Source organism: Hyphomicrobium sp. DMF-1 (assembly GCF_027886585.1).
In the GTDB taxonomy this organism is placed as follows: domain Bacteria; phylum Pseudomonadota; class Alphaproteobacteria; order Rhizobiales; family Hyphomicrobiaceae; genus Hyphomicrobium_C; species Hyphomicrobium_C zavarzinii.
Window position 1 is genome coordinate 57,672 of record NZ_CP115706.1, and the last position, 113,291, is coordinate 170,962.

106 protein-coding genes and 2 tRNA genes (2 of these 108 cut by a window edge) are annotated in these 113,291 nt (G+C 64.8%); 40 read left to right on the top strand and 68 right to left on the bottom strand.

What is annotated here, in order from left to right; genetic code table 11:
- Window positions 1–115 carry the 5' end (the start) of a helicase HerA-like domain-containing protein gene (locus PE058_RS00150; RefSeq protein WP_020085496.1) on the bottom strand. The gene continues 3,263 nt to the left of window position 1, outside the view, so 115 of the gene's 3,378 nt are visible here — the first part of the coding sequence; its start codon is at window positions 113–115; the stop codon falls past the left edge of the window.
- A 40-nt stretch (window positions 116–155) separates the two neighbouring features.
- Window positions 156–1,328 carry a hypothetical protein gene (locus PE058_RS00155; protein ID WP_271029562.1) on the bottom strand — a complete coding sequence of 391 codons (1,173 nt, stop codon included), beginning with the start codon at window positions 1,326–1,328 and terminating at the stop codon, window positions 156–158.
- A 483-nt stretch (window positions 1,329–1,811) separates the two neighbouring features.
- Between PE058_RS00155 and PE058_RS00160 the strand changes: the two genes are divergently transcribed.
- Window positions 1,812–2,495 (top strand): CAP domain-containing protein, encoded by a 684-nt coding sequence (locus PE058_RS00160; protein WP_020085498.1) that lies wholly within the window; start codon window positions 1,812–1,814, stop codon window positions 2,493–2,495.
- A 561-nt stretch (window positions 2,496–3,056) separates the two neighbouring features.
- On the opposite strand, the gene PE058_RS00165 is transcribed toward PE058_RS00160, so the two are convergent.
- The 5 genes from PE058_RS00165 to PE058_RS00185 form a co-directional block, all read right to left on the bottom strand.
- Complete coding sequence (locus tag PE058_RS00165) at window positions 3,057–4,112, bottom strand: esterase-like activity of phytase family protein (protein WP_271029563.1); 1,056 nt, start codon at window positions 4,110–4,112, stop codon at window positions 3,057–3,059.
- 84 nt (window positions 4,113–4,196) lie between these two features.
- Window positions 4,197–6,086: a cobaltochelatase subunit CobT gene (gene cobT / locus PE058_RS00170; protein ID WP_271029564.1), complete on the bottom strand. Its 1,890-nt coding sequence runs from the start codon at window positions 6,084–6,086 to the stop codon at window positions 4,197–4,199.
- Window positions 6,087–6,092: 6 nt separating this feature from the next.
- A complete protein-coding gene (locus PE058_RS00175; RefSeq protein ID WP_156827327.1) occupies window positions 6,093–6,407 on the bottom strand; it encodes a hypothetical protein in 315 nt (104 codons plus the stop codon).
- A gap of 25 nt (window positions 6,408–6,432) precedes the next feature.
- Window positions 6,433–7,434: a cobaltochelatase subunit CobS gene (gene cobS, locus PE058_RS00180; protein ID WP_020085502.1), complete on the bottom strand. Its 1,002-nt coding sequence runs from the start codon at window positions 7,432–7,434 to the stop codon at window positions 6,433–6,435.
- 169 nt (window positions 7,435–7,603) lie between these two features.
- Window positions 7,604–8,239, bottom strand: a complete 636-nt coding sequence (locus PE058_RS00185) for a J domain-containing protein (RefSeq protein WP_020085503.1) — start codon at window positions 8,237–8,239, stop codon at window positions 7,604–7,606.
- A 104-nt stretch (window positions 8,240–8,343) separates the two neighbouring features.
- On the opposite strand from PE058_RS00185, the gene PE058_RS00190 reads away from it, so the two are divergent.
- Complete coding sequence (locus PE058_RS00190) at window positions 8,344–8,619, top strand: BolA family protein (RefSeq protein ID WP_020085504.1); 276 nt, start codon at window positions 8,344–8,346, stop codon at window positions 8,617–8,619.
- Here the strand turns inward: PE058_RS00190 and PE058_RS00195 are convergent.
- From PE058_RS00195 to PE058_RS00210, 4 genes are all read right to left on the bottom strand, one after another.
- Window positions 8,592–9,755, bottom strand: coding sequence for an NAD(P)/FAD-dependent oxidoreductase (locus tag PE058_RS00195; protein ID WP_271029565.1), 1,164 nt, complete (start codon window positions 9,753–9,755; stop codon window positions 8,592–8,594). The genes PE058_RS00190 and PE058_RS00195 overlap by 28 nt on opposite strands.
- Window positions 9,756–9,856: 101 nt before the next feature.
- On the bottom strand, window positions 9,857–11,170 hold the full coding sequence (locus tag PE058_RS00200; RefSeq protein ID WP_020085506.1) for an HlyC/CorC family transporter: 1,314 nt from the start codon (window positions 11,168–11,170) through the stop codon (window positions 9,857–9,859).
- Between the two features lie 96 nt (window positions 11,171–11,266).
- Entirely contained in the window at window positions 11,267–12,418 is a 1,152-nt protein-coding gene (gene aroB / locus PE058_RS00205; protein WP_271029566.1) for a 3-dehydroquinate synthase, read from the bottom strand.
- Between the two features lie 48 nt (window positions 12,419–12,466).
- Window positions 12,467–13,048, bottom strand: a complete 582-nt coding sequence (locus PE058_RS00210; protein WP_020085508.1) for a shikimate kinase — start codon at window positions 13,046–13,048, stop codon at window positions 12,467–12,469.
- Between the two features lie 302 nt (window positions 13,049–13,350).
- On the opposite strand from PE058_RS00210, the gene PE058_RS00215 reads away from it, so the two are divergent.
- The 8 genes from PE058_RS00215 (at window position 13,351) to PE058_RS00250 (ending at window position 21,771) form a co-directional block, all read left to right on the top strand.
- Window positions 13,351–13,500, top strand: a complete 150-nt coding sequence (locus PE058_RS00215) for a hypothetical protein (protein WP_020085509.1) — start codon at window positions 13,351–13,353, stop codon at window positions 13,498–13,500.
- 141 nt (window positions 13,501–13,641) lie between these two features.
- The gene (locus PE058_RS00220) at window positions 13,642–15,318 is read left to right on the top strand and encodes a hypothetical protein (RefSeq protein ID WP_271029567.1); all 1,677 of its coding nucleotides are present in this window, start codon (window positions 13,642–13,644) and stop codon (window positions 15,316–15,318) included.
- Window positions 15,319–15,325: 7 nt separating this feature from the next.
- Window positions 15,326–16,273: a site-specific tyrosine recombinase XerD gene (locus PE058_RS00225; protein WP_020085511.1), complete on the top strand. Its 948-nt coding sequence runs from the start codon at window positions 15,326–15,328 to the stop codon at window positions 16,271–16,273.
- A 517-nt stretch (window positions 16,274–16,790) separates the two neighbouring features.
- Window positions 16,791–17,747 (top strand): acetyl-CoA carboxylase carboxyltransferase subunit alpha, encoded by a 957-nt coding sequence (locus tag PE058_RS00230; RefSeq protein WP_026867953.1) that lies wholly within the window; start codon window positions 16,791–16,793, stop codon window positions 17,745–17,747.
- A 195-nt stretch (window positions 17,748–17,942) separates the two neighbouring features.
- Window positions 17,943–18,944: a L,D-transpeptidase family protein gene (locus tag PE058_RS00235; protein WP_020085513.1), complete on the top strand. Its 1,002-nt coding sequence runs from the start codon at window positions 17,943–17,945 to the stop codon at window positions 18,942–18,944.
- A gap of 87 nt (window positions 18,945–19,031) precedes the next feature.
- Complete coding sequence (locus tag PE058_RS00240; RefSeq protein WP_020085514.1) at window positions 19,032–19,883, top strand: L,D-transpeptidase family protein; 852 nt, start codon at window positions 19,032–19,034, stop codon at window positions 19,881–19,883.
- A 169-nt stretch (window positions 19,884–20,052) separates the two neighbouring features.
- On the top strand, window positions 20,053–21,021 hold the full coding sequence (locus PE058_RS00245) for a L,D-transpeptidase family protein (protein ID WP_156827329.1): 969 nt from the start codon (window positions 20,053–20,055) through the stop codon (window positions 21,019–21,021).
- 144 nt (window positions 21,022–21,165) lie between these two features.
- Window positions 21,166–21,771, top strand: coding sequence for a TIGR00645 family protein (locus PE058_RS00250; RefSeq protein ID WP_271030639.1), 606 nt, complete (start codon window positions 21,166–21,168; stop codon window positions 21,769–21,771).
- A gap of 12 nt (window positions 21,772–21,783) precedes the next feature.
- On the opposite strand, the gene PE058_RS00255 is transcribed toward PE058_RS00250, so the two are convergent.
- Window positions 21,784–23,952, bottom strand: a complete 2,169-nt coding sequence (locus PE058_RS00255) for a putative bifunctional diguanylate cyclase/phosphodiesterase (RefSeq protein ID WP_271029568.1) — start codon at window positions 23,950–23,952, stop codon at window positions 21,784–21,786.
- Between the two features lie 380 nt (window positions 23,953–24,332).
- Between PE058_RS00255 and PE058_RS00260 the strand changes: the two genes are divergently transcribed.
- Window positions 24,333–25,478 (top strand): saccharopine dehydrogenase family protein, encoded by a 1,146-nt coding sequence (locus PE058_RS00260; protein ID WP_020085518.1) that lies wholly within the window; start codon window positions 24,333–24,335, stop codon window positions 25,476–25,478.
- Window positions 25,479–25,518: 40 nt separating this feature from the next.
- Here PE058_RS00260 and PE058_RS00265 read toward each other — a convergent pair whose 3' ends face one another.
- From PE058_RS00265 to PE058_RS00285, 5 genes are all read right to left on the bottom strand, one after another.
- A complete protein-coding gene (locus PE058_RS00265) occupies window positions 25,519–25,953 on the bottom strand; it encodes a GlcG/HbpS family heme-binding protein (RefSeq protein WP_020085519.1) in 435 nt (144 codons plus the stop codon).
- A gap of 89 nt (window positions 25,954–26,042) precedes the next feature.
- Entirely contained in the window at window positions 26,043–26,786 is a 744-nt protein-coding gene (locus PE058_RS00270; RefSeq protein WP_271029569.1) for a glycoside hydrolase family 25 protein, read from the bottom strand.
- Window positions 26,787–26,788: 2 nt separating this feature from the next.
- Entirely contained in the window at window positions 26,789–27,955 is a 1,167-nt protein-coding gene (locus PE058_RS00275) for a slipin family protein (RefSeq protein WP_020085521.1), read from the bottom strand.
- Window positions 27,956–28,333: 378 nt separating this feature from the next.
- Window positions 28,334–28,398, bottom strand: a tRNA-Pro gene (locus PE058_RS00280).
- Between the two features lie 3 nt (window positions 28,399–28,401).
- Window positions 28,402–28,476 (bottom strand) — tRNA-Gln (locus tag PE058_RS00285).
- A gap of 416 nt (window positions 28,477–28,892) precedes the next feature.
- On the opposite strand from PE058_RS00285, the gene PE058_RS00290 reads away from it, so the two are divergent.
- Window positions 28,893–30,587, top strand: coding sequence for a GMC family oxidoreductase N-terminal domain-containing protein (locus tag PE058_RS00290; RefSeq protein ID WP_198011165.1), 1,695 nt, complete (start codon window positions 28,893–28,895; stop codon window positions 30,585–30,587).
- Between the two features lie 11 nt (window positions 30,588–30,598).
- A complete protein-coding gene (locus tag PE058_RS00295; protein WP_271029570.1) occupies window positions 30,599–31,537 on the top strand; it encodes a 50S ribosomal protein L11 methyltransferase in 939 nt (312 codons plus the stop codon).
- A gap of 35 nt (window positions 31,538–31,572) precedes the next feature.
- Here the strand turns inward: PE058_RS00295 and PE058_RS00300 are convergent, their stop codons facing one another.
- The 4 genes from PE058_RS00300 to PE058_RS00315 all read right to left on the bottom strand — a co-directional run bounded on the left by PE058_RS00300 (window position 31,573) and on the right by PE058_RS00315 (window position 35,533).
- Window positions 31,573–33,039 carry a polyhydroxyalkanoate depolymerase gene (locus PE058_RS00300; protein WP_271029571.1) on the bottom strand — a complete coding sequence of 489 codons (1,467 nt, stop codon included), beginning with the start codon at window positions 33,037–33,039 and terminating at the stop codon, window positions 31,573–31,575.
- A gap of 196 nt (window positions 33,040–33,235) precedes the next feature.
- The gene (locus PE058_RS00305) at window positions 33,236–33,898 is read right to left on the bottom strand and encodes an SCO family protein (RefSeq protein ID WP_271029572.1); all 663 of its coding nucleotides are present in this window, start codon (window positions 33,896–33,898) and stop codon (window positions 33,236–33,238) included.
- A 13-nt stretch (window positions 33,899–33,911) separates the two neighbouring features.
- Complete coding sequence (locus PE058_RS00310) at window positions 33,912–34,742, bottom strand: ABC transporter permease (protein ID WP_020085526.1); 831 nt, start codon at window positions 34,740–34,742, stop codon at window positions 33,912–33,914.
- Window positions 34,739–35,533, bottom strand: coding sequence for an ABC transporter ATP-binding protein (locus tag PE058_RS00315; RefSeq protein ID WP_020085527.1), 795 nt, complete (start codon window positions 35,531–35,533; stop codon window positions 34,739–34,741). Before PE058_RS00315 ends, PE058_RS00310 begins: the two co-directional genes overlap by 4 nt.
- A gap of 383 nt (window positions 35,534–35,916) precedes the next feature.
- Between PE058_RS00315 and PE058_RS00320 the strand changes: the two genes are divergently transcribed.
- Both PE058_RS00320 and PE058_RS00325 read left to right on the top strand, forming a co-directional pair.
- Entirely contained in the window at window positions 35,917–37,344 is a 1,428-nt protein-coding gene (locus PE058_RS00320) for an ActS/PrrB/RegB family redox-sensitive histidine kinase (protein ID WP_156827333.1), read from the top strand.
- Window positions 37,345–37,666: 322 nt separating this feature from the next.
- On the top strand, window positions 37,667–38,233 hold the full coding sequence (locus PE058_RS00325) for an ActR/PrrA/RegA family redox response regulator transcription factor (RefSeq protein WP_020085529.1): 567 nt from the start codon (window positions 37,667–37,669) through the stop codon (window positions 38,231–38,233).
- Window positions 38,234–38,248: 15 nt separating this feature from the next.
- Here PE058_RS00325 and PE058_RS00330 read toward each other — a convergent pair whose 3' ends face one another.
- Window positions 38,249–38,779, bottom strand: a complete 531-nt coding sequence (locus PE058_RS00330; RefSeq protein ID WP_271029573.1) for an MmcB family DNA repair protein — start codon at window positions 38,777–38,779, stop codon at window positions 38,249–38,251.
- A 226-nt stretch (window positions 38,780–39,005) separates the two neighbouring features.
- Between PE058_RS00330 and PE058_RS00335 the strand changes: the two genes are divergently transcribed.
- From PE058_RS00335 to PE058_RS00355, 5 genes are all read left to right on the top strand, one after another.
- Window positions 39,006–41,513 carry a Lon protease family protein gene (locus PE058_RS00335; protein ID WP_271029574.1) on the top strand — a complete coding sequence of 836 codons (2,508 nt, stop codon included), beginning with the start codon at window positions 39,006–39,008 and terminating at the stop codon, window positions 41,511–41,513.
- The gene (locus PE058_RS00340) at window positions 41,510–42,376 is read left to right on the top strand and encodes a hypothetical protein (RefSeq protein WP_020085532.1); all 867 of its coding nucleotides are present in this window, start codon (window positions 41,510–41,512) and stop codon (window positions 42,374–42,376) included. Before PE058_RS00335 ends, PE058_RS00340 begins: the two co-directional genes overlap by 4 nt.
- A 114-nt stretch (window positions 42,377–42,490) precedes the next feature.
- Window positions 42,491–43,216, top strand: a complete 726-nt coding sequence (locus PE058_RS00345; protein WP_271029575.1) for a YjbE family putative metal transport protein — start codon at window positions 42,491–42,493, stop codon at window positions 43,214–43,216.
- A gap of 12 nt (window positions 43,217–43,228) precedes the next feature.
- Entirely contained in the window at window positions 43,229–44,116 is an 888-nt protein-coding gene (gene mutM, locus PE058_RS00350) for a bifunctional DNA-formamidopyrimidine glycosylase/DNA-(apurinic or apyrimidinic site) lyase (protein WP_271029576.1), read from the top strand.
- Between the two features lie 18 nt (window positions 44,117–44,134).
- Window positions 44,135–44,908, top strand: coding sequence for an enoyl-CoA hydratase (locus PE058_RS00355; RefSeq protein ID WP_271029577.1), 774 nt, complete (start codon window positions 44,135–44,137; stop codon window positions 44,906–44,908).
- Here the strand turns inward: PE058_RS00355 and PE058_RS00360 are convergent.
- From PE058_RS00360 to PE058_RS00375, 4 genes are all read right to left on the bottom strand, one after another.
- Entirely contained in the window at window positions 44,895–45,536 is a 642-nt protein-coding gene (locus tag PE058_RS00360) for a hypothetical protein (protein WP_020085536.1), read from the bottom strand. The two genes, PE058_RS00355 and PE058_RS00360, sit on opposite strands and share 14 nt — an antisense overlap.
- A gap of 13 nt (window positions 45,537–45,549) precedes the next feature.
- Window positions 45,550–46,143, bottom strand: coding sequence for a hypothetical protein (locus PE058_RS00365; protein ID WP_020085537.1), 594 nt, complete (start codon window positions 46,141–46,143; stop codon window positions 45,550–45,552).
- A 117-nt stretch (window positions 46,144–46,260) separates the two neighbouring features.
- On the bottom strand, window positions 46,261–47,196 hold the full coding sequence (gene argF, locus PE058_RS00370; protein ID WP_020085538.1) for an ornithine carbamoyltransferase: 936 nt from the start codon (window positions 47,194–47,196) through the stop codon (window positions 46,261–46,263).
- A 32-nt stretch (window positions 47,197–47,228) separates the two neighbouring features.
- Window positions 47,229–48,398: an aspartate aminotransferase family protein gene (locus PE058_RS00375; RefSeq protein WP_271030640.1), complete on the bottom strand. Its 1,170-nt coding sequence runs from the start codon at window positions 48,396–48,398 to the stop codon at window positions 47,229–47,231.
- A 695-nt stretch (window positions 48,399–49,093) separates the two neighbouring features.
- Here PE058_RS00375 and PE058_RS00380 point away from each other — a divergent pair.
- The gene (locus tag PE058_RS00380; RefSeq protein WP_020085541.1) at window positions 49,094–49,660 is read left to right on the top strand and encodes a GcrA family cell cycle regulator; all 567 of its coding nucleotides are present in this window, start codon (window positions 49,094–49,096) and stop codon (window positions 49,658–49,660) included.
- Window positions 49,661–49,763: 103 nt separating this feature from the next.
- Here PE058_RS00380 and PE058_RS00385 read toward each other — a convergent pair whose 3' ends face one another.
- Window positions 49,764–50,261, bottom strand: a complete 498-nt coding sequence (locus PE058_RS00385) for a DUF2244 domain-containing protein (protein WP_020085542.1) — start codon at window positions 50,259–50,261, stop codon at window positions 49,764–49,766.
- A 39-nt stretch (window positions 50,262–50,300) separates the two neighbouring features.
- Here PE058_RS00385 and nth point away from each other — a divergent pair, with 39 nt between their 5' ends.
- Window positions 50,301–51,023, top strand: coding sequence for an endonuclease III (nth, locus tag PE058_RS00390; RefSeq protein WP_020085543.1), 723 nt, complete (start codon window positions 50,301–50,303; stop codon window positions 51,021–51,023).
- Window positions 51,024–51,179: 156 nt separating this feature from the next.
- A complete protein-coding gene (locus tag PE058_RS00395) occupies window positions 51,180–52,994 on the top strand; it encodes a putative bifunctional diguanylate cyclase/phosphodiesterase (protein ID WP_271029578.1) in 1,815 nt (604 codons plus the stop codon).
- A gap of 3 nt (window positions 52,995–52,997) precedes the next feature.
- On the opposite strand, the gene hisF is transcribed toward PE058_RS00395, so the two are convergent.
- Together hisF and hisA are read right to left on the bottom strand one after the other, a co-directional pair.
- Window positions 52,998–53,771, bottom strand: a complete 774-nt coding sequence (gene hisF / locus PE058_RS00400) for an imidazole glycerol phosphate synthase subunit HisF (protein ID WP_271029579.1) — start codon at window positions 53,769–53,771, stop codon at window positions 52,998–53,000.
- Between the two features lie 5 nt (window positions 53,772–53,776).
- Window positions 53,777–54,508 (bottom strand): 1-(5-phosphoribosyl)-5-[(5-phosphoribosylamino)methylideneamino]imidazole-4-carboxamide isomerase, encoded by a 732-nt coding sequence (gene hisA / locus PE058_RS00405; protein ID WP_020085546.1) that lies wholly within the window; start codon window positions 54,506–54,508, stop codon window positions 53,777–53,779.
- 133 nt (window positions 54,509–54,641) lie between these two features.
- Between hisA and PE058_RS00410 the strand changes: the two genes are divergently transcribed.
- Both PE058_RS00410 and PE058_RS00415 read left to right on the top strand, forming a co-directional pair.
- Entirely contained in the window at window positions 54,642–54,950 is a 309-nt protein-coding gene (locus PE058_RS00410) for a hypothetical protein (protein ID WP_271029580.1), read from the top strand.
- 255 nt (window positions 54,951–55,205) lie between these two features.
- A complete protein-coding gene (locus PE058_RS00415; protein WP_020085548.1) occupies window positions 55,206–55,565 on the top strand; it encodes a hypothetical protein in 360 nt (119 codons plus the stop codon).
- Between the two features lie 132 nt (window positions 55,566–55,697).
- On the opposite strand, the gene pyrE is transcribed toward PE058_RS00415, so the two are convergent.
- The 4 genes from pyrE to hisB form a co-directional block, all read right to left on the bottom strand.
- Window positions 55,698–56,255: an orotate phosphoribosyltransferase gene (gene pyrE, locus PE058_RS00420; RefSeq protein ID WP_271029581.1), complete on the bottom strand. Its 558-nt coding sequence runs from the start codon at window positions 56,253–56,255 to the stop codon at window positions 55,698–55,700.
- A 105-nt stretch (window positions 56,256–56,360) separates the two neighbouring features.
- Window positions 56,361–57,014, bottom strand: coding sequence for an imidazole glycerol phosphate synthase subunit HisH (hisH, locus tag PE058_RS00425; RefSeq protein ID WP_271029582.1), 654 nt, complete (start codon window positions 57,012–57,014; stop codon window positions 56,361–56,363).
- 2 nt (window positions 57,015–57,016) lie between these two features.
- Window positions 57,017–57,565, bottom strand: a complete 549-nt coding sequence (locus PE058_RS00430) for a DUF2628 domain-containing protein (RefSeq protein ID WP_020085551.1) — start codon at window positions 57,563–57,565, stop codon at window positions 57,017–57,019.
- The gene (gene hisB / locus PE058_RS00435; RefSeq protein ID WP_020085552.1) at window positions 57,565–58,158 is read right to left on the bottom strand and encodes an imidazoleglycerol-phosphate dehydratase HisB; all 594 of its coding nucleotides are present in this window, start codon (window positions 58,156–58,158) and stop codon (window positions 57,565–57,567) included. The genes PE058_RS00430 and hisB overlap by 1 nt, the downstream gene beginning before the upstream one ends.
- Before the next feature lie 142 nt (window positions 58,159–58,300).
- On the opposite strand from hisB, the gene hslV reads away from it, so the two are divergent.
- The 6 genes from hslV (at window position 58,301) to PE058_RS00465 (ending at window position 63,776) form a co-directional block, all read left to right on the top strand.
- Complete coding sequence (gene hslV, locus PE058_RS00440; protein WP_020085553.1) at window positions 58,301–58,870, top strand: ATP-dependent protease subunit HslV; 570 nt, start codon at window positions 58,301–58,303, stop codon at window positions 58,868–58,870.
- The gene (locus PE058_RS00445) at window positions 58,867–59,916 is read left to right on the top strand and encodes a hypothetical protein (protein ID WP_271029583.1); all 1,050 of its coding nucleotides are present in this window, start codon (window positions 58,867–58,869) and stop codon (window positions 59,914–59,916) included. The genes hslV and PE058_RS00445 overlap by 4 nt, the downstream gene beginning before the upstream one ends.
- A gap of 49 nt (window positions 59,917–59,965) precedes the next feature.
- Window positions 59,966–60,283, top strand: a complete 318-nt coding sequence (locus PE058_RS00450) for a DMT family transporter (protein WP_020085555.1) — start codon at window positions 59,966–59,968, stop codon at window positions 60,281–60,283.
- Window positions 60,284–60,293: 10 nt separating this feature from the next.
- Window positions 60,294–61,607 carry an ATP-dependent protease ATPase subunit HslU gene (gene hslU / locus PE058_RS00455; RefSeq protein ID WP_020085556.1) on the top strand — a complete coding sequence of 438 codons (1,314 nt, stop codon included), beginning with the start codon at window positions 60,294–60,296 and terminating at the stop codon, window positions 61,605–61,607.
- Window positions 61,608–61,865: 258 nt separating this feature from the next.
- Window positions 61,866–62,918, top strand: a complete 1,053-nt coding sequence (locus PE058_RS00460) for a WD40 repeat domain-containing protein (protein ID WP_271029584.1) — start codon at window positions 61,866–61,868, stop codon at window positions 62,916–62,918.
- 138 nt (window positions 62,919–63,056) lie between these two features.
- A complete protein-coding gene (locus tag PE058_RS00465; protein WP_271029585.1) occupies window positions 63,057–63,776 on the top strand; it encodes a hypothetical protein in 720 nt (239 codons plus the stop codon).
- Here PE058_RS00465 and gcvA read toward each other — a convergent pair.
- From gcvA to PE058_RS00520, 11 genes are all read right to left on the bottom strand, one after another.
- On the bottom strand, window positions 63,760–64,722 hold the full coding sequence (gene gcvA / locus PE058_RS00470; protein WP_271029586.1) for a transcriptional regulator GcvA: 963 nt from the start codon (window positions 64,720–64,722) through the stop codon (window positions 63,760–63,762). The two genes, PE058_RS00465 and gcvA, sit on opposite strands and share 17 nt — an antisense overlap.
- A gap of 248 nt (window positions 64,723–64,970) precedes the next feature.
- Window positions 64,971–65,771 (bottom strand): oxygen-dependent tRNA uridine(34) hydroxylase TrhO, encoded by an 801-nt coding sequence (trhO, locus tag PE058_RS00475; RefSeq protein WP_020085560.1) that lies wholly within the window; start codon window positions 65,769–65,771, stop codon window positions 64,971–64,973.
- The gene (pip, locus tag PE058_RS00480; protein WP_020085561.1) at window positions 65,772–66,725 is read right to left on the bottom strand and encodes a prolyl aminopeptidase; all 954 of its coding nucleotides are present in this window, start codon (window positions 66,723–66,725) and stop codon (window positions 65,772–65,774) included.
- Complete coding sequence (locus PE058_RS00485) at window positions 66,722–67,120, bottom strand: hypothetical protein (RefSeq protein WP_271029587.1); 399 nt, start codon at window positions 67,118–67,120, stop codon at window positions 66,722–66,724. The genes pip and PE058_RS00485 overlap by 4 nt, the downstream gene beginning before the upstream one ends.
- A gap of 13 nt (window positions 67,121–67,133) precedes the next feature.
- On the bottom strand, window positions 67,134–69,572 hold the full coding sequence (gene gyrB / locus PE058_RS00490; RefSeq protein ID WP_271029588.1) for a DNA topoisomerase (ATP-hydrolyzing) subunit B: 2,439 nt from the start codon (window positions 69,570–69,572) through the stop codon (window positions 67,134–67,136).
- Between the two features lie 168 nt (window positions 69,573–69,740).
- A complete protein-coding gene (gene recF / locus PE058_RS00495; protein ID WP_020085564.1) occupies window positions 69,741–70,940 on the bottom strand; it encodes a DNA replication/repair protein RecF in 1,200 nt (399 codons plus the stop codon).
- Window positions 70,941–71,163: 223 nt separating this feature from the next.
- Window positions 71,164–72,282, bottom strand: a complete 1,119-nt coding sequence (gene dnaN, locus PE058_RS00500) for a DNA polymerase III subunit beta (protein ID WP_020085565.1) — start codon at window positions 72,280–72,282, stop codon at window positions 71,164–71,166.
- 357 nt (window positions 72,283–72,639) lie between these two features.
- On the bottom strand, window positions 72,640–74,193 hold the full coding sequence (gene dnaA, locus PE058_RS00505; RefSeq protein ID WP_020085566.1) for a chromosomal replication initiator protein DnaA: 1,554 nt from the start codon (window positions 74,191–74,193) through the stop codon (window positions 72,640–72,642).
- A gap of 101 nt (window positions 74,194–74,294) precedes the next feature.
- Entirely contained in the window at window positions 74,295–74,765 is a 471-nt protein-coding gene (locus PE058_RS00510; protein WP_245257655.1) for a rhodanese-like domain-containing protein, read from the bottom strand.
- A 631-nt stretch (window positions 74,766–75,396) separates the two neighbouring features.
- The gene (gene rpsT, locus PE058_RS00515) at window positions 75,397–75,660 is read right to left on the bottom strand and encodes a 30S ribosomal protein S20 (protein ID WP_020085568.1); all 264 of its coding nucleotides are present in this window, start codon (window positions 75,658–75,660) and stop codon (window positions 75,397–75,399) included.
- 262 nt (window positions 75,661–75,922) lie between these two features.
- Window positions 75,923–76,477, bottom strand: a complete 555-nt coding sequence (locus tag PE058_RS00520; RefSeq protein WP_271029589.1) for a thioredoxin family protein — start codon at window positions 76,475–76,477, stop codon at window positions 75,923–75,925.
- A gap of 132 nt (window positions 76,478–76,609) precedes the next feature.
- Here PE058_RS00520 and PE058_RS00525 point away from each other — a divergent pair, with 132 nt between their 5' ends.
- Entirely contained in the window at window positions 76,610–77,833 is a 1,224-nt protein-coding gene (locus PE058_RS00525) for a cyclic nucleotide-gated ion channel (RefSeq protein ID WP_271029590.1), read from the top strand.
- Here PE058_RS00525 and PE058_RS00530 read toward each other — a convergent pair.
- From PE058_RS00530 to fabA, 4 genes are all read right to left on the bottom strand, one after another.
- Window positions 77,830–78,687 carry a glutamate racemase gene (locus PE058_RS00530; protein ID WP_271029591.1) on the bottom strand — a complete coding sequence of 286 codons (858 nt, stop codon included), beginning with the start codon at window positions 78,685–78,687 and terminating at the stop codon, window positions 77,830–77,832. The genes PE058_RS00525 and PE058_RS00530 overlap by 4 nt on opposite strands.
- Window positions 78,688–78,776: 89 nt before the next feature.
- Entirely contained in the window at window positions 78,777–79,646 is an 870-nt protein-coding gene (gene fabI / locus PE058_RS00535; protein WP_020085572.1) for an enoyl-ACP reductase FabI, read from the bottom strand.
- Between the two features lie 131 nt (window positions 79,647–79,777).
- Complete coding sequence (gene fabB, locus PE058_RS00540; protein WP_026867961.1) at window positions 79,778–81,013, bottom strand: beta-ketoacyl-ACP synthase I; 1,236 nt, start codon at window positions 81,011–81,013, stop codon at window positions 79,778–79,780.
- Window positions 81,014–81,070: 57 nt separating this feature from the next.
- Window positions 81,071–81,607, bottom strand: a complete 537-nt coding sequence (gene fabA, locus PE058_RS00545; RefSeq protein WP_020085574.1) for a 3-hydroxyacyl-[acyl-carrier-protein] dehydratase FabA — start codon at window positions 81,605–81,607, stop codon at window positions 81,071–81,073.
- A 422-nt stretch (window positions 81,608–82,029) separates the two neighbouring features.
- Here fabA and irrA point away from each other — a divergent pair, with 422 nt between their 5' ends.
- Window positions 82,030–82,473, top strand: coding sequence for an iron response transcriptional regulator IrrA (gene irrA / locus PE058_RS00550; protein ID WP_020085575.1), 444 nt, complete (start codon window positions 82,030–82,032; stop codon window positions 82,471–82,473).
- 58 nt (window positions 82,474–82,531) lie between these two features.
- Here the strand turns inward: irrA and PE058_RS00555 are convergent, their stop codons facing one another.
- Window positions 82,532–83,101, bottom strand: coding sequence for an SH3 domain-containing protein (locus tag PE058_RS00555; RefSeq protein ID WP_271029592.1), 570 nt, complete (start codon window positions 83,099–83,101; stop codon window positions 82,532–82,534).
- A gap of 475 nt (window positions 83,102–83,576) precedes the next feature.
- Between PE058_RS00555 and PE058_RS00560 the strand changes: the two genes are divergently transcribed.
- On the top strand, window positions 83,577–84,575 hold the full coding sequence (locus PE058_RS00560) for a 2-hydroxyacid dehydrogenase (RefSeq protein ID WP_020085577.1): 999 nt from the start codon (window positions 83,577–83,579) through the stop codon (window positions 84,573–84,575).
- A gap of 61 nt (window positions 84,576–84,636) precedes the next feature.
- On the opposite strand, the gene PE058_RS00565 is transcribed toward PE058_RS00560, so the two are convergent.
- The 7 genes from PE058_RS00565 to PE058_RS00595 form a co-directional block, all read right to left on the bottom strand.
- Complete coding sequence (locus PE058_RS00565) at window positions 84,637–85,836, bottom strand: metalloprotease (protein ID WP_020085578.1); 1,200 nt, start codon at window positions 85,834–85,836, stop codon at window positions 84,637–84,639.
- 93 nt (window positions 85,837–85,929) lie between these two features.
- The gene (locus PE058_RS00570) at window positions 85,930–86,766 is read right to left on the bottom strand and encodes a HesA/MoeB/ThiF family protein (RefSeq protein WP_271029593.1); all 837 of its coding nucleotides are present in this window, start codon (window positions 86,764–86,766) and stop codon (window positions 85,930–85,932) included.
- 113 nt (window positions 86,767–86,879) lie between these two features.
- A complete protein-coding gene (locus tag PE058_RS00575) occupies window positions 86,880–88,709 on the bottom strand; it encodes an AsmA family protein (protein WP_020085580.1) in 1,830 nt (609 codons plus the stop codon).
- A gap of 610 nt (window positions 88,710–89,319) precedes the next feature.
- Window positions 89,320–89,949, bottom strand: coding sequence for a hypothetical protein (locus tag PE058_RS00580; RefSeq protein ID WP_271029594.1), 630 nt, complete (start codon window positions 89,947–89,949; stop codon window positions 89,320–89,322).
- Between the two features lie 66 nt (window positions 89,950–90,015).
- Window positions 90,016–90,399, bottom strand: a complete 384-nt coding sequence (locus PE058_RS00585; protein ID WP_020085582.1) for a hypothetical protein — start codon at window positions 90,397–90,399, stop codon at window positions 90,016–90,018.
- 31 nt (window positions 90,400–90,430) lie between these two features.
- Window positions 90,431–93,547 (bottom strand): efflux RND transporter permease subunit, encoded by a 3,117-nt coding sequence (locus PE058_RS00590; protein ID WP_271029595.1) that lies wholly within the window; start codon window positions 93,545–93,547, stop codon window positions 90,431–90,433.
- Between the two features lie 11 nt (window positions 93,548–93,558).
- Window positions 93,559–95,292, bottom strand: a complete 1,734-nt coding sequence (locus PE058_RS00595) for an efflux RND transporter periplasmic adaptor subunit (RefSeq protein ID WP_271029596.1) — start codon at window positions 95,290–95,292, stop codon at window positions 93,559–93,561.
- A 458-nt stretch (window positions 95,293–95,750) separates the two neighbouring features.
- Here PE058_RS00595 and PE058_RS00600 point away from each other — a divergent pair, with 458 nt between their 5' ends.
- On the top strand, window positions 95,751–96,080 hold the full coding sequence (locus PE058_RS00600) for a hypothetical protein (RefSeq protein WP_156827336.1): 330 nt from the start codon (window positions 95,751–95,753) through the stop codon (window positions 96,078–96,080).
- 127 nt (window positions 96,081–96,207) lie between these two features.
- Here PE058_RS00600 and PE058_RS00605 read toward each other — a convergent pair whose 3' ends face one another.
- From PE058_RS00605 to exbB (PE058_RS00620), 4 genes are all read right to left on the bottom strand, one after another.
- The gene (locus tag PE058_RS00605; RefSeq protein ID WP_271029597.1) at window positions 96,208–96,999 is read right to left on the bottom strand and encodes a tetratricopeptide repeat protein; all 792 of its coding nucleotides are present in this window, start codon (window positions 96,997–96,999) and stop codon (window positions 96,208–96,210) included.
- A 207-nt stretch (window positions 97,000–97,206) separates the two neighbouring features.
- On the bottom strand, window positions 97,207–98,013 hold the full coding sequence (locus tag PE058_RS00610) for an energy transducer TonB (protein WP_271029598.1): 807 nt from the start codon (window positions 98,011–98,013) through the stop codon (window positions 97,207–97,209).
- The gene (gene exbD, locus PE058_RS00615; protein WP_020085588.1) at window positions 98,010–98,474 is read right to left on the bottom strand and encodes a TonB system transport protein ExbD; all 465 of its coding nucleotides are present in this window, start codon (window positions 98,472–98,474) and stop codon (window positions 98,010–98,012) included. Before exbD (PE058_RS00615) ends, PE058_RS00610 begins: the two co-directional genes overlap by 4 nt.
- A 20-nt stretch (window positions 98,475–98,494) precedes the next feature.
- Complete coding sequence (gene exbB / locus PE058_RS00620) at window positions 98,495–99,646, bottom strand: tonB-system energizer ExbB (RefSeq protein ID WP_271030641.1); 1,152 nt, start codon at window positions 99,644–99,646, stop codon at window positions 98,495–98,497.
- Window positions 99,647–100,142: 496 nt separating this feature from the next.
- On the opposite strand from exbB (PE058_RS00620), the gene PE058_RS00625 reads away from it, so the two are divergent.
- The 5 genes from PE058_RS00625 (at window position 100,143) to PE058_RS00645 (ending at window position 104,106) form a co-directional block, all read left to right on the top strand.
- Window positions 100,143–100,862, top strand: coding sequence for a Crp/Fnr family transcriptional regulator (locus PE058_RS00625; protein ID WP_020085590.1), 720 nt, complete (start codon window positions 100,143–100,145; stop codon window positions 100,860–100,862).
- Between the two features lie 102 nt (window positions 100,863–100,964).
- Window positions 100,965–101,207, top strand: coding sequence for a hypothetical protein (locus PE058_RS00630; RefSeq protein WP_020085591.1), 243 nt, complete (start codon window positions 100,965–100,967; stop codon window positions 101,205–101,207).
- Between the two features lie 332 nt (window positions 101,208–101,539).
- A complete protein-coding gene (gene exbB / locus PE058_RS00635; RefSeq protein WP_271029599.1) occupies window positions 101,540–102,661 on the top strand; it encodes a tonB-system energizer ExbB in 1,122 nt (373 codons plus the stop codon).
- 93 nt (window positions 102,662–102,754) lie between these two features.
- Window positions 102,755–103,243, top strand: coding sequence for a TonB system transport protein ExbD (exbD, locus tag PE058_RS00640; protein ID WP_271029600.1), 489 nt, complete (start codon window positions 102,755–102,757; stop codon window positions 103,241–103,243).
- Window positions 103,244–103,245: 2 nt separating this feature from the next.
- Entirely contained in the window at window positions 103,246–104,106 is an 861-nt protein-coding gene (locus PE058_RS00645) for an energy transducer TonB family protein (protein WP_271029601.1), read from the top strand.
- Here PE058_RS00645 and PE058_RS00650 read toward each other — a convergent pair.
- The 8 genes from PE058_RS00650 to PE058_RS00685 all read right to left on the bottom strand — a co-directional run.
- Window positions 104,103–105,230 (bottom strand): alpha-hydroxy acid oxidase, encoded by a 1,128-nt coding sequence (locus PE058_RS00650; RefSeq protein ID WP_271029602.1) that lies wholly within the window; start codon window positions 105,228–105,230, stop codon window positions 104,103–104,105. The two genes, PE058_RS00645 and PE058_RS00650, sit on opposite strands and share 4 nt — an antisense overlap.
- A gap of 40 nt (window positions 105,231–105,270) precedes the next feature.
- A complete protein-coding gene (locus PE058_RS00655; protein ID WP_020085596.1) occupies window positions 105,271–105,954 on the bottom strand; it encodes a Fe2+-dependent dioxygenase in 684 nt (227 codons plus the stop codon).
- Window positions 105,955–106,063: 109 nt separating this feature from the next.
- Window positions 106,064–108,511 (bottom strand): TonB-dependent receptor, encoded by a 2,448-nt coding sequence (locus tag PE058_RS00660; protein WP_156827337.1) that lies wholly within the window; start codon window positions 108,509–108,511, stop codon window positions 106,064–106,066.
- Between the two features lie 524 nt (window positions 108,512–109,035).
- The gene (locus PE058_RS00665) at window positions 109,036–109,305 is read right to left on the bottom strand and encodes a cytochrome C oxidase subunit IV family protein (RefSeq protein ID WP_020085599.1); all 270 of its coding nucleotides are present in this window, start codon (window positions 109,303–109,305) and stop codon (window positions 109,036–109,038) included.
- 4 nt (window positions 109,306–109,309) lie between these two features.
- Window positions 109,310–109,888 (bottom strand): cytochrome c oxidase subunit 3, encoded by a 579-nt coding sequence (locus tag PE058_RS00670; protein WP_020085600.1) that lies wholly within the window; start codon window positions 109,886–109,888, stop codon window positions 109,310–109,312.
- Entirely contained in the window at window positions 109,885–111,834 is a 1,950-nt protein-coding gene (locus PE058_RS00675) for a nitric oxide reductase activation protein NorD (protein ID WP_020085601.1), read from the bottom strand. The genes PE058_RS00670 and PE058_RS00675 overlap by 4 nt, the downstream gene beginning before the upstream one ends.
- 10 nt (window positions 111,835–111,844) lie before the next feature.
- On the bottom strand, window positions 111,845–112,648 hold the full coding sequence (locus PE058_RS00680) for a CbbQ/NirQ/NorQ/GpvN family protein (protein WP_020085602.1): 804 nt from the start codon (window positions 112,646–112,648) through the stop codon (window positions 111,845–111,847).
- Between the two features lie 4 nt (window positions 112,649–112,652).
- Window positions 112,653–113,291, bottom strand: partial view of a cbb3-type cytochrome c oxidase subunit I gene (locus tag PE058_RS00685; protein WP_020085603.1) — the end only. The gene runs 735 nt beyond the window's last position; the window shows 639 of its 1,374 coding nt (coding positions 736–1,374); its start codon lies beyond the right edge, outside the window — the gene reads right to left on this strand; it ends in the stop codon at window positions 112,653–112,655.

The window sequence follows — 113,291 nt, forward strand, 5'->3', positions numbered from 1 at the left end:
CCTCGGGAACGTCGACGGGATCGGCCCGCCAGATGTCTTCCTCCCAGGTGATGCTGTGCTCAAAGGCCTGAGACAGCTTGTCCACGGCCCCGGCCTCGACGGCTTCCTGATGCATGCGTCAACGGTCTCCAACAACGCAAATCGGTGACGGCGGGCTACTCTTCCACCCGCACGAAATGCCAGACAGTATTCTTGTAGGGAACAGCCGAGCTCTCGAGATCCGGGATGCTCTTCTTGTCCTTGAGATCGGCGTTGGCGAGCACGAGCGCACCCAGACGATGCGCCTCCGCCAACATGCATTTGAACTCGATCTCGGAAACCTGCCACGAGGGCTGGCTCGCGCGAATCGCATCCCACACGTGCGAGATAAAGGCCTTACGGCTGCCTGGCCAGCCCTCGGCGCGCGCAGCGGCCGCCTTCTTCACCGCCCGCGCGAACTCCGTGAGATCCGGACGAGAGGACGGCACGACCTTCGGCGCAACGGCCGCAGGCGCCACATCGTTCGCCACCTCAGCCAGTGCGGGCGCCGGCTCCGTCACGCGGACGGGCATGGGCGCGCGCTCGGCGTCAGGCGTCGGAATTTCAGCCGACCCCGCTTCCAGCGCACGGGCGCCGAGGCCTCTCAGCACGCCGGTGCGGAGACCTTCGAGCGTGGATTCCTTTGCGCCCGCATATTCGGCCGCAAGCTCCGAGATGAGCTTGGCGTCGGTCGTGAACGCGCGCGGGCTCTGCGACAGCTGGCCGGCGAGCAAGCGCCCCGCCTTGGCGGAGAGCGCGGAGCCCTTGCCGAAGCCCGCCTTGATGCGGTTGCCGAACGCCCGCTCCAGAGCCACGACTGCGAGCTGCGCGCGGAGCTTGGTGGGCGGCGGGTTCTTCTTCACCGAGAGCCCGAAGGCCTTCTGTACGATGATGGTGCGCAAGCCCTCCACGCGCGCCAGCGGCTTGAGGCGGGCCGCCGTCTCCTTTTCGAGACCGAGGCCCTTGGCAACCAGCATCACATCGCGAAGCTCGGACCAGGGTGCCGGCTGAAGGCTCTTCTGGCCGAGATAGCGGGCGGCTGCGAGCGTGCCGGTCTCCGTCGGCGCGAGACGGTTCTTGGTCTCGGCGAGCAGGCCATTGGCGATGAGCTGGCCGATCTCCTTCTCGGCGAGACGGCGCCAATCGGCAGGCGAGAGCTTGTGCGTGAAGAACGGGGCGAGATCGGAGGCAACCTCGGCGCGCGTTGCGCCGCCGGAAGCCGCCGTGCGGACGAGAACGAGGTGTCCGACCGCCGTCGCGCCTCCGCGCCGCGGCCCTGCGAGGGGAGCACCGCTGCCAAGCGCCGACATTTCGCACGCCTCCTTATGGGCCTCAGGTTGCAAGATGCCGTACGCGCGAATCAGCGGCCTGATTCCGACAGTTTGTCGGAGAGCGCCTTGAGTTCCAAGGGATTCGGGGGCACCCATCGCTCATTTTTGCCGAGTTGTAGCCCCCAATCCTCGCCCCTGGGGCCGCTCACCCCGCAAGTGGCTCGCGAGGCTCGACAACATCTGCCTTTCGCCGCGCCGCTGCCCAATTGGCGTCACCTTCATTGGCAAAATAGCGGATGGATTTCGGGGGATGCACGGAGGCTCTGGGATGCTCCGTTGATGGGGCAACTCAAAGGCGACGTGGGTGGGACACGAGCCGGCTTTTTCTCGTCCGGCCACGATCACCGTCATTCCCCTGAGCACCTAACCGGGTAAACCCCGTCTTAGTGTTAACGGCGAGTTAACTCCTTACTGCGATGTTGGCTCCTCAGTACCGCGCGTCCACTTGCGGGAGTTACGGGAATGTATCGCGTCGCCCTATTTGCCGTTCTCGCGGCCTCACTCGGTCTCGGAGCTTGCAGCCTCAACACGGCTGGCATCTCCTCGGGTTATAACGATCTCGGCACAACAGCTTCGCTCGATCCCTCCAGCGGATCGCGCAAGTCGACCACCACCGGCTCCATCGACCGCAGCTCCCGCTCCTCGCTCAGCGGCGGCACCCAGGTTGCAGCTCTCGCTCCCGACAAGGCGCCCAAGGGCTCCTACGAAAAGGCCCCCGTTGGCGCGCTCGCTGACCGCGACTACTCGGCGACGGCGCTCGACGCCGAGAAAGCACGCGATCTGATCAACCAGTACCGGAAGGACAACGGCCTCAAGCCGCTACAACTCAACGCGTCGCTCACCGATGCCGCGAAGGAGCACAGCCGCGACCTCGCGAAGTGGGACCGGATCTCGCACTACGGCTCCGACGGCTCTAACCCGTGGGACCGCGTCAAGCGGACAGGCTACAAGCCGCGGCTCGCCGCCGAGAACGTCGGCACGGGGCAGATCTCGTTCAACGAGGTGCTCAAGGGCTGGAAGGAAAGTCCTGGTCACAACAAGAACCTGTTGCTGACCGATGCGCGCGAGATGGGCCTCGCGCTGGTTCAGGATCCCAAGACGGAATTCAAGTCGTTCTGGACGCTGGTAATCGGCACGTCGATGTAGCGCGCCGCGCCTCCGCCCAGTCGCAAAAAAACAACCTCGACTTCTGGCGTGTCTAGGTCCCGGCCTTCGCCGGGATGACGTTTGTTTTGTAGAACCCCACGGCCCAAACTCAACGTCACCCCGATGAAGATCGGGGTCCAGGCAAGCATCCACCGGCTCAACAAGCGGACGCGCGCCTACCTCGAAACGTGTCGTGGGTGCCGGCCTTCGCCCAGTCGCAAAAAAACAACCTCGACTTCTGGCGTGTCTAGATCCCGGCCTTCGCCGGGATGACGTTTGTTTTGTAGAACCCCACGGCCCAAACTCAACGTCACCCCGATGAAGATCAGGGTCCAGGCAAGCATCCACCGGCTCAACAAGCGGACGCGCGCCTACCTCGAAACGTGTCGTGGGTGCCGGCCTTCGCCGGGATGAGGTCAAAGTTCTGGGCACTCCACTTTAGGAACGGCGTTACGGCGAAGCCGTGCTGTGCACGGACGACGGCCGGGGTCCAGACACGGGCCGGTCGTGAAGAGAGCTATCGCGAGTTTGCCACACGCGACCTCTCCCGACGCAAGTCGATCAGGGGCGCTTGGCGGCCAGCGTGTCGTCCTTCAGCGTGAACTGCAGGAGTAGCGTGCGCTGAAGGAAGCGGTTGAAGTTGTCGTCCGACAGCAAAGTGACGACCGTCTCTCCGCGCGATCCCTGGGTGACAGCGAGCGCTTCGAGGTTGTCGATCTCCTTCGAGCTGTCCGCCTCCAGCAGCACCTCGCCAGCAGCCGTCCCACCTGGCTTCAGGCCTTCGGCCGCCAGGTGGCGCAGGCGAATCCGGACACCGTCGAACCAGCGGAAGCGGCGCTCCAGGATCAGCACACTACCATCGGCGAGACTTGCGGCGTCCGTGATGCCGTAGTCGCCGATGCCGGGCACCTTGAAGGTCTGCGGCTGCCCGCCGATCCAGATCCATCCGCGGTGCTGCTTCTCGCCCGGTAGCGGGTTCTCCGAGAAGGCGATCAGCGCACCCTTGTGCGGACCGCCGTCCAGAACCGTGATGCCCTCGATGCCGTCGCGGCGCATCCGTTTGGCGTCCGCCGGCATGGTGAGATAGCGCACCGGCGCGCCGATGCCGTTCTTGTCGAGGGGAAACTCGCCGATGCGATCGTTCTGCTCGAAAGCGATGTAGGCGGTGCCTTTCACAGAGGTACCACTTGCGAGCGTGAGCGCTTCCGCATCGCGATCCCGGTTCTTGCGCAGCGGCTTTCCCTTGAGCGCCTTGAGAGCGCCGAGCCGCACGGACTTGAGCGCCTGAGGACGATCTCCGTCATAGGCGAGCGTGCCCGTGATCCAGGTTCCTGAATCCGAGACGGCGACGAGGCTCTTGCCGTCCTTGCCGAGGATGAGGCCCGACAGTCCGCCGAAATGCTCGGACGGCGAGGTGAGCACCAGACCGCCGCGCCATTCGAGGTAGCGGTTGCTCATCGGCTCGCCGTTCTTGGCGAAGGTCGCGATGGGCTTGGCCTGCACCTCTATCGGGTGTGGAGAGAGGGTGGCGGTATCAGGCTTCACTTGAGCCGACGCGGATGCCGCGGCGAGCAGCAGCGCGGCAGCGGCGAAAACCAAAGCAGACGCGGATTTCATGCGTTGCATTTTTCCGAACCTGCCTTGGGTCATGGTGTTTGCCGGTGTGAGGCGGCTTCCTGGCTTCGCGCGCGACGCAGCTAGTTAGTGCGCGCGGCGATTCCTCGGACGCCCGTGCTGTCCCGCGGGGACCATTTTGGGCTCCTCCTCGAACAGCTCGACCAGTTTGTCGGTCATGGCACCGGCAAGCTCGCTCGGATCGGAGATGGTGACGGCGCGCGAGTAGTAGCGCGTCACGTCATGGCCGATGCCGATGGCGATGAGCTCCACCGGCGAGCGGGTCTCGATCTCGTCGATCACCTTGCGCAAGTGCTGCTCCAGATAGCTTCCCGAGTTCACGGACAGAGTCGAGTCGTCGACGGGGGCACCATCGGAGATCATCATGAGAATGCGGCGCTGCTCGGGCCGCGCCATCAGCCGATGATGAGCCCAGGCCAGCGCTTCGCCGTCGATGTTCTCCTTCAAGAGGCCTTCGCGCATCATGAGCGCAAGCGAGCGCTTGGCGCGGCGCCAGGGCGCATCGGCCGTCTTGTAGATGATGTGCCGGAGATCGTTGAGACGGCCCGGCATGGGCGGCTTTCCGGCCGCGAGCCAATCCTCGCGTGCCTGCCCGCCCTTCCAGGCTCGGGTGGTGAAGCCCAGGATCTCGACCTTGACGCCGCACCTTTCCAGCGTGCGCGCGAGAATGTCGGCGCAGCATGCCGCGACCATGATGGGCCTGCCGCGCATGGAGCCCGAGTTGTCGAGCAGCAGCGTCACGACGGTGTCGCGGAAATCTGTGTCGCGCTCGCGCTTGAACGAGAGCGGATGCATGGGATCTGTGACGATGCGGGTCAGGCGCGCAGCGTCGAGCGCGCCTTCTTCGAGATCGAAATCCCAGGCGCGGTTCTGCTGGGCGAGCAGACGGCGCTGCAAGCGATTGGCCAAGCGCGCAACGACACTCGCGAGCGCTTTCAGCTCCTTGTCGAGGAAGGTGCGCAGACGCTCCAGCTCTTCGGGAGAGGAGATATCCTCGGCGTCGACCTCCTCGTCGTAGGCGCGCGTATAGACCTTGTAGCCAAAGGGTTCCGGGTTATCGAGCACGGACACGTTGGGCCGCCAGGGCTCGGCGGTCTCCATGCCGTCCTGATCCTCGGCCTCGCTCTCGTAATCGTCCTGGTCCGGCGTCTCGATGGCTTCGGTCGCGTCACCGGTCTCGCCTTCGGAGCGTTCCTGCTCGCGCTCCTGCTCCCCGCCCTCGTCGCCTTCGTCCTCGCTCTCGGCCTCGGCTTCGCCGCCGTCCGGAGTCTCTTCGGCCATCTCCTCGGTCTCGTCGGTCTGGCCTTCGGCAAACTCGTCCGCCAGCTCGAGCGACGTCAGGAGATCGCGCACGAGGCGGCCGAATGCCTCCTGATTTTCAGCCAGAGCTTTCATCTGGCTCAGGGCATCCTCGCCGCGCTCGTCGATATGAGACCGCCACAGGTCGACCAGCGCGCGAGCGGATACGGGCGGGGCGCGCCCGGTCAGGCGCTCGCGCACCATCAACGCCAGCGCGCTGCCGATCGGCGCGTCGGCACGATCCGAAACGCGCTCGAAACGTCCGTGGCCATATTCGTCCTCGCACTTGGCGGCGAGGTTCTCCGCCATGCCGCTCATGCGATCTGCACCAAGCGCCTCCACGCGGGCGCGCTCGAGCGCCTCGAACACGTCGCGGGCGGCGCCTGAAGCGGGCGCGAGCTTGCGATGCAGGCTTTCGTCGTGACAGGCGGCCGTCAGCGCCAAGCTGTCGGCCCACCCGCGCAACACCGCGATCTCGCCCGCCGACGGCACGCGCGACGGCTCGGACAAGCGCACGAGCTTGCCTTCTAGCGCAGGCTTGGCGGCGCCATACGTGACCTCGATCTCGGGATTAGCCGCGATCGCGCGCACGGTGAGACCGATTACACGCTTCAGTGGCTCGGAGGGCGCTTCGCGGCGTTTCGGATTTTGGGTCATCGTGCGTTATCTGCCGTGCTGCCGCCGGAGGTGGCGGCGCCATTCCTTATCCTCGACCTGCTCCAGCGCCTCGAGGTTGCCCTGGCGAACCTTGAACGCGGCGATCAGCGCCAGGAGAACGGCACCGGCCGCAGCGCCGATTGCGGTGCTCATGGTCTCGGAGGAGCCCGGAACGAGTGCGTTCCAGATGATTGCAATCACCACCGAGCCCACCGCGCCGCCGACGAGTGCCATCAATGCGCAAAAGAGAAACGCGCCGCGCAGGCTGGTGTAGCCCGCGGCGGTCAACGCGTCCCTGTGCTTGGCGTCGTCTTCACCCATGACGGCAAGGCTCGCTGGTCCCATATCAGGCGAGCGCGACGTTGGCCGCGCTCTCCGGCAGCTCCTCTCCGAACGCACGCTGATAGAACTCGGCGACCAGAGGCCGCTCGAGCTCATCGCACTTGTTGAGGAAGGTGAGCCGGAACGCGAAACCGACATCGCCGAAGATCTCGGCGTTCTCGGCCCAGGTCATCACGGTACGCGGGCTCATCACCGTCGACAGGTCGCCGTTGATGAAGGCCTGGCGGGTAAGATCCGCCACGCGCACCATGTTGGAGACGACCTTGCGCTTTGCATCGGTCTTGCTCCAGCTCTTCACCTTGGAGAGAACGATGCGCGCCTCGTCGTCATGCGGCAGATAGTTCAGGGTCGCGACGATCGACCAGCGGTCCATCTGACCCTGGTTGATCTGCTGCGTGCCGTGATAGAGGCCGGAGGTGTCGCCGAGGCCGATGGTGTTGGTCGTCGCGAACAGGCGGAACGCCTGATGCGGGCGGATCACCTTCGACTGATCGAGCAGCGTCAGCTTGCCCGAGACTTCGAGCACGCGCTGGATCACGAACATCACGTCGGGGCGCCCGGCGTCGTACTCATCGAAGACGAGGGCGGTGTTGGTCTGCAGCGCGTAGGGCAGAATGCCTTCGCGGAACTCCGTCACCTGCTTGCCGTCCTTCAGGACGATGGCGTCCTTGCCGACGAGGTCGATGCGCGAGACGTGGCTGTCGAGGTTGACGCGGATGCACGGCCAGTTGAGGCGCGCGGCCACCTGCTCGATGTGGGTCGACTTGCCAGTGCCGTGATAGCCCTGCACCATGACGCGACGGTTGTATTTAAACCCCGCGAGAATGGCGAGCGTGACCTCCCGATTGAAGAGATAATCGGCATCGAGATCGGGGACGTGCTCGTCCCGCTGGGAATAGGCGGGCACCTCGAGATCGGAGTCGATCCCGAACACCTGGCGGACCGAGAGCTTCATATCGGGAAGGCCGGGTGTCTGTGCCGTGGCAGTGCTGGTTTGCGCGCGCATTGAGACCTGTTTCAGGAAAAGTGGTCGCGAGGCTTGCCCTCCCCGGGCGCAGCCCGTTTTTGGGCTGGCTACGGCCGAGGCTCGGACAAAACCGGCTTTGTGAAGATAGTTATAGACTTGCAGACGGCCAGTCCAGCCGACAGGGGGCGCGTGCTGCGCTCGGCCGCGCTCAAACCAGGCCGGATCGCTTCAAATAATTGTAAGCTTGAATGATCTCGCGCAGCGTGTCCTCCGACCGCGTGTCGCCGCCGTTGGAATCGGGATGGTGGCGCTTCACCAACTCCTTGAAGCGGGATTTGATTTCCTGCTTCGATGCGGTTTCCGGCAGATGAAGCGCCTCCAGCGACTTGCGCTCAATCGGCTTCAGGGTGCGCCGGCGTTCTACGGGCTCCTCACGGGCCTCACGCGCACGCTCGGCAAAAAAACCATGCGGATCGTGCGGGCGGAAGCCAGCCGTGCCGTGGGTGCCCGCGCTCGCCGCGCCGGCGTTGGTGCCATGCGCCCAGGAGTTCGCGCCTACCTTCCAGGTGGGGCGATGTCCGGTCATCGCATCCTTCTGGAAATCGGTCACTTCGGCGTCGCTCATGCCGTCGAAGTAGTTGTAGGAGGCGTTGTACTCGCGCACGTGGTCGACGCAGAACGAGAAATACTCGCCGTCGCGCCCGCGACCTTTCGGCGCGCGGTGGGGCGCAGGACGGCCACACCCCTTCCATTGGCAGGCGGGATGCTTCTTCTTCTCGGACTCGCTCGCTTCGCGCTTCGGAGCGACACGGATCGAATCAAAGTATTTCGAGTTGAGTTTCATGCGTTAGATTATGATCCGCCGATCGCAGCCAGACAAGATGAACTCTTCTGCGGGACTGCCGCAGGGCTTACGCCGCTCCCCAAAAACAACACGGAGAACGCGATATGACGGCGGAAACCCGCTTGCGCGAAAAGCTCATGATCGCTCTCGAGCCGACGCGGCTCGACATCATCAACGAAAGCGAGCTGCACGCAGGACACCGCTCTTCGCCCGGAACCGGCGAGAGCCATTTCCGTATTCTCATCGTGTCACCCATGTTCACGGGAGTTTCGCGCGTCGGTCGTCACCGGATGGTAAATGATGCCATCGCCGAGGAACTCAAGGGCGGCATCCATGCCCTGGCGCTCCAGACCTATGCGCCAGGCGAAGCCTTGGGATAAGGGCTGCCGGGCGCCTGAGCCTCCCTGCGGAGCCTGGCCTCGAACTCGGCGAAACTCACGCCGCCAGCTCCGCGGCGGTGGAAATACATGTGCTGCGCCAGCCAGCGCATCGGCGGCAGGCCGAGCGCGGCATCGAGTATCCAGTTGGGCGGTGCGAGATCGAGGGCGGACCGCGTGATCTTCTTGATCGCAAATCCTGGCAGCTCGGGTGCGAGCGCAACGGCGGGCGGCGGCCCGAGATCCATCAGGTGATCGGCAATGACCTGGGCGGAGCGCCGCCCCAGCTCGAAGGCGAGCTTGATGCCGCCTCCCGTCGCTGGCGACACCTGGCCGGCTGCATCGCCGACGAGCATGACCCCGTCCGTTGCCCAGCGCGGCAGGAGACCGCCCGCCGGAATGCGCCCCGACCGCCGCTCTACGGCGCGCGCGTCCGTGTATCCGAAGATCGGCTCGGTGGCGGCGAGGAACGCCTTGAGGTCCGGTTTGCGTCCGGGGCCGACCGCGAGGCCCGCCTGTGTGACGACGGGGCCCGGGGCCACCCATCCGAGGTATCCGGGCGCAAGCTTCGAATCCAGAAAGCAATGCAGGAATCGCGGATCGGCGCCTGCCAAGCCTTCGTATTCGATCTCGAGCCCCGTTAGAAACTTCTCGTTCACGCTGAGCCCGAACGCGCGGGCGACAGCCGAGCGCGCGCCATCGGCGCCGAGGATGTAGCGGGAGGCGATGTTGAGGCCGCGGAAGCGGAAGAGCCCACCATCGCGATCCGCACCCTCGAAGCGCGCGCGATAGAGGATCTTCGCACCGGCCCGCAGAGCCTCGGCTGACAGCCAGCGCAGCACATTGGCGGTGTCGGTAGTGAGGAAGAAGTATCCGGGCGCGAAGAGATCGATGAAGCGATGGCTCGGCGCATAAAGGCGCACACCATGCACGCGGCGCGTGAGCGTGTGCGGGATATCGATCTCCTCGGCGGCTTCCTTCACCAGGATGCCCGTGGTGGCGACGCGGTGGCCTGCCTCCGGCTTCGCCTCCAAGACCGCCACCTTAAGGCCGCGCATCGCCGCCGTCCGCGCGGCCACCAGGCCGGCGAAGGATGCGCCGACGATGACGAGATCATAGGGGCGGATGGCTTCGGACATCGCTCACTCCGAACTGGATGGATCGTCTCGAACACTGCCGCTCGAATGTGGCGGCCTCGCGCCTGCCGCACGCCCACATCGGGGCGTTTGCGATCATTTCGTCAGTGTGTCGCCCGCTTCGAAATCTGCGGCCGTGTACCGGCGTCCTTGCCGTCGAGGCGCTTGATGCGGACGGCCGCGATCTTGTTGCGGGTGCGGCGCAGGATCTCCATGCGGTAGCCGTAGAAGGTGAACACCTGTCCGGGCTCGGGGATCATCTGCGCCTCGTGCACGACGAGCCCGGCGATGGTCGTCGCCTCGTCGTCGGGCAGGTCCCAGTCCATGTGGCGGTTGAGATCGCGGATCGGCACGGTGCCGTCGACGTTGACCGTGCCATCGGTCTGCGGGCGGATATGCAGCTCGGTCGTGTCGTGCTCGTCCGTTATCTGACCGACGATCTCCTCCAGGATGTCCTCGAGCGTGATCAGGCCCTGCACCTCGCCGTACTCGTCGATCACGAGGGCCATCTGGGCCTTGTTCTTCAGGAACTGATTGAGCTGATCCTTGAGGGTCGTCGTATCCGGCACGAACCACGGCTTGGCGGCGATGCTCATGATGTCGAGCTTGGAGACATCCCAGTTCGACCTTGAGAGCGCGCCCAAGAGATCCTTCGTGTTCAGGATGCCGACGATGTTCTCCGGCTCGTCCTTCCAGATCGGCACGCGCGTATACTGCGAGCGCAGAACCTCATCGATGATCTCCTGCGGCGCCTCGTTGGCGTCGAAGGTCTCCATCTTGGTACGATGGACCATGATGTCGGAGATCTGCAGCTCCCGGAGATCGAGCACACCTCCCAGCATCTTGGCATCGTGCCGGGCAACCGCGCCCTCCTTGGTCTGCAGATCGATGGCGCCGCGGATCTCGGCGTGCGCCGCCAGAATGTTGGCCTCGTCATCCTTAGTGGTGGGCGTGAAGGCCAGGATCCAGCGGACGATCAACTCGATGAAGCGCGTGGCAGGGCCGAACACCACAATCAGCACGCGCATGATGGGCGCCACGAACAGCGCTACGCGATCGGAGAAGGCCAGCGCGTAGGTCTTGGGCAGGACGGCCGCGAAGATCACGATCAGCAGGGTGACGATGGCGGTCGCGTAGACCACGCCGACCTCACCAACGAGGCGAATGGCGAGGGTGGATGCCAGGCCCGCCGCGAGCACGTCCACCAGCGTATTGCCGAGCAAGACCGCGCCGATCATCTTCTCCGGCTCGGAGAGAAGGCGGTTCACCAGTTTCGCCTTGACGTTCCCTTCCTGGTCGAGCGCGTGCATGCGGGCGCGCGAGGCTGCGGTGAGCCCGGTCTCGCTCATGTTGAAGAACGCGCTCATGGCGATCAACAGGATGATCGCCCCGATCAGGAGGCCGATTTCGAGTGTCATGGATCTACCAAAGCATCTGCCCGTACACGGGTATATACGCGCCCACCGGAAAAATCGAAGCGCGCGATGCCGGGCGTTCCCAGAAAATTCCGGCCGTTAGGCGCCGTTGATCTCGCGCTCCAGGAAGCCCTGGACGGTGGCCTCGTCCACATCCCGCGAGACGAACGCCTCGCCGATGTTGCGGACGAGAATGAACGTCAAGCGGCCGTCCTTCACCTTCTTGTCCTGGCCCATGAGGCGCACGAGCTCGGCCGCGTCCGCCTTGCCGCCCGGGATGTCGGACAGCTTCGTCGGAAGGCCGGTGGCGGCGATGTGGCGGGAGACGCGTTCGGCCGTGCCGCCAGGGCAGAGCCCCAGGCTCTCTGAAAAGCGAAACGCGAGGCACATGCCGATGGCCACGCCCTCGCCGTGAAGGAGGCGGTCGGAATAGCCGGTCCAGGCTTCGAGCGCGTGGCCGAAGGTGTGACCGAGGTTCAGAAGCGCGCGGTCTCCGGTCTCGTGCTCGTCTCGCGCGACGATGGCCGCCTTGGCCTTGACGCTGGTCTCGATGGCCGCAACAAGCGTTTCCTGGTCGTAGCTGAAGATCCCGTCGTGGGCCTGCTCCAGCCAGGCGAAGAACCCAGCATCGCCAAGCAGGCCGTACTTCACCACCTCCGCATAGCCCGCGCGCATCTCGCGGGGAGGAAGGGTTTTCAGAGTATCGGTGTCGGCGATGACGAGAGACGGCTGATGGAACACGCCGATCAGGTTCTTGCCCTGGGGCGTGTTGATGCCGGTCTTGCCGCCGACGGAGCTGTCCACCTGCGCAAGCAGGGTCGTCGGGATCTGAACAAAACGAATGCCTCGGCGGAGGATACCCGCGGCGAAGCCCGCGAGGTCGCCGATGACGCCGCCGCCGAAGGCCACCACGAGATCGCCGCGCTCGAGGCCTAGCTCGAGGAGGCGCTCGCAGAGAGGTCCGAGCTCGCGAAAGCTCTTGGTCGGCTCGCCGGGCTTTAGGACGATGGAGCCCTTGAGGCGGCCTTCCGCCCGCAGGCTCGCCTCCAGCGTGGCGAGGTGATGCTTGGCCACGTTCTCGTCGGTGACGATGCCGCAGCGGGCCTTGCCCAAGCGGCCGGCAATGAGGCGTCCGGCCTCCGCCAGCAGATCCGGTCCGATCAGGACGTCGTAGGCACGCCCGCCGAGTGGAACGTTGACCGTGCGGCTCGCTCGGGTGGTGGCTGCCAGGGAATGGGCGAGTGTCGGCATTGCTGTGTCTTCTTCTCAGGATCGGGCTACGGCGCGGCGCCACAGGTATCAGATCGGGGTCGCTTGCGCCAACTGAGGGTGCTTCGAAAGGGCCTCAATGATCTCGGTCACGATGCTGTCGTGAGGCACATCGCGGCTTTCGACGGTGAGATCGGCTTCGGCGTAGACCGGATAGCGGGCATCCATCAGCTTGCGCATGACAGCTTCCGGATCACCGGCCTTGAGCAGCGGGCGGGTGTCGCGCTTGCCGACGCGGCGCATGAGGACCGGCAACTCGGCGCGGAGCCAGATCGAAATCCCGGTCTCGCCGATCTTCGCGCGCGTGCCCTCGGTGATGAAGGCGCCGCCGCCGGTCGCGAGCACCTGCGGGCCGTTGGCCAGGAGACGGGAAATGACCTTGCTTTCCCGGTCGCGGAAGAACGCCTCGCCGTGATCGGCGAAGATCTCGCTGATGGACTTCTGCGCCACCCGCTCGATCTCCTCGTCGGCATCGATGAACGGAAGGCCGAGCTTGACCGCCAGCCGCTTGCCGATCGACGACTTGCCGCAGCCCATCAGGCCGACGAGCACCAGCGAGCGCGTTCCCAGCGCCCGGCGGACCCTCTCGGCTGTGTCTTTTTCCGGCTCCATCTCACTCCGGCGGCTTCAAAACTATCGGGTCATCCGTTCCTCGACGCGCTCTACGCGCAGCCCCTTAGGGCTCACTCCGGATCGACCTCCATGGCGGGGAAACTCATACTGCAACTTGGGGGGCCGAGGCGAGCCGCTTGCGCCCCCGCGGTCATATTCTTTCCCCTCGGTAAGGAATCATCAGCCATATTCGCGCCACCTTAGGTCCGGAAATACCGTAACGTCATTGCGTGCGTCCCCCTCATTCCGAGGATCCTGCCTCGTTCCCTCGGCCGACGTTTTCACCTGGGCGACATCCATCAATGCCAAGCCTTTTTCGCTTCCTCGTCACGGTCGGATCGCTGGTGGCAGTGGTCTCAGGGGGACTGTACATTCTCGCCCACCAATTCGAGCCCGATCGCCACGAGGTGGTTAAGGTGGTGCCCGGTGTCAAAATTCGCAACAAGCCCTGACCTTTTCCTCGTGACCTCAACCTCGTGACCGGCCGGCCGATGCGCGCGCTCAGCCTCACTCGATCGCTTCACCGCCTATCGGCGCCTCGCCTCCTCACGCTCTTCGCTGTCTCGGCGCTGTGGATGATGCCTGCTCCGGGCATGACCCAAGAGCTCGACCCCAACGGCTCGGGCACATGGCGGCAGCCGGGGCGGAACACCGGCGTCGAGCGGGAGGAGCTTCCGCCGACCTCGGGCGCGGAGGAGCGGGCACGCGGCGTCATCCGGGAAGAGCTGGACCCGGTCATGGCAACGGACGGCTCGGGCCTGCCCTACGAGATGTGGAGCGGCCTCGCCCCCGAGCAGCTTGCCGAAAGCATCGCCCAGCTCACACTTCCTCCGCGCTCCCCCGCGCTCAACGCCCTCTGGCGGCGGGTGATCGCGTCGGATACATCCGCGGGCTCGGGAGGTCCCGCCCGTTTCACGGCGCTTCGCGTGGAAGCTCTCGACCAATCGGGCCTGATCGACGAAGCCGCCGCGGTTCTGGCGAAGGCGCAGGCGGGCTCCAGCGATCCACTTCTGATGGCGCTCACCGCGCGCAGCGAGATCGGGCTCGGCAATACGGAGCGAGGATGCGAGATCGGCCGCGGCCTCCTCGCTGTCCAATCCGGGCTACCGAAGCCGATCCAGGCGGATGCCATGCTGATCAACGGCTATTGCGCGGCCCAGCGTGGCGACAGCGAGGGGGCGGCGCTGCAAGCGAGCCTTTTGCGCGATCTCGATCTCGCAGGGCTTGCGGGCGTGGACATGCTGGATGCTGTGGCCGCCGGCATCGCTCCCAAGATTCCGCCTGGCGCCAAGCTTTCGCTCCTCGATTACCGGATCGCCTCGCTCAAGGGCGGACTTGACCGGGCGCAACTCGTCGCGTCCGCAACACCAGCCTTGCTCGCGGGCCTGGCGCACGACCCGAGGACGACGCCGGACGTGAGGCTCGCAGCCGGAGAGGCGGCCGCAGCCCTCAACATCATTTCGGCGGCTGATCTCGCGCAGCTCTACCGGGCCTCGGGCGCCGGAGGCGATGCCGGCACCATCGAGCGAGCCGGGCTCTTCAACTCGGTAGAGCGGGAGCAGACCCCGCTCCGCAAGGCCCGCCATATCCGCGCGTTTCTCGACGAGGCGCGGCGCGCGGGGATCTACTGGACGGCGCTCCAGACCATGGCGGGCCCGATGCAGGATCTTGCGCCCGAGCCCGAGATAGGATGGTTCGCGGAGACGGCGATCGAGATCAACCTCGCGAGTGGAAATTTCGAGGGCGTGCGCAGGTGGGCCCAGCTCGGCGGCTCCGCCGGAGCCCCGTCTCCCAATGGGGGACAGCCTCTTGCTCATTGGCTGGCGCTCGCCGACATCGCCGACCCTTCCCATCGTTCCGGCCAGGGACCCGGAGCCGGACAGAGCCTCGGCTCGATCGAGAGCATGGCGCTCCACGGCCGTTTCGATCCGGCTCTCCTGCATCGGCTGGCCACGGTGCTCGATGCACTCGACATGAGCGTGCCCCTCCCGCTGTGGGATCTCGCGAGCCGCTCGCCTCAACCCTCCAACGGCCACCTGCCGGATACCGGGGTGCTCTCCCAGCTCGCGGAGGCTTCGAAGAAGAAGGAATTCGGACGGACCGTCCTGCTCGTGCTGCGGACGATCGGGCCATCGGGGGCAGAGGGCGCGCACATGATCGCGCTCGGCGACTCCATACGCGCGCTCAAGCGGGCCGGGCTCGAAGCGGAAGCGCATCAGCTCGCGCTCGAAGGGCTGTTCGGCGCTTGGCCGCGCGCGGTCAGTCAGTGATCCGCCCATGACGAGCGACGACCAGCGCCATGTTGCAGCCTTTCTGGAAATGATGACGGCCGAGAAGGGCGCGTCGGCCAATACGCTGGAAGCCTACCGGCGCGATCTCCAAGACTACACGGCGTATCTGGCCCAGGCCGGTGTCGCGCTCGCGGGAGCGCAGAAGGCCGATGTCTCCCGCTATCTCCAGGGGCTGTCCGTGGCCGGACTGAAACCGGCCTCCCGCGCGCGCCGGCTCTCGGCCGTGCGGCAGCTCTACAAGTTCCTCGAAGCCGAGGGCGCGGTGGGGGAAAGCCCGGCCACCGGCATCACGACGCCCACGCAACGCAGAGCCTTGCCGAAGACGCTTTCGGTGGACGAGGTGGACCGCCTGATCGACGCTGCCCAGCGTGCGGCGGATGGTCTTTCAGGGCGCGACCTCGTGCGCGCCGTGCGCCACCATTGTCTCCTCGAGATGCTCTACGCGACCGGCATGCGCGTCTCCGAGCTGGTGTCTCTGCCGCGCAACGTGCTCAAGGGCGACCCCCGCCTGCTCACGATCCGGGGCAAAGGCGGCCGGGAGAGGCTGGTGCCGCTCAATTCAGGCGCGCGGGCTGCTCTCGAACGGTATCTCGCGCTCGGCTCGCAGCCAGAGGATCGAGTCGCGCCGATGATCGCCACCCGCTATCTCTTTCCCTCACGCGCCGAGGGTGGACACCTCACGCGGCAGCGTTTCGCGCAGGACCTCAAGGAAACCGCCATCCAGGCGGGGCTCGATCCCGAGCGCGTCTCGCCCCACGTGCTGCGCCATGCCTTCGCCAGCCATCTGCTCGACCGCGGGGCCGATCTGCGCGCCGTCCAGAGCCTCCTGGGACACGCCGACATCTCGACGACCGAAATCTACACCCATGTGCTGGAAGAACGGCTGAAGCGCCTCGTCACCGAGCACCACCCCCTGGCGAAAAAAGCGCCCTAGTCTCCAGTTTCTATTTTAGGTGGAATCTCAAACGCGAACCGATGGATGCGGCGGCGTGTCTGGACCCCGGCCTCCGTCGGGGTGACGTTTCGGGCCGGCGCTGGCGCTCGGCCGCGACCAGTGCCTATTGTTTCCGGCGCCATGGCGTTGCCCGCTGTGCTGTTCGGCGGAGGACCTGGATAGGCCGTTCGTGCAGAGCACGACTTCGTCGTGACGCCGGTTTGACGTTTGTCTTGTAGAACCCGATGCCCCAAGCTCATCGTCACCCCGATGAAAGTCGGGGTCCAGACACGCCGAGTGTTCGGCTGCCCTCGTATTTCCGCCGGGTTAGAACGCTGCCAAGGGCGGAATTCGCTTTGCCGGTCCGCCGCCAGTTTACGAAAATGCACGCGGGTGTTGACAGAAAATCCGGGAAAAGGTCAACGTGCCCCCCAATTTCCTGCAATCCCGACCGAACGCCGCAAACTGTGCGGCAGGATGAGGCCTCTCCTTGGAACCCACGAAGTCCGATCGCCCGATTGCCGTCCGCACCTACCTCGATTTCGAGAAGCCGATCGCCGAGCTCGAAAGCAAAGTCTCGGAGCTCAAGGCCCTCGAAGGCGATGAAGGCGTGTCGATCTCCGACGAGATCAAGAAGCTCGAGCAGAAGGCCAAGGCTGCCCTGGTCGACACCTATGGCAAGCTCACGCCGTGGCAAAAGACGCAGGTCGCGCGTCATCCCGACCGCCCGCATTGCCTCGACTACGTGAAGGCCTTGATCGAGGATTTCACGCCGCTCGCGGGCGATCGCTATTTCGCCGAAGACGAAGCAGTAATGGGCGGTCTCGGCCGCTTCCGCGGCAAGCCTGTGGTGATCATCGGCCACGAGAAGGGCTCCGATACGGAAGGGCGCATCCGCCACAACTTCGGCATGGCGCGGCCGGAAGGCTATCGCAAGGCCGTGCGGCTCATGGACATGGCCGACAAGTTCAACCTGCCGGTGATCACGCTGGTCGATACGGCCGGCGCATACCCGGGCATCGGCGCCGAGGAGCGCGGACAGGCGGAAGCCATCGCCCGCTCGACCGACAAGTGCCTCGAACTCGGCGTTCCGATCATCGCCGTCGTCATCGGCGAGGGCGGATCTGGCGGCGCGGTCGCCATCGCCACCGCCAACCGCATCCTGATGCTCGAGCACTCCATCTATACGGTGGCCTCACCGGAAGCGGCGGCCTCCATCCTGTGGCGCGATTCCACCAAGGCGATCGACGCGGCCACCAACATGAAGATCACGGCCCAGGACCTCGACACCCTGGGCGTCATCGACGTGATCATCCGCGAGCCGGTGGGGGGCGCGCACCGGGACCGGACGCTGGCCATTCAGACCGCCGGCGACGCCATCTCCAAGGCTCTGGCCGAGTTCGATGGCAAATCGCCGGCCGAGATCAGGCGCTTGCGCCATGACCGGTTCCTGGGGATCGGGCGTCAGTTGTAGGCAAAACGCCTCGCGTATCTCCGGTGCATAAACGAGGACGGGCCAAGACCCGCGCCCCGCAAATGCCGTACCTGTGCCGTATTCAGCGCTCACACTTGACAATCAAGCTCGCGCACTGAAAACTTTGGGGAATCCGTAACGTTAATGATATCTTTACGGTTTCGGTCGGATGGTCGTTCGTATGCGCCAGGGGGAATGCGTGTGCGTCTAAACATCCTCGGTGACAGGATTGTCGCTCGTCTCAAGCTCGTGCTGTTGGCCGGGCTTTTGGGTGTTGCGCTTTCGGCGTGCTCCAGCGCGCCTGCCCTCCTTCCCCCGTCAGAACAGCCGCTCACCGCTGAAACCGTGTCGCTTCTCGGCAAGAAGGGCATGAACACGAGCGCGCCGATCTTCGTGCGCATCTTCAAGGAAGAGTCCGAGCTCGAAGTGTGGAAGATGCGGGACGACGGCCGCTTCTACCACTTCAAGACTTATCCGATCTGCAATTGGTCGGGCGAGCTGGGCCCCAAGCAGGAGCAGGGCGACAAGCAGGCGCCCGAAGGGTTCTACACGATCTCGCAATCGCAGATGAACCCCAACTCCAAGTTCTATCTGGCCTTCAACCTCGGCTATCCGAACGCCTACGACCGCGCCCACAACCGCACGGGCGAAGCGCTGATGGTTCATGGCAAGTGCAAGTCCGCAGGCTGCTACGCCATGACGGATGCGCTCGCCGAGGAGATCTATGCTCTGGCACGCGATGCGTTCCGCAGCGGCCAGACCAGCTTCGAGGTGCATGCGTTCCCGTTCCGCATGACGCAGGAAAAGCTCGACCGCTTCAAGAAGCACAAGTGGTACGCCTTCTGGAAAACGCTGAAGGAGGGTTACGACTTCTTCGAGGTCAACCGCATCCCGCCGGCGATCGCGGTCTGCGAGAAGCGCTATGTGGTGAACGCGGTGCTCTCGACGCCGCAGCGCATCGACCCCAACGGGCGCTGCCCGACGTTCCTGCGTCCGGCCCTGCAGCCGTTCGCACCGCGTCCGTCCGAGTGGCAGCTCGCGTCTGAACGCCTCACCGTGAACGGACCCAAGACGCGTGATGCCACGGAAGTGGCCAGCACAACGGCACGCTCTCAGGACGTGTTCTCATTCGGAACGGCCTCCGGCCCGTTCTCCGGCATGCCGCCGGGGGCTTCGGCGCTCGGATACAATCCGTAGCGCGGGCCCGTGGCCACGCCCTCCAATTCTCGCCCCTCATCGCCGGACGGCACTCCTGAGCAGCGGCCTCCACGCAAGCCGTCGCGCATGCGCAGCGTCACCAATTTCATCGTCCGCCTGTTGCTGCTGGTGCTGGTGGCCGTGCCGATCTCGGCGGGGCTATTCGCACTCGCCTGGCCGCTCGAAGCCGAGCGGGAGTGGATCCGCGTGCAGCGCTTCTGGCGCATGAACCTCGCCAGCTTCGGCATGACGCTGCCGGGCACGCCGGATCTCGCCAACTTGAGCGAGCGGCTTTCCGCTCACGGGCTCGCGGTCGGCAATCCGATCTTCATGCGCATCTTCAAGCGTGAGTTCGAGCTCGAGCTCTGGATGATGCGCGACGGAAAGTTTCTGAAGTTTGCGACCTACCCGATCTGCAAGTGGTCGGGCGAGCTAGGCCCCAAAATCAAGACCGGAGACCGGCAGGCGCCCGAAGGCTTCTATGCGGTGGACGCGAAGGCGCTCAACCCCAACAGCGCCTGGCACCGCTCGTTCAACCTGGGCTTTCCCAACGCCTACGATCAAGCGCACGGGCGCACGGGATCGTTCCTCATGGTGCACGGCGGATGCGGCTCCATCGGCTGCTATGCCATGACCAATCCGGTGATCGACGAGATCTGGCGCCTGGTGACGGCAGCCCTGCGCGGCGGGCAGCAGCGGTTTCAGGTGCAGGTGTTTCCGTTCCGCATGACGGACGGCAACCTCAACCGGCACGCGGCCTCGCCGCTCGCCGGGTTCTGGGGCAACCTCAAGTCCGGCTATGACATGTTCGAGGCGAGCTATGTGCCGCCGAAGGTCAGCGCCTGTGGCAAGCGGTATGCCTTTACCGCTGGGGCTGACGGCTACGACGGCAGTGCGCCGATCGAGGCCTCGTGCCCGGCTGGCCCCGCCACGCCTTAAGCGAGGGAACCCCGCGAGGGGGCGAAAGTTTTCCACACCCTGCGGCCCGACTGTGGCGCACCGGCTGCGTGCCCAGGGCTGAATTATCGATAAAGCAACGCTAAGGTTTAACCGTCGCGACGCCCGTGCTTTCAATTGCTTGGCGTCATCTCTGGTGAGTGGTGTTGGCATGTCTGGCTCAAGGCCGGGATGGAGACGATTTGCGGTTCTGCTGGTTGCCGCGGCCGGCATGGCGGCCGGTGGCCAGCCCGCCTCCGCCATCAGCATCGAGCTCAAGGACGTGGCCGCCGATCGCATCGAGCGGCAGAGAGCGGCTGTCGAAGGGCGCCTGCCGCTGGCCAATACGCCGGATGTCGGCCGCTTTCAGGAGCGGCTTGCAGAAGCCGGTGTGAAATCCGGCTCGCCTATTCTGATGCGCGTTTTCAAGGAGACGTCCGAGCTCGAGCTGTGGATCGAGAAGGATGACCGCTTCATCCTGTTCGCCACTTATCCGATCTGCCACTGGTCCGGCACGCTCGGACCGAAGCTCAAGGAAGGCGACAAGCAGACGCCGGAAGGCTTCTACACGATCACCAGCCGCCAGCTTCGCCATCTCGGCCGCTGGCCACGGGCGATCAATCTCGGCTTTCCCAACGCATTCGACCGCGCACACGACCGCGACGGATCGTACATCCTGATGCACGGCGGCTGCTCGTCGGTCGGGTGCTTCGCAATGACCAACCCGGTGATCAGCGAGATCTACGGGCTCACCAAAGCCGCCCTCAACGGCGGGCAGCGCTATGTGCCGATGCACGTGTTTCCCTTCCGCATGACGGACGAGGCTCTCGCCGCGCGCGCGGGAAACCCATGGCACGGCTTCTGGTCCACGCTGCAAGCGGGCTACAAATCTTTCGAGCGCACGGGCCGGCCGCCTCGCGTGAGCATCTGCCAGGGCCAGTACAGCGTGGAGGATGCGCCGCCCAAGTCGGACGCGGCCGCCGAAGCGCCTGCCCCCAAACGCGGGCGCGGGAAATCACGCAGCGACATGATGCTCGGTGCGCTGCGGACAGCCTGCCCGGCCCCCGTGGTCGTGACCGCCGAAGGCAAGGGCAGCGCGGCTGCGGCGCCGGGCGGAATGGAAATCGCGAAGCCGCACTAGTCTCCCGACACAGCGCTCCTCCCCTTTCCTGCCCAAACTTCAGGCAGCGGCTCCGGCCACTCCGGCGTCTTGCGGCGCTGGCTTCGCGCGTGCCATACAGCCAACGTTCAGGCAGCAAAGGCGAGAGACCTCATGTGGGATGCAATGACGAGGAAGATCGAGAAGGCCTTGGAAGTTCTGATCTTTGCGAGCCGTTGGATCCTGGCCCCCTTCTATCTGGGTTTGGCCGTCTCGCTCCTGGTCCTGCTGATCAAGTTCATGGCTGAGCTGTTCCACATCGCGACGCACGCGTTCAGCGCCACCGAAAGCGAGGTGATCCTGGGCGTGCTGGCGCTGGTTGATCTCACGCTCACCGGCTCGCTGCTCATCATCGTGATCTTCTCGGGCTACGAGAACTTCGTCTCGAAGATCGATCACACCGGACACAGAGACTGGCCGGAGTGGATGGGCACCATCGACTTCTCCGGGCTCAAGCTCAAGCTGCTCTCCTCGATCGTCGCGATCTCGGCCATCCAGCTTCTGAAGCAGTTCATGTCGATCCAGAACATCTCGGAGCGCGAGATCTTCTGGCTGGTCGTCATTCACGTAGTGTTCGTGGTGTCCAGCGTGCTGCTGGCGCTATCCGATCGCATCTCGGGGCATGGCAGCTCAGGGCATGGCAGCTCAGGGCATGGCACCTCAGGGCTTGGCGGCGGTCATGCGCCGGCTGCCAGCACCGACAGCCAAGCCGGCAAGACAGGCGGCCACTGAGCCCTGCTCGCCTCAGGCGACGCGCTTCGGCTTGCGCTTCGTGAGAAACGGCAAGAGCGCATCCTGAGCGCGCGCCTTGCTGAACAGGAAGCCCTGGCCCTGCTCGCAGCCGATGCTGCGCAGGCAGGCCAGCTCGTCAGCCGTCTCGATGCCTTCGGCCGTGATGGTCTTGCCCAGCGTCTCGCCGAGACCGACGATGGCGCGCACCACGGCCTGCTTCTCCACGTTGCCGGAGATGCCCTCGACGAACGAGCGGTCGATCTTGATCTTGTCGAACGGGAAGCTGCACAAATACCCAAGCGAAGAATAGCCGGTGCCGAAGTCGTCCATGGCGATGCGCGTGCCGAGTTTTCGCAACTCGGCCAAGGCATCGAGCACATGGTTCGAGCGATCGAGAAACAGGGATTCGGTGATCTCGAGCTCCAAGCGGCCGGGCGCGAGACCTGTGGCCGTCAGCGCCGCCTTCACCATGTCGCGCACGTTTCCGCAGCGGAATTGCATCGGTGACAGATTGACGGCCACCCGCACGTCCTCCGGCCAGGACGTGGCATCACGGCAGGCGCGCGTCAGCACGAAATCGCCCAGCGCCCAGATGAGACCGGCCTCCTCGGCGATGGGAATGAACTCGGCGGGAGAAACATAGCCGCGGCGATGATCGGTCCATCGTACCAGCGCTTCCGCCGCCACGATACGGCCGGTGGAGAGCGAAACAAGCGGCTGGTAGTGGACGTCCAGGCCGCCCGTTTCCAGCGCTGCTCGCAGATCGCTTTCGAGCGAGCGGCGCTCCTGGGCGCGCGCGTTCATCTCCTCCTCGAAATAGCGGAACGCGCCCTTGCCGCGCAGCTTCACCTGCGACAGAGCGAGATTGGCATTCTTGAGAAGATGCCCCGCCTCCGCGCCGTCGCTCGGGGCGATGGCAATGCCGATGCTGGCGCCGATGGTCACCTGCTGACCCTGGATCTTGTAGGGCGCGCTGATCACCTCGATCAGGCGGCGCGCAACGACGCTCACCTCCTCGGGCTCGGCGACGTCCGGCATGATGATGCCGAACTCATCGCCGCCGAGGCGGGCCGCCTTGCTTCCCTGGCGCAACGTCTTGGCGACGCGGCGCGAGACGGCCTGGAGCAGAAGATCTCCAGCGGCGGGGCCCATGGTCTCGTTGACAGACTTGAAGTTGTCGAGGCCCACGCAGAGCGATGCGCCGATGCCGCCACTCTCCTTGATAGCCGTGAGCATCTCCTCGGCGTGCTCGAGGTGGCGTGCGCGATTGGCAAGGCCGGTCAGAGGATCGTGATGGGCGAGATAGGTGACCTGGGCTTCCGCCCGGCGGCGCTCGGTGATGTCGACCGCCGCAACGAGAACCGCGGGCGTGCGCTCGTGGACGATCGCCTGCGAAAAGATTGCCACCTCGATATTGGTTCCGTCGCGCTTCAGATGCGTCCAGACGTGGTCGGCCAGAATACCGGGCGCGGAGCTGTAAAGCTGGTCCAGGCGCCCGCTGTCCTCGCCGAGATGCAGGCATTGCACCGGCCGGCCGATCATATCTGTGCCGGGATAGCCATAATGATTGCGGGCCGCGGCGTTGGCCGAAAGGATCGTCTTCCCCGTCTGAGACACGACGTACATCGGAACCGGATTGGCCTCGAACAGAAGGCGGAAGGAGGCCTCGCGCTCTTTCAGCTCGGTGATGTCGACGCGCAGGCCGATGATGCCGCCGTCGCTGGTTCTGCGTTCCTCGATCAGGATGCAGCGCCCATCCGCCAGCCACTGCTCGTGGCGCTCCCGGGGACTCGTGAGCTTCTGAAGCCTCTCCGCAATCCACTCTTCCTCGCGCCCGTTGGCGGAGGGATAGTCGCCTCGCATCACGCCGACGCGAAGCGTGTCTGCGAGGCGTACGCCCACTTTGAAGAGGTCGGCGGAGCGGTGATAGATCTTCGAATACTGCTCGTTCCAGAGAACGTAGCGCCCTTCGGAATCGAGGAACACGATGCCCTGCGGAAGAATCTCGATGGCTTCCCGCAGGCGGGCATTGGCTGTGCGCGCATCCTCGATGGCGGTGCGCGCCATCTCAAGCGCCGCTTCCAGCTCGGAGATCTGGGCGGCTGCGTCGGCGCCGTGGCGCGCGGCAGCGTCCCCGCTCAAGACCTTCAACGCGGCACGCAGCGGGCGCCGTCCCGTCACGGTTCGACGACTATCGGATTTCCGCCTTTTCATGGACGCGCCCATTCGATCCTCGGTTCACGCCGAAAATAATGGGAGGCAGGTTTTAACGACCCCTTTCACAGTCCAGATCCGCCCACTGCCGAACCTCTTGGAATTGCGCGATAAATGGCTACTTTCCGAGCAAGAGGAGCGTCACGAAATGGGACAGGCAGTGACGAGGCTTCGACATCTGCCATCCAATTGGACAGTTTCTTATGTTCAGTAGCAGGCGTGTGCTCATCCGCCGTGCTGCGGGATACACGGACTTTAAAGGGCTGATCGAAAGCCTCGCATTTGATGCGTCCCGCGCAGAGTTTATTTATGGTTAGCCGATCCTTACAAATCGACGAGATCGCCCGATGAGGGATGCCGAGCGATCCCGATTTTCCGTACTCATCCTCGGCAGCACAGGCGCATTCGGCGCGAAGATCGCCGAGTTGCTGGGGCGATCCGGCGACATCGATCTCGTGCTGTCGGCCCGAACGGCTACGACACTCTCCGCGCAGGCCGAGGCACTGACGCGCGCGACCGGCAGGCAAGTCCGCTGGGCTGCGCTCGATGGCGATCGCATCACGGCGGAGGCTCTTTCGCCGCTCGGCGTCGATCTCGTCATCAACGCCTCGGGGCCGTTTCAGAAGGGCCATTACGGTCTCGCCCAGGCCGCAATCGCCGCCTCCTGCCATTACATCGACCTCGCGGACGCACGCGATTTTGTGGGGGGCATCGGCGCGCTCGATGCGGCTGCGCGCGACGCAGGCGTTCTCGTCGTCAGCGGGGCGAGCTCGGTTCCGGGCCTTTCATCCGCGGTCGTCGCGCAGCATCGCGAGGCGTTCCAGGCGCTCGACAGCATCGACATCGCAATCTCGCCGGGGAATGCGTTCGATCCCGGCGTGGCGACTGTCGCATCCGTGCTCGGGGGCGTGGGGCAACCGCTGCGGACGCTGCTCGACGGCCGCTGGCGCACCGTGCACGGCTGGCAAGGTCTGCGCCGGGTCTCGTTCGGGGACGCGGGCACACGATGGGTGGGCTATGTGGACGTGCCAGATCTAGATCTTTTCCCGGCGCATCAACCAAATCTTAGAACGGTGCGTTTTCAGGCGGGGCTGGAAGTCTCCATCTTTCACCTCGGCCTCTGGTCAGCCTCCTGGCTGGTTCGCAGCGGGCTGCTGGCGAGCCTCTCTCCGCTGGCTTCGACAATGCTCGGGATCAAGCGCAAACTGCACCGGCTGGGGAGCGACCGCGGCGGCATGGTGGTGGAGATGCGCGGCACCGGACGCACCGGTGCGCCCAAGGCCCTAAGCTGGCTGCTGGTAGCCAGCTCCGGCCACGGGCCTTACGTGCCGGCGCTCGCTTCCGTCGCTCTGGCACGGCGGCTCGCCGGCGGCTCCGAGACAAGGCGCGGCGCAACCGCCTGCTACGCGCTCGCTGGCCTCAACGAGATCCTCGCCGAGGCGGACGGCCTCGACATCGTGTGCACCACAAACGACTTGCCCCTCCCGCGGTAAGGCGAGAGGGGCAAATGCTTGCGCGAACCAGCGGAGCGCGTCAGGTGCGCCAGGGGTGCTCCGGAAGATCGGAAACGCCGACCACCTTCACGCCAGCCGCAGCCACCTGGTGATCGTTCTCGACGGAGCTGCCGGAAACGCCGATGGCGCCAACAAGCACGCCTTCCTTGTCCACGATCGGCAATCCGCCGGGGAACGTGATGAGGCCATCGTTCGAATGCTCGATGCCGTACAGCGAGCCGCCGGGCTGCGAGAGCTTGCCGATCTGGCCCGTCGGCATACCGAAGAACACCGCTGTCTTCGCCTTCTTGATTGCGATATCGATGGAGCCGACCCAGGCGTCGTCCATGCGATAAAACGCCTTCAAATTGGCGCCGCTATCGACAACTGCGATGCACATCTTGGTTTTGGTCTTCTCCGCCTCCTTGCGGGCGGCGTCGATGATTTTTTGAGCGTCGTCGATCGTTACGTGCATGGGTCCTGTCCTCCACAACGCGCGAGCCGTGCGCGGGACCGTCATATCACTATGATCGGCACCAATTTCAATGGCTCGGCAAATTAACCCTAGTCGGCCCGGCGCAGATCAGCGCCCGACGCAAAACCGTCGAACTCCTCTCGTGTTCCGCGAAAGACGTTGAGGTCGATATCTCCCGAAACGCCGGGGCGCCTGCCGCGATTGTGGTATTGCCAGATCACCCACTGGCTTCTCCGAAACAGCGGCGGGACGACGAGGCTACGCGCCCAGAAGCGCTCCTTCTCCAGCATTCCGGACAACATGGCGCCGTCGTACTCGGCCGTCGTATAGACGAGAGGGCGGCGCCCGTAGTGCCGTTCGAGCATGTCGATAAAATCCGTCAGCTCGGCCGCGTGATCCTCGATGGTCGCGCTCCACGTGCAGGGGCCCATGTGCTCGGCATCGACGACCGGCGGCAGCGCCTTCGGGTCCTTTGGAACCGTATCGATGAAGTTTTTCGCCTGCTCCGCGGCCGAGCGGCAGAGTGTAAAGAAATGATAGGCGCCGCGCGGCACGCCAGCACGGTCCGCCTCGCTCCAGTTGCGCGCAAAGCTCTTATCGCGAAAGGTCTCGCCCTCCGTCGCCTTGATGTAGGCGAAGCCGATGCCGCTCGATGCGAGCGCCTGCCAGTCGATCTCGCCCTGATGGTTGGAGACATCCACGCCGGTGACGGGATACCACCAGGATGCGGGTTCGAAATGCGGATAGAGAAGCGGAGCCGTCGCCGCGGCCAGCGCGGCAACGAGCCCCGTTCCCAGTATCGCGAGAAGACTTCGCCTCAAACGCCGGGACACGCTTACTTCCCGTCTGCGGCCTTTTCAGTGCCGAGCTTGTAGAGGTTGGAGAGCAGGGCCTCGAAGCCGCCCGCACCGGCACCCGTGTGCAGGTCGATGCGGCCGACCTTCTCGACGAGCTTCTCCAATGCTTCCAGCTCCTTCAAGCGCAGCAGGAGCGGATTGTTCTCCATCAGCTTGGAGGTGTTGAGCAGCGAACGGGTGGCGGCCGTCTCTTCCTGGCGGCGGATGATGTTGGCCTTGGCGACACGCTCGGCCTCCACGACCTTGTTCAGAAGATCGCGCACATCACCCGGCAGGATCACGTCCTTCACGCCGATCTCGCCAATCTCCGCGCCCAACTGACCGGCACGATTGGTCACGTAGGCGCGGACTTCGTTATCGATGGTGTGGCGAGCCGCCAGAATGTCGTCCAGCGTGCGCGTGGCCACGGCCTCGCGGATCGCGAACTGGATCAGGCGATAGAGGGTGGCGTTGACGTCCGTCGCCGCGGACGCGGCCTTCTCCGGATCCACGATGCGCGCGAACGCCGTCAGCGTCACGCGGATGCCCACGCGATCCTTGGTCAGGATCTCCTGCGCCGTCACCTCGAGCGGCTGCGGACGCAGGTCCATCGATACGATGCGCACGGTTCTGCCCACCGACCAGAACGCGTGGCGGCCGGGAGCCAGGCGCTCGGTCAGCACGCCGTCCACGACCAGAAGGCCAGCGTGGTTCGCCTCGATCACCGTCTCGACGATCGCGCCGCCGGAGCGAGCGGTATCCAGCTTATCGAGGTGCCGCTTGTCGACACGCAGCGAGCCGGCCGTATCGACAAGCTCGACGTCGATGGCCGTCAGCGTCTTCCAGAACGCGCGTGTGCTGTTCGGCAGCACCAAATGCTTGGCGTCGCCGTCCATCGAGACGATGGCGACCTCGGTCGGGCCGGGCTGAACGATGACGAAGTTCTCGGTCGCGATGTCCGGCTCGGTCTTGGCGAGCAAGAGCGCCCGCTCGGGCGCGATCTCGGCCCGCAGAACCTTGACGGTCTCGATCGTGAGCTGACCGAAGGGATCGAATTCCATGAACCGGCCCGGCGGCAGCAGCTTCTCGAAGCGGCCGTCGCGGCGAAGAAAGGCGCGCTCGTCGTCCTTCACGACAGCCGTGGTCCAAAAACGCAGGCGGGACATGGGGTACTCCAGAAACGTGAGGGCCCTTGCGGGCGAGTGAGGGATGTGAACGAAAAGAAACGTGTACGTCTAATGCAAATCGGCTGGCTGGTTACCGTTGTGTATTCAGACCGCCGACCGTTGTCCCACGACGATGTCGCGGACTCCAGCTTGAGCTACGGGGCGTCGGCCTTTCGCCTTCCGCGCGGCCCCGCTTTTCCCCGAAGGGATTGCGAAAAACCTGCGGATGGCTCCGGCTCTGCCCCGAAGCGGTATCCGCTGGAGCGCGGAGCGCATCGGCGCCTGCCTTCCGCCTCCCTCGCTCAGCCGGAGCCTTGCGAGAGAAACATGGGCCGGAACAACGGCCGGCTGCCCGGATGAGATCGCTGAAAGGCGATTTGGCATGGGAGTCGAACCCACGACAGCAAGATCCCTAATCTTGTGCTCTACCCACTGAGCTAGCCGTTTGGAGAAGCTAAAGAGAATCGAACTCCCGACCTCCCGGCTCAAAGCCGGGCGCTCTACCACTGAGCTACAGCCTCGTTTTTTTCCCGAAAGACGCGGAACACGCCGCCGCAGGGCGGAGCGCGCCAGCCGGATCTCAACGAGTCCGGACACGTGGCGCCACATCAGGAGATGGTGAGTAAACAGCCGAATTTGGCGAAATTCCACTTCGTCTGCCCGAAACCTGCGTTCATCGTTACGGAGAAGCCACCCCTCTTCACCTGCGTTAATCGGGGAGGGCCGGACGCGTTGCACTTTCAAGCGGGACGGGCTACCCCCTAAGTAGGACGTGGTCCGACGGTACGAGGGAAAAACTCCAGATCCGCGATCCGAGGCTTTCTCGGCTGGGGCGTCACGCGTGAAACAGCGGATGGGGGAGGCAGGCGGCAGCTTGGCCGCCTCGCCGCGCCCGGACAAGCCAGACGCGGCTTCTTCGCGTCAACGGGGTTTCGCAATGTCACGATTGAGCCTGCCACTCTCCGCCTTGAAGACCAGCTACGACGTGATCGTGGTGGGCTCGGGCTATGGCGGTGGCGTCACCGCCTCCCGCCTTTCGCGCGCCGGAAAGCGCGTCGCGGTGATCGAGCGCGGCCGGGAAATTCTGACGGGAGAGTTCCCTCAGAAATTTTCCGAGCTCAAGAACGAGTTCCAGGTTACGGGCAAGAGCTTCCGCACAGGATCCGACCAGGCGATCTACGATGTGCGCCTCGGGAAGGACATGCACGTGCTGGTGGCGTGCGGTCTCGGCGGAGGCTCACTCGTCAACGCGGGCGTGTCGCTCGTTCCGGATCGCCGCGTGTTCACCGACGAGATGTGGCCGGGTCAGATGGCGCAGGACGGGCTGATCGACGAAGGCTACCGCCGCGCCCAGCAATGGCTGCGTCCCGCTTCCGATCCCCGGGCGCGGGAGATGACGAAATTCAAGGTGCTCGAGCAGGCGGGGAAGGCCATCGACGCCAACCCCGTGGCATCCCCTATCGCCGTCAGCTTTGCCGATACCGTGAACCCGGCAGGCGTAGCGCAGGCGGCGTGCACGCGATGCGGCGATTGCTGCGCGGGGTGCAACGTGGGCGCCAAGAACACCGTCGCGCTCACCTATCTTCCCGACGCCGTGCGTTACGGCGCCGAGGTGTTCACCGGCCTCAAGGTCGATACGGTTCGCAAGACTACGGACGGCACCTGGCGAGTGACGGCGCGGGCCGTGGGGCCGGACCGCAGCCGGCCGGAGACCGTCATCGAAGCCCCCGTCGTGGTATTGGCCGCAGGCACCCTCGGCTCCACCGAGATCCTGCTGCGCTCGCGCGAGGCGGGGCTCGCGCTTTCCGAGCGTCTGGGGCAACGCTTCTCCGCCAATGGCGATATCATCGCCTTCGGCTACGGCGCAAAAACGCCCGTCAACGGCGTGGGTGTCGGGCACCCCTCGAAGGTCGACGGGCTCGAAATCGGGGCCGCCGTCTCCGGCCAGATCGAGATCCGCGATGCGGACACGCTCGCCAACGAGCTCAACGTGCAGGAAGGCGCGCTGCCCTCCGCCTTCGCCTCCGTGCTGCCGGTGCTGTTCCTGCCGAACGGACGGCTGCTCGGCGCGCTGTCGAGCCTCGTCAACGGCGTCTACAAAGGCCCGTTCGCGAGCCTCCAGACTTTCTTCGCCGTCTCGCACGACAGCGCCTCCGGCCGCTTCTCGCTCGAGGACAATCAGCTCGCGCTCGCCTGGCCAGATGCCAAGGACGAGCCGGTCTATGCCAAGCTCGATGCCATCCTGTCCAAGCTCGTGACCGCGAGCGGCGGCTCATACGTCAAGAACCCGCTGGCGGGAACCGTCATGGGCCATCAACCCGCCACCGCGCATCCGCTCGGTGGCTGCGGCATGGGGCGTGAGCGGAGCGACGGCGTGGTCGATCACAAATGCCGCGTGTTCTCGGGTGCCGCCGGCGCGGGCGAGACCGGCATTCACGAAGGGCTTTACGTCATCGACGGCGCGGTGATCCCGCGCTCGCTCGGCGTCAATCCCTTGCTCACCATCACGGCGATCGCCGAGCGGGCCATGCTGCACTTTGCACAGGACCACGGTCTCAGGTACACAACGGCACCGGTCACCGAGCCGGTGCTCACCGCTTCCAGCCCGGGCTACGTTGCCGCCCCGGCCTGAACCGAGATCCAATGCGCATCGAATATCACCGCACCCTGATCGCCGATCACGTCCGCAATCAGGCCTTCCACGACGCCCTCTCCCGCGTGATCAAGACGGGGGAGACCGTGGTTGCAGACATCGGCGCGGGCACGGGCCTCATCGGCCTCATGGCCGCGAAGCTCGGCGCGCGCGAGGTCATTCTCTACGAGGCCGCCGAGGTGGCCGGGGTCGCGGCCGCCACTATCAAGGCCAACCGCGCCAGAGCCTGCCATCTGATGCCCTGCCATTCGACGGAGATGGAGGATCCCCCGCGTGTCGACGTCGTCGTTTCCGAGACGCTCGGCAACTACGCGTTCGAGGAGAACATCATCGACACGCTGGCGGACGCGCGCAAACGGCACCTGAAGGATGGCGGCGTGATCATCCCTGCGCGCATTCGCCAATTCGTTGCGCCCGTGATCTCGGACCGCATTCATCGCGAGCTCATCGTGTGGAACGACGTTGGCTTCGGCCTCGACCTCTCGGTCGCGCGGCAGATGAGCCTCAACAACGTCTATGTGCGAAGCTTGACGCCCGACGAGCTGCTGGACGGCGGCCGCGGCGCCAAGGTCTGGGATACGGTTACGCTCGGCTCCGATACGCGGGCGAGCCGCAAGGGCGAAGCGTCCTTCAAGGTGGAGACGGACGAGACCGTCTACGGCTTCGCATACTGGTGGGATGCCGAGCTGATCGAAGGCGTCACTCTTTCGACGGCACCCGATGCGCCGCGCACGCATTGGGAGCAGCTCTATTTTCCGCTGGAGAAGCCGATGGCGCTCGCGGCGGGAGAAAGCGTGCTGGCGACGCTGAGGTCGCGCTCGTCGGAGGAAGCGGGAACGCATCTCGCGTGGACCGCGGTTCACTTCGACCGGGACGGAGCGTCCAAGGCCAAGCAGGCGATGGATCTCGACAAGGGCTGGATTCCCTAGCTCTGCGGCAGGCGCGCCCCGCGATGACGCAGGCTTCAGCCCTCGTCGTGGCCGACCTGCTCGTGCAGGCACACCACACCATTGATCATGATGCTGGTGGCCAGCGTCTCACGGCGCAGCGCGCCTGCGAGCGGCCGTGACGATATCGGCTCGGCGCCGACATCGTTAGCCGGCGCAAAGGTGAAAGCGACGGACGCGGGATCGTATCCGCCGACGGCAGGCGGAGCCTGACGCCGAGAGGAAGACGCGCGCGCCGGGATCAGCTCGGCGCGCGGATCGAAGGTTCTCACGAACTGCGCGATGCGAGGCGCGATCTCGGCGCGGAAGCGCGAGCCGTTGAAGATGCCATAGTGACCGACGCCCGCGCACTCGACGTGCAGCTTTCGTTCGTCCGGCAGGCCGCTGCAGAGCGCGTGGGCGGCGCGGCACTGGCCGAGCCCCGTGATATCGTCCTTCTCGCCTTCGATGGTCATCAAAGCGGTGCGGTGGATCTTGCCCGGATCGACGCGGCGGCCGCGGCTCGTCATCTCACCCTTGGGCAGGGTATGACGCACGAACACGTTGTCGATGGTGTCGAGATAGAACTCGGACGTCAGGTCCATGACGGCGAGATATTCGTCATAGAACTCGCGATGCTTCTCCGCCGAGTCGCCATCGCCGCGAATGAGGTGGAGAAACAGCTCCTTGTGCGCATTGGCGTGGCGGTCGAGGTTCATCGACATGAAGCCGGAGAGCTGCAGGAAGCCCGGATAGACGCTGCGTCCCGCTCCCTTATAGGGCCACGGCACCGCCGTGATGACATGGCTCTCGAACCATTTGACGCCGTGCTCCACCGCAACACGATTGACGGCCGTGGGGCTGACTCGCGTGTCTATGGGTCCGCCGGCGAGGATCATGCTCAGCGGCACGCTCGGATCGCCATCCTCCTCCATGAGAGAGACGGCGGCCATCACGGGAACAGCGGGCTGGCAGACCGCGAACACGTGCACGTCACCCTTGAACAGGGTGAGCATCTCGCGAACGTAGTCGATGTAATCATCGAGCGCGAACCGGCCGGCCTGGAGCGGCACGCTGCGCGCGTCCTGCCAATCGGTGATGTAGACCTCATGGCTCGGCAGCAGCGCTTCGACCGTGCCGCGCAGCAGCGTGGCAAAGTGGCCCGACATGGGGGCCACCAGCAGAACACGCGGATCCTGCGCGCGCTCCGCCATCGGCAGATCGCGGTGGAAATGGATCAGCTTACAAAAAGGGCGGTCCCAAACGACCTCCTCTCTCACCGCAACGCGGCGATTGCCGATCTCGGTCGAGGCGAGCCCGAAGATGGGCTTGTCGTAACGGCGCGTCGTGCGCTCGAACACTTCGCAAGCGGCTGCCGCGTGGCGGCCGACGGGCGTATGCTTCAAGGGATTGAATGGGCTTTCGACGATGTAGCGGACAGACTCAGCGACTGCGCGCGCCGGCTTCAGAGCGGCATGGCTCATCTCATAGAGGTGATAAAGCACAGTCGATTCCCCGCTCTCGTGTGCGCCCGAAGTGCCGCGGGCCCGCCGCAACGTGATCGCCCTTGCTGTACGTCAGGCAGCGATCGCCGAACGACCCCGATGCGCGGCGGATAGCCGCGAGACACGAACGTTGTTGATTTTTTGCTCGTCCCCCATTGCCGAGGATGCACTGATTCGAGCGGTTTACCTAGGTACGTCACCCGCTTGCAGGGGAAGCGGCAACTTTCGACAGCTCGTCTGCGAGTTTTTCCGCGTCGACGCTGTGCGGGAAGTGCTTCACGAACTCGCCGTTCGCGTCCATCAGGTACATGAACGAGCTGTGATCAACGCTGTATTCTCCGGGCCTCTCGGCGTCCGGCACCTTCTTCGCGTAGACGCGGTAAGCCTTCGTCACGCCCGCGATGTCCTCAGGCGTTCCGGAGAGCGCAACGATGTTCGCATGGAAGCTCGCGACGTACTTTCCGAGCAGCTCGGGGGTATCGCGCTCAGGATCGACGGTGACGAAAATCGGCGTGAGGCCCTTGGCCTTGTCGCCCATCCGGTCCAGTGCCGCCGCGATCACCTGCAGGCCTGCAGGGCATACGTCGGGACAGTTGGTGAAGCCGAAATAGACGAGCATCGGCCGGCCGCGGAAATCCTTGTCGGTCACGCGTTTGCCGGTGGCATCGAGCAGACTGAACGGACCGCCAATGAGCGCCTTGCCCGACGTCTGAGTGCCCACGCCGGGCGTGCCGGGCAGCGTGACCAGCAGAACGGCCGTCGCGACACCCGCCGCGAGACCGAGCAGCAAGGCGAGGAACAGCGTTCGGCGCGAGGCGCCGACGCGGGCCGGCTTCGTTTCATTCGTTTTCTTCGTCATCGGAGCCTCTCGCTCATTCGCCCATGTGCACCAGCGTTCCGGCGTTGCGGGCACTCTCGATCAGATACCGGAACAGCGCGACGCCGGCGGCAAGGTACACGAGGTTCAGAAGAAAAGCCCAGAGCATAAGGTCGCCCCGGAACTCCCCATGCAACACGATCGCGCGCAGGCCCTCGAATACATAAGTCGGCGGCAGCGCCCACGAGAACGGCTGAAGCCAGACGGGCAGCGTCGTCACGGGATAGTAAACGCAGGAAAGAGGCATCATAAGAAAGGTCATGAGCCAAGCGATATTCTCGGCGCCCAGACCGTAGCGCAGCACCGCGCCTGTCGACACCAGGCCGAACGACCAGCTCGTGATGACGAGGTTGGCGAAGAAGGCCGCGAGAGGCAGGCCGATGCTGAAGAGGCTGTAGTCGAACATCAGGTAGGCGATCACGACCACAGGGATCATCGAGACGGCGAGCTTGATCAGGCTCACCATGACGAGGCTCGCGATCAGCTCATAGGAGCGCAACGGGCTCATCATGAGATGTCCGAGATTGCGCGCCCACACCTCCTCCAGAAAGGCCATGGCGAAGCCGAGCTGGCTGCGAGCGAGGATATCCCACAGCAGCACGCCGCCGACGAACAGCCCGGCAGCGGCCGCCGCGAGGCTAGTGGTCTGCGCCAGATGAAGCTGCACGAATCCCCAGGTGAGCATCTGCACGAGGGGCCAGAACACCATTTCCAGCGCACGGGGGCCGGACGACCGCAGCAAATACCAATGGCGCAGCACCATGGCGTGGATCCTGCGGACAGTCGCGGCCGCGCCGGTCTGCGGCTCGAGCAAACGGGATGTCATGAACGCGTCTCCGCGTCGTGCCGTCCGCCGCGGCGCGCGATGTCGAGAAAAACCTCCTCCAGCGTTTCGCGGCCGAAGCGCTGGACGAGCGTGGCGGGCGTCTCGTCGGCGACGATACGCCCCCTGTCGAGCATGATGACGCGATCGGCCATGCGCTCGACCTCGCCCATGTTGTGGGAGGCGAGCAGGATGGTGGCGCCGGTCTCGCGCCGATAATCCTCGAGGCGCGAGCGCACCCAATCGGCGGTGTCGGGATCGAGCGAGGCCGTCGGCTCGTCGAGCAGCAACAACTCCGGCACGTTGAGGAGCGCCTTGGCAAGGCTGACGCGCGTCTTCTGCCCGGCGGACAGCTTTCCGTAGGGGCGGTGAAGAAACTCGTCGAGCCTCAAGCTGGCGGACAGCTCGCGGATGCGCGCCTCGAAGCCGATCACACCGTAGAGGCGGGCGAAGATCGAGAGGTTCTGATGCACGGTAAGGCGCATCGGCACATCCGAATAGGGGCTTTCGAAATTCATGCGGTGCAGCACGCGATGGCGGGCGGTGCTCATGTCGGCGCCGAACACCTCGGCCACGCCGGAGGTCGGAATGATGAGGCCCATCAGCATCGAGATGGTGGTGGTCTTGCCCGCACCGTTGCCGCCGAGAAGCGCCGTGACCGTGCCTTTCTCGAGCGTGAAGCTTATGCCATCCACGGCCACCACATCGCCGTAGGCCTTGCGAAGGTCGCGAACGACCACCGGCGGGCCGGCGCGGTTTTCACCGTCAACCCCGCGCTTTACCGTGTCCAGCATTGGTGACGTCCACTCGAGCAGGGTTTTGCCAGGCCGCGGCTTCGCTTTTCGCGACACGAGGGCGGCGTTTTCCTCCCCCTATCTGGCGCAGGCATCGCCCGCTTGCAAGCCGTGCCGGAGCGTGATCATTTTTGGTTGAATTGGGGTCCGACCCCATATTTTTGACAAGGCCATCTTTCGGACGGATAGGGTTCGAAACGATCATGGTCTAGGTTATTTGGCGAGACCGATGATTCACGTTTCGGACAGATAGGGTCCGAAACGATCATGGTCTAGGTTATTTGGCGAGACCGATGATTCACGTTTCGGACAGATAGGGTCCGAAACGATCATGGTCTGGAATCCGGGCTTAAGTCAGCCTCACAACGTAAAGCAGTCCGTCCGTGGCAGGAAACCTACCTAAAAACGTCGAACCCAGGCTCTCCTTCGACGGAGACAGCCAGCTCAGGCTGCACACCATCGTCCGCTTGAGGTGGGTCGGTGTCATTGGCCAGATCCTCGCCTTGAGCGTCGTGTATTTCTGGCTGGGTTTCGATCTTCCGGCCGGTCCCTGCCTCATCGTGATCGCGGTCTCGGCGTGGGTGAATGTCTTCCTCGCCATCCGCTATCCGGCGCGCCACCGGCTCTCTGTGAACTTCGCGACAGCGCTGCTCGCCTACGACATCATCCAGCTCGCCTCGCTCCTCTATCTTACAGGTGGAATCGACAACCCCTTCACGATGCTGATCGTGGCGCCCGTCACGGTATCGGCTGCCACCCTGCCGCTCGTTCATACGATCGGCCTCGGCGTGCTCGCGCTCGGCTGCACATGGGTTCTGGCCTTTCACGCCATGCCGCTACCCTGGTACGTGGAGCCGCCTCTCGCCCTGCCCATCCTTTACAAGATCGGCATCCTGTTCGCCGTCGCCGCCTCCATGCCGTTCCTGGCTCTCTACGTCTGGCGGCTGACGAAAGAGGGCCGGCAGATGTCGACCGCGCTCGCCGCAACCGAGCTCGTGCTGTCGCGGGAGCAGAAGCTGCATGCGCTGGACGGGCTTGCCGCGGCGGCGGCCCACGAGCTCGGAACGCCGCTTTCGACGATCACGCTCGTGACCAACGAGCTGGCGCGCCAGATGGACGACACGAACCCTTACCGGGAAGACATCCTGCTGCTGCGCAGCCAGGCCCAGCGCTGCCGCGAGATCCTGCAAAAGCTCACCCGCCATCCGCCGGACGAGGACCCGCTGCACGCCACGCTGACCGTGAAGGAAATGCTGCACGAGGTGGCAGAGCCCTACATGGGCGGGCGCGTTGCGATCCAGATCCGCGCCACGCCCTCCTCGTCCGCAGCGGGTCCCGAGGCCCGCCAGCCAACAAGCCTGCGCCGGCCGGGCGTCATCTATGGCCTTGGCAATATTATCGAAAACGCTGCCGACTACGCAGGCTCGAGAGTGGAGGTCAACGCCGAGTGGGACGGCCAGAACGTGGTCGTCGTGATCGCGGACGACGGCCCCGGCTTCAAGCCCGAGGTGATCGACAACCTCGGCGAGCCTTACGTCACCACGCGCACGGCAGGGCAAAAGGGGAAAAGCGGGGGCAAGGTGTCCGGCCTCGGTCTCGGCTTCTTCATCGCCAAGACGCTGCTCGAGCGGTCTGGCGCCCGGTTCAGCTTCGATAACCGGCCCGCCCCCGAGCATGGCGCCGTCGTGCGCATCGTCTGGCCCCGCGCCGCGTTCGAGGCGGAGCTCGAAGGGCGCGAAAATCATGTTGCATTGCCATCCCGGCGACGCGAGCCGCCGAGCCCGGGCGACCCCATTTCGGACGCCATTTAAGAGCTTCGGCGCCGATTGTCGTCCAATTGCACCCTGTACGGCGCGAAATCTGCCGGCTGTTCACCATAAACAGCGCGAAAGATCTCGCGGATTAGGCATGCTCGATATTGCATCTGCCCCTAAGGCATCCGATCCTTTAGCATTGGATCGCTTGGGTAATTGATTCATCAGTTGTGCTACTTTTCCGGAACGAGCCGGTCTTCAATTCTGGCCCCCCATGCATGGCATGGCTGAGCCACGCTGCCGGGATAGGTCTCTTTCGGAAAATGCTTTAGCGAAGCGTACTCTGATCATATAAAGCCAAAAAAGCGGGAGACGCGCGGTGGTGACTGAAGATCTATCATTTCGGCAGGACGAGCTGCCTGAGGACCGTTCGCTGATCATCGTGGACGACGACCGTCCGTTCCTGCAGCGGCTGGCCCGCGCCATGGAGCTACGCGGGTTCGAGGTTCGCAGCGCCCACTCGGTGGCCGAAGGCATCGATCTCATCAAAGCCCAGGCCCCGGCGTTTGCCGTGGTGGACATGCGGCTCGAGGATGGCAACGGCCTCGACGTGATCGCCGAGCTGACCCGCGCCCGCCCCGATGCCCGCATCATCGTTCTCACCGGCTACGGCAACATCGCAACCGCTGTCTCGGCCGTGAAGCTCGGCGCCGTCGACTATCTCGCCAAGCCTGCCGACGCTGACGACGTGACGGACGCGCTTCTTGCGCCCCATAACGCGAAGGCTGCGCCCCCCGAGAACCCGATGTCGGCGGATCGCGTCCGCTGGGAGCACATTCAGCGCGTCTACGAGCTGTGCAACCGCAACGTCTCCGAGACAGCGCGGCGCCTCAACATGCACCGCCGTACCCTCCAGCGCATCCTTGCCAAGCGCGCCCCGAAGTAGGATCGGCTTTCGCTCTCAACCGTCGCCTATCCCGCGCCCTACGGCTGCGGGCAGCGTAGGGTCGAGCAGCACCGACAAACGCGACGCCGATGCGCGAGCCAGGCGCAAGGTCATGGCCTTGCGCTTCGGAGCGGGAAGGCGCAAGTCGGGCGCGGGCCGGATCACCTCTCCGCCGTAGCGATCGGCCACGATAAGGCCGGTCTCACCCGGCAGCACGTCGAGTGGAAAATCCGGCATCACGGCGAAGAAAAGCCGATCCGAGAACTCCCGATACTCGGGCCATTTGTGGTCGGAGCGGAAATCCTCGATCGAGGACTTGATCTCCACAATCCATATTGTGCCATCGGGCGCGAGGCCCACGACATCGGCTCGCCGCCCGTTCGGCAACGGCAGCTCTGAAATTGCCGCAAGTCCGTGGGCCGCGAGAACCCGCACCACGCCGCGGCAGATCTCGCGTGCCACCAAAGATTGCGGCCCACCGAGGCCGATGCGGGGAATATCCGGCAGGGCTTCTGCGTTCTCCACACTGTCCTCGACGCCGGTCATTGATCTGCCATTTGGGACTGACACCACTTTGCCCTGAAGTTGACCCAACCCTGATCTCAACTGTCTCAGCCCCGTAAGACTACCGCATCGCAGCCTCGCCCGGCTATCCGCTTCGCTCTTTCGTTTCGCGTGGCATCGGATAACCGGCTTTCACGTTCGGCAAGCGCATCAGCCACCCGGATTACCTCGAACCGCGATCTCAGGACCCCGAGAGGCTTTCATCCCCATGTTCTTCAAGCGGCTCACGAAGACGAAATCAGCTCCGGCCCCCTCGCAGCCGGCCGAAGACACGGCGAGACCCGATGACGCGATCCCCGTCCCCGCCCTTCAAGCGAACAGCGGACCGCAACCGCTTGACGCGAGCGACCTGCGCCGGACTGTCGACAGCAAATCGCTCGGTTTCAAGACAACGGCGGACCTCGAGCCCGCCGAGGGGCTGATCGGCCAGGATCGCGCGCTCAAAGCGCTCGATTTCGGCCTCCGCATCCGCGCGCGGGACTTCAACATTTTCGTGCTGGGGCCGCCCGCGTCCGGCAAGAGCACAGCCGTCCGCGCACATCTCGCGAAAGTTGCAGCCGCCTCGGCCACGCCGTCTGACTGGATCTACGTCAACAACTTCGATGATCCGCGCCGCCCGCGCGCGATCGAGCTTCCGGCGGGACGCGCGAAGGCGCTGAGCAAGGGCATGCTCGCCGCGCTCCACGAGCTGGCCGCGACGCTGCCAGCCGCATTCGACGCCGAGGACTATCGCGCACGCCGCCGCGCCATCGACGAGGAGTTCCGCGGCTCCCACGAAGACGCCCTCGACGCGGTCTACGCCAAGGCCGCGCAGCAGAACATCGCCGTTCTGCGCACGCCTCTCGGCTTCGGCATGGCGCCGATGCACGAAGGCAAGGTGGTGAAATCGGAAGTGTTCAACCAGCTTCCCGAATCCATGCGGCGCGACGTGGAGACCCGCATCACGTCCCTGCAGGCCGAACTCGAACGCATTCTCTCGAGCGCGCCCAAGGCCGACAAGCGCAGGCGCGAGCAGCTTGCCGAGCTCAACGAGGAAGTTGCCCGCCACGCCATCGAGGATGCGCTGGACGAACTCAGCGCCAGTTTCTCCGACGTCGCCGAGGTGGCGAAGTTCCTGGCGGATGCCGAAGACGACATGATCGCGAACGCGGCGCGCTTCGCTACGCCTGCGACGGAAGCGGAGCGGACGCCGGCCGCCCTCGCGGAAGATCCGCGCTTCCGCCGTTACATGATCAACGTGATGGTCTCCCACGAGAGCGATACGGGCGCGCCCGTGCGTGAGGAGATGTCCCCGACGACGGGCTCGCTTTCCGGATACGTGGAGCCCGCCCCGCAGTCCGCCGCACAGCGTGCCGACTTTCTCGCGATCCGCCCCGGTGCCTTGCATGGCGCCAACGGCGGCGCGCTCATACTCGATGCGCGGCGGATCACATCCTCCACGGCCGTCTGGGAGGCGCTGAAACGCGCGCTCAAGAGCGGCGAGATCCGCATCGATGCCGCGTCCGGCGTGCCCGGTGCCGCGGCGTCTCTTGATCCCGACCCCATTCCGCTCGCGATCAAGGTCGTGCTGCTGGGCGACGCCGATCTCTTCTATCGCCTGCGGCAGGACGATCCCGACTTCGCGGGCCTCTTCAAAGTCCAGGCGGACTTCGACGAGACCATCGACCGCAACAAGGACAACGACGCGGCGTATGCGCGCCTCGTCGCGTCCATCGTCAAGCGTCACGAGCTGAAGCCGGTGGATGCGGCGGGCGTAGCGCGGCTGATCGAGGAAGCCGCGCGGATCGCGGAGGACAGCGAGAAGCTCTCCATCGAGGTCGGCTTGATCGCCGATATCGTGCGGGAGGCCGACTACTGGTCCGACAGCGCGGACCACAAGGTGACGAAGGCCGAGGATGTCGCCCGCGCGATCGAGGAGCGCACGCGGCGCGCCGACCGCGCCCGCGACGACGTGCAAGAATCCGTCGAGCGCGGCATCATGCTGGTCGATACGAAGGGCTCGAAGGTGGGCCAGATCAACGGCCTCTCGCTCGTACAAAAGGGCGGCTTCAGCTTCGGGCGTCCGGCGCGCATCACGGCGCGCGTGCATCTGGGGCAGGGCCGCGTGACCGACATCGAGCGCGAGGTTCAACTCGGAGGCCCGCTGCATTCCAAGGGCGTCATGATCCTATGGGGCTATCTCGCGGGACGGTATGCGCAGGACGTGCCGCTCGCGCTCGCGGCCACGCTGGTGTTCGAACAGTCCTACGGCACCGTCGAGGGCGACAGCGCGTCCTCGGCCGAGCTGTTCGCGCTTCTCTCCGCGCTTTCGGATGCTCCCGTCCGCCAGGACCTGGCCGTGACCGGCTCCGTCAACCAGTGGGGCGAGGTGCAGGCCGTCGGCGGCGTCAACGAAAAGATCGAGGGCTTCTTCGACGTGTGCTCGGCGCGCGGCATCACGGGAACGCAAGGCGTCATCATTCCGCACGCCAACCGCCAGCACCTGATGCTGCGGGAGGACGTGGTGAAGGCGGTGAAGGACGGGCGCTTTTCCATCTACGCCATCAAGACGGCAGACGAGGGACTTGCGCTGCTCACCGGGCTCGAGGCCGGGCAGAAGGGGGCGGACGGCCGCTTCGGCGCGGAGACCGTGAACGGGCGCATCGAGGCGCGGCTGCGCACCTTCGCCGAGCGCGCCCGATCATTCTCCATCGAAGGATCGAAACCGGCGTCATGATCACCCACGTCGCACAGGCTGACGAGCAGCGCGGGCGGGTCGTACTCTGGCTCGGCGCGTCGGGAGAACCGCAGGATACTGCGGTCGAGGCGGCTCTCTGTCTCGCGCAGGCCTTCCAATCGGAAATCGAAAGCCTCTTCATCGAGGACCGTCAGCTTTTCGATCTCGCCGAGTTGCCGTTCGCCCGTGAAATCTCTCTTTCGGGGCGGCGCTCGCGGGTGCTTTCCGCGAACGATCTCGCGCGGGATATACAGTCCCATGCTTCGGCTGTTCAGCGCCGCGTGATGGCGCGGGCGCGGGCGGCGGACGTCACCGCGAAGACGCGCGTGGTGCGCGCCGAGCCGGTCACAGCGCTCGCGCAGGCGTGCGCTGAGAACGGCCCCTGGAACGTGGTGACTGTCGGCTCGCCGATCCGTCGCGGAGTGGAGACGGGTCTCGCGGAGCTTTTCGAGGCCGTTCACGCCACCACGGGCATCGTCGTTGCTGGCCCCAAGGCCCGGCGCACGCATGGGCCGGTGATCGCGGTGGTCGAGGAGCTCGAGCGCGTGGTTCCGATGATGCGCGCGGCCGAGCGCATCGCCACGGCCACCGGCGGCGATACGCGGATCTGGCTGCTCGTCCACGATCAAAGCCACCAAGACTGGATCGAAGGGCAGATCCGTCTCGCACTCGGCGCCTATGCCGCCATCAAGCTTGAGGTGGTGGACATGACCACCCGCAGCGCCCAGGACGTGGCCCGCATGATGCAGCGCGAAGGGGCGGGGTTCGTGATCGCCCGCTTCGGCGGCCGGCTCGCGCCAGAAGAGGCGGACGTGGTGCCGCTGGCGGAGACGCTGGAAGGCCCGCTCTTCCTCGTGCGCTGATTTTCCCCAGAGACCGTGACCGCGGAAGGCTTGTTCGGCCGCCGGCCTGGCTTTACTAGCTCCCTAACGGGCCGATCCCTAGGGGTGGGCGGGCGCGATGCCGCGAGAGGATCTATGACCTGGTTGGAGACGCTTTTCGGACCCGCCGGCGCCTATGCCGTCCAGGTGCTCAAGATCATCGGCATCGACATCGTCCTCGCCGGCGACAACGCGGTGGTCATCGCGCTTGCCTGCCGCACGCTTCCCGCCAACAAGCGAACGCTCGGCATTCTGCTCGGCGCGGGCACCGCGGTGGTGCTGCGGATCATCTTTACGCTCGTCGTGCAACAACTGCTCGACATCAGCCTGCTCAAGCTGCTTGGCGGGCTCCTGCTGATCTGGATCGCGGTCAAGCTGGTGACGGCGGAGGAGCCGGACGAGCATTCCATCAAAAGCGGGACCAGCCTCTGGGAAGCGGTTCGCATCATTGCCATCGCCGACATGGTGATGAGCCTCGACAACGTGCTCGCCATCGCAGCGGCGGCCCACGGGGATGCGTTCCTGATCATCATGGGCCTCATCGTGTCCATCCCGCTGGTGGTAGGCGGCGCGACGATCATCACCCAGCTTCTCGTGCGCTATCCCATCCTCATCTGGGCGGGCGCCGCTCTGCTCGGCTGGGTTGCCGGAGAATTGATCGCCACCGAACCGATGCTGCACGCGCACGTCGCGTCGCTCGCGGATACGCTGGGGCTCACGGCGAAGCATCTTGCACGCGCCTTCGAGGTGATCGGCGCGCTTCTCGTGATCGCGATCGGCTATTCCATGCGACGGCTGGCCGATGCCGGTAAGAGCGCTTGAGTAGGGGCTGACATGCCTGAGCTGCCAGAGGTCGAGACGGTCCGCTTGGGATTGGAGCCGGTGCTCGTGGGCGGCACGTTCTCGAGTGTCACGACCAATCGCGCCGATCTGCGGTTTCCCTTTCCTCCGAATTTCAGCCGCCGCCTCCGCGGCGCGCGGGTCACGGAGCTCGAGCGGCGCGCGAAATATCTGATCGCCCATCTCTCGACGGGCGAGGCGCTCGTCATGCACCTCGGCATGACGGGACGCTTTCACGTCCATCGCGCGGGGGCGGCACGGGCGCAGCTTCTCGGCGAGTACGAAAACTCGGTCCCGGCCGACGACAAGCATTTGCACGCCCTGTTCGAGATGGCGGGGGGAGCCAAGGTCGCCTACTTCGATCCGCGCCGGTTCGGCTACATGCTGCTGATCCCCGAGACCGAGCTTCCCGACCACGCACTGATGCGGGGCCTTGGCGTCGAGCCGCTGACGGAGGCGCTCAATGCGGCTTACCTGGCGAACCGAGCGGCGGGACGGAAAAGCGATCTCAAGGCTTTTCTCCTAGATCAGAGGATCGTAGCGGGGCTCGGCAACATCTACGTGTGCGAAGCGCTGTTCCGAGCCGGGCTCAAACCCAGCCGCCGCGCCTCGATCCTCGCGGGACGTGGCGGACGGCCGAGCGAGCACGCGGTGCGGCTGGTGGCGGAGATCAAGGCCGTTCTCGCCGAAGCGGTGGCGGCAGGAGGCTCGACGTTGCGCGACTATCGTCATGCGGATGGCGCAAGCGGGAGCTTCCAGAGCGCCTTTCAAGTTTACGGGCGCGAGGGTGAGCCTTGCGTGAGGCCGGGGTGCCGGGGCACTGTGCAACGCAGCATCCAAGGCGGGCGGTCGAGCTTCTACTGTCCGGTATGTCAGCGCTGAACGCGGGAGAGGTGCATCATGGCCTATGAGACGATCCTGGTGGAAACTCGGGGGCGTGTGGGCCTCATCACCCTCAACCGTCCCCAGCAGTTAAACGCGCTCAACGACCAGCTCATCGGCGAGCTCAATCTGGCGCTCGATGGTTTCGAGGCGGACGAGACGGTCGGCGCGATCGTGGTCACCGGATCGGAGAAGGCGTTTGCCGCTGGTGCCGACATCAAGGAGATGCAGTCCAAGACCTACATCGAGGCCTACAAGTCGGATTTCATCGCGAGCTGGGAGCGCATCACGCGCTGCCGCAAGCCCGTGATCGCGGCGGTCGCGGGCTTCGCGCTCGGCGGCGGGTGCGAGCTTGCCATGAGTTGCGACCTGATCATCGCCGCCGACACCGCCAAGTTCGGCCAGCCCGAGATCAAGCTCGGCATCATGCCGGGCGCGGGCGGCTCGCAGCGTCTGATCCGCGCGGTGGGGAAGGCGAAGGCCATGGAGATGTGCCTCACGGGCCGGATGATGGACGCGGCCGAAGCCGAGCGGTCCGGGCTCGTCGCGCGGATCGTTCCGGCGCAGGATCTGCTGGCGGACGCGCTGAAGACGGCCGAGACGATCGCATCGAACTCGCTTCCGGCGGTGATGATGACCAAGGATTGCGTCAACCGCGCTTACGAGATGACGCTACAGGAAGGCATCCGCTACGAGCGGCGCACGTTCCACGCTCTGTTCGCGACGCATGATCAGAAGGAAGGAATGACCGCGTTCATCGAGAAGCGGCGCGCGCAATTCAAGAACGAGTAACGCGCGTCTGCGTGACCGCCGACATCACGCAAAGCGCGACGATGGCGAAGCCGCCCCAGAGGAACACCTCGTTGGCGGCCCAATCGCCCTTGGCGGTGTCGAGCTTGCCTCCACCGATCAGGTAGACGAGGCCGCCGGCCGCCGCCGAACCGTGGATCAGGGTGAGGATGAGGGGCGGAACCGGTAGGTTTCTGATACGGCCCAAGCGGTAGCCGTAGATGCCGAGGCAGGCGGCAAAAAGCACAGCGCCCGATCCATACTGGAACGCGTGGCGCCAGGTTACGTCGGACAGCGAGTAGACGGCGAACAGCGCGGAGGCGCCCCAGGCGTAGACCAGCGCAGCCAGCCAGACGTTGCAGCGGAGCGCTTCCTTGATGCTGGCAAAAGCATCCTTCGGAGCGGAGAGCTTGGCAGTGCGCGACCAGAGCGGCGCATTGATGCCAAGGCCCGTGCCCACAACCAGCGCGACCAGCAGACCGGCCGCGATCGCAGGCAGGAACTTGTCACCGCGCCCGGCGCCGAGCACCATCATCGTCGTGCTCAACGCAGACGCCAGCAACAGCCACGGAAGCAGTGGCCGAAGAGAGATTCCCGGAGCGTAAGGCCCGCCGTGCTGATCGATGCTCATGCGAGCATCTTAACTATGGGGAATTCTTCTTAGCGTCAATCAACGCGTGGGCAGAAATGACCGCCAAGGCCAAGGCACCAAACAGAAAAATGCCGTTGCCAGCCCAATCCGCGTCGCCGGTGTGGAGAAATTCCTTGTCGGGATCGATGGCGAGCCCGGTCAGGGTCACGATCATGCCCGCCAACTGGCCGATGCCGAGATAGCGCCCGAGGCGCAGGAGCGTCGCGTCGTCATGTCCGCGGGCGGCATCCTTCGCGAGGAGCGCCGAGAAGCCGAGGCAGAGCACGCCGGCTCCGGCGAAGGCCGCGGAGAAATGCGGCCATTCACGCCAGGAGAGCACGAGCACGTAGACGAGAACGAGCGCGGCGGCGCCCCACAGCCAGACGAGGCCCATGTAACGGGCCGTCACGCTCTCGATCCTGCTCGGCGCGGCGGCGGAGCGAACGAGCCCGCGGCGCTCACTGATGGCGGCGAGGGCGAGCAGCAGCGTTGGGAAAGCGGCGGAGGCGAGCAATCCGAGCGGCTCTCCGGCCACCGCGGAGAAATAGACGCCAGCGAGCCCGAGACCCAAGACCAGCGCCCAGCCGATGATGGAAAAAGCGGTCATTTCAGCATGTTCCTCCCGTTCCCCAGCGCACACGGTTGCTCTTACAGCACCTTTTGCGGGGTCTGGGAAGGCAGCCCAATTCCTTACGGCGCAGCGATCGCGGGACGTGCCTTGGCGTCAGACGGCGCCGAGGCTCCAGGCGAGAATGGCCTTCTGGGCGTGCAGGCGGTTCTCGGCCTCGTCGAACACCACCGACTGCGGGCCTTCGAGCACGCTCTCCGTGACCTCGTTGCCGCGATAGGCAGGAAGGCAATGCATGAAGATGGCGCCCTTGTTGGCCTTGGCCATCAGCGCATCGTCGACCGCGTAGGGCTTCAGGAGCTGCTTTCTGCGCGCGCCATCGGTCTGACCCATGGAGACCCAGGTGTCGGTCACGATGCAATCGACACCACGCACGGCCTTCACCGGATCCGTCATGATGGTGACGTCGGCCTTCTCGCGGCGGACCCAATCGACCACGTCGTCGGTGGGGCGCAGGGCCTCGGGGCAGGCCACGCGAAGCTCGAAGCCGAAGCGGGCGGCGGCATGCATCCACGAGACGGCGACGTTGTTGCCGTCTCCGACCCAGGCGACGGAGCGGCCCTTGATGGGTCCCACCCGCTCCTCGAAGGTCATCACATCCGCCATGATCTGGCAGGGGTGAGACTTGTCGGTGAGGCCGTTGATCACGGGGACGGTGGCGTACTTCGCGAGATCCAGCAGCGTCTGGTGCGAGTTGGCGCGGATCATGATGGCGTCCGCGTAGCGCGACAGCACGCGCGCGGTATCGGAGATGCTCTCGCCGCGGCCAAGCTGGAGGTCGCCCTGGTTGAGCATGATGGTCTGGCCGCCGAGCTGGCGCATGGCCACATCGAACGACACGCGCGTGCGGGTGGACGGCTTCTCGAAGATGAGGACCAGAACGTCGTCCTCGATGCCCTTGGGGCGCAGCTTCGCAGGCACCCGCTTGCCCGCCGCTTTCATGGCATGGGCGGCATCGATGATGCGCCGGAGCGTCTTCGTATCGATCTCGTCGAGATCCAGGAAATGTCGAATAGCGGGTGCTTTGGCCATGGCGCTTCGGCCGGCTCCAGATCCGGGGTTGGCTATCGGGTTTGAGATTTCGAGACGTGCGTGAGCGCGCGCGACAGGCGTTCGATGCCTTCGCCGATCTCCTGCTCGTCGACCGTGAGCGGCGGGAGCAAGCGCACGACGTTGTCGCCCGCGCCGACAACGAGCAGCTTCTCGGAGAGCGCCGCCGCCACCACATCCGGGGGCGCGGCGTTGACCTTGATGCCGGCGAGGAGACCTTGCCCGCGCACCTCGGTGACGAGCGAGGGGAACTGGTCCTGAATGCGGGCGAGGCTCTGGCGCAGGCGCAGCGCTTTCTGCTGCACACCTTCGAGGAAACCCGGCTCGAGCACGACGTCGAGAACCGCGCTGCCGACCGCCGTTGCCAGCGGATTGCCGCCGAACGTCGAGCCGTGCGTGCCGGCCGTCAGGCCCGATGCGGCGCGCTCCGTCGCGAGCACGGCGCCGAGCGGGAAGCCGCCGCCGATGCCCTTCGCAATTGCCATGATGTCCGGAGTGATGCCGGACCATTCGTATGAGAAGAGCTTGCCCGAGCGGCCGACGCCGGTCTGCACCTCATCGAAAACGAGGAGGATGCCGGCCTCGTCGCAGAGCGCGCGCAGGCCGCGCAGATAGTCGGCCGCGCCAACATGCACGCCGCCTTCGCCCTGCACGGGCTCGATCATGACGGCCGCCGTCTCCGGGCCAATGGCCTGGCGGACAGCTTCGAGATCCCCGAACGGCACATGGTCGAAACCGGGGGCCTCGGGACCGAAGCCTTCGAGATATTTCGGGTTTCCGGCGGCGGCGAGCGTGGCCAGGGTGCGGCCATGGAAGGCGCCCTGAGCCGTTATGATGCGCCAGCGCTCCGGATTCCCGGCCACATAATGATAGCGGCGCGCAGCCTTGATGGCCCCTTCGCACGCCTCGGCGCCCGAGTTGCAGAAAAAGACCTTATCCGCGAACGTGACCTCCACCAGCCGCCCGGCGAGCTTTTCCTGGCCGGCGACGCGGTAGAGATTGGATGTATGCCAAAGCTGGCCCGCCTGCTCGGTAAGCGCGGCGACGAGGCGCGGATGCGCGTGTCCCAGGGCATTAACGGCAACGCCCGAGCCGAAATCCAGATAGCGCTCGCCGGCCTCTGTCTCCAGCCACGAACCCTCACCGCGAGCGAACACGATATTCTGGCGCGCGTACGTGCTCATGACCGCAGGCGACGGGCCCTTCGAAGCGCCCGTGTTTGCCGAGGTCGAGGCTGTGAGGGGTTTGGACATCTCGCCCATTCCGCTCCCCCAAAATGACGAAAGCCGCCCTCCCGGCGGCCACGCGAAGGAGGCGTGATACGCGCAAGGGGCCCGCCTGTCAACGAAAGCAATTGCAGATGCTCTGCGAGAACGGCGTGCAGCCAAATCTGCCACCCGACTACAACGCCCCGGTGGCGACGCTGGCCTAGACGAAGCGAGAAGGAGGGGTTGCAGCGGGAATTAATTACGGGGAAAGCCGCGCCAGTGCCGAGCTTTCGGGGTCCCGCGACTCAATCTGTGGCGAACGCGCCACTCGTCCCCTGTCAATGCCCGATGTTCATGCAGCGTCTGCTTGTACAAGAAAATCAAGTTATTGTAGGTTAACAGGGTCCAGACACGACATGTCGCGTTGTAGTGCGGCTGTCCCCGAGTCCCCCGTCTGGCGTGCGTTCGGACCTTGTATCTGCGCGGCCCTCGCCCCGCTGGTCCGCTCTAGTTCCTGCGTCATCATCAGTTCGCGTTGCGAGCAGTCGTGGTTCTGCTCACGTTTGGCGTGTGTTCAACGCTATCCGTGGCCAGTTTCCGCCCCTTTGCTTGCGCGCCTGCCTGTCTGGGTTCTTGGCCCGGAAGGCGCATGCTTTGAGGAGCACCGATTAATGGCCTGGAACGATGAACGGGTTGAGCTCTTGAAGAAGCTCTGGTCCGAAGGGCTCTCCGCAAGCCAAATCGCCGGACGCCTCGGCGGTGTGACACGCAATGCCGTGATCGGCAAGGTTCATCGGCTCGGACTTTCGGGGCGCGCGACCACCTCGCGCATGAAATCGCATCGTCCGCGCGCCCGCGCCGCGGCCGCCGCCACCGCCCGCCGGATGCAGCAGAAGACCCGCTTCGCGCCCCAGGGCAACCCCGCGCTCCGCGCGCTCTATCAGCCGGAGGCCGAGCCGTTCACTCCGTCCGTCGAGGAGCTCGTCATTCCGCTCAAGGAGCGCCGCACGATCCAGACGCTCACCGAATGCAGCTGCCGCTGGCCGATCGGCGATCCGCAGTCCGCCGACTTCCACTTCTGCGGCAAGAACAAGGTGACCGGCCTGCCCTATTGCGAATTCCACGCCCGCCGCGCGTTCCAGCCGCCGCAGCCGCGCCGCCGCGAGCGCGAGATCTCCGAGCCGCGCATTCCCGCGCTGGCGCGCGCCGGTTCCGACAAGGAGTCGGCCGACGTCTGATCCGACGAAGGGGACAGAGGGCTTATCAGTTTTTGCGGGGGGAAGAGGTCGGGCGCGCCGGGGGGTGCGTCCGACCTTTACTTTTGGGCTCTCTGCCGAGACGTCAGACAGGCGTGCCGACGCGCGCGGCATCCAGCGCGCTGCGCAGGGCCTCCGCGAAATCGCGACGCTCGTCATCGTTCAGCAGACGGCCGAACTCCAGCTCGCGGCCATGGGAGACGAGTTTCAAATTGTTTCCGCCATCGGGGCGCTCGGTAAACAGCACGCGGACCCAATACGGGTTGAACTCGAAGCTCTTGCTTTTTCCCGACGCCGAAATCTGCGTGAGCTTGAGTGCGTGGGGCGTCAGCTCCACCAGCTCGTAGGCGCGCGCGGCCCGGTAGTTGAGCTTGAACGCGATATAGACCAGAAGAACGTCGAGCCCAAAGAAGCCCATGACGGGCCAAGCCCCCAGCAGCAGGAAAACCAGCCCGGTCACGAAGCTTACGGCCCCGATGCCGATCATGAGGATCAGGAACCCTTTTGGTCCCAGCGAGCGATGGGGGTGGAGAATGGCGCGAAACAGGCTCGCGTCGGATGTTGCGGGCACACTATCATTCATCCGATCAGACTATCCCCAGGTTCGATGTTGTCAAAGCGCATGTCCTCCAGAAAACGTATCGCGCCCTCTCCCGGTTCACCGGCGAAGCCGTCCTCCCCTTCAAAAAAAAGCAGCGGCCGGGGCAAGCTGACGTCCGCCGAGATTGCAGAGATTTTCCGGCGTTTTGCGGCTGCAAACCCTGAGCCCAAGGGGGAGCTCGAACACACGAACCCGTTCACGCTGCTGGTTGCGGTGGTGCTTTCCGCGCAAGCCACTGACGCGGGCGTGAACAAAGCCACGCGCGCCCTGTTCCAGAAGGCGGATACGCCCGAGAAGATGCTGGCCCTCGGCGAGGACGCCGTGCGCGACCACGTGAAGTCCATCGGGCTCTTCCGGGCGAAGGCCAAGAACATCATTCTTCTCAGCGAAAAGCTGATCCGGGAGTATGGCGGCTCGGTGCCCATGGACAGGGATGCGCTGGAGACGCTTCCGGGCGTGGGACGCAAGACCGCCAACGTGGTAATGAACGTCGCTTTCGGCGCGCCGACGATGGCGGTCGATACACACGTGCTCCGGATCTCGAACCGCATCGGCCTTTCCAACGGGAAGACGCCGCTTCAGGTGGAAGCAGATCTCCTGGCCAAGATTCCGCCCGAGTACGGCGTTCCGGCTCATCACTGGCTGATCCTGCATGGGCGCTATGTGTGCAAGGCGCGCAAGCCCGAGTGCCCCCGCTGCCTCATCAACGACATCTGCAGATACCCGGACAAGACGCCGGGCTGACCCGCACCGTTAAGGCCTCGTCAACCACGACCGCGAAAGCGCCGGCGCGCGGGTAAACCGATTAAGACCGCGCTTACGCCTGTCACCTACAATTTTCGGAAATTGCAGCTGGCTTTTTTTACATCACGTTTTTTGTTGCCGGAGTGTGTGCTCGCTATGGCTCGCCCAAACGAAACGAACCCGCAGGACGCCAATGTCGCGCACGACGCAGGCGTGGCCGCCGACACCTTGCGGTTGATCGAGCACACGAAAAAGCTCAGCCAGCTCAACTCCCGCTTCGAGGTCGCGCTCAACAACATGGCGCGCGGTCTTTCGATGTTCGATGCCGATCGCCGGCTCATTGTCTGCAATGGGCTCTATCGCGAAATCTACGATCTGCCCGAGGAGCTCACCGTTCCAGGGACGCCGTTCTCCAAGATCGTCGCCTATCACTCGGCCAAGGAGGGATCGGCGAACTCAGTCGACGACCTCAAGCGCCAGCAACTCTGGATCGAACAGCACGCGACCGAGCTCCGGCACGGCAAGGTGTTCACCCACACGCAGAATCTCAAGAACGGCCGCATTATCCTCGTCACCAACCAGCCGCTCGAGGATGGCGGGTGGGTCGACATCCAGGAGGACGTGACCGAGAAGACGCTGGCGCAGGAGCGGATCGCCTGGCTCGCGCGGCATTGTCCGCTGACGGAGATCGCGAACCGGTTCCATTTCCGCGAGATGCTCGATGAAGAGATCCAGAGGCTGAAGCCGAACGGCAGCCTCGCCGTTCATCTGATCGATCTCGACTACTTCAAGCAGGTGAACGACACGCTTGGCCACGCGGCGGGCGACGCGGTGCTCAAGGCGGTGGCCAAGCGGCTCCGCACTACCGTGCGCGACAACGACCTCGTCGGGCGCCTCGGAGGCGATGAGTTCGCCATTATTCAAACCGACATCAGCGGACCCGAGCAGGCGGCGAGCCTGGCTCTTCGTCTCGTCAGCGTTCTCAATGCGCCCTACCGGGTGCTGGGGGCGAACGCCGGCCTAGGGGCCAGCATCGGCGTCGCGATATGTCCGGACCACGGAGCCGACCCCGATACCCTGCTCCGCCGTGCCGACATGGCGCTCTATCGCGTGAAAACGTGCGGCCGTGGAAGCTCTTACATCTACCATCCGGAAGACGAGCAGCTCGTCAACGAGCGCATCGAGCTTCAGGCGGATCTCGCCGAGGCGCTGAAGAAGCAGCAGCTTTCCCTCCACTATCAACCGATCGTGGATGTCGAAGCGGGAACCGTAACCGGATGCGAGGCGCTGATGCGCTGGCAGCATCCCAAGCTCGGCATGGTGCCGCCCTCGACCTTCATTCCCATCGCGGAAAGATCGGGCCTCATCCTCGCCATGGGTGAATGGGCCCTGCATCAGGCGTGCCGCGATGCAGCCGGCTGGGCTCCCAGCATTCGCGTGGCGGTCAACATCTCGGCCGTGCAGTTCGATCACGGCGATCCGGCCGCGGTCGTCGAGGAGGCGCTTGCCGCATCCGGCCTCGCGGCCGACAGACTCGAGGTGGAGATTACCGAATCCACGCTGCTGCGTTGCGAGACCAAGACGCTTCAGAATCTCGAACGCCTGCGCGCACGCGGCGTGCGCCTCGTGCTCGACGACTTCGGCACCGGCTTCGCCTCGCTCAGCTACCTGCGCAATTTCTCGTTCGACAAGATCAAGATCGATCGATCGTTCGTCGCGGACATGGCGGAGCGGCGCGATTGCATGGCAATCGTGGGCGCCGTCACGGGGCTTGCGAAGACGCTCGGCATCGGCCCCGTCGCCGAGGGGATCGAAGACATCGAGCAGCTCACTGGCGTCTCGATTGCGGGCTGCCGGGAAATGCAGGGCTTCTATTTCAGCCGCCCCGTCCCCAGCGCCGACGTCGAGGACGCGGTGGCGCAGTGCCTGACGCGGATCTCCGAGGCATCCGGAAGGCCGAACGCCGGCTGATCCTCAGGTGCCACGCACGGCGATGCCGGCCTTGGCCATGTGCTTCTTGGCTTCCCCAATGGTGTAGGTGCCGAAGTGGAAGATCGAGGCGGCGAGAACCGCGCTCGCATGGCCCTCCTTGACCCCATCCACGAGGTGATCGAGCGTACCGACGCCGCCCGAGGCGATTACCGGCACGTGCACGGCATCCGAGATCGCCCGTGTCAGCGCGATGTCGAAACCCGCCTTGGTGCCGTCGCGATCCATGGAGGTGAGCAGGATCTCGCCCGCGCCTAGGCTCACGACCTCTTTCGCGTATTCGATCGCATCGAGGCCCGTGGGCTTGCGGCCGCCGTGGGTGAAGATCTCCCAGCGCGGGGGCTCACCTTCAGCGGAAACGCGCTTGGCGTCGATGGCCACGACGATGCATTGCGCACCGAACTTCTCGGAGGCCTCTTTCACGAACTGGCGGTTGGTGACGGCTGCGGTATTGATCGACACCTTGTCGGCACCGGCTTCGAGCAGCTTGCGGATGTCCTCGACCGTGCGCACGCCGCCTCCCACGGTGAGCGGCATGAAGCAGCGCTCGGCGGTGCGCTCCACCACGTCGAAGATCACGTCGCGGGCTTCGTGCGAGGCTGTGATGTCGAGAAAGCAAAGCTCGTCCGCGCCTGCCGCATCATAGGCGGCTGCGGCTTCCACCGGGTCTCCGGCATCGACAAGATCGACGAAGTTCACGCCTTTGACGACGCGTCCGTCCTTCACGTCCAAACAGGGGATGATGCGCGTCTTCAGCATGGGGATCAGCTCTTGGCGTTGAGGAGCGCGAGGGCTTCGGCGGGGTTCAGGCGGCCGTCGTAGAGGGCGCGGCCGGTGATAGCACCTTCGAGCATCCGGTATTCCGGCGTGAGGAGTGCTTTCACGTCGTCGATGGAGGCGAGGCCACCCGAGGCGATGACCGGAATGCTGGTCGCGCGTGCCAGCTCCGCTGTGGCGGGCAGATTCAAGCCCTTCAGCACGCCGTCGCGCTCGATGTCGGTATAGATGATGGCGGCGACGCCCGCGTCCTCGAAACGGCGGGCGAGATCGATCGCGGTCAATTCGGACGTTTCCGCCCAGCCTTCGACCGCCACCTTGCCGCCCTTGGCATCGATGCCGACGGCGACCTGGCCGGGAAAGCGTTTGCAGGCCTCGCGCACGAGCGCGGGATCGCGCACGGCGATGGTGCCCAGGATCACGCGGCGGATGCCGCGGGAGAGCCACTGCTCGATGGTAGCGAGGTCGCGGATGCCGCCGCCGAGCTGGGCCGGCATGGTGATCGCCTTCAGGATGGCATCCACTGCACCCGCATTCACGGGCTTTCCGGCGAAGGCGCCGTTGAGGTCCACGATATGGAGATACGTGAAGCCCTGCTTCTCGAACGAGAGGGCCTGATCGGCGGGATCGTCGTTGAAGACGGTGGCCTCGTTCATATCGCCGAGCTTCAGGCGAACGCACTTGCCGTCCTTGAGATCGATGGCGGGGAAAAGGATCACGTCGACTCCTCGCGCGGCGGAGAGCGTCCGCCGGCATTCTTGGGGGTGGCAGGGCCTGCCCGCCATCAGATTGCTTTGTTCGTGCCCGATGAATAGGTATTGCTTCGAAGCGTCAAGTGCGTGTCTCAAGATTATGTCACCAGCGCCCCATAGCCTGCTTTCGTCCCGCCGCTCGCGCCCGGCCCTGACCGAGGCCGACGCCGTCGACATCTGGATCGCCCGCTGGCTCAAAGTTCGCCGCCGCGATCTCATTCAGCGTTACGCCTGCGACCCGCGCCGCCTCTATGAGATCTGGCAGGAGGAACGCTTCGCCGGGAGCCGCGCGAAAGCTCTCGAGGTGTTCCTCGCGCGCTTTCCCTCGCTCGCCGACCGCATTGATCCCGGTGCCCATGTCCGCATTCCGAAAGAGCCCCATCCGGACCAGCTTCAGCTTTTCAACTGAGACGCAAGCCGTTAATATTTGCGTGCAGCAATATGCCGTATTGCCTTGATTTTTCTTATTTGTTTTGATTCCTCCGCGGTCCACGAGAAGCCCTGACGGCGCTTGCCTCGACAACCACCGCCACGGTTAGACCGTGTCTCTTCCCTCAAGAGAACAAAATTCGAACGGACTCTGGACGTGGTGAGCGACTCATGCCACGTTCTCTCTACGTTCTCACCGCGTCCACCTCACTCTTCTTTGCCCCCGGAGAGCCCCATGCGCACCTATCTCATCTCTTACGATCTCGCGAAGCCGCACCTCATCAAGCACGTCGTCGCTCAGGCCATCATGGCTGCCGGTCATAGCTGGGCGCGCCCGCTGGAGCAGACCTGGTACGTGCGCACGGAGGAGAGCGAGGAGGCGATCGAGGCCAAGCTGATGCGCATTCTCGATTCCGATGACGGGCTGCTCATCCAGCGCGTGAAGGATGAGGCGGTTCTGACCAACACCTCGGTTCGCTGGTTCAAGCAGCGCCATGCGGGCGTCGAGACCGGCGGCGATACCAACATCATCGCCTTCCCGCTGGCCAAGGCCGGCACGGACGAGCCCGAGCTGCCGTTCGCCGAGGCTTGCTGATCGCCTGGCGATCATTGCGATTTTCGAGTGGCCGGAGCGTTCCCCATCACCCCGCCCCGTCACTCTCAGAGGGAGGCTTTCGAGCCTCCCTTTTTTATTGGCCGAATGAGACGTGGGGCGTCGCGGCGACGGCTATGCCTTCAGGAACTCGCTGGCCTTGAACAGCGAGGCAAAGGGGATGCCCGCGTCCGCGTAGAGCTTCTCGGCGTTCTCCTCACGGTCGAGGATCGAGATGACGAGCACGATGGTGGCGCCGGCCGCGGTAAGTGCTTCGACCGCCTTCATGGCCGAGCCGCCGGTGGTCGTCACGTCCTCGACGATAACGACGCGCTTGCCTTTGACGTCCGAAAGCCCTTCCACCAGCTTCTTGGTGCCGTGGTCCTTCACGGTCTTGCGCACGAAGAAGCCGGGTAGGGGACGGCCCGCGCGGCGGCTCGCGATCGAGATCGGCGTGATGAGCGGCACGGCACCCATTTCGAGGCCGCCCACGATGTCGCCGTCGACAGACGCGATGCGTGCGTACAGCAGTTCAGCCAGAAGCTCCGCGCCCTCGGGATCGAACATCGAGGGCTTCATGTCGAAGTAGTGGTCACTCTCCTTGCCGGAGGCGAGCACGACACGGCCGCGCACGAACGATTTCGATTTGATGATGTCGAAGAGGCGGGCGCGAGCGTCGGCGGCGTTTGTCATGGTCGGGCAATCCGTGTTGGCTTCGGGTTGCTCATAAACGGCGCAGCGGGCCACGTCCATCCGGCGTTTTCCCCTCTGCCCCCGCTCACGGACGGGGAGACAGGTTCAGGGTGCCCACTTGAGGAAGTTGCCGATGAGGGAGAGGCCGAGGGTCTGGCTCTTCTCGGGGTGGAACTGGGTTCCGGCCACGTTGTCCTTGGCGATCAGCGCCGTGACCGGTCCGCCGTAGTCCGTCCGCGCCACCACGACCGCGGGATCGCGCGGGACGAAGTGGTAGGAGTGCACGAAATAGGCGTGGAACCCATCCGGCCCAGTGGGAATGCCGGCGAGCAGCGCGTGGGGCGCGGGAACGTCGAGCGTGTTCCAGCCCATGTGCGGAATCTTGAGCGCGGGGTCGTTGGGCTCTATGGCGCGCACCTCGCCTTCGATCCAGCCGAGCCCATCCGTCACCTCGAACTCGAGACCGCGCGAAGCCAGGAGCTGCATGCCGACGCAGATGCCGAGGAAGGGGCGCCCCTTCTCGTGCACGGTGCTCTCGAGCGCATCCCGCATTCCCGGAACCGCTTCGAGACCGCGTTTGCAGTCGGCGAAAGCGCCGACACCGGGCAGAACGACGCGATCGGCGGTCCGCACGTCGTCGGCCTTGGCGCTGACGATGATCTCGGCATTGGCGCCGGTTTCACGGGCGGCACGCTCGAAGGCCTTGGCCGCCGAGTGGAGATTTCCGGACCCGTAATCGATGATGACGACGCGCTGCATGATCAGGCTTTGGTGGCGTATCTGGTGCGGAGGGATTGAGAGAAGCCGCGCAGCGCGTTTTCCATGCGCGAGACGGTGTCGTGCCCGGGATCGGGATTGCCGGAAGAGCCAGGCGTTTCGACGGGGATGGAGGGCAGCCAGGCTTCGAAGAAGCGGCGCTCGGCTTCATCAGGTCCGCGGCCGCTCACGGTCGCGATTTCCTGCCAGCCCGCGCGGCCAAGCGACCAGCGCTTGATCTCGCTCGCCTCGAAGCCGGTGAGCACGTTCAGGATCAGGAACGTCCAGACGATCCAATCCGTCTTTGCGCCCGCGAGATTGAGGATGGCGATCGCGAGGATGGCGGCGCCCGCATAGGCGGCAAGGGCCAGCCATTCGCCGCGAACGATCAGGTAGACCGGCGAGAACAAGGCCGCGCGCCAGGAGAAGCCGTCTCTGACGAAGAGAAGGCGCTCGGCTCGCGCGAGCCTGGTGCCGCTTGCATGCGGCGGTTCATGCACCGTGAAGGCTGCCACGCCTGCTCCGCTGATCATACGCCACAGCGACCCGAGCATCAGGCCAGCATTCCTTTCGTAGAGGGAACCCGGCCCACCTGCCGCGGATCGAGCGCGACGGCCCCGCGGAGCGCGCGCGCCAGTCCCTTATAGCAGGTCTCGGCGATGTGGTGGTTGTTCTCGCCGTAGAGCGTTTCGATGTGGAGCGTGATGCCGGCATTCTGCGCAAATGCTTGAAACCACTCGCGGAAAAGCTCCGTGTCGAACTCGCCGATCTTGGGCTGGGAGAAGGCGACCTTCCAGATGAGGTAGGGCCGGCCGGACACGTCGACGGCGACGCGCGTCAGCGTCTCGTCCATCGGCAGATGCACGTCAGCGTAGCGCGTGATGCCCTGCTTGTCGCCGAGCGCCTTCGCGACAGCCTGCCCCAGCACGATGCCGACATCCTCTGTCGTGTGATGGAAATCGATGTGGAGGTCGCCCTTGGCTTCGAGCTTGATATCGATGAGCGCATGCCGGGCCAGCTGCTCCAGCATGTGGTCCAGGAAGCCGACACCGGTCGAGATATCGAACGCGCCGGTGCCGTCGAGATCGACCGTTGCGGTGATCTGCGTTTCCTTGGTCTTGCGAGCGATAGTGGCTTGCCGCTTCACGGGAATTCCTCGATCGGGAGCGCGTCTGCGGCTCCCCTTGTTGCCTTCAGGAACCCAAGCGTCTATCAGCTTCAGGGGTCCCGTTCCAGTGCTGCCCGCAGCGCTTTCGGGGCCTCATCCTTCATCCGTGGCGTCAGGTTCCATGTCTCAGACCCAGCTCAACTCCGCCGACAGCTCCTCCTGGCACGCGACCACCATCCTGACGGTTCGCAAGGGCGGCCGGGTGGTGATCGCCGGCGACGGTCAGGTAAGCCTCGGCGCGACCATCATCAAGGCCAATGCCCGCAAGGTGCGCCAGCTCGGTAAAGGCGGCGTTATTGCCGGATTTGCGGGTGCAACCGCCGATGCGTTCACCTTGTTCGAGCGGCTCGAAGCCAAGCTCGAGCAATATCCCGGGCAGCTCATGCGCGCGGCCGTGGAACTGGCCAAGGACTGGCGGACGGACCGCTTCCTGCGCAGGCTCGAAGCGATGATGATCGTCGCGGATCGCGACGTTACGCTGGTGCTGACCGGAACCGGCGACGTGCTGGAGCCCGAGCATCACGTCATGGGCATCGGATCGGGCGGCATGTACGCTCTCGCGGCGGCCCGCGCGCTGCTCGACCAGCCGCTCGATGCGGAGACCATCGCACGGCGCGCCATGGCGATCGCGGGCGAGATCTGCGTCTACACCAACTCGAACCTCGTGGTCGAAAGCCTGGATTCGAAATGATACGCGACGAGGATATTGAGGCTGCCGTCGCGCAAGGCATCATCGACGCTGCCCAGGCCCGAAGCCTTCGCGATCTTGCGCGGAGCCGCGCACAGCGGGCGCCAGAGCCCGCAGAGCCGGGCGCCGATCCCGACGACGAGAAATTCCGCCTGATCGGCGGCTTCAACGACGTCTTCGTCTCTATCGGCGTGCTGCTTCTGGTGGGCGCGCTGTTCGGGCTCGCGAGCCAGGTCGGATTTCCCGGCGGCTTCGCCATCGTGGCGCTGGTCGCTGCTTGGGGGCTTTCCGAATTCTTCTCGCGCCGGATGCGCCTCGCACTGCCTTCTATCGTTCTAGCCCTGATGTTTGCTGGCGCCGGGGCATTCGTCGGCGGCACGTTCGGCGGAGGATTGTTCGGCGGCGAGCCTTCGCTTCTGTTCTCCGGCATCGGCGCATCGCTCGCGGCAATCGTGCACGAGCGGCGGTTCGGCGTTCCGATCGATTGGGCGATCGCGGCCTCGGGCGTCGTCTGCACGCTCTCGGCCGCACTCTCGCTCGCGGCTCCAGACTGGACGCGCGACAACTATGGCCTCCTGGTCGCTGTGCTGGGGCTTCTCGTGTTCGCCATCGCCGTGCGCGTCGATGCGAGCGACCCCATGCGGCGCACGCGGCGCTCCGACATCGCCTTCTGGCTGCATATGCTCGCCGCTCCCATGATCGTGCACGCCGCCGTGCCGTTGATCGCCGGCGACATGGGCAACATCAACGGCGCGCAATCCTTGGCGGTCCTCGCCGTATTCGCGCTGCTCGGCATCGTCGCGCTCATCATCGACCGGCGCGCGCTCCTGATCTCGGGACTCGCTTATGCCGGTATCGCTATCGGTTATCTGGTGTCGCAAAACATCGCCGAGGACATGGGGCTTTCGCTCACGCTACTCGGCCTCGCAGTGCTCGTGCTCGGGCTGTCGGCGGGCTGGCGGTCGCTGCGGCGCACTCTGTTGCCGCTGCTGCCGCTCGGCCCTCTCGTCCAATACGTGCCACCGACCCATGTGACGGATGCGCGATGATCACCCTGTCCCCCTACCGGGGATCTGACGTCTCTTTCGGAGCTCACTCATGGGTTGGATCTACCTGATGCTCGCCGGTGCGTTCGAGATCGCATTCACGACGGCCATGCGCTTCACGGAAGGCTTCACCAAGCCGTTCGCCACCCTTCTCGTGCTCGCGCTCGCCGTGGTCAGCATCTTCTTCGTCACCAAAGCTTCGGAAAGCATCCCGCTCGGCACCGCCTATGCGGCATGGGGCGGGATCGGCGCGCTCGGCACGGTCGTTGTCGGCATTTTCTTTTTCAACGAGCCGGTGACGCTTTGGCGCATGGTTTTTCTATCTCTGCTCATCATGTCCATCATCGGGCTCAAGCTCGTCACCGATTAGGCAATTCCCCATGACCACGTTCTCTCCTCGCGAAATCGTCTCCGAGCTCGACCGCTACATCGTGGGCCAGGGAGACGCAAAGCGCGCCGTTGCGATCGCCCTCAGAAACCGCTGGCGGCGCCAGCAGATCGAAGGGCCGCTGAAAGACGAGGTGCTGCCCAAGAACATTCTGATGATCGGCCCGACGGGCGTCGGCAAGACCGAGATCGCCCGCCGCCTGGCCAAGCTCGCCGGAGCGCCCTTCCTCAAGGTGGAGGCCACGAAGTTCACCGAGGTGGGCTACGTCGGCCGCGACGTCGACAGCATCATCCGCGACCTGGTGGAAGTGGGCCTTTCGCTCGTGCGCGAAGCCAAGCGCAAGGAGGTGCGCGCGCAGGCCGAGAAGAACGCCGAGGAGCGCGTGCTGGATGCGCTGGTCGGCCCCACGGCCTCGCCGACGACGCGGGAATCTTTCCGCAAGCGGCTGCGCGCCAATGAGCTCAACGACAAGATCATCGAGGTCCAGGTGGCCGAATCCGCCGCCGGGCTGCCGATGCTCGATATCCCCGGCATGCCGGGCGCCTCCATGGGCGCCATAAACCTCGGCGACATGCTGGGCAAGATGATGGGCGGACGCACGAAGCCGCGCCGCATCACCGTGAAGGACAGCCACACGCTGCTGATCGCGGAGGAGAGCGACAAGCTGATCGACAACGAGCAAATCACGAGCGAGGCGATCCGCGCCGTGGAGAACAACGGCATCGTGTTTCTCGACGAGATCGACAAGATCTGCTCGCGGGGCGAAACCGGGCGCTCGGGCGCGGAAGTCTCGCGCGAGGGCGTGCAGCGCGATCTCCTGCCCTTGATCGAAGGCACCAGCGTCTCGACCAAGTATGGGCCGGTGAAGACCGACCACGTGCTCTTCATCGCGTCCGGCGCATTCCATGTGGCGAAGCCGGCCGACCTGCTGCCGGAGCTGCAGGGCCGTCTGCCGATCCGTGTCGAGCTCAAGGCGCTCACGCGGGAGGATTTCCGCCGCATTCTCACGGAGCCGGAGGCGAGCCTCATCAAGCAGTACACCGCGCTGATGGCGACCGAAGGCCTCACGCTCACCTTCACCGAGGATGCGATCGACGCGCTCGCGGACACGGCGGTGCTCGTGAACTCCACGGTCGAGAACATCGGCGCGCGGCGGCTGCAGACCGTGATGGAACGGGTGCTCGACGAGATCTCGTTCGAGGCTTCGGACCGCAGCGGCGATACCGTTTCCATCGATGCCGCTTACGTCACGCAGCGTGTCGGAGAGCTCGCCAAGAACACCGATCTTTCGAAGTTCATTCTTTAGATCTCCGATGGCCGCATCGCGCTCTCGCCTTCCGACGTTGCGGGGCGCGATGCGAAAATCGGGCAAAATTCCCGCGTCAGCTTCGCCTTCTCTCCTCCCCTCAGGTTCGAAAAATCTTGCCCCGTAAAACGCGCCGCATAAAAGTAACGGTATAATAAAACAATACCGGAGAGGCGCAGGATGGCTCGATTTCAACGCGGAGGCGCCTTATGCGCGACCGCTCTTTCCTTGCTCTTGGCTTCTGCCGTGGGCATCGCTGTGGCTGAGGAGACGAAGCTCGTCTCCGTTCTCACCCTTTCCGATCATGATGCCGACGTCTGGTCGGCCACCTACAGTGCGGACGGAAGCCGCATCCTGACCGCCTCCGCCGATCACACCGCGCGCGTGTGGGACGCCAAATCAGGAAAGGAGCTTTTGAAGCTCACAGGCCATACCGAAGCCGTGCGGCACGCGGCCTACAACGCGGATTCGAGCCTGATCGTGACGGCCTCGCGCGATGCGACCGGGCGCTTGTGGGACGCAACCACCGGCAAGGAGATCGCGGTGCTCGGCGGTCACGAGCTGATGGTGGAGCACGCAGAGTTCAGCCCCGACAGCACCCGCATCGTGACCATTCCCCACGACAAGACCGCGAAGCTCTGGGACGGAAAGAGCGGCGCTGCGATCGCTGATCTCACCGGCCACGATGCTTATCTCACTTGGGGCGCGTTCAGCCCGGATTCGAGCCTTCTGATCACGACTTCAAGCGACGAGACCGCACGCGTGTGGGACGCGAAGACGGGCAAGCTGCTGCACACTCTTTCAGGTCACACGGGCATGGTGAGCTATGCCGCGTTCAGCCCGGACGGAGGTCGCATCGTCACCGGCTCGACGGACAAGACAGCGAAGATCTGGGACAGCAAGACGGGTGCGCTGCTGCTCACGATAGCGGGCGGACACACGCGGGCCGTGCTGCGCGTTGCTTTCAGCCCGGACGGCAAGCACGTGATCACGGGCGCCGCCGACAAGCTGGCCAAGATCTGGGACGCCAATACGGGCGCTCTGCTCGTGACGCTGGAAGGCGGGCACAAGCGCATTCTCTCGGTCACCGCCTACAATCGCGACGGGCGGCTGGTTGTGACAGCGTCGCACGACAAGACGGCACGCGTCTGGGATGCGGCGACCGGGGCGCCGCTCGCGGTGCTGACGGAGCATACCAAGGAAGTCGATACGGCCGAGTTCAGCCCGGACGGACGGCAGCTTCTGACCAGCTCTTTCGACGGCCTCGCGAAAGTGTGGAACCTGCCGGAGGCGGCAACGGCCGCTAAGTAGCGCGACACACCTCTCACACCCCCGGCCCGCAGTTCCTCAGGGAACTGGCGGGCGCAGCGCACGCATGGCAGACATGGGGCTCGATCTTACTGCCACGCTCCATTCCGGATGCGCGGTTCCTGCCTGTCCGGATTTCTCATGACCAACATCATCGCGCTTCTCGGCGGCCTCTTCGGCGCTGCCATCGGATGGGTTCTCGCCGCCGTGCTCGCAAGTGTGCTCGGAGGCTACTACGGCGTTACCGATTTCGAAGGCGCGCGCGGCATGATCGCGGTGTTCACCTTCGGACCCATCGGCGGCCTGCTGGGTCTCATCATCGGCGTCTGGCTCGCGCTTCGGCTCAAAAGCGGCGCGAAAGTAACCGGCAAAGCGGTGGCTATCCGCCTGCCGATCGTACTGGCCGGCATCGCGGGGCTCGTCGCCGGAACGGTGGGCGTGCTCTACTGGTTCAGCCCCATTCTCAACCCGAGCGGGGCTTCTCCGCGTCTGGCGTTCGAGATCCGCCTGCCAGCCGGCGCATCGGTTCCCGAGCGCGGTCTCGATGTCTCGCTCTTCACCGAGAAGAATACGATGCCGGCGACGATGGACGCGGGTGTCGTGCGAAAGGACGGCGAGCGGCCGGTCATCGCGGGAACGGTGGAGCTCACCTACCGCTCGTCCTGGCGCATTCTGGAATTGAAGATGCCGGGCGTGCCGGAGCACATCTTTCTGATCAAAGTTGGCGCGCGGCCCGGCCACGATGCCGATTTCCGCGACTGGGAGCACGTGTCGAACGTCGGCAACGAAACCAACCGGCCGCGCCTCGCAACGGCGGACGACGCCTACGACGTCCGCTATCGCGTCATCTGGCCCGACTAGACCTGGGTTTCGATGGCGCCTTCTCTACCGCGAGCGAGGATACGATGCGCGCGACGGCGTCTGCGGTCTGCTCGATCTCGCCTTTCAGCCATGTGCGGAACGCGGCCATTGCCTTGGTTTCCTTCCGCGCCGCATCGCGCACGAAGTAATACCCATACTTTCGCACCGCGATCGCGAACGGACGCACCAGCCGACCGCCTACGAGGGCGTCTCCCGCGATGATCTCGTCGGCGAGGGCAAAACCTTGCCCGGCTTCGGCGGCGGGTATGGTGAGATGCCCGTTCAACGTCGGGCCTTCGGGGGCGATACGATCGGCGAGCCCGGCTTCCTCCAGCCACTCCTTCCAATAGCGGCGCGATTCCTCCTGAAGCAGAAGGCTCGACTGCAAGCTAGCGGGGGTGAGCGGCTTTCCGCCCCGAAGCATCGCGGGGCTGCAAACCGGTGTGATCCCGGTCTTGACGAGCAGGTCTGACGCCACATTGCGCCAGCTTCCCATGCCATACCGGATTCCGGCGTCCGCCTCATTGCGCGCGAAATCGGCCAGACGATCCGCCGAGTCCAGAACGAGGTCATATTCGGGATGAGCGGCCGTGAAGCGTCCCAGACGCGGCACGAGCCATAGCGCGGCGAACGATGGCTCGACGCTGACGACGAGCTGTTGCCGCCTGCGCCGGCGGCGCGCCGATATGCTGTCGGTCGCGCTGGAGATCAGGTCGAAGCTCCGCGTGATATCGGCAACGTAGCTCTTGCCGCGCTCTGTCAGCTCGACGCCGCGCCCGGTGCGAACGAACAGCTTCGTTCCGAGCCAATCCTCCAGCTCGCGAATGTGACGGCTTATGGCGGCGTGCGAAACGTTGAGCTCCCCCGCGGCCGCCGTGAAGCTCACGTGACGCGCAGCGGCCTCGAAAGCCTTCAAGGCGTTGAGGGAGGGCAGGCTTCGGCTCATGCCTTACGTGTAACAAAAACTTACATGTGGTGTAAAGCAACGGCGTTTGTCCGCTTCGGCCTGCAGCCTCACACTCCGCTCGACATCACAACGAATGGAGGGCGGCATGCTGCTCGCACTCAATGCGCTTATCCAGTTTTTCGAAGACCTCGTACTGTTCGGCCCGCGTAGGAAAGGTTCACGCGAGCGTGCGCGAGACGCGGCGCGATCGAGACCGGGAGAATGAGCGTATCGCGTCGATCGCGGGCTTAAAGCTCGTCGCCGGCTGAGCAGTTCGGGCATTCGGGTGCGCCGGCCGCGACGGGAAAGCCGCAGAGCTTGCACATCACGTGCTTGCCGGGCTTCACGCCATGCTCAAGCGCCACGCGTTCGTCGAACACGAAGCACTCGCCTTCCCACAGGCTCTGCTCGGGTGGAATCGTCTCCAGGTATTTCAGGATGCCGCCTTCGAGGTGGTAAACCTCCGGAAACCCCTGGGTGAGCATGAACGCCGACGCCTTCTCGCATCGAATGCCGCCGGTGCAGAACATGGCGACGCGCGGATGCTTCGCGGGATCGAGGTTCGCGGCCACGTAATCCGGAAACTCCCCGAATGACTGCGTGCGAGGATCGATCGCGTTCTTGAAGGTGCCGATGCCGACCTCATACGCGTTGCGCGTATCGATCAGGATCACATCCGGATCTTTGATGAGCGCATTCCAGTCCTCCGGCTTGACGTAAGTGCCGACCTGCCTCGACGGATCGGCCTCCGGCCTGCGTAACGTCACGATCTCGCGCTTGATCTTCACCTTGAGGCGGCGAAACGGGATCTCGTCCGCGTAGGACTCCTTGCTCACGAGATCGGCGAAGCGCGCTTCTGCCCTTAGATCCGCGAGAAACGCGCGGATGGCTTCATCGGTGCCCGCGATGGTGGCGTTGATACCTTCGGGTGCGAGCAGGATCGTGCCCTTGATGCCGGTGTCGCGAGCGCGCGCGAGCAAGATCTCGCGCAGACCGGGGAGATCGGCGAGCGAGACGAACTTGTAAAACGCTGTAACGGTAACGGACATTCAGCTCTTGCCTGAGAGTTTGTCGACCGCGCGCTTCATGGTCTCGAACACGCCGGGTTCGGTCATGGCGTGACCGACGCCGGGGACGATTTCAAGCCGGCAGCCCGGCCAGCGTTTCGCGATCTCGTAAGCTGCGCGCGGCGGACAGAGGAGATCGTAGCGCCCCTGGACGATCACACCCGGAATTGAGCCGAGACGGGATGCCCCGTCAAGAAGCTCGCCGGGCGCAAGAAAGAAACTGTTTGCGATGTAGTGGGCTTCCATGACCGGTGTCGGCGGAATGCGGCCTTCCTCTGGAAGCGTCTCTGGAAGGGTGGTCACGCCGGGCGCGAACTCTGAGAGCGTGCGTTCGAACTGATGCCATTGCCGAGCCGCCGGGCCGCGCACAGCCGGATCGGGATTCAAAAGTCTCACCACATAGGCCTTGAGCGGGTCGGAGCGCTCGCTTTCGGGCAAGGCAGCCACGAAATTCTCGTAGAGATCCGGACGCAACTCCTGCGGCGCCCGGCGAAACGCCCAGTCCACCTCCGCGTCCGTGCCGAGAAAGACTGCGCGCAGGAGCAGGCCTGACACGTGCTCGGGATAGGTTTCGGCGTAAGCGAGCGCCAGCGTGGAGCCCCACGAGCCGCCGACGATCAGCATCTTCTCGAAACCGAAATGGGTGCGAATGCGCTCGATATCGGCGACGAGATTCTGGGTGGTATTGGCTTCCGTGCAAAGATAGGGATGGCTGCGGCCTGCGCCGCGCTGATCGAACAGGATGGCGTGGAAGCGGTCGGGGTCGAACAGAAGGCGATGGCTGTGCTGCGCTCCGCTGCCGGGGCCGCCATGCAGGAAGAGCGCCGGAATGCCTCCGCGCCGGCCCACCTCCTCGACATAGATCCAGTGGCCATCGCCCACGTCGAGCATGACGGCATCGAAGGGCCGGGGCGGGGCGGCATCGGGGCTCGTCATGTGCGGAGGGTCTCAAGCGCGTGGCGGATGTTAGCCGCGAAGGCGCGGGCGCCGAAACAGCGGAAGGTGAAGGTTTCCCCGTCGTCACTGTGCACGTCCACGATGCGGGTGAGCCAGCCGAAGCGCTCTCCCACGCTCACGACCCGCGCAAGCTCCAGAGTCTTGGAGACATCTCCCCCATGCACCGCTTCGTTCAAGGCATTCGGACCGAAGCTCAGTGCGTCACGCGTCAGCGTCACCGCGCCGCCGACCCAAGCGCCACCCATCCTTCGTCGCAGCCAATCGACGGAGCTGCCCGTAAAAAGCGACATCAGCGACGGCTTTTCGGGCGCGCCGTCGCTGATGAAGAGATTGGCATATTTCCAGGCGATGACATCCGATGAGGGCCTAGTCATCGGCGGACACCCTCTAGACGTCGAGGTTGGCGACGGTGAGGGCGTTCTCCTGAATGAACTCGCGACGCGGCTCTACCACGTCACCCATCAGCTTGGAGAAGATCTCGTCCACCTCGGACACGTCGCCGATCTTGACCTGCAGCAGCGTGCGCACGTCGCGATCGAGCGTCGTCTCCCAGAGCTGCTCCGGGTTCATCTCGCCGAGACCTTTGTAGCGCTGAAGCGAGAGGCCCTTGCGGCCGGCCTCGTAGATCGCGTTGAGGAGCGATCGCGGGCCCAGAATATGCAGCGTCTCCGCCTTGCGGCGCAGCTTCGTGCCGAGTCCGTAGACCTCCGCCAGATGAGCGCGCTTCTCGTTCAGGCGGCGCGCATCGAGGGAAGCCAGCAGCGCGCGGTCGAGAGCGTGCGCCTCGGTAACGCCGCGAACCTCGCGGCGGAACAGGAAGCCGTCGTTGCCGTAGACGCCGGACCAGCCCTTCTCCGTCTCCTCCGCCACCTCATTCAAGCGCGCAGCGACCGTGTTTGCAGCGGCGCTCGCCGAATCCGACGACTGCAGGAGCACCGGATCGAAGGCGCCCGCGATGGCCGCCTGCTCGACGATGAGGCGCGAATAGCGCGAGTGTAGCTGATCGATGAGGCCGACGATGCCGCGCGCCTGATCGACGATGTCACGCAGATCCTTGCCCCCGCGCTCGGAGCCGCCCGCCACCAGCACGGTGTCCTCGAGGCCGCTGTCGATCAGATAGTCCTCGAGCGCGCGCTGGTCCTTGAGATAGGTGCCGCTCTTGCCGCGGCTCACCTTGTAGAGCGGCGGCTGGGCGATATAGACGTGGCCCTTCTCCACCAGCTCGGGCATCTGCCGATAGAAGAACGTGAGCAGCAGCGTGCGGATGTGCGCGCCGTCCACGTCGGCGTCCGTCATGACGATGATCTTGTGATACCGCAGCTTGGAAAGATCGAAGTCGTCGCGAATGCCCGTGCCGAGCGCGCCGATGATGTTGGTCACCTGCTCGGAGGAGAGCATCTTGTCGATGCGCGCGCGCTCGACGTTCAGGATCTTACCTCGGATCGGAAGAACGGCCTGATACTCGCGCTTGCGGCCCTGTTTGGCCGAGCCGCCTGCCGAGTCGCCCTCGACGATGAATAGCTCGGTATTCGACGGATCGCGGTCCTGGCATTCGGCGAGACCGCCGGGCAAGCGCAGGCCATCGAGAGCGCTCTTGCGCCGCGTCAGCTCGCGCGCCTTGCGGGCCGCTTCGCGTGCGAGGGCTGCCTCGACGATCTTGCCGACGATGGCTTTGGCTTCCTTCGGATGCTCCTCGAACCACGCCGCGAGCTCCTCGAAGACGACGCTTTCGACAACAGGTTTCACTTCGGAGGAAACCAGCTTGTCCTTGGTCTGGCTCGAGAACTTGGGATCAGGCACCTTCACGGAGAGAACGCAGGTGAGACCTTCGCGCGCGTCCTCGCCGGAGAGATCCACCTTCTCCTTCTTGGCGATGCCGCTATCGACTGCGTACTTGTTGATCACACGGGTCAACGCGCCGCGGAAGCCCGCAAGGTGCGTGCCGCCGTCGCGCTGAGGAATGTTGTTCGTGAAGCAGAGCACGTTCTCGTGGTAGCTGTCGTTCCACCAGAGCGCGACCTCGACGCCGACGCGATCCTTGTCGGCGCGAACCATGATCGGCTCGGAAATAAGGGCCTGCTTGGAGCGGTCGAGGAAGCGCACGAACGCGGCCGTGCCGCCGTCGTAGAGGAATTCCTCGCGCTTCACGTCTGCATGGCGATTGTCGGTCAACACCACCTTGGCGCCGGAATTCAGGAACGCGAGCTCGCGCAAGCGGTGCTCGAGCGTGGCGTAGTCGAACTCCACCTTGGAGAACGTTTGCGGGCTCGGCAGGAAGGTGACCTCCGTGCCGCGTTTGTCCTTGGCATCGCCCACGACCTTGAGCGGCGCGACGGCGACGCCGTCACGAAACTCGATGATGTGCTCCTTGCCTTCGCGCCAGATGCGGGCCTTGAGCCAGGTCGAGAGCGCGTTGACGACGGACACGCCCACGCCGTGCAGGCCGCCCGAGACCTTGTAGGAGTTCTGATCGAACTTTCCGCCCGCATGAAGCTCGGTGAAGACGATCTCGGCCGCCGATCGCTTCGGCTCCTGGTCGTCGTCCTTTTTGATGCCGGTCGGAATGCCGCGGCCGTCGTCGCGCACGGTGCACGAGCCGTCCGGGTTGAGCGTCACCTCGCACGACTTGGCATGGCCGGCCAGAACCTCGTCGATGGCGTTGTCGACCACCTCGTAGATCATGTGGTGCAAACCCGAGCCGTCATCGGTGTCGCCGATGTACATGCCCGGGCGTTTGCGCACGGCTTCGAGGCCTTTGAGCATCTTGATGCTGTCGGCGCCGTAGTCCTCGGGCGCGGGTGATTTCTTGGCGGGCTCAGCGCTCATTCGGTCCCTGTCGCGAGATTGCTCCTGAATGACTGGAAGTCTACCATATGACAGCCGGAAACGGCGCAAAAAAGCGCGTTTCCCGGGCCTTCTCCCATACCTAAAACGATCAGAAAATCAATATGTTGCTGGCCTGCGTCGGCAAGGCCGGAACGGGGAGCGTGCAGGTCAGGCGGATTGCACCACCGTGCCCTGCTCGACGCGCCAGAACTGAGCCCTTCCCGAGAGGCTGGAAAAGGCCTGATGATCCGTACCCGTCATCCATGCCTGGGTGCCGAGGCGCAGCAATTCGTCGAACAGCGCCGCGCGGCGGTCGACGTCGAGGTGAGCCGTCACCTCGTCGAGCAAGAGCATCGGCGTCATGCCATCGCGGCGGGCGGCGACGAGCTCGGCGTGCGCCAGGAGCAGGCCCATCAGCAGCGCCTTCTGCTCTCCAGTGGAGCAGAGCTTGGCCGCCATGGCCTTCGGGCCGTGCGAGACGGCGAGGTCGCTCCTGTGCGGGCCATCGAGGGCACGGCCCGCGCCGCGGTCCCGCTCGCGCACGTCGCGCAGCAGGCGGGCATATCCGTCCTCCACATCCACAGCCGCGCGCGATGCAAGATCCCGGTCCACGGCTCCTTCTAGGCCGACGACGCTCCAGGGAAACGGCGAGCCCGGATCTCGCTCGCGGCGGGCGTCGATCACTGACGAGAGCGCCGCCACCGCCTCGGCGCGAGCGGCGGCGATGGCAATGCCCATCTCCGCCATCATGATTTCGAGGCCGTCGAGCTGAGCGCCGCGCGTAACGCCATCCGAGAGCAAACGGTTGCGTTGGGCCATGGCCCGCTCGAAGCGGCCAGCCCGCGTGCGATGGCTCGGATCGAAGCAGAGGATGAGGCGATCGAGGAAACGGCGGCGCTCCGAGGCCGCTCCGGTGAACAGCCCATCGGTCGCGGGTGTGATCCAGACCATCTCCACATAGTCGGCGAGCGCGCCGGAGCCGGTTTTCGTCTCGCCGTCGATACGAACGAGGCGTCCGCCCGCTCGTTCGCTCTGTCCTTCGGAAGCAATCTGGCCGGTTCCGATCGTCACCGGGCCGAAGGCCGTGTGCACGCGCGCCGAGACGGACCAGCCGCCCTCACCGCCCGCGCGTCCGAGATCGGAAAACGGCGCCTGACGGAGACCCTGGCCGGGCGCCAGCAGCGAGACGGCCTCGAGCACATTGGTCTTGCCGGAACCGTTGGGCCCCGTCAGCACCAGGGGCGTCGCGGCCAATTCCAGATTGAGCGACGCGTAGTTGCGAAAGCCAGTGAGCGCGAGCCGCTCGACCCAAAGACGGGGAGTGACTTGCGTGGCGTTCGGCGTGTCCTGTTCCGTGGCCGAGGCCAAGCGTTCTGTCTCTTTGCGTTGTGCCCCGCGGTGTTCTCTCCCGCTCACCTCGTTGCATTGGAGAGCATTGCGAAACCTCGAGGCGTGTCTGGATCCCGACCTCCGCCGGGATGACGTATTTCTCGACGGCCAACTCCAAGGGAGCGGCTGGAGCGGCGTTATGGCGCCGCTTCCTGCTCGCTTCGATGTGCCCCGTGCCGCTCGCCGCCTGTCGATCCGGCGCTCAGACGCGCATGGGCATCAGAACATAGAGCGCGGTCTGATCCTCGCCGCCGCGGATCATGGTGGGCGAGCCAGGATCGGCGAGCAGGAAGCGCGCCTCCTCGCCTTCGAGCTGTCCCGCGATGTCGAGAAGATACTTGGCGTTGAAGCCGATCTCGAGCGGCGCTGCCGTATAGGTGACCGCGATCTCTTCCGTCGCGCTGCCGCCTTCGGGATTGTTGACCGAGAGCACGAGCTTGCCTTGCGAAAGGTTGAGCTTCACGGCGCGGCCGCGCTCGCTCGCGATGGTGGAGACGCGATCCACCGCGCTGATGAAATCGGCGTTCTCGACGCGCAGCTCCTTGTCGTTCCCCTGCGGGATAACGCGGCCGTAGTCGGGGAAGGTGCCGTCGATCAGCTTCGAGGTGAGCGTGACGGAGCCGATCTCGAAGCGCACCTTGGACGCGGAGACAGCGACGTTCACGGTGTCGGCGCTCTCTTCGATGAGGCGGCCGAGCTCGTGCACCGTCTTGCGCGGAATGATCACGCCCGGCATACCCTCCGCGCCCTTGGGACGCGGCAGCTCGGCCTGGGCGAGGCGATGGCCGTCGGTGGCGACGGCGCGCAGCATGGGCGTCTTTCCAGACTCGGCGATGTGGAAGAAGATGCCGTTCAGGTAGTAGCGGGTCTCCTCGGTGGAGATCGCAAAGCGCGTCTTGTCGATCAGGCGCTTCAGATCCTTGGCCGCAACCTCGAACGAATGACCGAGGTCGCCGGCATTGAGATCCGGAAAATCCTCAGGTCCGAGCGTCTGCAGCGCGAAACGGGCAGAGCCCGCGGCCAGCGTCAAACGCTCCTTCTCGGCATCGCGGCGGATGTCCACCTGGCTGCCTTCGGGGAGCTTGCGGACGATGTCGTGCAGGATGTGAGCGGGCACGGTGACGGCGCCGGGCGCGCCGACTTCGGCACGCACTTCCTCGATCACCTCGCGCTCGAGATCGGTAGCCTTGAGCTCGAGCGCCTGGCCGGAGGCCTTGAGGAGAACGTTGGAGAGAATGGGAATCGTCGTGCGGCGCTCGACGACGCTCGTCACATGCCCGAGCGCCCTCAGAAGTTCACCGCGTTCGATCACAAGCCGCATCGGTTGCCTCGACAGTTGCGAGTCCTGCCCTCGCCGGGGCCAGATCGCAGGTGGGACCAAAGGTGAGCCATCGTTCCTCCGACGGCCAGAGGGATGAAAGACTCAGCTTCGTCATGGATGAAAGAAAATGGCGTGCGACGCACAACTTGCCCCGATCATGGCCGCAATTTCAAGGGGTCGCCCCCTATTTCTTAGGGTGGTTTCGCACCCGTTGGCGCGATTTTCGAGCATGGCGGAGAAAAAACTTCGGGAGCAGCATCCGAAGACGCCGCTCCCGCCCCGCTTAGACGTGGTGCCGATCTCCCTCGTAACACCACATCCGTTGCTCAAATCCCTAATCTTCCCAGCACACTACAATCAGTGGCTGAGGAGTTTCTTAAGCTCGTCGATCTCGTCGCGGAGACCCGCATCGCCAGCGATCACGCCCTCGATCTTGCGGATCGCGTGGAGCACCGTCGTGTGATCGCGGTTGCCGAAGCGGCGGCCGATCTCGGGCAGAGAGCGGTGGGTCAACTGCTTGGCGAGATACATGCCGATCTGGCGCGGCCAGACTACGGAGCGATGACGACGCTGCGAGAGCAGATCACCCTTCGAGACGCCGAAGTGGCGCGAGATGATGCGAAGGATGTCCTCGATCTTGATGCGGCGCGGCTCGACGCCCTGGAACAGGTCGCGCACGACCGTCTCGGCGATGTCGAGCGTGATCGGAGCGCGCATGTGCTGCCAGGTGAGGTAGAGGCGGTTGACCGCGCCTTCCAGCTCGCGGCCGCTTTCCGTAAGACGGCTGGCCAGGATCTCGATGACCTCGCGCGACAGCTCGAAAGCCGGATCGATGGCGCGCTTCTCAGCCAGACGCTGCTCGAGAACACGCATGCGGAGCTCGTAATCGAAACCACCGATCTCAGCCACGAGGCCGCGCTGGAGACGCGAGCGCATGCGCTCGTTCAGCCGCTCGATCTGCGCCGGATGACGGGCAGAGGCCACGACAACCTGACGGCCGCCATCGAGCAGAGCGTTGATGATGTGGTCGAACTCCTGCTCGGTCTTCTCGCCCTGCATGAACTCGAGATCATCAATCAGGAGCATGTTGATCGAGCGGAACTTCTCCTTGAAGGAGAGCGGATCCTGGGCGCGGAGCGCTTCGACGAACTGGTAGCGGAAACGCTCGGCGGTGAGATAGAGCACCTGCGCGTTCTGGGCGCGGCGCTTCACCTCCCAGGCGATCGCCTGGAGAAGATGCGTCTTGCCGAGGCCGACCGACGAATAGAGATAGAGAGGATTGAAGGCCGGGCTGTCGGTCAGAACGGTCTCGGCAACCTGAACGGCACCGGCATGGGCCATGCGGTTCGACGTGCCGACGACGAAATTGTCGAAGGTGTGGTGGGGATCGAGCGGCGAGCCCTCGAAGCCGTCGATGCTGGTGCGACCCGCGACCGGACGGACGACCGGCATACGGACCGGCTCGAACGAACCGAGTGCACGCGGCTCGGCCACGGCCTCACGCGGCGCGGCGGCGACAGGCTCTGCCTGGGGAAGCGTGTTGCGCGCGGGATTGCTGCCCGGCTGGCGAACCGAGACTTCCACGTGCTCGGCCGTCTTGAACTCGGCCTTACAGCAGGTGAGCAACTCGTCCAGGTAATGAGACTGGATCCACTTGCGGAGGAATTTGACGGGTACGGAGACCTTCACGGTCTTGCCGTCGAACTCGTCGAACTCGAGCGCGTTGAACCAGCTCGTGTAGATGTCGTCACCGAGGCGGGCGCGAAGCGTTGCGCGCACCTTGGCACCCTTACCCTCCGTACCAGTGCCCTCGACGGGCTTCTGGTCGCTGACGGCGAGCGAACCCGAAGGTCCCCGCACTGTCCGCTCGGGTGCCGAAAAAGATAGCTCCGCTTTGGAAATCGCTTGCATTTTGTACCCCGCACTTATGTTGCATCTGCCTTCCGCAAGGCAGAACTTCCACGGCGCCGCTCATTCGCCCAAACGGGCGACGCCATTCCTTCCAGACGCCTCTATCCTTGCCGCCAAGGCAGCCCGGCCGCTTTCCAACCGGAGACGTGCCCTCGTCTGTGGTCGGTATCGAGGGGTCCCTCGAAACCTTCCGCCACGTTGCGGCAGCGCGTATAGCCAGCGCCTGCCATTGCCGCTGCAGCCGATCGGCTGCGTGCCCCCGACCGGCATATGAAGAACACCTCTGTGTCCTTCGAAACGCCGGCCCCATCGAGTAGTCCGCTCAACTTTTCGACGAACCCCGGATCAATCCGGTTATCGGGAAAGGTCTGCCACTCGACAGTCACCACACGCTTGTTCAGCGTGCTGAGATCGGGAAGACCGACAAACGCCCATTCCGCTCGTGTCCGCACATCGACCAGAACAGCCTCGGCGTTATCCTTAAGATGCTCCCAAGTTTCCGCAGCGGGCACATCCTCGATTTTGCCGGTGTCGCTCAAACCCTTACCCTCGACCGCACGTCTGGCCAGCAAGAACTATTGTCCCCAACTGGCACAGTTAATGTAAACACACCCCAGTATTGCTTCAGTAAAAGAACGCCCGCATCCCGCAAAACTAGCGGGATACTCGTACTCCACTGAAATACTGAAGAATTCAGGATGACGCTACGCAACCAAACCCTGAGTCGTGGGCGGAACATTACTGGACATATCAGCCCTAGAAGTTCCGTCGCGCTGACAAGGACTCTTTTAACGGGTTGGTAACCTCTTAGCAAGCGTAGGGGCGGGTGGAGAACCGGGGTGCGAATGGCTGAACGGGCGGTGGGTGCAACGTGGAAAACTTGAGTCCTTTCCACAGGTGCAGTGGGGAAACTCGTTGAGCTGAAAGCCAATTCGAGAGAGGGCGAGCGGAGCCCGAAACGAAATGCGGCGCTCGTATGTCGAGCGCCGCGGGTCTGCTTTTTTGTTTGGAGGGTAGGCGGAGGATGGGTTGCCTGAAGATCCAGGATGGCCTGTCTGCGCGGCCGTCGCCCAAAATTTCCGCCACTTAGAGGCTTTGGACGGGGAGCGCCGATTCCGCCTCCCGGCCTTCCCTGTTGCGAACACGACACACTTTGTTTGCTGATAAATATTCGCGCGAAAGAGTCGTGGGAAGATTCAGGGATCAGGCCATCGCCTTGATGCGCTGCGCGAGGCGAGAAACCTTACGGCTAGCGGTCTTGGGGTGGAAAATGCCCTTCTGCGCGGTGCGTGCGAGAGCCGGCTCGGCAGACTTTAGAGCAGCGGCGGCGGCATCCTTGTTGCCGGACGCGATCGCTTCCTCGACCTTGCGGACTTCCGTCTTCACCGCCGAACGGCGGTTCTTGTTGACCTCAGTCCGGCGCACCATCTGCCGAGCTGCCTTCTTTGCCGACTTCGTATTGGCCATAAACGCTATCCTTCTCTTCGGAGGCTCCCCGCTCTGGGGCCACACTCCATGGCTCTGGTCCCACGACCGAGTTTCGGCCCGGGCGCTGCCCGCGGTTCTAGCGCGGGCTCAAATGCATTCGCCGCCCGAAACACGCGTTCCGAGCGGATGAGTGGCAGGTCTATAGCTGTGCTGGCCGTCTGCGGTCAACGCATTTGGCCATTTTCAGGGGGATCTGCGGCGTTCAGGGGGGTTACTTTCGCTTAACCCTATCCCCGGCGGCTCAATCGCCCTTCCACTTTATCGAGCAGCCCATGGACGGGATCTGGTGGGCCGGGCCACGGCCGGTTTCGGCCACCCCCTTCATGGCCTCGAACAGCTCGCGGCGGGCGTCCGGCGGGGCGGCGTCCTTGCGGCTCGAATCCAGGCGGCCGCGGTACTGAAGCTCGAGGTCGCGGTTGAAGCCGAAGAAATCCGGCGTGCAGACCGCCCCATAGGCGCGGGCAACCTCTTGGCTTTCATCGAAAAGATAAGGGAACGGAAAGCGGAGCGCCTCCGCCACCTCCTTCATGCGCGGAAAGCTGTCCTCGGGATAAGTGGCGACGTCGTTCGACGATATGGCCACGCTCGCGATGCCGAGCCTGGCGAGGTCTGCGGCGTCCCGCACGATCCGGACCAGGATGGCCTGAACATAGGGACAATGGTTGCAGATGAACATGACCAGCGTGCCGTTCGGCCCGCGCAGCTCCTCCAGCGTGTAGGTCTTGCCGTCGGTCGCCGGCAGGCGGAAGGCGGGCGCCTTCCAGCCGAAATCGCAGACAGGGGTCGATTCCGCCATTTTCAGATCTCCGGGATTTTGCCACATCGCGTGATCAGAAAGTGCCCGAGGGCAGCGCGATCACGGGGGCGAGACAGCTTCATGGCAGAAGCTTAGACTCCCGTCCCTCACGTGGCGAGGGGCCGAGAGGGCATGGATCAGAAGCGCGACATCAGTCCGGCGAAGCGCCCGCGCGGCGGGGGACGCCCTCACGTCTCGCTGCGCAGACGGGTCTTCGAGATCATCGAGGTGGGCCACGGCGACAGCCGCGCCAGCCGGATCTTCGATGGCGCGATCGTCGCGCTCATCCTGCTCAACATCGCAGCCTTCGTTGCGGAGACCGTGCCGTCGCTCTCGGATGCCTACGATCCCTTCTTCAACTTTTTCGAGATCCTGTCGGTCGCGATCTTCAGCCTCGAATACGGGTTGCGTCTCTGGACGGCAGTCGAAGTGCCGTTCCTCAAGCGGCTGCCACCCTGGAAGGCGCGCCTCAAGCTCGCGCTGCGCCCGGCGCTGCTGATCGATCTCGCCGCGATCCTCCCGTTCTTTCTCGGAACGCTGCTCAACGTCGACCTGCGCGTACTGCGGGCGCTGCGCCTTCTGCGTTTCTTCAAGCTGTCGCGCTATTCGCCCGCCCTGCACACGTTGCTGCGCGTGATCGCCAACGAGCAGCGCGCGCTGATCGGGGCCGGGCTACTGCTCATGACGGTGGTGCTGTTCGCGTCCACCGGCATCTACTACATCGAAGGCGCAGCCCAGCCCGACAAGTTCGGCAGCGTGCCGGATTCGGCGTGGTGGGCGATCGCCACCCTCACGACGGTCGGCTATGGCGACGTGGCGCCCGTGACGCCACTCGGGCGGCTGTTCGGCTCGGTGGTGATGGTGACGGGGCTCTGCATTCTCGCGCTGCCGGTTGCGATCATCTCGGCGGGTTTCGCGCAGGAGCTCGGACGTCGCGACTTCGTCGTCACCTGGTCCTTGATGTCGCGCATTCCACTGCTGGCCGAGCTCGACGCGGGGGCGGTCGAGAAGGTGATGCCGCTGCTTCACGCCCACAACCTGCCGCCCAACGTGGAGGTTTTGGGCGAGGGGACTGCTGGGCAGGCCATGTTTTTCATCGCCTCGGGCCAGGTGGTGCTCCGGACGCCCGAGGGCGAGCGTGTCTACTCGAAGGGCGACTTCTTCGGCGTCGTGGCGATGCTGGAGCAGGAGTTCTCGCAAGGCTCGTTCGTGACGCGCTCCAAGTGCCGGCTTCTCAAGCTTCACAGCGAGGATTTTCACCGGCTGGAGGTGGTGAGCCCCGAGATCGGCGACTATCTGCGGCGCAAGGCGCAGCTGCGGCGGGAAGGCGCGACCGAAATCCGCCGTGCGGATTAGACGTCGAGGCGCGTGAAGTGCAGACCTTCGCCAGCAAACACCCGCGCACGTGCGCTCGCCTCTTCCGGATCGCCCGTCGTCAGCAGCACGAGTCCCGGAGATGCACCCTCCTCACCCTTGTAGCGCGGATGGCGGGACAAATAGTCCTCGAGACTGTCGGCGACGATGTCGGGCTGGGAGAGAATGCGCGTCGCTGCCGGCAGATGGCGCCGGAACAGATGCTCGACAAGCGGAAAGTGGGTGCACCCCAGAATGACGCGATGGGGGGCTTCGCCACCGGCCTGCTCCATCGCGCCCGCGATACCGTCTTCGACCAAGCGCTCGAGCTCAGCCTCGTTGGCGCCCTGCTCGATCGCGCCCGCCAGCTCGGAGCACACCTGCTGGATGACGGTCACCTTCGGGCAGCGCTTCCTGATCTCCTCGGCGTAGACGTTGGAGGCGATGGTGCGCGTGGTGCCGAAGACGGCGATACGATCGGTGAGAAACTTCTGCGGATACTGGGGCGTGGTGACGGCCCAGGGCGTCTGGGTCGCGGCTTCCACCGTGGGGGCGACGATGCCGACGACGTTGTGGCCTTCGGCTTTCCAATGCGTGGCCGGCAGCCAGGTGGTCTGCAGACGGCGGGCCGCGACGGCGGTTGCCGTATTGCATCCGAGCAGGACGAGCTTGCAGCCGCGCCGGAACAGCGTCTCGACGGCGGCGCGCGTCAGCTCGATGATTTCCTCGGACGCGCGGTTGCCGTAGGGCACGTGCGCGTGGTCGGCCAGATAGACGAAGGACAGCTCGGGAAAGCGCTGGTTCAGCGCGCGCAGAACGGTCAGGCCGCCAAGCCCGGAATCGAAGACACCAATCATGGGGCCCCTTGTTTGCGCGGAAGCGCCTTTCGGGTCAACCGATTTGGCGTCCGCTCCGGAACCTGGCGCGCGACGTCAGAATGCCGAGACTACTCGGCGGCCTCGGACGGCGGACGCCCGGCAGCGCTGGCCTCCTGGTCGGCGGCCTTTAGAGCATCGAGGGTCGGCATGGCGACCGTATTGTAGCCGCAGTCGACGAAGTGCACTTCGCCCGTGACGGCGCCCGACAGGGGCGACAGCAGGTAAAGCGCGGCGCCGCCGATCTCGTCGAGCGTGGGCGTGCGGCGGAGAGGGGCGTGGTCGCGCTGATAGTTGAAGATCACGCGCGCGTCCGAGACACCGGCGCCGGCGAGCGTGCGCATGACGCCTGCCGAGAGCGCGTTGACGCGGATGCCCTGGGTGCCGAAGTCAGCCGCGAGATAGCGGACGCTGGCCTCGAGCGCGGCCTTGGCCACACCCATGACGTTGTAGGAGGGCACCCAACGCGTGGCGCCGCCGTAGCTCAAGGTGAGCAGAGATCCGCCGTTCGGCATGAGGGCCGCCGCGCGCTTAGCGATCTCGGTGAACGAGAAGCACGAGATGACCATCGTGTTCGTGAAGTTGTCGCGGGTGGTATCGGCATAACGGCCAGCCAGCTCGCGGCGATCGGAGAAGGCGAGGGCGTGGACCACGAAGTCGATCGTGCCCCACTTCTTCTTGATCTCGTCGAAGGCGGCATCGACACTGGCCAGATCTGACACATCGCAGGGAACGATGATCTCGGAGTTCACCGACTGAGCGAGCGGAATGGCACGGCGGCCGAACGCATCACCCTGATAGGTGAAGGCGAGCTTGGCTCCCTGGCCAGCCAGCACCCGCGCGATGCCCCAGGCGATCGAGCGGTCATTCGCAACACCCATGACGAGGCCGCGCTTGCCAGCCAGCAGCGGTCCAGGTTTGGCAACATCAAAATCGGCCATCGACGTCCTCGCACTCACACCAAATTTGCGGCCGATCTCAAACCAGCCGCGTCCCTTATTATAAACTCTCATGCCCAGGGCCGTCCTTAGGGGGCGAGATTGCCCCTTATGGCGCGAACCCTTGCAAGAATTCAGCCATCGTAGCGGTTAAAGATCAAAGTCGCATTTGTTCCGCCGAAACCGAAGCTATTCGACATGACACAGTTAAGCTCAGTGTTGTCGATGCGACTCCTAACAATCGGCATATCCTCAAACGCGGGATCCAGCTCCTCAATATTTGCGCTTTCACAGATGAAGCCATTGTTCATCATGAGCAGCGAGAAGATGGACTCTTGTACACCGATGGCGCCAAGAGAATGTCCCGTAAGTGACTTCGTTGCGGAAATCTTCGGGATGGTCTGGCCAGCGAAGACCTCGCGGATGGCCTCGATTTCCTTCTGATCGCCGACAGGCGTCGCCGTCGCATGCGGATTGATGTAATCGACCGCGTGCTTCAGGCCCTTGCCGTCCAGCCCCTTCATGGCGAGACGCATGCAGCGGGCCGCGCCTTCTCCGGAGGGCGCCACCATGTCGTGGCCATCCGAGGTCGCGCCGTAGCCCACCACCTCACCGTAAATCTTGGCGCCGCGCGCCTTGGCGCGCTCCAGCTCCTCGAGAACGAGGACGCCTGCGCCGCCCGCGATCACGAAGCCATCGCGATTCTTGTCATAGGCGCGGCTCGCCGTTGCGGGCGTGTCGTTGTAACGAGACGACATCGCGCCCATGGCGTCGAAGAGGACGGAGAGCGTCCAGTCCAGCTCCTCGCATCCTCCGGCGAAAATGACGTCCTGCTTGCCCCACTGAATCAGCTCCGCCGCATTGCCGATGCAATGAGCAGACGTGGCGCAGGCCGAGGAGATCGAATAGTTGACACCCTTGATCTGGAAGCTGGTGGCAAGCGCGGCGGACGGGCCCGAGCACATGGCCTTCGGAACCTCGAACGGCCCCACCTTCTTGGGATCTTTCTGGCGGGTGGTGTCCGCGGCCCAGACGATGGCACGGGTGGACGGGCCGCCAGAGCCCATGATGATGCCGGTACGCTCGTTCACGACCTCGCCGGGCTCGAGGCCCGAGTCGCGGATCGCCTGATCCATAGCAATGTAGTTCCAGCCCACGCCGGCTTCCATGAAGCGTTTCGGCTTGCGCGGAACCTGAGATTCCCAATCGAGCTTGGGCTCCCCGTGCACCTGGCACCGGAATCCGAGCTCGGCATACTTATCCGCCCGAACGATGCCCGATTTGCCTTCTCTCAGCGAGGCGAGCACCTCTTGAGTCGTGTTCCCGATCGAGGACACGATGCCCATGCCGGTGACGACCACTCGTCTCATCGACAAAACCCCTTCCTCGCCGCCCCAATGCAAGCCCCCGCCATCCAGCTCAAGGGCTCATCCGGCGGCCGGTGCTTCACCCGCCTCGAACAGGCCGACGCGCAGGTCGGTCGCTGTGTAAATGACTTGACCATCAGCCTTAAGGGTCCCGTCCGCAATCGCCAGCTTCAGGCGCCGCAGAATGACCCGCTTCAGATCCACTACGTACTCGACCTTCTTGACCGAAGGGAGAACCATGCCGGTGAACTTCACCTCGCCCACGCCGAGCGCCCGGCCACGTCCCGGGGCGCCCAGCCAGCCGAGGAAAAAGCCGGTCAGCTGCCAGAGGGCGTCCAGCCCGAGGCAACCCGGCATCACCGGATCCCCCATGAAGTGGCACTTGAAGAACCAATCCAGCCGCTCGTTGCCCTCGACGGCAAGCTCCGCAACCACTTGGCCTTTATCATGGGCCCCCTGGCTGTCGGAGATATGGGCGATGCGGTCGAACATCAACATGGGTGGCAGAGGCAATTGTGCATTGCCCGGCCCGAACAACTCGCCGCGCCCGCACGCCAGCAAATCCTCGAAGTCATAGCTTGAACGGCGCTCGGCCATCGATCCGCTTCGTCCCTCTGTGACAAACATTTGACGTGCACAACTCCAGCAACGCCAGTCTTTGGCGGAAACGCCTCTGCGCCCGCTTTAAGCCGCGTTGTCCTAGCACATCCGACTGACGTTCAAACGGTAATCAGAGGCACCGTCAAGGGAGCGCATGGAAAAGGTGACGTATTGTCCAGAGGTGCGCGTGAGGCGGGTCAGACGCGCTGGACGCATCCCCTCCCGGATTTGCGCGAAAAATCCCCCCTAAAACAGGGTGTTGGGGCCCGGTTGCAGTCCCTTCGCACTGCTTCTATACTGACGTGGTTTGCAAAATCTGGCCTCGGGCGTGGCCATGCCTCCACTAGCGGGGCTGGTTGCTGATCTATTGAGTCGACCCGTTCATGAACGAAGACGTCTCAGACGACCTGACTAACGCGATGAGCGAAGACGGCACGGCCGAAGCCGGCTTGCCGCCCGTGCACTCGGCGATCGCCGAACGGCTGCGCAAAGCGGGCCTGCGTCCGACGCGCCAACGCGTGGCGCTCGGCGCGCTTCTGTTCGCAGGCGAGGATCGCCACGTGTCCGCCGAGATTCTGCATGCAGAGGCGCTGACCAGCGGCGAGCAGGTCTCGCTCGCGACCGTCTACAACACGCTGCATCAGTTCACGGGCGCCGGCCTTCTACGCGAGCTCGCGATCGACGGCGGCAAGGCCTACTTCGACACCAACACCTCGAACCATAATCACTTCTTCATCGAGGAGCAGGGCAAGCTGATGGACATCCCGGGCGATTCGATCCGGGTGGACGGCCTGCCTGAGCCGCCGGCCGGCATGCGCGTGAGCCATATCGACGTGGTCGTCAGGCTGGTTCCCAAGACCTGATACGGGCGAAAAACACGCAACCGAGAAGGCGCATGCGGTCCCCCGCGATGCGCCTTTGTTATTTCACAACCTCGTTCTCGTAGACGCCCCAGAGCTGCTTCTGGAGCATGTATCCCCGGAACTGGTCGATGGTGACGCGGCACCAGCGGCCGTCGCAAGAATGGACATTGGCGATCACGCCCGCTTCGACGTTGACGACGGGGCGGGAGCTTTCGCTGTCGCTGTACCTCACCGCGATCTGCGGGGCAGGCTTGCCGGCTTTCACATCCCAAGGCGTGACCAGGGCCGTGCGCCGGCCCGACAACAGGGATTGGACGACCCAGCCGGTCGCACCCTCGGCGTCCCGCACCTGGCGCCAGCCCTCGAACTCGCTCACCACCTCGACAGGCAGCCCGGCCCGGCGGAACACCCAGGAGGTCGGATAGTCCGTGCCCGGCCCCGCACGCAGATTAACGCGATCCGCCTTGAGGCTCACGAAACGGGGGAGGGGCAATCCGCTTTCGGAGGAACGGGCCGGGGCAACCGCCGCAGGCCCCTGGGGGGCGGCCGCGCCACCGGCCATCGCGGCCCCTGCCGAGGCCGCAAACACCGCAAACACCGCGCAAAACGTGCGGCCTCCGCATCTCATTCGCATCTCCCGCTCCCGCACATGGGCCGCGCGTCGTGGCCTCTACATCCATCCAGCGACTGGCATCCAGCGCCTGGTCTGCCCGTGACGCCTTCGGCAGATCCTCCCCGGGCCTCGACCCCGACCAGGAGCGCCCTGCCGGGCCTCAGACAATCCATCACTTTGTCACGGGCATGACCTTCTGTTAGACACTCCCTGATCTTAGAGCAGGTTCACGTCGTCTCGACCCGAATGCCGCGCGAGCATGCTCCAAATCACACTAGAGACTGATTTACGTTCTCGGCGCGAGCAAGATTGCTCGCTTCTCGCGCGATCAGGCTCTAAGTCACTGTTAAAGGGTCTGCGTTCAGGATCCGGGCGCGCGGCAACGCGGGCCTCACCTGAATCGAACAGGCTGACTTTCGTAGTGTCGCATTTTCTACGACGAACCGATCCACTTCGTCGGAAAGTGCTCTAGGCCGCCGGTGGAAGACAAATGCCCAATCCTCAGAAGAAGCCAGTCGTCATCGTCACGCGCAAGCTGCCCGATGTGGTCGAGACGCGGATGCGCGAGCTGTTCGACGCCCGTCTCAATGCAGACGACAAGCCCATGACGCAGGCGCAACTGGCGGAGGCCGCGAAGGTTGCCGACGTGCTGGTGCCCACCGTCACCGATCGCATCGATCGCGCCGTCATCTCGCAGGCAGGGCCGCAGTTGCGCCTGATCGCAAACTTCGGCACCGGCGTCGACAACATCGACCTCGACACCGCGCGCAACCGGGCGATCACCGTCACCAACACGCCCGGCGTGCTGACCGAGGATACCGCCGACATGACGATGGCGCTGATCCTCGCCGTGCCGCGGCGGCTGCCGGAAGGCGCAGCCTACCTCAAGGATCCGAAGACCCGCTGGGCGGGCTGGTCGCCGACGTGGATGCTCGGCAACCGCATTTTCGGAAAGCGTCTCGGCATCGTCGGCATGGGCCGCATCGGACAGGCCGTGGCCCAGCGCGCGAAGGCGTTCGGCTTGCAGATCCATTATCACAACCGCAAGCGCGTCTCGCAGGCGATCGAGCAGGAGCTGGAGGCTACCTACTGGGAAAGCCTCGACCAGATGCTGAGCCGCATGGACATCGTCTCCATAAACTGCCCGCACACGCCTGCGACCTATCATCTGCTTTCGGCCCGGCGGCTCAAGCTGCTGAAGCCGACCGCCTACATCGTCAACACGGCGCGCGGCGAGGTGATCGACGAGAACGAGCTCGCGCGCATGATCGAAGCGGGCTCCATCGCGGGCGCGGGGCTCGACGTCTACGAGCACGAGCCTGCGATCAACCCCAAGCTGCTCGCCTCCGAGCGCGTGGTGGCGCTTCCGCACATGAGCTCTGCGACCATCGAAGGGCGCATCGACATGGGCGAGAAGGTGATCATCAACATCAAGGCGTTCCTCGACGGGCACGCCCCGCCGGACAAAGTTCATCCCGCGATGTTCTAAGCGAACGGCCTCTCAGGAGGCCGTTCTGCTTTCTGGCGGCAGTGACAGGCGCGGCTGGCCGTCACGCGAGAAAGTGCGCGGCGGTGGCGACGTAGAAGGCGACCGTCGCCAGATAGCCGGCGATGAGCCAGTTTCGGCCCGCATCCGAAATGGGCTCGATGGGACGCACCCGCTTCGAGGATGCGAGCAGCACCGGCGCGGTCAGTACCAGCAGCGCCGTCAGCACGTACCATTCGAGATAGACGGACACGCCTATCCCCACCATCAGCGCCAGCATGTTGATGATCGTCTTGAATTCTGGATCGGAGCTCGACAGCGCGGAATCGAGCACATGGCCGCCATCGAGCGGCAAAACGGGCGCGAGATTGATGCCATTCAGGATCGCGCTCAGGAATGCGAGCTGGGCGAATACCTCGTCTCCGGTCAGATAGGCGCCCGCCGCGAACGCCGCAGTCGTCACGAGGCTGAAGCCCGGCCCCATGAGCGCTACGAACCCGCGCTCCGCCTCGTTGCGGTGGGGCTCCGCGGATACCGCGACGCCGCCGAAGAAGGGAATGAAGAAAACGCCTTTCACCGGGAGACCGACCCATCGCATGGCGAGGGCGTGGCCGGCCTCGTGAATGATCAGGAGCGCGAGCAGGAGGGCTGCGAATTTCCAGTCGAACAGATAGATGAAGCTCGCGTAGGTGAGAATGCCGGTGACAGCGGCGGCTCGGAGCTTGCTGCCGGATGTCACGAGGCCCGCCGTGCCGGCCTGGGCTTCGCAATAGTCGCGGAGGCGGCGCGCGTTGAACCTCGCGCCCAGCGGAATGAGCACGCGGCTGAGAAAACTGCCGTGTGTCAACTCGTGCACGGTCGTCATCAATGTCTTTCCGGCGCGCTCCACTAAGGTGCAGGCGACGAAGTGATCGCGGCCCGGAGCCACGCTCGGATCGCTCCCTTCCGGCAGGATCTCGATCAGGAGGCCTTCGAGCGGACGGCTTTCAACCTCGCGGTAGGCCATCGGGACCACGCGGTCTCCGAAGCTCGCCGTGCCTTCGTAGATGTTGGTCGTGCCGGGGCGCAGGGCTGTCGCGATCTCGATGCGGGGCGGGCCCTCGAATACGATTTTCCGGGCCGACGCGGCGCTCCAGACGATATCGATAGGCGCGTTGATCTCGACGGAGGTGGCATAGCGCTGGCGGCGGCGCCCGAACACGGCGTCGCGCGTGGCCCGTATGAGGCACAACAGGATCTGCGCAAGATCGGCGATTATCGTCATGAATCTGGCTCGCGGAAACTCAAGCTCGCAGGCACGCGTGGATCGCCCGCGTCCCTTGAAACACTGTCTCAAGGCATGACCCAGGACCTTCGCTCAATCAGTTTCGGCGGGAACACCTTCGGGCGAAATCCGATGCACGGAGAGATCGAAGATTGCGGGCTCGAGGCCCGTCAGCGGATTTTCGGGATCCCAACCGACGCGAACCGTCTCGAAGCGCGGCTCCTTGGCATCATAGAGCAGGATGCGGCCGGCCAAGCTATCGCCGACGCCGGTGATCTCCTTGATCACCTCCGTCGCCTGAAGCGTGCCGACGACGCCGACGACCGATCCGAGCACGCCCGCCTCCGAGCAGCTCGGCACGGTGCCTGGCGGAGGTGCCTCCGGGAACAGGCAGCGGTAGCTCGGATAGAGTGTGCCGTCCGCCGTCCGCGCGAACGGCTTCAGCGTCGTCAGATAACCGTCGAAGGGGCCGACTGCGGCGTGCACCAGCGTGCGGCCCGCGAAGAAGCACGCGTCCGACACGAGATAGCGGGTCGCGAAGTTGTCCGATCCATCGGCAACGATATCGAAGCGGGAGATGATATCGGCGGCATTGGCGGCATCGAGACGGACATCGAACGTCTCGACCGCCACATGGGGATTGAGATGCGCGATGGTCTCACGCGCACTTTCGACCTTGTCCATGCCGATCGAGGCCGTCGTATGGATCACCTGACGCTGGAGATTGTCGAGTGAGACGGTGTCGTCGTCGATGATGCCGAGCGTTCCCACGCCTGCCGCGGCCAGATAGAGCAGGAGAGGGCTTCCGAGCCCGCCTGCGCCGACGACGAGCACGCGCGCAGCCTTGAGCTTGGCCTGCCCCTGTCCGCCAACGTCATGGAGAAGAAGGTGCCGCTTGTAGCGCTGGATTTCCTCTGGCGTGAGCGCCATGCCGTCTTTCTTTCTCGCCTGTGAAGCCGAAAGGTATTCTACACCATCGGGACGGCGAGACACCCCTTTGAACGCAATGGCCTTCGGACGCGAGCCTTCGGCGGCTAGGGCAATCAGCCCCCGGGGTCTGCGCCAGAAACCTTGGTCTGGGCGGCTTTGCCGGGCTCGGCCGGGCTGATGCTGGGCGTGGCCCATGGCCCCTGAACCTTGAAGGTTCCAGTGGGGTCGGCCGCGGTCGCGGCGGCCGGCTTCTTTGCGACCGAGATCAGGAGATCGAGCGCACTCTTGTCGACATCGATGGTTCCGGTGACGCTGACGGCGCGGCCTTCGGCGACCGCCTTCACGGAGTCGGCGGTCAGAACCCCATTGAGCGCGGTGAAATGGGCCGAGAACTGGTTTACCACCGTCGTTCCTGCGCCTGCAGGCCCCCATCCGCCAGATGCCGAGGTGGCGGAGGCGGCACGAGGAAGACCGTCGAGATCGATGCCGACGCGTCCGCCCTCTCCGATCTCTAGAGAAAGCGTGCCCGCGAGTGATTGAAGAATGGCAGCCTGGCTTGCACCGTGGGCGTTGAGATCGACGATAATGTCGCCCGACCCGTCGAGTGCCGCCGGGCCGAGACGGGCATTGGAAATCGTTTCGAGATCGATGTCGTCGAGATCCGCGCGAAGGGTGTAGAGCGGATCGTCTCCGGTCATATCGACCGTGAACTGGCCCTCACCGGTTCCACCCTGCTCCAACTCCAGCTCCGCGATCTCGCCATAGAGCTTGCCGCCCTTCACCGAGAGGCTCGCCGCGCACCGCCCGAGGCGATCGGAGCCGCTCATGACGTTGCCGGCTGAGATGCGGATGTCGGCGTCGATCTCCTTCAACAACGAGGGAGACGCGAGGCCCGGAATCTTGAGGCTCCCAAGCCAATCGGAGACGAGAGCCAGCGCATATGGCCGGGAGGGCGCAACATAGGGCGCAATATCAAAGGTGGGGAAGGCGAGGGTGCCTTCGATCGATGGGCGCTCCGGCCTGAAAGCGGCTACGAGGGCACCTGTCGCGGCGTTACCGTCGAGCGAGAACTGGGCGTTTTCGAAAGAGACCGCGCGATCGTCCAGCTTGAGCTGCCCCTTGGCGGAGAACGGACCTAGTCCAGGGCCGGTGGCCGGCCAGGAGATGCCGAGCCATCGGCCGGCGCCGCGGAGATCCGAGAACGAAAGCTCGGCGTTCTGCGCCGTGATCTGGCCCCGATCGCCCGGCGCGGCGCGGCCGTTGAACGAGGCCGCAATATACTTACCCTTGAGTTTCGCGCGGACGGTGATCGCGGCGTCGGGCTTGCTCGGCGGGGCGGTGAAGGCGAGATCGATCTCGATCGGCTCTCCGCGATAGTCGAAACGGCCGTTGACGTTCACCAGGCCGTGGCGGTCCGTGGAGATTTCGGTGTTCACCCGCGAAAGTGTCTCGGTGGTGCCTTGCACCGTCTTGATCACGATCGAAGCGTCAATCAACGCAAGGCTGCGGAATTTGAAGCTCGAAAGCGCGGAGACGATCGATCCCAGGACCTCGGGTGCCACGGCGCCAGCCGCGGCAGGAGCATCTGCCGGTTGAGCGGATGCGGCTGTTCTATCGATCACCAGCTTGGCGCCATCCAGCACGATGTCCGCGCCGCCGCCTTGCACGAGCGTGCGCAAAACCGCTGCGACCCTGGTCTCTCCGGCCGCGGGTCCCACGAGCGCGACAGTCCCCTCTTCGAGCGTGATGGACGGAGAGGCTGACAGCGAGATCGGTGTGGTGATCTTGACGGTTTCGCCGGATGCAGCGCGGACGATGGTGCCCGGTATCGGCTCGCCACGACGTGCGCCGACAAGGACGGGCACGACGAGCGCTGCACCAATCGCGGCGAGCAACACGACGGTAACGAATAGCGGGCGACGCTTGTCAGCTTTGCCGGTCATAAGGCCGCTGTCCCGCACAGGAGTTCTACAGATCGAGAGATGATCGGAGCCCGCCGACCAAGTCTCGAGCCGATCGGGCATCTCTACTTACCTGAAGGCGACACGCGTGCGCAATACATCATGAGAGCCTAAATCGGCGCCATATGTGCAGAAAAATTCATATCTTCAGATGCATAGCCCCTTACTCCCAAAAAACTAGATATTCAGACTAGTGAACATTTTCAGAACACGACGGACGCCACATTTTCGCGACGTGTCAATCACGCAAAATTCTACAGGCTCCACGCGTTTCCACGCATGACTTCAATCAACGTTTGAATCACTAAAACCGCGGTTTCTGTGTGGGCGAGCGTCATGTGCCTGACGCTCCTTGACGAACACAATCTCGCCTCGAACATGACGATGCGGCTTTCCGGCGGACCAGTTCGCACGGTTCGTACACGGCCCCTTGGCGCAATGTCCGAAGGCCGCCCGCCGGGCGTCTCCGTCGCGCCAGGGCAGGTCGTGCGCGTGCGCTGCTGTGGTGATGCCCACGATCAAGGCGGCCAGCGCCACAATTCTCATCAAAGTTCGCATAACTCACCTTCTCCGTTCGTGCTGCCGTTGATTTTCATGTCTGGGTGGGCCACGCGTCGCCGTGCACCATGCGGATGGTGACCATCCGGCTCGAGCGCGTGAATTCGATGGTGGCCATGACGGGCGGCTGGCGCGACCGCTCGATCCAAAAGCGATCGACGTGGCGGTCCGGCCAGTCACGCTCGTCGTTGATCGCGGAGGCGAACGTGGCCTGGAATGCCGCCTTCACGTCCCGGTGCTGCGCGTCGCCTTCGAGCTGGGCGGTGAGCGAGCACACGTAGCCGTTGCGCGGCGCGCGAAACTCCGACTGGATGAGCGCGATGGCGCCGAGGCCCGACGAGAACGTCCAGCCGCCGACAAGCTTGGTGAAGTCATTCCGGTGGCGAGACAGTTCGCCATCATCGACGGAGCGGCCACGGAACTGCTCGGCCCATTTCTGCAAATGACCGGGCGCGGCGCCATGGGCGAAGCATCCGTCTTTGGCGAACTGCATCAGCAGCGAGACCGGGCTGTTCTCGGCGATCTCGTGCTTGTCCAGCCCCGTCTGCCAAAGCATTGGCGCATGAGCCTGCGACGGCGCGTGGCGCGGCATGGCAGAAACACTGCCTTCGATCCCGACAACGGCCGCCACCACGGCGATGCCTGCTCCCAACAATCCGATCATGCACGTTTTCCTTCTCGAGCCTCGCGCCGGGGGACCGTGGTGCGCACGGCCCTCCGGTCTCGCCTCTCAATCGATCTTGAAACGGATCTGCTCGGTCTCATGGCCCGGCATGGTGAGGTTCACGACGACGGTCGTGCCCTTTCCGGCATCGAAGCCACCGGTGCCTTTGAGGCCGTTCTCGCCGGATGGCGCGAGGGTGACGACCTCGGTCTTTCCGCCCGCCAATACAGTGGCGGACGCCTTGGCGCCGCTGACGTCCTCGACCTTGCCGTCCTCGTGCCTGACGAAAAGCTCGAGGGTGTTGCCCTTTGCTACGAGCTCCAAGTGGTGATGTCCGTTGTGGACGAGGATGCCGCCATGCTTGGCCTCGTGGTCGTGGGCAACCTCGTCCGCCAAGGCGAGAGACGATCCGAGTGCGAGGACCGCAAGGCCAAGGAAAAGCTTCTTCATGATGGTGTGCTCCTTGTTTTGAAGACCGTGATCAAAAGGCTTCGGCGTGAACTGTCTGATCCTGCTCGTCGAGCAGCCGCTCGAGCGGCTTGCGCCCGAACATCAGGAACAGGACCGGGGTGAGGAAGGCGTCGAGGAGAGTGGCCGTGACGAGGCCGCCGAAAATGGTGATCGCCACGGGATGGAGGATTTCCTTTCCGGGCTCGTCCGCACCGATCATGAGGGGCACGAGCGCGATGCCTGCGGCGAGGGCGGTCATCAGCACGGGCGTCAACCGCTCCAGCGTTCCGCGCACGACCATCTCGCGGCCGAAGCGCTCGCCTTCGAACAGAACCAGATTGATGTAGTGGCTGATCTTCAGGATGCCGTTGCGCGTGGCGATGCCGGTCAGGGTGATGAACCCGATGGCGCTCGCAACCGAGAATGGCTGCCCCGCCAACCATAACGCCGCTACGCTTCCGATGAGTGCGAGCGGAACGTTGCCCATGATGATCAACGCGAGCGCCGTCGAGCGGTAGCGCGTGTAGAGCACGACGAAGATGAGGGCGAGCGAGACGAGCGACAGCAGCGCGATGAGGCGGGAGGCTTCCTCCTCCGCCTGGAATTGCCCTTCGAGATTGGTGAAGTAGCCTTGCGGAAGCGGCGCATCCGCCAGCTCCGCGCGGACAGCGGCCACGATGCGGGCCATGTCCGAGCCGTCAGTGTTGGCGAGAACCGCGATGCGGCGCCGGCCGTTCTCCCGCAGGATCTGGTTGGGGCCGTCGGTCTCGATGACTTCGGCAACGCTGGACAGCGGAATGCGGCCGGCCGGGCTCTCGATCAGCATATCGCCGAGCGCGCGGGTCGTGCGATCCTCATCGGAGAGCCGCAGCACGACATCAAAGCGTCTCTGGCGATCGATGATCTCCGAAACGACGCGCCCATTGGACAGCGTCTCCAAAGACTGCGTGATGGTGCTGGGATTGAGGCCGTAGCGCTTGGCCTTCTCGTAATCGATGCGGACCTGAAGCTCCGGAATGCGAACCTGCTTCTCGGTTTGCAAATCCACGATGCCCGGGATGCTGCGGAGGCGCGTTTCGAGGCCCGCGGCGAGACTTCTCAGGGTGTCGTAGTCGTCGCCATAGATCTTGAGCGCGATCTGCGCCCGCACACCCGACAGCATGTGGTCGAGGCGGTGCGCGATTGGCTGCCCGACGGTGATGGACGCCGGCAACACCGTGAGGCGTGCGCGGATGTCCGCGAGCACGGTTTCGCGGCTGCGATCGGATCGTTTGAGGTCGACGTCGAGCTCGCTCGTGTGGACGCCTTCGGCGTGCTCGTCGAGCTCAGCGCGTCCGGTCCTGCGGCCTACAGAGTGAACCTCCGGCACCTCCGCCACGATCTTCTCGGCGAGCCGCCCGATGCGATCGGATTCGGCGAGGCTGACGCCAGGCTGGAGCGTCACGCTGACAAGCACGGTTCCTTCGTTGAAAGACGGGAGGAACGCGCGCGGCAGATAGGCTGCGGCCACGAGCGCGGCCGCAACAGCAATGACCGGCATGCCGACGACAAAAGTGGGACGTTCGAAACACCACACAAGGCCGCGCCGCTGGCACCGTTTCAACACGCGAACGAGCCCGCTCTCGTGCTCCGACAAGTGCTTCATGCGCGGAAGAAGCCAATAGGCGAGGACAGGCGTCACCGTCATGGACACCAGAAGGCTCGCCAGGATCGAGACGATGAAGGCGATGCCGAGCGGCGCGAAGAGACGCCCCTCGATGCCCGACAACGCGAACAGCGGGATGAACACCAGCACGATGATCGCGGTGGCGTAGAGAATGCCTGTGCGGACCTCGATCGAGGCTGCGGCGACCACTTCCGCGATGGAGCGCCGGTCGCGTCCGCCCGCTGCACGGTGGAGACCGAGACGGCGGTAGATGTTCTCGACGTCCACAACGGCGTCGTCGACGAGTGCGCCGATGGCGATGGCCAGACCGCCGAGCGTCATGGTGTTGATGGAAAGCCCCATCGCCTGAAACACGATGACGCTGGTGAGCACCGAGAGCGGGATCGCGAGCAGCGAGATGAGCGTGGTCTGCCAATTGAGGAGGAACGCGAACAGCACGACGGCAACCACGACAAGGGCCTCGACCAGCACCTTCTTCACGTTGGCGATGGAAGATTCGATGAAGGTGGCCTGACGGAACTGGATATCGGTGACGCGCACGCCTTCCGGCATCACGCGCTGCAACTCGGGCAGAACGCGCTCGATCTCCCGCGTGATCGTCACGGTATCGGCATTGGGCTGCTTCTGAATCGCGAGAATGACGGCAGGCTTCGCGTTGAACCCGGCATCTCCGCGTTTGGTCCGCGCGGCGAAATCCACGCTCGCGACCTGGCTCAAGGTCACGGCCTGCCCGGATCGATAGGCAACGACGAGATTGCGCAGATCCTCGATGCGGGTGGAGCGGCCAATGTTGCGAATGAGGTACTCGCGCGTCTTCTGATCGACGAAGCCTCCGCCGGTGTTGGCGCCGAACGACTTGATGGCGTCCTCGATGGCATCGAAACCGATGTCGAGTCCGGCCATGCGCCGGGGATCGGGAATGATGCGGTACTGGCGCACCTGCCCGCCGATTGGGATGACCTGGGACACTCCCGACACGGTGAGAAGCTGAGGGCGCAGCGTAAAATCGGCAAGCTCGCGCAGCGTCATGGGATCGGCCGTCTCGCTCGACATGGCGATCAGCATGATCTCGCCCATCACGGAGGAGATCGGCCCCATCTGCGCGCCTATGCCCGGCGGAAGCTGCTCGCGAACGAGTTGCAACCGCTCCGCAACCTGCTGGCGGGCGCGATAGATCTCGGTGGACCAATCGAACTCGACGTAGACGATGGAGAGGCCGACGCCGGAGACAGAGCGGACGCGGGTGACGCCCGGCATACCGTTCATGGCAGTCTCGATGGGGAAGGTCACGAGTTGCTCGACCTCTTCCGGGGCGAGGCCTTCCGCTTCCGCCATGAGCGTGACGGTCGGCCTGTTGAGATCCGGAAACACGTCCACCGGCAGACGCGACAGCGTGACGAGGCCATAGATGCTCATCGCAACGGCGGCGACGAGGACGAGAATGCGGTTAGCGAGGCTTCCGCGAACGATTGCGTTGAACATTCACGCCCCCACTATCGGATCTGATTGATCAGCTCGGCGCCCTGGACGACGACACGGTCGCCTTTGGCCAAGCCGTCAGTGACCAGGACGCTGCCTCCATCGAGCGGAGACGTGCGCACCGCACGCGGCTCGAAGGTTTCCGGCGCCATCTTGATCCACACCTGCGGGAGACCGTTCGTGGAACGCACGACCGCGCCATCCGGCACGATGATGCCTTCGACGGGTGTGCCCTTCTGAACCAGCACCCTCACGGTGGCTCCGATCGCGAGAGACGCGTGCGGATCCTCAACACGAAACAACATGGGCAGCGACTGCTGGCGCAGCGTCGGCGCGCGGCCGATGTAGGTGAGGGGGATGGTGTGACCTTGCCCATCGATGGCAGTCGCGGACGAGACGGCGCCGTCGTCCGCACCCATCATGCCGATCGCCTCGATCCACAGACGCTTGGGGTCGACGATCTCGAACAGTGTGTCGCGTGCGCCGACGACCTGGCCCGCGCGCACGTTGGCAACGGAGATGATGCCGGAGACCGGCGCCTTGAGCTCCAGCCGCTCGGCCGCCTTCGGTTCCAGAACGCGCTTCTGCTCGCGCAGCGACTCGATCTCGGTCTTTGTGTCGTCGATCTCACGCTGGGGGATGTAGTCGCCGGAAATGCGGGTGAGGCGCGCGAGCTTCTGTTCGGCGATCCGCAGCTTACCTTCGACCTCGGCGGTGAGCTGTTGCAGCGATCCGCGGTCGAAGACCGGCATGGCGGGCGCGAGCAGCGCGAGCACGTCGCCTGCGGCCACCTTCTCGCCGACGAACGAGATGCCGCCACCGGCCAGCTCAATCTGCCCCTCCATCGGAGCCTGCACGCGCCCTTCGTAGGCGGGATCGACGATGACGGTGCCGACAAGCTCGCTTCCCGGCTGGGCCTTGTCGGTTGCAGCCGGGGCCGTTCTTACCTTGAGAAGACGTTGCGTGGGCTTCGGCAGAAAGACCTCGCCCGTTGGAAGCTTGCCGGGGGTATTTCCGGCCGCCTGCACTGGCGCACCGTCTCCGCCGTGATCGTGACCTTCGTGCGCCCAGCCGCGCGAGGGCACGGAGGCGGCAAGTACAAGTGCCACAAGCACGATCTCGGCGGCCTGGCGCAAATGCCTCGCCAGCGGGGCTTCGGGAGTTGCAGACTCGGGAGTTGCGGCGACGCGCGGCGTATCATCGGGCGGAAGGCGTAGCGGGCGGAAGGCAAATGCGAGGAAGAAGCCGCCGAGGCCGATCGCAACGGCGAACATCCATAACTCCGGCCGCTGCAGTACGCTGCTCCAGGGGAACGGCTGGGCTGGCGGCTCCACGGCGGCATCCGCCACCACGAGACGGCCCGCGAGCAGATCGGCAATCCCTTCAGCCATCACCGTGAAAGTGAGCGCCTTCGCGCCGGGCTCGTGAAGCCAATCGGCTTCGATCTCGTAGACTCCGTCGCCCAGCGCCTTCGCTTTCGCCGACGGAATGCCCTCTCCGTTCAGCTCGATCGTGGCGCCATCCACGGGCTCGTTGGTCGCGATGCGGTCGAGATAGATCGTGAGCGTGTGGTCTTTCGCGACGGCCACCAGCTCGACATCGGAGCCTTCGCTCACGAGCCGAGGAATAGCGGCTGCGGAGGGCGCCTCCGCGCCTTGTCCTCCGTCTCCGTGGTCGTGGCCGGGACCGGCAAACGCGGAGCCGGCAAGAATGAGAACGGAAAAAAGCAGAGCGGCTAGACGAGTCATGCTTCGAGCCTCGAGGACTTGAGGAACGTCGAGCATGCCCGCACCTTGCTGGGGGGTTACGCGCCGGGCGCGGGCATGCTCTTCGCTCAGATCACGGAGCCGGATCCACGCGCTTTGCGTGCGTGGAGACACGCGCAAGCGACGGTCAGACTCCCGAGCGAACTCGACGGGTGCAGGATCGGAGTTTCGATCTGCGCGGACCCGAAATACGGGCTTCCAGCCACAGAGAAACTACGGAAACGGCGCCAATCGGCTGCTGGTCACGAAGCCTCGCAATCCGCAAAGCTGCGGATCAGGAGGCCGGATCAGGCCGTGGCGCGGGGTGGGCGGAAAAGGGGATAGGAGTGTTGTCCGAGCGGCAGGTATGCGCCAGTGTCGAACTTAAGGACGCGGGACTGAAGGCTGAGCTTCAGGCCGCATTCGCCGGTAGGCACGGCCAACGACCCGCAGCAGCTCGCATGAACGTGCGTGCAGACGTGGTTGACGTGCGAAGGCTCATCACAATCCGCGTCCGTGCAGGATTGGGCGTGGCCGTCGTGAGCATGAAGATCCTGACCACCCAGGTCATGGCCATGATGCTGCATGGCCAGCGTGTCGTGAGCGCTTATGGCGAAAGCCGATTTGCTCACCAAATAGCCGTTAAGGCTGCTGGCGAAAACGGCCACAGCAACCATGACAATTCGCAGGAACTGGCGCGTCATACGGCTCATAACCTTAGGAAAGCCGGAAGATTCGAGATCGGTCAAGCCCAAACCTGGCACGTCTTCGTCGCATACGGGCTCGCGTGATCTCAACTCAACATCGCGATTATGGCCGGGCTCACAATCGTCGGCGACAACTGTGACCGAAACGAGATCGGCGTGGAGACTAGGCTTACGGCGCCACCAGTCGAGTGACGTTTGCCTGACGAAGCCCCTATTCGCCGCTCAGAATTTCGCGTGTGATCTCCCGGAGCACCGGAAGCGGGTGATGGCTGAGAGCTTCGACCACCTCAAGACGATAGGGCTCCGGCGCGTGTGCGTAAGACGTTCGCAACCAGCGGAGTCCGTCGTCGATCCGACCGGCCGTGACCAAATGGCATCCATAGTGAAACTGGCCCCGCACGCAGCCGCCTTCAGCGGCCCACCTGAACCAGAGTGCCGCTGAGCGCGCCTTCTTCGCAGCGTCGCCCTGGCTCGCCTGCGCCGAGGCGCGCCAGCATCCCAGCATGTTCATGGCTTTTGCATTGCCACGGCGGGCCGCACGCACGAACAGCGTGAGCGCGGAGGCGATGTCGCGGGGCACGCCGCGACCTTCGGCGAGCAGGCAGCCGAGATTGAAGGCGGCCCAGGCGTGATCCTTGCCGGCGGCTTGGCGGAACCAGCGGGCGGCTTCCGCAAAATCCTGCGCGACACCCCAGCCGCGCTCATAGCAGCGGCCGACCATGTTGAGCGCTTCCGCGTCGCCGCTGCGCGCCGCGCGCTCGAACCAGAGAAGCGCGGCAGCGGGGTCGGGCTCCACACCGTGGCCTTCGAGCAGCCTGTGACCCCAGCCGATCTGAGCATCGACGCAGCCTGCCACCGCGCGGTCGCGCACCTCCTCGGGCGGAAGCTCATGGCTCTGCTGCGGAGCCTCGCCTCCCACGACGCGGACGTAGAGCGTCTCGTACTTTGAGCCTTCGGCGACGGCTAGCGAGAAACCTTTCTGGATGCGGGCGTCCGAGCTCATGGCCGCACCTGGCCAGCGACAAGCTCACTGCGTCTCGCCATTGCGGACAAGCTGCACGCGCTTTCGTCGTTCATAATGATAGGAACATGCCTCAAAATTCGCGGCCCTGCGACGAAGGTCGGAAATATGACTTACAGCATCAAGATATAAGTCCGCTTTCCCTATAAGTACATCCGTATTGCTCCAAGCACGTGCAATGCGCGCGAGCTAGCGGATATTGAACTGGATGGGCAGCGACAGGCTCAAAGCCGCGGTCGACGACTGCTCGGGTGGTGCGGGAAGCGGATCGGCACGCTCGAGCATCGCGAGCGCTTCCTCATCGAGAAGCGGAGAGCCCGAGCCTTTCAGAATGCGCCGGTCGGTGATGTGCCCGGTGTGGTCGATCGAGAAGCTCACCGTGACCACGCCCTGCACCCGGCGATTGCGCGCCTCTCCGGGATAGCGCTTGTGCTTGCTCAGATGCAGATGAAGCGCCCGCTGCCAGGACAGCTGGGCCTGGTTGGGCTTGTTGGAGGAGCCCTGATGGGGCGCCGCGGCCTTCGGCCCTTCCGCGGCCTCGATCTTCGGCGGCGCGGCGGCCTGAGAGGCGGCGACGGCCTGAGCCTGCACCATCTCTTGAGGCTTCTTGTCCTCCTTGACCTCTTCTTCCTCGACCGGCTTCACCTTTTCGAGCGCGACCTCGGGCTCGCGTACGAGCGGGGCTTCCTGAAGCTCGGGAATTTCCTCCTCGGGCTTGACCTCTTTCACCTCCTCGACCGGAGGCGTCGGCACGGAATCCTCGGCGGGCATTCCCAGCGCCAGATCCTGATGCTGATCGCGCGGCGCAACCGGCATGGGCGCAAGCTCAAGCATGAGCGCGCCTTGCGGCTCCTCGTCGGCCTCCTGCTCAGGCCATTCCCACAATGCCGCCATCGCCCCGCCGACGTGGAGCGCCACGATCAACATCCCAGCGCCGATCCAACGGCGCCAACGCCGCCCGGCTGGCTCCAGGATATCGATCGCCGAGATCGTCATGGGGTGCTGACTGCTCCTCCGGCCGGCGGCGCAGGAACGGGAGCGGGCGCCTCCTCGAGGCCGACCATCGCGACCTTGAGATAGCCTGCGGCGCGGAGCAGGTTCATGACGCGCATGACCTCTCCGTAGGGCACCGTCTTGTCCGCCCTCAGAAACACGCGCTGCTCGCGATCGCTGCTCGTTGCGCTGTCGAGCGCGCCGGCGAGCTGCGTGCTGGCGATCGTGTCGTTGCCGAGAGCCAGTGACAGGTCGGATTTGACTGTCAGGAACAGCGGCTTGTTGGGCCGAGGTTGCGGCTTGGCGCTCGCGACCGGCAGATCAACGGGCACATCGACGGTGGAGAGCGGCGCCGCCACCATGAAGATGATCAGCAGCACCAGCATCACGTCGATGAACGGCGTGACGTTGATTTCGTGATTTTCGGCCAAGTCGCCGCTGCCGTCGTCAAGACGTCCAGCCATGTCTTACCCTCACTCCCCGATCATTCCGCAGCGCGGGCAGGTCCCACTTTGTAGCCGCGATCGAGATCGCGCGAAACGAGACGCATGACCTCAGCCGAAGCCTCGGCGATGATCGCTCTGTAGCCGGCGATCGACCGCGCGAACTGGTTGTAGATGATGACGGCCGGGATGGCGGCGACGAGGCCGATGGCCGTTGCGAGAAGCGCCTCCGCGATGCCGGGCGCGACGATCGCAAGGTTGGTCGTCTGCGCTTCGGAAATGCCGATGAAGCTGTTCATGATGCCCCAGACGGTGCCGAACAGGCCGACGAACGGCGAGGTGGAGCCGATGGTGGCTAGGACGCCCGTTCCCCTGTTCATGTCGCGCCCGGCCGCAGCGGCCAATCCGTCGAGACGGGAGGATACGCGCTCCTTGATGCCGGCCTTGTCGGACACATCGGCCGAGAGCCGCAATTCGATGGCGGCGAGATCGATCAGCCCGGACACGATGCCTTTCCGGCCGCCCAGGCGCTGAGCAGCTTCCGCGAGGCTGTGGGAGGCGTTGATCTCGGAGAATGCCTGAATGAGGCGCCGCTTCGCCCAAGTCAGCTCGATGGACTTGGCGAGCCACACCGTCCACGTCACGACGGAGGCGAAGGCGAGGCCGATCATCACCGCTTTGACGACGATGTCGGCCGACATGAACATGTTCCAGGGCGAGAGGTCGCGCGGCAGATGCGCCGCATCGGTCGACTTCGCGACCGGCGCTGCGCCGGGGGCTGCCGCGTCCGCTCCATGATCGGCGTGCTCGTGCGCGGGCTGAAGCGCCTCCGGCTGGCCCGGCTCCGGCGCAGCGAGGGGCGTTGCGGGCGGCACATCGGCTGGCGCGGGCGCGGCGGGCGCCGCAGCCGGTGTCGCGTCGGCGGGAGCGGAAGCAGATGAAGGTGCGGCCTCCACGGCGGGTGGCGTGGGCTGCGCTTCAGCGGGTGCCGCAGCCGGAGCCGCTGGAGCGGGAGCCTCGCTCGCCGCAGCGGGCGGCTGCGTGGCCGCGCCCTGTTCCTGGGCCGGGGCAGGCGCAAGCTCCTGAGCACTCAGGGGCGGGGCAACGGCGGATGCGATCAGGGCGACCACTGACAGAAGGCGGACAGTCTGGACTGCGCGATGGCGCCAAGCCGGCATTACGGTGGAATACATCATCATGATTTCAGCGAACCCGCTCTTGCGCGTCTCTTGCGACGATCGATTTCCGGGACATAGATTAAACTATACTAGGCTCGTCAATAATAAGTCGCAACGGCACACACAACAGCCGCTCCCGAGGCGTGCGCAATAGTGTCGCGTGCCCCTCCTTACAGGGCCGATGGACCATTTTCGAGGGAGGATTATCCGTCACACGGCGGAAGTCTTTGCCAGATCTCAAGTGACCATGCCGCCAAGTGCTGGGCCGCCAAGTGCTGGCCCTCACATCGGCGGACGTCGGGGACGGGGCGCAACCCGCCTCCCATTATGGTCGGCACGCTCCGTCACAACAAATTGTCCTGAAACGGATTTTGTTCGTTGCTCGCGGGTTTCCGGCGAGGTCCGCTACCCGCTTACACCGGGAACCTTCCTGCCCGTTAGGTATTCGACACTGAGACGGCAGGTCGCACGCCGTCCAGAGCACGCCGTCGAGACCTGAGCCGAACAACGCATGACCGTGTTTTCCGACTGGCCCCAGAACAGACTCCTCTTGGCATTGCCGAGCCGCATTCGCGGACAGATTCTCCCGAGCCTCGAGCCGATCAAGTGCGAGCGCGAGCAGGTGCTGCTGGATGCAGATTGCATGCTCGACCACGTCTACTTTCCTGATAGCGGCGTGATCTCGGTGGTAGCGGTCTATCCGGACGGCGCGATCATCGAAATGGCCACCATCGGCCGGGAAGGCGCGACCGGATTCCAGGCCGTGTTCGGAGCCAAGACATCCTCTGCGCGGCTTCTCGTCCAGCTTCCGGGCACGGCCGCAAAAATGCCTCGCGCGGCGTTTCTGCATTCCATGGAGACCATCCCCGCCTTCCGCAGCCTGATGCAGTGCCACGTGCACGCCTTCCTCGAGCAGGTGATGATCTCCGCTGGCTGCAACGGCACGCACAATCTCACGCAACGGCTGGCGCGCTGGCTGCTGATGATGCGGGACCGGGCTGACGACGACACCATGCTGCTGACGCAGGATCTGCTGGCGGAAATGCTCGGCGTGCAGCGCCCCTCGATCACAAATTGCATTCACACGCTGCAACGCGCGAAGCTGATCGACTGCGGACGCAAGCGGATCACCATCCTCGACCGGAACGGGCTCATTCGCGCCTCCTGCGAATGCTATGCGCTCACGCGCGCGCGCATTGCCCAGCATCTGCCAAAAACTTATCCGAATTAGGGCTGTTCGGTCATCTACATGACCGACACGGGAGGCGGGTTTCGGTCAGATACCCGACGCAACCTCTTTGCCTGCGCCAGCTCCATCCGCGAAAGCACGACCATGCCCATCCGCAAACTGATCGACAGCGCCTCTTTCGCACCGGAAACGCTCGACGTGATCTATCGCGCGTTCGATCTGGCCTGGGCCGAGGTTGCACCGCGGTTCGGCAACGATCCGACTGCAATCGAGTTCGCGCGCAATCGTCTTGCTCAGATCGTGCTGGCGCAGTCGCCCCCCGAGCCCACAGATCCACTGCCGATCAAGACCGCCGCCGTCGCGGCTTTCGTCTCGGCCCTTCCGTAGAAGACCTAGACGGCGCTCGCGGCCGTTCGACGCCTCCCCCTTCGGTCTCAAGCAGGATCGACGCGGCCGCTGCGGCCCCGCGCGTGGAAAGACATTTCAAACAGCGCCTTTGCCACCGGCGGCTCGCACGCAGTGTTGCGCGCGTTCGGCGCTTTACGTTGGTAGCCGGGTGCCTTGCCGAGGCGATATGTTGAGGCTAGAAGTAGGGAAAGATTGGACATACCAGATAATTTCGTTCCTTTGAGGGGTCTCCGGGCTTGCATACAACCTATTCGGTGCTTCTGGGCCAACCCATATCCGCTGTCTCTCCGCGCTCCTTGCGGCCTCGCTCCGTGGCGCAGCTTTTCGCGGTGACGGCGCTGATCTCTTACGGCGCGTTCGCCCTCGCCCCGGCGCACGCTCAGGATGCGGCCCCGCCCGCGCCGGCCGCTTCCACGGCGCCCGAGGCCGCGCCGCCCGTCCCTGCTCCGACCTCCGAAGCATCTCCTACCGCAGCGGCCCCTGCGGCGGACGCACCGCCGGCGCCGACGGCCACTCCGGAGCCGGCAGCCGCATCTCCGCAAGCTCCGGCGTCTGTTGAAGCGCCTGCATCCGCTGAAGCTCCGGCTGGGGCCGCCGCCGTGCCCGCGCCTCAGACGCCTTCGACCACCACGCCGGAGACGGCCGCGCCCTCGCCGGCCGCCGCGCCGGAGAGCACCCCGCCGACGACCGAAGCTCGCGAGACTGCTGCCGGAGAGGCATCGCCCGCCGCCGCGCCCTCGCCGCAGTTCCCCTCGTCGGCTCTCCCCCACGACCTCTCGCCGTGGGGCATGTTCATGGCGGCGGACATCGTCGTCAAAGCGGTGATGATTGGCCTCGCCTTCGCATGTTTCGTGACGTGGACGGTGTGGCTTGCCAAGACGATCGAGATTTGGGCGGCAAAGGCCAAGCTCCGCCGGGCCATCGCCCACATCGGCCAAGCCGCGAGCCTCGGCGACGCCGCTCAGGCGTTTGCCAAGATCGGCGGCGCGGGCAGCGTTCTCGTCCGCGAGGCGGTCGAAGAGGTGGAGCGCTCCTCGCGGGTGCTCGATCAGATCGACGGCCATGGCGTCAAAGAGCGTGTGACATCACGTTTGTCGCGCGTGGAAGCCGCCGCGCATCGGCGCATGACGCTCGGCACCGGCGTGCTCGCCACTATCGGCTCCACCGCACCCTTCGTCGGCCTGTTCGGCACCGTCTGGGGCATCATGAACAGCTTCATCGGCATCTCAAAGTCGCAGACCACCAACCTCGCGATCGTCGCGGCGATCCCGGCCGTCATCATCTATAACGTGTTCGCTCGCTCGCTCGCCGGCTACAAGCTGCTGCTCCAGGATGCCTCCGCAGGCGTGGAGCGGCTGGTCAGCCACGAGCTCGATCAGCGCAAGCTCTGGAAAACATCAAAGCCTGGAAAGACGGCGACGGCGGCGGAATAGGCTCGGTCGCGAGCCTACGTTCCCGCGTCCGATGTCTCGTTCCCTGGATCGCGCTTCTCGCGCCCGCGCCCGAAAGCGTTTTTGGAGACTCCCATGGCCGGCAGCCTGAACTCGCGTAGCGACAGTGACGATCTCGACGAGAACCACGAGATCAACGTCACGCCGTTCATCGACGTGATGCTGGTGCTGCTGATCATCTTCATGGTGGCGGCGCCGCTCTCGACGGTGGATGTTGCGGTGGATCTGCCAGCCTCCAACGCGCAACCCCAGCCCCGTCCCGCCGAGCCGATCTTCCTCACCGTAAAAAGCGATCTCACGCTCGCCTTCGGCAACGACACAGTGGGGCGCGATCAGCTCAAAGCCCGGCTCGACGAGAAGACGCACGGCAACACCGACGAGCGGGTGTTCGTGCGCGCGGACAAGTCGGTCGACTACGGCGATCTCATGGAAGTTCTCAATCTGCTGCGCACGACCGGCTATCTGAAAATCGGCCTCGTGGGGCTCGAGACGCTTCCTCCTGCGGGAGGTGTGGCTCCGGCCTCAGCGCCGCAGACGCCCTCTTCCGCGGCAGGAGGCCAATAGTCGTGTCCTCCGCCCGGTGGCTCCATCCGCAACGTGACGGCGAGTCGCTTCTGACATCGGCTTCCCGGTGGGCAGGGGCGGCACTCTGCGTTGCGGCCGTTCAGGGCGGATTGGTGTGGGCGGCGCTCAACTGGCCGCAGCCCACCGAAAGCGCGGGTGAGCCTGCGGGCGCCATCATGATCGAGATCGCGCCGGTTCCGATCGCGCCCGACGTGCCGGCGCAAGAAGTGGCCGTAGGCCCGGAGCAGGCGCAGTCCGAGGAAAGCCAAGCGAACAAATCCGAGGAAAAGCCGGAGGAGGAAGTCGAGCCGGAGCCCGAGCCGCCCAAACCTCAACCGGAGCCCATCGAAACGCCGAAAGTCGAGGAGCAGCCGAAGGCCGAAGCGATCCTGCCGCAGCAGGTGGAGCAGCCGCCCGAGGAGAAGAAGCCGGACCCCGAGCTCAAAGAGCCGGTCAAGGAAAAGAAGAGGATGCGCCGTCCGCCGCGCCAGCAGTCGGTCGCCTCGCAGGCTGCCGCACCGAAGCCGGTCGACAAGGCAGAGCGCGGCAAGACCAACGCAGCGCCTCGCGCCGGTACCTCGTCGTCGATGTCTGCTGCGACGTGGCGCGGGCGGCTCGTCGCCCATCTCAATCGCCACAAGCGCCATCCGGGCGGCAGTGCACGCGGCGTGTCCGCGATCACGTTCACGATCAGCCGCTCCGGAAACGTGACGGCGGTCAGCCTCGCGCGCTCGTCGGGCAATGCCGCTCTCGATCAGGCTGCGCTGTCTCTCGCACGGCGCGCGAGCCCGGTTCCGGCTCCGCCGGACAGTGTGCCGGGCGGGTCGATCACCATCTCGGTTCCCGTGCGTTTCACACGTTAGCCTGCTTCGCTTGAATTCGCTCTCCAGGCCGTCGGCCAGAGCACATCCCGGTTGATGTCCGCGAGCGTGGCGCACCCGGTCAGCGCCATGGCGGCCTCGAATTCCGCCCGCAGGATGGTCATCAGATGTGCGACGCCGACAGGCCCCGCCACGGCCAGTGCATGCATGACCGGCTGGCCCACCATCACCGCGCTCGCACCAAGCGCTAATGCCTTCAGCGCATCCGTTCCGCGCCGAATGCCTCCATCGAGGAGCAGGGGAACGCGGCCCTTCACACGCTCCGAAACAGCCTCCAGCGCATGGAGGCTCGCGGGCAGCGTATCGAGAGAGCGCCCGCCGTGGTTCGAAACCACGATGCCGTTCACGCCCGCTTCAATCGCGCGCTCGGCATCGGCGGGCGATACGATGCCCTTGAGAAGCAAGGGCAGCGCCGTCTCGCGGCGCAGCCAAGCGATATCGGCCCAGGTGGGGGCGCCGTCGAGCAGCCCCTTGAAAACCGGGCTTTCGCCTGGACCTGCGCGGGAGGCCAGTTGCGGCAGGCCCTCGATATTCACCGGACGAACGTGAGGCGGCAGGCGAAAGCCCGCGCGCTGCTCATCGTTGCGCACGCCATTCACCGGCGCATCCACCGTGACCATGAGCGCGCGGTAGCCAGCCGCTTCAGCCCGGCGCACCAAGGCGAGCGTGTCTTCGCGACTTGCCTGCATGTAAAGCTGGAACCACAGGGTCGTGCCGGATTCCTTCGCGATCTCTTCGAGAGACGTGCCCGCAAGCGTGCTGACCGTCATCCATGCCGACGCGGCCGAGGCGCCGAGCGCGGCGGCAAGCTCACCTTCGGGATGCACAAGCTTCTGATGGGCGACGGGCGCGAGAAGGATCGGATAGGGAAGCGGTGCGCCGAACAGCGTGCTCTGGGTCGACGCCGCCCTCATGTCTGCGAGAACGCGGCCAACCAGCCTTCGCGTATCGAACGCCTCGCGGTTCCAACGCTGCGTCAGGCCGTCGGCTCCCGCGCCAGCGACGTAGGCCCACACGTCGGCGGGCAGGCGTGCGCGGGCGTGGCGCTCGTAGTCGGCAGCCGACACGCAATCGGCGGGGACGGGGCTGGTCGCGCCGCCGGTCACGCGGCACGCCCACTTTGCGCTTCGATACCGGAGAGCATCCTCATGTCTCCGACCACTGGCGGATGAGATTGTGGTAGTGCGCCGTCAGGCCGACCACCGCAGGGTCGTCATCCGGCAGCCGCTCCCGAATGCTCATGATGGACATGTCCAGATCGTAGAGCATGTGCCGCTTCCAGTCGTCCTTCACCATCGATTGCGTCCAGAAGAACGCGCCCCAGCGGCTGCCGCGCGTGACAGGTGTGACGCTGTGCATGCTGGTGGCGGGATAGACGACCATGTGACCGGCGGGCAGCTTCACGGAGTGGACGCCGTAGGTGTCGTGCACCACCAGCTCGCCGCCGTCGTAGTCTTCCGGCGGGGTGAGGAACAGGGTCGAGGACACATCCGTGCGCAAACGCTGGCCGGAGCCTGGCAGTGCGCGGATGGAGCCATCCACATGGGCACCGAATGTCATGCCCACGTCGTAGCGGTTGAACATCGGCGGGAGCACGCGAAGCGGCAAGGTGGCCGTGGTGAAGCGCGGATTGGCCGAAAGCGCGCGCAGGATGATCTGTCCCAGCTCCTGGGCCGCCGGCGACTCCAGGGGGACTTGAAGGTTGTGCTTCACCTTCGCGGCCTGATCTCCGGCCGTGGTCCGCCCATCCACCCACGACGTCGTCTCCAGCACCCGGCGAATGTGCGCCAGCTCATCGGGGCTCAGGACATCCGGAATGGTGACGAGCATGCTGACGGTCTCCTGAAGGCGTCTCAAACGCAGATTGCCGGGCAAGCCCGGCAATCGCACGATCGGTGATTTCCAGGCGGGCAACGCGCCCGGCTGATTGATCCCGGCTTTAGAAGTCGATGCTCGTGCTCAGCCAGAATGTGCGGGGCGGACCGAGAGTGGCACGGCGAGCGCCCCAGTTCATCGATTGAGCGTACGTCTCGTCGAACACGTTGTCGACGTTGAAGCGCAGCTCGACGTTCTCCGTCAGATCATAGGACGTCATGAAGTTGACGAGAAAGTAGTCGGGCAGCTTGCCCTTGATGCCGTTGGGAATGATGCGCTCGGCATCGTCCGGACGGCCGGCCCACGACTCGCCGACGTACTGCACGCCACCGCCGATGGTGAAGGCGTCCGTTACATCATAAGTGGTCCAGAGGGTTGCGGTGACGTTCGGCGTGAAGGCAAGCTCGTCGCCGTTGGTCCTGAGATAAGGACCATAGTCGGCCGGGTTTGCCCGCCGGCGCACATCGTCGAGGTAAGCGCTGTGCTTACGCTCGGTATCGATGAAGGCCGCGCCGCCGAACACCTTCCACTGATCCGTCAGATTGCCGGCAATGCCGAGCTCGAGACCCTGAGCGATCTGCTCGCCGTAGCCCTTCAGCGTCGTCACGGTCTCTCCGGGATCGCGCCCGGTGATCGCGACGTTGTGCTTCTCCGTGCGGAAGAGGGCCGCCGTCGTGGTCAGAGCCCCGCCGAACCAATCCCACTTGGTGCCGATCTCATAGTTATGCATCTCGACCGGCTTCGCCCCGTCCCTGAGGTTGGGGAAGCTGTTGTCGCCGCCGCGGGAAATGTCGGAGGTGGACAGGTAGGAGCCGGGCGGCAGATGAGAGATGCCGAACGCACCGTAGAAGCTGCCGTTCTCAACCGGCTTGTAGACGAGACCAATGCGTCCGCCGAGGGTCGATTCCGAGTCCGAGAAGTTGTCGCCGATGCTGCCGCCCGTGTCGGTGATGTCGACCTGATAGTGCTCCGCGCGCAGGCCGCCGGTGATCTGCCACTGGCGGTTCAACTCGATGGTATCGAAGGCGTAGGCAGCAATGGTGTCGATCTCAATGTCGCTCTTCTCGGTGAAGCGGAACAGGCTCTGCTTCACGCGATCCGGATTGGGATCGTAGAGCGGGGTAGAGCCGGGAGCTGGCAACGCGGCCGGCGTATTGCCTCCGCGCGATTCCTCGCGCGTGATCTCGATGCCCGTCGAGACCGTGTGACGCCAGGAGCCCGTGCTGAAGCGGGTGGCGACATTGGTCTGGTTGGTGATGCTGGTGTTGTAACGGTCGTAAAGCTGCGTGGCCGTCGCGACGAGCGGGTTCGTGCCGCCGGGGAGTGTCGTGCTCTCCGGAGGATTCGGATGCGTGTACCGGGACTGGCGGTCCACCTCGGCCCAGCGCGTCTGATTGGTGACGGTGGTGTTGTCCGAGACGTCGTATTCGAAACGCGCCGTCACCGCATTGGTGCTCACGTCGTCAAAGTCGCTTCTGAGGCCATAGAACGCGTCGCGCGGAGCGTTCTTGTAGCGCGGGTTGTAGTAGAGCGTGCCAGGGATCGTCTGGCCGGGAACGCCCCAATCCGGACGATCGTCGCGCTCCAGGTGCTCGTAGGAAAAGATCGCGCGGAAATCGGTGTTGAGGCCGAAGGCGATGGACGGCGCCAAGCCGTAGGCGTTGTTCTCGGCCATCTCGCGGCCTGCGACGCCGCTGTCCTCGATCATGCCGTTCATGCGCACGGCAACGTTGCCCGAGTGCTGGTTGACGTCGATCGTCGCGCGGCGGCGCATCTCGGAATCGTACTGGTCGAAGCCGATGAGCGCCTCGCCCCTGACGAAGTTCTCCTGCTTCGGGGCCTTGGTGATCATGTTGATGTAGCCGCCGGCACCGCCGCGGCCGTTGTCAGACGCCGCGCCCTTGACGACCTCGACCTGCTCGATGTTGAAGGTGTCGCGGGCGTAGCTGCCGGAATCGCGCGCGCCGTCGATGAAGATGTTGGCGCTGCTGTCGAAGCCGCGAAGCTGGAAGTTGGTGGGCGAGGTGCCGAAGCCGTTCTCGCCTGCATTGAAGCTGATGCCCGGGGTGCTTCTCAGCGCCTCCGTCAGGTTTCTCGCGTTGGTCTGCTCGATGACCGTTCCGGAGATCACGGTGACGGTCTGCGGCATGTTGAGGAGCGGCGCCGTCATCTTCGGCGACGTGGAGAAGTCGGCCTTGAAGCTGCCGGGCGCCACGGGGCCGGCCTGGCCGGGGAGCGGCGGGGACGGAGGGGGAGTGGGCGCCGCCTGGGGGGCCGGGCCGCCGGCATCCTGGTTCGAGTTGGCGTTATTGTTGCCGCCGCCACCGCCCACGGTGATTTCTTCGAGGGGCACGTTGGTGCTCTGGGCGTAGGCGGACGTCGAGAACGCCGCCGAGACCGCCAGCATGGGCAGAAGGCCAAGGGTGGTCTTCATGGCAGCCGGTACGGAGATCTCGTTCCGGTCTGACGTTTCGCCTGGAAAATCGCCACCCACGGTCTTGGCGCAAGTCATTACGCATTCCCCCTAAGTAATTACGATCGCTTGAAAAACGAACGTGATGCTTCTGTCGCCCTGGCTAAAGCCCGGCATCGCCGCTGAGCGGCAAGACAAGGGGAACGTGCGGAATCTATACCTCTGATGTCAACTATAAGGGGGTCGCAGTCCGCCCTTTCGCCGCGGAACTGCCACATTTTTGTAACCTTCAGTAATAATACGGATACCCGCTGCGGCCGCTGCGACGTTAGTCCGGCTATATCTCTGATTTTATTGATAATATAGCGACTGCCACTAAGCGCCCTCGCTAATACCCTCATGGATCCTGCGGGCCAGCCAACGGGCGGGGAACACACTGAACAGGGATCCGAAAAGGCCGGCCGCTACGAGGCCCGGCACCCCATAGGGCGCCATTGCGGGAATTGCGATCGCGATAAACGCGCCGTTGATGGCGAAGGCTGGCGCCATCAGCGCGAGGCAAAAAAGGCGGAGCCCTAGCGGGATGTCGCTGGTCCGTGCGGGGGGATGCACTTTCTCCATGATCACCCCTTCGATCCGAACGTGTAGAGGGCGAAGCTCAGGAGCAGAAACCCGCCGATGGCGAGCCCGAATGCGTTCATCCAGAAGTGTGAGCCCGCGAGACCGAGATAGCGGCCGAGGATCACGCGCGCCTTGAGCCCAGCCAGCAGCAGCACGCCCCCGGCGACGATGGCGCGTCCCGCTCCCTCTGGATGCATCGTCGTGAGCGCGGCGGTCGCCGCGCTCAACACCAGCAGCGCGACCCAGGCTTCGACGAGATAGCGCGCAGGCATGGTGTCACCTCAACACGTAGATGATCGGAAACAGCAGCACCCACACGAGATCGACCATGTGCCAGAAGGCGACGGCTGCTTCCATGTTGCGCACGCTGTCAGCCCAAGCGACCAGCGCGAGGACGACTATGCCGGCTACGACGTGAAGCGCGTGGAACCCCGTGATCAGGTAGTAGAACGTGAAGAACTGGCTGGTCTCGATGCCGATGCCGAGGGATGCCTTGCTCGCATACTCGAAGCCCTTCACGATCAGGAAAACGATGCCGAGCGCACCCGCCGCGCCGAGCCAGAGGCGCGCCTTGCGTCTCTCCTCCCGCTCACGCGAGCGGACGGCGACAGCCGCGCAGAATCCGCTGGTGACGAGCACGAGTGTGTTGATGGCGCCCGCCGTCTGATCCAGCATGGCCTGATCGGCGGCGTATTTCACGGGATCGATCGCGCGTACCGCGAGGCATACGATGAGAGCTGCGCCGAACACGAGCAGCTCGCTCGCGATCAGCACCCACATCATCAGCTCTCCGGGAAGCTCCGAGAGGATGTCGCGCTCGCCTTCGGCGGGCCGTATCTCGAGATCGTCCCTCATCCGCTGACCAGATGGCGATAGAGCTGAGGAAGTGCGGCCGTGAGCTTCTCGGGATCGGGAATGACGACATACCCGCCCTTTCCGAAAATCCGGCTGAAGGTCGCCTGTGATTTGCTGTCGATGGTGACGCCGAACACGGTCTGGCCTTGGCGGCGCGCCTCCCTGACCGCCATGTGCGTATCCTCAATGCCGTGGCGTCCTTCGTAGTGGTCGAGATCGTTGGGCTTGCCGTCCGTCAGCACGAGCAGCAGGCGGCGTTGGCGCGGACGCTTGGCCAGTTGGTGCGAGACATGGCGAATGGCGGCGCCAAGGCGCGTGTAATGACCGGGGCGCAATCCCGCGATGCGGGCCTCGACCTGAGGTCCCATCGCATCATCGAAGCTCTTGCATGTCTGGACGAAGACGCGGTCCCGTCTCAGAGACGAGAACGCATCGATGGACGTTTCGTCGCCGCAGGAGTCGAGGCCCCAGGCGAGAGCGATCAGAGCCTCGCGCTCGATGTCGATGACCTGGCGGCCCGCCACGTAGCTCTCGGTCGAACGCGATGCGTCGAGCAGGATGGAGACGGCGAGATCGCGCTCCTGCGTGCGGCTCGCGACATAGACGCGGTCCGAGTGCTCGCCGGTCGCCGCAAGCTCGACGCGGGCCTCGATCGCCGCCTCGATGTCGATGTCGTGGCCTTCGATCTGGCGGGTGAGCTGAACACGCTTCGGCCGCAGCGCCTCGAACTGGCGGCGGACGTTGCGGATGCGCCGGTGTGTGCGCTCCCCATCCGGTGTTTCGGGAACGAGGGGCGCGGGTGTCGCCGCGCCAGCCAGCACGCGGCAATAGTCCGGCAGATAGGTCTTGGTGCGATGATCCCATTCCGGATAGACGTGCGTGCCCGCAAGCCGTTCGAACTCCGCTTCCTCTGGGGAGAGATCTAGGTGGAGCCGCAACCGCGTGCGGGCACGTTGAGGAACCTGCGTGAGGCTGATTTCGTCCTGGTCGTCGGCGGCTTTCTTGGCGTTGTCCGGGTCGTCGTCATCGACACGGCGATTGAGGTTCAGAAACTCCGCCCACGAGAGGATGGCCTCGAACTTGTGCAGGATGAGGTTGTCTTTACGCGCCGCCTGGTCGGAGTTCTTCCGCGACGCCTTGAACGTACCCTGCTCGGCGTTGGGGGGTGTCTCGGACTCGCCGTGGCTCTCCTCCTCACGCGCGATCTTGGCGCGCTCGGCGAGGGGATTGAGATCCGGCCAGAGCAGAACCGGCATGAAGGGGCGATAGCCGCGCGGCGCAGAGAACCGTGAGAGATCCTCCGCCTGGCCGCGGACGGCAGCCGAAATGGCGGCGGCAAGCTCGTCTCCGGGAGGCGCAGCGCCAAGCATGTGCCGAATTGTTGCTTCGACGGCCGCCTCGTAGCGCGGCAAGCTCCGCTCGGGCCGCTGCTCGCGGCTCGACAACACGAGGGCCGCGTGCACACGGCGCAGCCCGGGGCAGGCGGCCAGCGTGTCGCGCGTCATGCTTTGCGCGGCCTGAAGCATGCGGATGTCCGCCCGCAACGGATCGGTCTCCGGAACGGGGCGGCGGGCAAATACGACGGCGGCGGCGAGCCAGACATAAAGCGCGATGTTGGCGTCGTGATCCGGGAAGGCCGCAATGCGATCCGGCAGGCGCAACGTCTCGCCGTCGAAGCTCGGCTCGGCCAAACGCTCGGCGCTTTGCCCGAGCGCACGGCGCCACGACAGCCGGTGATGCGACTCCTGAGCCGTGGCCGTCTTGATCTCCACGTCGCGAGCCCCGCCAAGGCCCCGGAAGAGAACACCGAGGCGTCCGCGCGTTTCGTCGAGCGTGGCGGCGGCGTGATCGAACGTATCCGGTGCGTCGAGACCGCTGACAAGCGAATGCCACAGCTTCCCGACGCTTTCCTCCGGCTCCCATGGCTCGAAATCGACGCCGCTCATCTTGCTCCGCTCACCCGTAGACGGCCGTCACGAGATCGTTGAGGCCTTGCTTCACATCCGGGTCGTCGCTCAGCGGCTCGATGAGAGCGGCACGAATGGCCCGCTCGATCGCCATGCCGCCATGAACGAGGCTCGCGCAATAAACGAGCAGGCGCGTCGAGACGCCTTCCTCGAGATCCTGCCCCTTCAAGGCGCGGAGCTTGCCCGCAAGGCGGACCAGCGGCGCGACGCGCTCCTTCGAAAGACCGCTTTCGCTCGCGACAATGTCGATCTCGCGCTGCGGAGCGGGGAAATCGAAGTCGATCGCGAGGAAGCGCTGCCGCGTCGACGGCTTCAGCGTCTTCAGGATGTTCTGATAGCCGGGGTTATAGGACGCGACGAGCATGAACTGCGGGCCGGCTTCCAGCGTCTCTCCCGTCCGCTCGATCGGCAGGATGCGCCGGTCGTCGGTCAAGGGATGGAGGACGACGGCGACGTCCTTTCGCGCTTCCACCACCTCGTCGAGGTAGCATATGGCGCCTTCGCGAACTGCCCGCGTCAAAGGACCGTCCACCCACTCGGTCTCACCGCCCTTGAGCAGAAAGCGGCCGATGAGATCGGCAGCCGAGAGGTCGTCGTGACAGGCGACCGTGTAGAGCGGCCGGCCGAGAACCGCGGCCATATGGGCCACGAACCGCGTTTTGCCGCATCCGGTCGGTCCCTTGAGCAAGAGCGGCATCCGGTTGCGGTAGGCCGCCCGGAACACGTCGCACTCGTCTCCGTTGGGGAGGTAGAAGGGGGCAGATGCCCCCTCCGAGAGTTGAATGGCCGCCATGCTTCTACTCCGCTGGGTTCAACGCGGTGGTCCGGCCGGCCGAGATGATCTCACGGCGCGGCACGAGTGTAGCGAAGACGAAGAGGAGCGCGCCGATCACGACCGCGACGCCCGCCCCGAAGCGCATGTAGTAGAAGAGCGCGAGCTGGTCCTGGACTTCCATGTAGTACTGGCCCAAGACCCGCTGCAGGTGCGTCTGGATCGTGCCTGCGAACGTCAGCACGAAGGTCATGAACGCCATGCCGCCCGCCATCAGCCAGAAGCTCGCCATGTTGAGCACCTGGTTGTAGGGATCGCGGTTCTTCAGCATCGGGAACGCATACGTGAAGATCGCGAGATTGAGCGAGACGTAGGCTCCGAAGAACGCGAGATGGCCGTGGGCCGCCGTGATCTGCGTGCCGTGGGTGTAGTAGTTCACCCCATGCAGCGTATGCAGGAAGCCCCACACGCCCGCGCCGAAGAACGCCAACACCGTGCAACCGAGCGACCACAGCAGGGCGGCCTTGTTGGGATGATCACGACGTCCCTTCCACACCATGACGAAGCTGAACACCATCATGAGGAAGAACGGAATGATCTCGAGCGTCGAGAACACCGAGCCGATCCACTGCCAATAGCCGGGCGTGCCGATCCAATAGTAGTG

Excerpts from the sequence above, each read along its gene's own strand:
- PE058_RS00155 (WP_271029562.1), bottom strand. The coding sequence starts at position 1,328 with ATGTCGGCGCTTGGCAGCGGTGCTCCCCTCGCAGGGCCGCGGCGCGGA.
- PE058_RS00160 (WP_020085498.1), top strand. The coding sequence starts at position 1,812 with ATGTATCGCGTCGCCCTATTTGCCGTTCTCGCGGCCTCACTCGGTCTC.
- PE058_RS00165 (WP_271029563.1), bottom strand. The coding sequence starts at position 4,112 with ATGAAATCCGCGTCTGCTTTGGTTTTCGCCGCTGCCGCGCTGCTGCTC.
- cobT (WP_271029564.1), bottom strand. The coding sequence starts at position 6,086 with ATGACCCAAAATCCGAAACGCCGCGAAGCGCCCTCCGAGCCACTGAAG.
- PE058_RS00175 (WP_156827327.1), bottom strand. The coding sequence starts at position 6,407 with ATGGGTGAAGACGACGCCAAGCACAGGGACGCGTTGACCGCCGCGGGC.
- cobS (WP_020085502.1), bottom strand. The coding sequence starts at position 7,434 with ATGCGCGCGCAAACCAGCACTGCCACGGCACAGACACCCGGCCTTCCC.
- PE058_RS00185 (WP_020085503.1), bottom strand. The coding sequence starts at position 8,239 with ATGAAACTCAACTCGAAATACTTTGATTCGATCCGTGTCGCTCCGAAG.
- PE058_RS00190 (WP_020085504.1), top strand. The coding sequence starts at position 8,344 with ATGACGGCGGAAACCCGCTTGCGCGAAAAGCTCATGATCGCTCTCGAG.
- PE058_RS00195 (WP_271029565.1), bottom strand. The coding sequence starts at position 9,755 with ATGTCCGAAGCCATCCGCCCCTATGATCTCGTCATCGTCGGCGCATCC.
- PE058_RS00200 (WP_020085506.1), bottom strand. The coding sequence starts at position 11,170 with ATGACACTCGAAATCGGCCTCCTGATCGGGGCGATCATCCTGTTGATC.
- aroB (WP_271029566.1), bottom strand. The coding sequence starts at position 12,418 with ATGCCGACACTCGCCCATTCCCTGGCAGCCACCACCCGAGCGAGCCGC.
- PE058_RS00210 (WP_020085508.1), bottom strand. The coding sequence starts at position 13,048 with ATGGAGCCGGAAAAAGACACAGCCGAGAGGGTCCGCCGGGCGCTGGGA.
- PE058_RS00215 (WP_020085509.1), top strand. The coding sequence starts at position 13,351 with ATGCCAAGCCTTTTTCGCTTCCTCGTCACGGTCGGATCGCTGGTGGCA.
- PE058_RS00220 (WP_271029567.1), top strand. The coding sequence starts at position 13,642 with ATGACCCAAGAGCTCGACCCCAACGGCTCGGGCACATGGCGGCAGCCG.
- PE058_RS00225 (WP_020085511.1), top strand. The coding sequence starts at position 15,326 with ATGACGAGCGACGACCAGCGCCATGTTGCAGCCTTTCTGGAAATGATG.
- PE058_RS00235 (WP_020085513.1), top strand. The coding sequence starts at position 17,943 with ATGCGTGTGCGTCTAAACATCCTCGGTGACAGGATTGTCGCTCGTCTC.
- PE058_RS00240 (WP_020085514.1), top strand. The coding sequence starts at position 19,032 with ATGCGCAGCGTCACCAATTTCATCGTCCGCCTGTTGCTGCTGGTGCTG.
- PE058_RS00245 (WP_156827329.1), top strand. The coding sequence starts at position 20,053 with ATGTCTGGCTCAAGGCCGGGATGGAGACGATTTGCGGTTCTGCTGGTT.
- PE058_RS00250 (WP_271030639.1), top strand. The coding sequence starts at position 21,166 with ATGACGAGGAAGATCGAGAAGGCCTTGGAAGTTCTGATCTTTGCGAGC.
- PE058_RS00260 (WP_020085518.1), top strand. The coding sequence starts at position 24,333 with ATGAGGGATGCCGAGCGATCCCGATTTTCCGTACTCATCCTCGGCAGC.
- PE058_RS00265 (WP_020085519.1), bottom strand. The coding sequence starts at position 25,953 with ATGCACGTAACGATCGACGACGCTCAAAAAATCATCGACGCCGCCCGC.
- PE058_RS00275 (WP_020085521.1), bottom strand. The coding sequence starts at position 27,955 with ATGTCCCGCCTGCGTTTTTGGACCACGGCTGTCGTGAAGGACGACGAG.
- PE058_RS00290 (WP_198011165.1), top strand. The coding sequence starts at position 28,893 with ATGTCACGATTGAGCCTGCCACTCTCCGCCTTGAAGACCAGCTACGAC.
- PE058_RS00295 (WP_271029570.1), top strand. The coding sequence starts at position 30,599 with ATGCGCATCGAATATCACCGCACCCTGATCGCCGATCACGTCCGCAAT.
- PE058_RS00305 (WP_271029572.1), bottom strand. The coding sequence starts at position 33,898 with ATGACGAAGAAAACGAATGAAACGAAGCCGGCCCGCGTCGGCGCCTCG.
- PE058_RS00310 (WP_020085526.1), bottom strand. The coding sequence starts at position 34,742 with ATGACATCCCGTTTGCTCGAGCCGCAGACCGGCGCGGCCGCGACTGTC.
- PE058_RS00315 (WP_020085527.1), bottom strand. The coding sequence starts at position 35,533 with ATGCTGGACACGGTAAAGCGCGGGGTTGACGGTGAAAACCGCGCCGGC.
- PE058_RS00330 (WP_271029573.1), bottom strand. The coding sequence starts at position 38,779 with ATGACCGGCGTCGAGGACAGTGTGGAGAACGCAGAAGCCCTGCCGGAT.
- PE058_RS00335 (WP_271029574.1), top strand. The coding sequence starts at position 39,006 with ATGTTCTTCAAGCGGCTCACGAAGACGAAATCAGCTCCGGCCCCCTCG.
- PE058_RS00340 (WP_020085532.1), top strand. The coding sequence starts at position 41,510 with ATGATCACCCACGTCGCACAGGCTGACGAGCAGCGCGGGCGGGTCGTA.
- PE058_RS00345 (WP_271029575.1), top strand. The coding sequence starts at position 42,491 with ATGACCTGGTTGGAGACGCTTTTCGGACCCGCCGGCGCCTATGCCGTC.
- mutM (WP_271029576.1), top strand. The coding sequence starts at position 43,229 with ATGCCTGAGCTGCCAGAGGTCGAGACGGTCCGCTTGGGATTGGAGCCG.
- PE058_RS00355 (WP_271029577.1), top strand. The coding sequence starts at position 44,135 with ATGGCCTATGAGACGATCCTGGTGGAAACTCGGGGGCGTGTGGGCCTC.
- PE058_RS00360 (WP_020085536.1), bottom strand. The coding sequence starts at position 45,536 with ATGAGCATCGATCAGCACGGCGGGCCTTACGCTCCGGGAATCTCTCTT.
- PE058_RS00365 (WP_020085537.1), bottom strand. The coding sequence starts at position 46,143 with ATGACCGCTTTTTCCATCATCGGCTGGGCGCTGGTCTTGGGTCTCGGG.
- argF (WP_020085538.1), bottom strand. The coding sequence starts at position 47,196 with ATGGCCAAAGCACCCGCTATTCGACATTTCCTGGATCTCGACGAGATC.
- PE058_RS00375 (WP_271030640.1), bottom strand. The coding sequence starts at position 48,398 with ATGAGCACGTACGCGCGCCAGAATATCGTGTTCGCTCGCGGTGAGGGT.
- PE058_RS00380 (WP_020085541.1), top strand. The coding sequence starts at position 49,094 with ATGGCCTGGAACGATGAACGGGTTGAGCTCTTGAAGAAGCTCTGGTCC.
- PE058_RS00385 (WP_020085542.1), bottom strand. The coding sequence starts at position 50,261 with ATGAATGATAGTGTGCCCGCAACATCCGACGCGAGCCTGTTTCGCGCC.
- nth (WP_020085543.1), top strand. The coding sequence starts at position 50,301 with ATGTCCTCCAGAAAACGTATCGCGCCCTCTCCCGGTTCACCGGCGAAG.
- PE058_RS00395 (WP_271029578.1), top strand. The coding sequence starts at position 51,180 with ATGGCTCGCCCAAACGAAACGAACCCGCAGGACGCCAATGTCGCGCAC.
- hisF (WP_271029579.1), bottom strand. The coding sequence starts at position 53,771 with ATGCTGAAGACGCGCATCATCCCCTGTTTGGACGTGAAGGACGGACGC.
- PE058_RS00410 (WP_271029580.1), top strand. The coding sequence starts at position 54,642 with ATGTCACCAGCGCCCCATAGCCTGCTTTCGTCCCGCCGCTCGCGCCCG.
- PE058_RS00415 (WP_020085548.1), top strand. The coding sequence starts at position 55,206 with ATGCGCACCTATCTCATCTCTTACGATCTCGCGAAGCCGCACCTCATC.
- pyrE (WP_271029581.1), bottom strand. The coding sequence starts at position 56,255 with ATGACAAACGCCGCCGACGCTCGCGCCCGCCTCTTCGACATCATCAAA.
- hisH (WP_271029582.1), bottom strand. The coding sequence starts at position 57,014 with ATGCAGCGCGTCGTCATCATCGATTACGGGTCCGGAAATCTCCACTCG.
- PE058_RS00430 (WP_020085551.1), bottom strand. The coding sequence starts at position 57,565 with ATGCTCGGGTCGCTGTGGCGTATGATCAGCGGAGCAGGCGTGGCAGCC.
- hslV (WP_020085553.1), top strand. The coding sequence starts at position 58,301 with ATGTCTCAGACCCAGCTCAACTCCGCCGACAGCTCCTCCTGGCACGCG.
- PE058_RS00445 (WP_271029583.1), top strand. The coding sequence starts at position 58,867 with ATGATACGCGACGAGGATATTGAGGCTGCCGTCGCGCAAGGCATCATC.
- PE058_RS00450 (WP_020085555.1), top strand. The coding sequence starts at position 59,966 with ATGGGTTGGATCTACCTGATGCTCGCCGGTGCGTTCGAGATCGCATTC.
- hslU (WP_020085556.1), top strand. The coding sequence starts at position 60,294 with ATGACCACGTTCTCTCCTCGCGAAATCGTCTCCGAGCTCGACCGCTAC.
- PE058_RS00465 (WP_271029585.1), top strand. The coding sequence starts at position 63,057 with ATGACCAACATCATCGCGCTTCTCGGCGGCCTCTTCGGCGCTGCCATC.
- gcvA (WP_271029586.1), bottom strand. The coding sequence starts at position 64,722 with ATGAGCCGAAGCCTGCCCTCCCTCAACGCCTTGAAGGCTTTCGAGGCC.
- trhO (WP_020085560.1), bottom strand. The coding sequence starts at position 65,771 with ATGTCCGTTACCGTTACAGCGTTTTACAAGTTCGTCTCGCTCGCCGAT.
- pip (WP_020085561.1), bottom strand. The coding sequence starts at position 66,725 with ATGACGAGCCCCGATGCCGCCCCGCCCCGGCCCTTCGATGCCGTCATG.
- PE058_RS00485 (WP_271029587.1), bottom strand. The coding sequence starts at position 67,120 with ATGACTAGGCCCTCATCGGATGTCATCGCCTGGAAATATGCCAATCTC.
- gyrB (WP_271029588.1), bottom strand. The coding sequence starts at position 69,572 with ATGAGCGCTGAGCCCGCCAAGAAATCACCCGCGCCCGAGGACTACGGC.
- dnaN (WP_020085565.1), bottom strand. The coding sequence starts at position 72,282 with ATGCGGCTTGTGATCGAACGCGGTGAACTTCTGAGGGCGCTCGGGCAT.
- dnaA (WP_020085566.1), bottom strand. The coding sequence starts at position 74,193 with ATGCAAGCGATTTCCAAAGCGGAGCTATCTTTTTCGGCACCCGAGCGG.
- rpsT (WP_020085568.1), bottom strand. The coding sequence starts at position 75,660 with ATGGCCAATACGAAGTCGGCAAAGAAGGCAGCTCGGCAGATGGTGCGC.
- PE058_RS00520 (WP_271029589.1), bottom strand. The coding sequence starts at position 76,477 with ATGGCGGAATCGACCCCTGTCTGCGATTTCGGCTGGAAGGCGCCCGCC.
- PE058_RS00525 (WP_271029590.1), top strand. The coding sequence starts at position 76,610 with ATGGATCAGAAGCGCGACATCAGTCCGGCGAAGCGCCCGCGCGGCGGG.
- PE058_RS00530 (WP_271029591.1), bottom strand. The coding sequence starts at position 78,687 with ATGATTGGTGTCTTCGATTCCGGGCTTGGCGGCCTGACCGTTCTGCGC.
- fabI (WP_020085572.1), bottom strand. The coding sequence starts at position 79,646 with ATGGCCGATTTTGATGTTGCCAAACCTGGACCGCTGCTGGCTGGCAAG.
- fabB (WP_026867961.1), bottom strand. The coding sequence starts at position 81,013 with ATGAGACGAGTGGTCGTCACCGGCATGGGCATCGTGTCCTCGATCGGG.
- fabA (WP_020085574.1), bottom strand. The coding sequence starts at position 81,607 with ATGGCCGAGCGCCGTTCAAGCTATGACTTCGAGGATTTGCTGGCGTGC.
- irrA (WP_020085575.1), top strand. The coding sequence starts at position 82,030 with ATGAGCGAAGACGGCACGGCCGAAGCCGGCTTGCCGCCCGTGCACTCG.
- PE058_RS00555 (WP_271029592.1), bottom strand. The coding sequence starts at position 83,101 with ATGAGATGCGGAGGCCGCACGTTTTGCGCGGTGTTTGCGGTGTTTGCG.
- PE058_RS00560 (WP_020085577.1), top strand. The coding sequence starts at position 83,577 with ATGCCCAATCCTCAGAAGAAGCCAGTCGTCATCGTCACGCGCAAGCTG.
- PE058_RS00565 (WP_020085578.1), bottom strand. The coding sequence starts at position 85,836 with ATGACGATAATCGCCGATCTTGCGCAGATCCTGTTGTGCCTCATACGG.
- PE058_RS00570 (WP_271029593.1), bottom strand. The coding sequence starts at position 86,766 with ATGGCGCTCACGCCAGAGGAAATCCAGCGCTACAAGCGGCACCTTCTT.
- PE058_RS00575 (WP_020085580.1), bottom strand. The coding sequence starts at position 88,709 with ATGACCGGCAAAGCTGACAAGCGTCGCCCGCTATTCGTTACCGTCGTG.
- PE058_RS00580 (WP_271029594.1), bottom strand. The coding sequence starts at position 89,949 with ATGATCGGATTGTTGGGAGCAGGCATCGCCGTGGTGGCGGCCGTTGTC.
- PE058_RS00585 (WP_020085582.1), bottom strand. The coding sequence starts at position 90,399 with ATGAAGAAGCTTTTCCTTGGCCTTGCGGTCCTCGCACTCGGATCGTCT.
- PE058_RS00590 (WP_271029595.1), bottom strand. The coding sequence starts at position 93,547 with ATGTTCAACGCAATCGTTCGCGGAAGCCTCGCTAACCGCATTCTCGTC.
- PE058_RS00595 (WP_271029596.1), bottom strand. The coding sequence starts at position 95,292 with ATGACTCGTCTAGCCGCTCTGCTTTTTTCCGTTCTCATTCTTGCCGGC.
- PE058_RS00600 (WP_156827336.1), top strand. The coding sequence starts at position 95,751 with ATGAACGTGCGTGCAGACGTGGTTGACGTGCGAAGGCTCATCACAATC.
- PE058_RS00605 (WP_271029597.1), bottom strand. The coding sequence starts at position 96,999 with ATGAGCTCGGACGCCCGCATCCAGAAAGGTTTCTCGCTAGCCGTCGCC.
- PE058_RS00610 (WP_271029598.1), bottom strand. The coding sequence starts at position 98,013 with ATGACGATCTCGGCGATCGATATCCTGGAGCCAGCCGGGCGGCGTTGG.
- exbD (WP_020085588.1), bottom strand. The coding sequence starts at position 98,474 with ATGGCTGGACGTCTTGACGACGGCAGCGGCGACTTGGCCGAAAATCAC.
- exbB (WP_271030641.1), bottom strand. The coding sequence starts at position 99,646 with ATGTATTCCACCGTAATGCCGGCTTGGCGCCATCGCGCAGTCCAGACT.
- PE058_RS00625 (WP_020085590.1), top strand. The coding sequence starts at position 100,143 with ATGACCGTGTTTTCCGACTGGCCCCAGAACAGACTCCTCTTGGCATTG.
- PE058_RS00630 (WP_020085591.1), top strand. The coding sequence starts at position 100,965 with ATGCCCATCCGCAAACTGATCGACAGCGCCTCTTTCGCACCGGAAACG.
- exbD (WP_271029600.1), top strand. The coding sequence starts at position 102,755 with ATGGCCGGCAGCCTGAACTCGCGTAGCGACAGTGACGATCTCGACGAG.
- PE058_RS00655 (WP_020085596.1), bottom strand. The coding sequence starts at position 105,954 with ATGCTCGTCACCATTCCGGATGTCCTGAGCCCCGATGAGCTGGCGCAC.
- PE058_RS00660 (WP_156827337.1), bottom strand. The coding sequence starts at position 108,511 with ATGACTTGCGCCAAGACCGTGGGTGGCGATTTTCCAGGCGAAACGTCA.
- PE058_RS00665 (WP_020085599.1), bottom strand. The coding sequence starts at position 109,305 with ATGCCTGCGCGCTATCTCGTCGAAGCCTGGGTCGCGCTGCTGGTGTTG.
- PE058_RS00670 (WP_020085600.1), bottom strand. The coding sequence starts at position 109,888 with ATGAGGGACGATCTCGAGATACGGCCCGCCGAAGGCGAGCGCGACATC.
- PE058_RS00675 (WP_020085601.1), bottom strand. The coding sequence starts at position 111,834 with ATGAGCGGCGTCGATTTCGAGCCATGGGAGCCGGAGGAAAGCGTCGGG.
- PE058_RS00680 (WP_020085602.1), bottom strand. The coding sequence starts at position 112,648 with ATGGCGGCCATTCAACTCTCGGAGGGGGCATCTGCCCCCTTCTACCTC.